Genomic DNA, 115343 nt, shown 5'->3' with positions numbered 1-115343 from the left:
ATCACCTTTACCTATATGGGTGTGAAGGTAACGAAAAAGGCACAGGTCATCATGGACGATGAAACGCTGGCGGACAACGTTTTCGCCGCCGGTGAAATTATGGCGGGAAATATTTTGAGCAAGGGTTACGTGGCCGGATTTGGGATGGCCATCGGAACTGTATTTGGTCGTATTGCAGGCACGGAGGCAGCAAAGCATGCAGCAGCTTGAACAACTTATAGAGGATGCCCGCAACGCGGTCGGGATCTGTAATTCCTGTCGTTATTGCGAAGGCTTCTGTGCGGTCTTTCCTGCACTTGAGCAGCGGTTGGATTTTACCCGCGGCGATCTGCATTATCTGGCCAATCTGTGCCACAACTGCAGTGAATGCTATTACGCCTGCCAGTACGCGCCGCCCCATGAATTCAATGTGAATCTGCCGGTGCAACTGGCTGCGGTGCGCCAGACCACCTATCAGACGTATGCATGGCCAGGCGTCATCGCCCGCGGATTCGACCAAAGCGGCCTGCTGGCCAGCCTTGGCTTTCTGCTTGCGCTGGTGGTATTGCTGGAGACTGGCGGCGCTGATCGGCGGCCCGCCAATGCACGATTTGAATGGCCAGTTCTACGCCATTTTCCCGCATGGTGTACTGGCCACCGTTTTCGGGCTGGCCGCGCTGTGGGTTGTTCTCGCCATGGTCATGGGGTTTCGCAATTTTCTACAGGATGTGGGTGAAAAACCGTCACTGCTGCTGAGCTGGACGCATGTTCGCCAGGGGCTGTCGGACGCGTTCAGTCTGAAGTATCTGCATGGCAATGTGAAAACCGGCTGTACTTATCCGGACGATAATATTTCACCCTGGCGCCGTCGTTTTCACCATCTGACCTTTTATGGATTCATGTTGTGTTTTGCCGCCACAGTGTTTGGCACCATCTTCCATTACGTGCTCGGCTGGCAGGCGCCCTATGCATTCTTCAGCCTACCCAAGCTGACCGGGACGATCGGCGGTATTTCGCTGGCTCTGGGTACGGCAGGACAGTTCTGGCTCAAGCGCAAGGCCGATCCGGATATTCGCAATATCAGTCAAATGGGAATGGACTATGCCTTTATTGTCCAGCTGTTTCTGGCCGCGGTTACCGGCCTGGCCTTGATGGCCTTTCGGGAGACTGCCGCACTGGCGCCGTTGCTGGTTATTCACCTGGCCGTTATTCTGTCGCTGTTTATTACCATGCCGTTTGGCAAGTTTGTCCATGGCTTGTACCGCAGCGGCGCGCTCATTAAATATGCAAAGGAACAGCCGGCTGCCACTGACGTTGGGGGTTTGAATTACAATAAAGGGTTAATTTTCAGGCAAGTTGAGAATAATCAAACAGAAGGCTGTTCTGCCAACGGCAGGACAGCTAAAATGAAAGACTTGCCGTTCAAATCCCAAATTCAGTTCTATGCCTCATACCATTGCCGCCCTATATAAGTTTGTCGATCTGCCCGACTTCGAATCACTCAAGGAGCCGTTGCAGGCGTTTTGCGAGCGCAATCACGTCAAGGGAACGCTGCTGCTGGCCCGCGAGGGAATCAACGGTACCATTGCCGGCCCCAAGGAAGGCATCGATGCCGTGCTGGCCTACCTTCGTAACGATCCACGCCTGGCGGACCTGGAGCACAAGGAGTCCTGGTCCGATGAGCGCGATCCATTTCACCGGATGCGCGTGCGGCTGAAAAAGGAAATCGTGACCATGGGGCAACCCAATGTCAACACTACCAACGCCGGTACCTATGTCCCGCCGGAAAACTGGAACGACCTGATTTCCGATCCTGAGGTGGTGCTGGTGGATACGCGTAACGACTACGAGGTGGATATCGGCACGTTCAAAGGGGCGGTCAATCCCAATACTGTGACATTCCGCGAATTTCCCGACTGGGTGCAAAGCCAGGCGACCGAGGGCGGGCTGCTGGACAAAAACAAGGCTCGCAAGGTGGCCATGTTCTGCACCGGCGGGATCCGCTGCGAAAAATCCACGGCCTATATGAAATCCCTGGGGTTTGACGAGGTATACCATCTGCAGGGCGGAATTCTGAAATACCTTGAAACCATTCCTCCCGAAAAAAGCCTGTGGGAAGGCGAGTGCTTTGTCTTTGACGAACGCGTCTCTGTTGGTCATGGGCTCAAGCCCGGCCCATATATTCAGTGCCGTGCTTGCCGTCATCCCCTGAGTGAAGAAGAACGCGCTTCACCCAAGTACATCCGCGGTGAAAGCTGCCCGCATTGCTGGGACGATAAAACCGAAGAACAGCGTGAGCGCTTTCGCGAACGGCAGCGCCAGGTGGATCTGGCAGCAGCGCGCCAGGAGGAACATATTGGTGCAGATATGCAGGAGCAGATCCGTCGGCGGCGGGCCTTGAAAGCGGCCCGTAAAGAACAGGCGCGCCAGCGTGCCATGCAAAAACAGGCACAAAAAGGTGCAGAAAACTAGTTGAATATGCTAAAAACTAGTGCATTCCCTAAGTGTCATATATACGAATTACGGGCATAATTTGTTTCATGCAGGTGAGGAGACAAACGCTCTGCATGAGCAGGCTTTACCACTTAGTTGGAATATTCGATTAAGTGTGTGCACGGTAGCTGTACCCATAACAAAAATAAACGAAAGGCGGAAAATCAATATAAATTGATTCCGCCTTTCTTTTTTTCTTTTTCCGGTCTTGCTTTACGGTCTTGCTTTAGTTTATTGGGCTGCGCTTTGAAGGTCAGGTCGCATTCTGGGCTGTCGGGCTACGCTTTGAATTACCCAGTCGGGCTTTGGGTTAGTGCTTTGCATCGCCGGCGCCAGCTTGTTGTCCTGTTCGTGTTAATCGCTTTCAGGCGTCTTTAGCAAAACAATCTGAGCCCCGGCGCCACCCATATTCTCGGGCGCGGGCGCGAATGCCAGCACGGCGTCCATATTTTTCAGCCAGGCCAGCACCTGCTCCTTCAGAACAGCGGTGCCTTGGGCAGAGCCATAGCCTTTGCCGTGCACAATACAAATACAGCGAACCCGATGTTCCAGACAGGAATGAATGAAGCGATCAAAGCGTTCCGCGGCCTGGGTCGAATTGGCGCCATGCAGATCCAGCGTAGCCGCAACCGGCCATTGTCCTGACAGCAGTTTCTTGATCAGATCAACACTATCGGCTCGCTGTACATAGGCGCCTTCGGGCAGGTCAGTGTGCCGACGGCCTTTATCAGCCGACGATGTGCGCTTTTGCTCGCGTGTGCGAACAGGCGCTGCCGGTTTATGCGGATCAACCGAAGCTGCGCCTTCGGCCTGACGTCGCTTGGCGCGGAAATACTCGTTATTACCGTAGTCCAGTGCCTGGCGCGCATAGCGGTTGGCTGCCGGCAGCGGCGTGACAGATCTGACGGTTTGACGAAACAGCGCAATATCTTCCGGCGTAAAACGGCAGATGCCGCAGGATCTGTTGTTGCCTTATTGTGCCTGGGCGCGGCCTGCTGTGCTTTGGCGCGACGCGTTTCTTCGCGCACCTTGGCTTTCTGCAGTTGCCGCAGGTCTTCGAGTTTGCCTTTGATGGAGGTAACCATAGCCATTGTGGCCCGCGCCAATGGCGGAGCGGGCCTGTCCTGTTTTACTCGGGCTGGCTTTCGAGCCAGCGCTGTACATCCAGTGCCGCCATGCAACCGGTGCCGGCGCTGGTAATGGCCTGGCGGTATACATGATCCTGCACGTCACCCGCGGCGAATACGCCGGGGACCGAAGTCATCGTGGCCAGGCCACTGTGACCGCTTTTGGTCACGATGTAGCCATTTTCCAGTTCCAACTGACCCTCAAACAGGGTGGTGTTGGGGTGATGGCCAATGGCAATAAACACACCAGTGACGGCGAGGTCTTCCAGGTGTCCGTCCACATGACGCAGCCTGGCACCGGTCACGCCGCTCTGGTCACCAAGTACTTCGTCCAGCGTATTGAACAGTTTTAGCGACATGTTGCCGCCATTGACCTTGTCCATCAGCTTGTCAACCAGGATGGGCTCGGCACGGAACGTGTCGCGACGATGCACCAGCGTCACGTGGCGGCAGATGTTGGACAGATACAGTGCTTCTTCGACAGCGGTATTGCCGCCGCCAACCACAATGACATCCTGGTTGCGGTAGAAGAAACCATCGCAGGTGGCGCAGGCAGATACCCCTTTGCCCATGAAAGCCGTTTCAGAAGGCAGGCCCAGATATTTAGCTGACGAGCCGGTCGCAATGATCAGGCATCGCAGGTAAATGTGGTGCCGGACTCTGAAACCAGCCGGAACGGACGCACCGACAGATCGGCTTCTTTAATGTGTTCCTGAATGATATCGGTGTTAAAGCGCGTTGCGTGTTCCAGAAAACGCTGCATCAGGTCGGGACCCTGCACGCCCTGGGCGTCGGCAGGCCAGTTGTCCACGTCGGTCGTGGTCATGAGCTGTCCGCCCTGTTCCATACCGGTAACCAGTACCGGATTCAGGTTGGCGCGGGCTGCGTAAACCGCGGCGGTATAGCCAGCCGGACCGGCGCCCAGAATCAGCACTTTTGCATGTTTGGTTTTGTCAGCCATTGTGTCTTATCCTAAAAATCCAATGGGCAATTATAATGGATCGCTGCGCGGCACCGTTCAAAACCCCGGAACTGCCACGGTTTTGCAGCGGGCGGCGAAAAGGCCGTCCGCTAGCAGCTACATCACTGGAAAATACGGATGCTGCCTGACGTGATATTGCCTCATTGACATTTATTAAGTGGGGGCGAGGCCTGTTAAAACAACAGCTTACGAAGAATTCACAATCAATGAGTATTCGACAGCTAGAATATAAATAACATTTAATATCAATAAGCTATAATGCTTTATTGACCGAATTTATAGTTATGGCACGCACTTCAAATACCGCACCCACTCGTTCCGCCCGCAATACACGCAATACCGGGTCACGATCGTCCGCCAGGAATGCGCGCAACGCACAGAATGCCGAACCCAGTCGGCTGGCCGCCATGTTTACGGAAGCCAAATGGGTTTTGTACGCTGCGTTGGCCGCTGCCCTATCGGTCATGCTGTTTACCTGGCATCCGAATGACCCCGGTTGGGTCAGCACCTCGTCGTCCACCCTGGTTCATAACCGGCTGGGTGCTGTGGGCGCGTATGTCTCCGATATCCTCCTGTATCTTTTCGGCTTGTCGGCATGGTGGTTCGTGGCCTTGTGTCTCAAGCGCATGTGGGTAGGCTATAAATTGCTCATGAGCCGCATTGTGGCCAATCCCGATGCAGTGCTGCCGCGCGTGCATTGGGAGCAGGGCGTTGGTTTTGCCTTGCTTTTTGTCGGTTCCATGGGTTTTGAAGCCAGTCAGCTGGCGCACATTGGTGCGCAATTGCCAGGCGGCGCCGGTGGCGTGCTGGGCCAATATATCAGCAGCCTTTTTGCAACGGCGGTTGGTGTGCCGGGTGCGGTGCTAATTCTGTTTTTCATGATGGTGCTGGGCCTGGGCCTGTTCCTGGATTTTTCCTGGTTGGCACTGGCTGAAAAAATAGGCTCGGGCATACAGCGCATGCTCAATGCGCTGATCAATCTGAAAACCGCCCGCCAGGATCGCAAAGCCGGCGAAATTGCCCAGGTCGCTCGCGAAGAGCAGGTGGTGGTGCAAAAAGAGCAACTGGTGCACGAGACCTCTGTGCGCATTGAGCCGCAAATTACCGTGTTTCCTACTTCGGAGCGTGTGATCAAGGAAAAGCAGCGCACGCTGTTTGAGCCGCCCAAGAATGCCAGCGGCGAGCTGCCGGCGCTGGAATTGCTGGATCCGCCTGGCGAAAATATCGAATCGGTCTCGCCCGAGACTATTGAATATACGTCGCGGCTGATCGAGAAAAAACTGCGTGACTTTGGCGTGCAGGTGACCGTGGTTGCCGCGCAGGCCGGGCCGGTTATTACCCGTTATGAAATCGAGCCGGCCACCGGCGTCAAGGGAAGCCAGATCGTCAACCTGTCCAAGGATCTGGCGCGTGCGCTCAGTCTGGTCAGCATTCGCGTGGTTGAAACCATTGTCGGCAAAAACCTGATGGGCCTGGAATTGCCCAATCCGCGGCGTCAAATGGTGCGGCTCTCGGAAATTGTCGGCTCCAAGACCTATCATGACAACGCTTCGTCCCTGACGATGGCGCTGGGCAAGGATATTGCCGGCAATCCCGTGGTTGCGATCTGGCCAAAATGCCGCACTTGCTGGTGGCGGTACGACCGGATCGGGCAAGTCGGTCGGTATCAATGCCATGATTATTTCCCTGCTTTATAAAGCAGACGCTTCCCAGGTCCGTTTGATTCTGATTGATCCGAAAATGCTGGAAATGAGCATTTACGAAGGTATCCCGCATCTGCTGGCACCTGTGGTCACCGATATGCGTCAGGCAGCCAATGCGCTGAACTGGTGTGTGGGGGAGATGGAAAAACGCTACAAGCTCATGAGTAAAATGGGCGTGCGCAATATCAGCGGCTTCAACAGTAAAATCCGTGAAGCTGCCAAGAAGGGCGAATCCATTCCCAATCCATTCTCTCTCACGCCGGAAGAGCCGGAGCCGTTGAAAACGCTGCCCATGATCGTGGTGGTGATTGACGAGCTGGCCGACCTGATGATGGTAGTGGGCAAGAAAATTGAAGAGCTTATTGCCCGTCTGGCACAAAAGGCGCGGGCTGCCGGTATTCATCTGATTCTGGCGACACAGCGCCCCAGCGTGGACGTGATTACCGGTCTGATCAAGGCCAACATTCCCACACGTATCGCGTTTCAGGTTTCTTCCAAAATTGACTCACGCACCATTCTTGACCAGATGGGTGCCGAGGCCTTGCTGGGCCAGGGCGATATGCTGTATCAGCCGCCTGGCACCGGCTTGCCCAATCGGGTACACGGGGCATTTGTTGATGATGACGAAGTGCATCGCGTGGTTGATTATCTCAAAGAGCAGGGCGAGCCCGATTATATTGATGGTCTGCTTGAAGGCGGCGTTGGCGGCGAAACTGGTGACGGCGTAGGCAGTGTGACCGGTTTTACCGATAATGAATCCGATCCCCTGTACGATCAGGCCGTGGCCGTGGTATTGAAAAACCGCCGCGCGTCCATCTCATCTGTTCAGCGGCATCTTCGCATCGGCTATAACCGCGCCGCGCGCTTGCTGGAGCAGATGGAGCAGTCTGGTATTGTGTCTACGATGCAGTCCAACGGCAATCGCGAAATTCTGGTTCCCGCCGGTCAGGAAGACCCCGACGCTTAAAGCGGGTATGCAAGTCATGAGACCCGCTTGTAATACGCAGTAACCGCGAGTTCCTGCTTACGGCATCCGTCAGGGATGCCGTAAGTATTTGCAGCCACCGTCAAATTACAGCGGTGCAATTGTATTTACGATTTCGTTACATCCTTTCCTGCCCTGTTAATGGTAAAACAGGTCATGTTTCCGGTGGTATTCACAGGGCATTGCCCCACCGTCGGAAGAAACAACAACAGGAGTTCATTCATGAAAAAAACATTACTTGCGGTCTGCCTGGCGATGGTTGCGACGATTCCTGTCTCAGCATTGGCGCAGGATATCAAGGTGAACCCCGATATGATGAATCCGGATGCCGGCCTGTCAACAACGCTTGAAGGCGTGACATTCGAGAAGATTCCGGAGGTCAGGAACACGCAGCAGACCGACGCCCGACAACAATTGAAGGATTTCGTGGCGCAGGTCAAATCGGCCAGCGGTGAGTTTGCCCAGAAAACATCTGGCGGCAAAGGCAAGAGTCGGGCGGCGCAGACCGGTACCTTCTCCTTTGAGCGTCCGGGAAAATTCAACTGGAGCGTGGTCAAGCCCTATGCGCAAAGCGTGATCTCCGACGGCAAAACCGTTTATCAATATGATCCTGACCTGCGACAGGTCACGGAACGCCCGGTAAGCAAAGCGGTCGGCGCCTCGCCTGCGGCCATTCTGTTCGGCTCCGGTACACTGGATGATTCATTCAAGCTGTCTGCTTTGCCCGATAACCAGGGCATGGTGTGGATGCGCGCAACGCCTAAAGTGTCTGATGCCGGTTTGACGCATGTGGATATCGGCTTTGCCAATAACCTGCCGGCCGAGTTGATCATTCTGGACTCTTTCGGTCAGACCACGTCGATCAAATTGCGCAATTTCAAAAGCAACGCGAAAATTCCCGCCAGTGCCTACCAGTTCAAGGCCCCCCCTGGCGTAGATACCGTTAAAATGTAGGCTGTCAAAGGGCCTGTGCCCTTACCGCAGTCCAGTTCAAGGGGCCGTTGCGACGGCCCTTTTTGCGTTATGCTGCGGTTTACCGAGGTGCGCAGTGGTACTGGAAACCCAAAATATTTATGAGTGATTTTTCCGATAACGATCTGTTCAATGGCGCCGCCGCGGGCGCGAACGCGCCGCTGGCCGAAAGACTGCGTCCGCGCAATATCGATGAGGTCATCGGGCAGTCGCATTTGCTGGGGCCGGACAAACCCTTGCGTGTGGCGTTTGAGGCGCGTCGACCGCATTCCATGATTTTCTGGGGGCCGCCGGGCGTAGGCAAAACCACACTGGCGCGCCTGATGGCAGACGGTTTTGACGCGCAATTTATTGCCATCTCTGCAGTGCTCGGTGGCGTCAAGGACATTCGCGATGCGGTTGTCAAAGCACAGGTGGCCCAGGCGCAGGGACGCAAAACCATTCTTTTTGTGGATGAGGTGCATCGCTTTAACAAGGCACAGCAGGATGCATTTCTGCCTTATGTGGAAAGCGGGCTTTTTACGTTCATTGGCGCCACCACTGAAAACCCGTCGTTTGAAGTCAATTCGGCGCTGTTATCGCGCGCCCAGGTCTATGTGCTTACTTCGCTGTCGGACGAGGAACTGGGCCAGTTGCTGGTGCGCGCCAAAGATAGTGGCGCGATCGATCTGGACTTTGACGAGCCGGCCGTCGCGGTGCTTACCGGCTACGCCGATGGCGACGCCAGGCGGTTCCTGAATTTGCTGGAGCAGACCAGCACGGCTGCTGCTGCGGCACAGGTAACGCAGATCACGCCCGAATTCATGCAAAACGCGCTAACGCTGAACTTGCGTCGTTTTGACAAGGGCGGCGATAGCTTCTATGACCAGATCTCCGCGTTGCACAAGTCGGTGCGCGGCTCTCATCCCGACGCAGCATTGTACTGGTTCACGCGCATGCTCGATGGTGGCGCCGACCCCAAGTACCTGGCGCGTCGCATTGTGCGCATGGCCTGGGAAGATATCGGTCTGGCTGATCCGCGCGCCATGCAAATGGCCAATGAAGCGGCCGCCACCTATGAGCGCCTGGGCTCGCCGGAAGGTGAGCTGGCGCTGGCACAGGCCGTCATCTATCTGTCCGTTGCGGCCAAGAGCAATGCAGGCTACAACGCCTACAACCAGGCGCGCGCGTTCGTCAAGCAGGATAAATCGCGCGAAGTGCCGGTGCATCTGCGCAATGCGCCTACCAAGCTGATGAAAGAGCTGGGTTACGGACATGAATATCGTTATGCGCATGACGAGCCCGATGCCTATGCCGCCGGCGAGACCTATCTGCCCGACGGCATGCGCGAACCGGGCTGGTATCGTCCGGTACAGCAGGGGCTGGAAACGAAAATCACGGAAAAGCTCAATTACCTGCGCTCGCTGGATCGTGAGGCGCGGCAAAATAAAAAGCGTTAAGAAAAAAGCAAAAAAAGCTCAATAAAGTAAAGAGCACTCTATAAATAACGCTCAATAAAAACGCAAAAACCACTGTCGGGGCGTTGTTCAGGGCGCCCGCTTTCATCTTTTTGCTTCGTCACTTTATTGTGTCCGCTGAAACACTGTTGCATCAGTAGCAGGCGAGAGGGCGTACTATATGTCGCAAGGGGATGTAATAAAACCATCCTTTGCGCAACCTGGGCTTTGAGGTAGATATTGCCTGCAGCGGTTATCGATCAGCCCTGGCTGCCGCATACGTATTTGCCATTGGCGCCGGGCGCAATGTCCGGCAGCGCGCGTTTTCAATAACAGGAGCGAGAATATGAGAAATACCGGTATAGCGACACTGGTCAGTGCCGTCGCATTGGCGCTGGGGATGCATGCTGCAACGGCGGCAGATATGAGCATGGATGGCAAAGGCAAGACAGATCAAAAGCCGCAGGGGCAAGCCCATGCCGCCCCGGCACCTACACCGGGGTGGGAAAAACTCAGTAGAAATAAAAACTGGAAACTGGCGGCGCCCGACGCGGACAAACGCCATAACAAGAACATGAAATCGGAAACCCGGGCTGCACCTTAATCGATCTGTTCCGTAATTTTGGTGGCGAGTCTTCTGCAAGAACCAATAGCGACGCACTTGCAGCAAGCGGCGCGCGTGTTGTTCGGCTTGCGGCCCCACCGGGCGCGTATAGCTGTATATAATGATTACCCTATACTTCTCCCACACGAAACCAGAAAAAAATCATGTTAGATCCTGTTTTATTGCGAAAAGAGCTTCCCCTTGTCATCGCTGCGCTCAAGCGCCGCAACGTCGATTTTGACGAGGCCCGCTTCAACCAGCTCGAAGCCCGGCGCAAAGACGTGCAAATCCAGACCGAGACCTTGCAGGCGCAGCGCAACGCGCTGGCCAAGCAAATCGGTCAGCTCAAGTCGCGTGGGGAAGACGCCAGTGCCGTCATGGCCGAATCGCAGGCGCTGCCCGGCAAACTCAAGGCGCTGGAAGAAGAACTGGCTGGTATTCGCAGCGAGCTGGACGGCTGGCTTATGACGATTCCCAACCTGCCGCACAGCTCCGTACCCCAGGGCAAAGACAGTGACGATAACGTCGAGGTCCGGCGCTGGCTGGGTACCCAGGCGGGCTACGTGACTGATCACAGCGAACCGCCAGCCAAGGGTTTTGAGACCCAGGATCATGTGACGGTGGGCGAACGCCTTGGCCTGGAATTTGATACGGCAGTCAAGCTCACCGGTGCGCGCTTTTCTTTCATGCGCGGCGGCATGGCGCGCCTGCATCGCGCGCTGGCCCAGTTCATGCTGGACTTGCACACGAGCGAGCATGGCTATACCGAATGCTACACACCGTACATTGTCAATAGTTCAACCCTGCTGGGCACCGGTCAGTTGCCCAAGTTCAAGGACGATATGTTCTGGGTGACCAAAGGCGGCGAAGACGAACCCCAGACCGACCAGCAGGGCAAGCCGATAGAAAAGGAAGATCTTTATTTGATCTCCACATCGGAAATTACGTTGACCGCCACGGTCAAGAACGAAATAGTGCCCGGCGCCAGTCTGCCTTTGCGCCTGACGGCGCATACACCGTGTTTTCGCTCTGAAGCCGGCAGCGGCGGTCGCGACACCCGGGGCATGATCCGTCAGCATCAGTTCGACAAAGTGGAAATGGTGCAGATTGTCCATCCGGATACCTCCTATGATGCGCTGGAGCAAATGGTGGGGCATGCTGAAAAAGTGCTGCAGTTGCTGCAACTGCCTTACCGTGTCATGCAGTTGTGCACTGGTGATATGGGTTTTGGCGCAGCCAAAACTTATGATCTGGAAGTCTGGATTCCGGCACAGAACACCTGGCGCGAGATTTCTTCTGTCTCCAATTGCGAAGCCTTCCAGGCTCGACGCCTGCAGGCGCGGTTCCGTAACGAACAGGGCAAAACCGAATATCTGCATACGCTTAACGGCTCTGGCCTGGCAGTAGGACGCACACTGGTGGCGCTTATTGAAAACTATCAGCAGGCCGACGGCAGCATCGAGATTCCTGAGGTATTGCGTCCCTATATGGGTGGTGTGGCGCGCCTGGCTCCTGCAGCTTAAATGATCGCGGTCAAGCCTGCCGGGCGGCGGTAGCCGGCAGGCCAACCCGATTTGCCATGATGTATTGACGACGTTCCGGGCCCCTGACGGTAAGCGGCGTTTTTTCCTGATTCATCAAACATTCCATTCAAGGTTGTCCGTCATGCTTTTCCTGCTTTCCCCTGCAAAAAAACTCGATTACGACTCTCCTGTTTCTACCAACACCCATACCCAGCCCCTTTTTATCAAACGCTCCGCAGAGCTGATCAAAGTGCTCAAAACCAAGAGCGCCGACGATATCGCGGGACTGATGAAGCTGAGCGCGGCGCTATCCGAGCTGAACGTGCAGCGGTACGCTGAGTGGAAACCGAAGTTTGATCAGAAAAACGCCCGCCAGGCCGTGCTGGCATTCAATGGCGACGTGTATGAAGGCCTGGCGGCAGAGACGCTGACCGAATCACAACTGGCATGGGCCCAGGAGCACGTGGCCATTCTGAGCGGCCTGTATGGCGTGCTGCGGCCGCTGGACCTGATGCAGCCTTATCGGCTGGAAATGGGTACACGCCTGCAAACCGCCCGCGGCAAAAATCTGTATGAGTTCTGGGGTTCGGAGATTGCCCAATACCTGAATGAACGTCTGGCCGATCAGACTTCGCGCATCGTGATCAACCTGGCCTCGGAAGAATACTTCAAGGCAGTTGACGGCAAAACGCTGGATGCGCGCGTTATCCAGTGTGTTTTCCAGGACTACAAAAACGGTGTCTACAAAATTATCAGTTTCAATGCCAAGCGTGCGCGCGGGCTGATGGCGCGGTTTGCCATTGAGACCAAAGCTAAAACGCCGGCGGCCCTGAAAAAATTCAATGAGCAGGGCTATGCCTTTGCCGCCGAGGAGTCCACGGAAGACAAACTGGTCTTCCGGAGAAAACAATGAGCCGTCAGGCTGCAATAAGGATTTTTGTACTTTTTGCACTGGGCTATTTTTTGTCCTATGTATATCGCGGCCTGAATATCGGCTTTGCGCCGTTTCTGTCGCGCGAAATGAATCTGACGGCCAGCGACCTGGGGCTGCTGACCAGCTTTTACTTTATCGGCTTTGCTCTGGCCCAGCTTCCTGCCGGGCTGGCGCTGGACCGCTATGGCGCACGCCGCACCGATGCGATCCTGTTGCTGGTGGCCGCTGCCGGGACGGTGCTTTACGGCATGACACACTCCATGCAGGGGCTGATTATCGGTCGCATTATGATCGGCGTGGGTGTTTCGGTCTGCCTTGGCGCCGGATTTCTGGCAATAGCCCAGAATTTCCCTTCCTCGCGCTGGCCGCTACTCAATGGCCTGATGGTGGCGTTGGGCGGCATGGGCGGCGTGGTGGTCGGCACGCCGCTGGCCGTGCTGCTGACGCAATACACCTGGCGGGAAATCAGCGTCGGCATGGCCGTGTTCACCATTGCCGTGGCTACCGTCATCTGGCTGCTGGTGCCCGAGTCGAAGCAGCGGATGGCGCCGCATGAGTCGGTGTCCAAACAAATCCATGGTGTGCGTATTATTTTGAAGAATGCGGTGTTCTGGCGCGTGGTGCCTTTTCCATGCGCCGTGGGCGGCGCCTTCTATGCCGCCCAGTCGCTGTGGGTCAAACCGTATCTGACCGACGTATCCGGACTGACCGCGCGTCAGGCCGACAGTCTGGTGTCCATGCTGGGGTTGACCATGGTGGCCGGCACGGTCATCACTGGTCTGGTGGCGCGCGTATCGAACGCTACGGTCTGGGCCTGCGCGCCTTTTGCGGGCTGGGAATGACGCTGTTCGTGCTGGTGCAATTGCTGATTCTGTTTCGTGTGCCCGTCGCGCCGTCGTTGATCTGGGGCGCCTATGGGTTTGTCGCCGCCAGTTGCATTCTTGCCTATGCCTTGCTGGCCGAGGTATTTCCCCGCAAGGTTGTCGGTCGCGTTACCACTGCCTTCAACATGATTTTTTTCATTAGCATTTTTTCCATGCAGGTGGGCGTAGGATTCGTCCTGGATTTCTGGCCTGCAACGGACGGCCAGTATCCTGCCGTGGCGCACCTGACCGGCTGGGGCATCATGATTGCCATCCAGCTGGTCTCGGCGATCCTCTATTTCTGGCCCGGCGCCCTTAAAGTGGATGAGCAGCTGTTCGAGTAGATGGTCATGGGTTTCAGATATAGTGCCGTGAAGCAGCTCGTCTGCCGGGGCAGGGTGCAGCAGCGTCGCGGCACATGGTGCGTTCGATAATGAGCGACGATTAACGATTAACGATTAACGAGGCGCCTTGTGTGAATGGATGCGTGCCGACCTGCCGCGGTTGGCAGTTCGCTGCCGCCGCCAGGGTATGTTGCCGATTCGATTACATCAAGCCAATATTGGTCGCCTGCTGGCGAATACGCAGCGCGGCCTGTTGCATCTGTTTGAGTGGAAAGACCAGGCTGCCGTACTGGCCTTCGGTTTCAATTTGCGATGGCGCTTCGGTAATGGCCTGTGCGTCTTTGTCCAGCAAGTCAGAGACGTTGGTGAGGGTCTGCTGCATATTGGGCGGTATTTTGTCCAGGCCGGCCAGGACCGGCGCAATGGCGGCGATCTGACTGGCCACAGCGTCGGTCTGCACCAGAATCGTGTTCAGTTCCTTAATATGGATCTGCTTGGATTTGGGTTCGTTCATCATCCGGTAGAAGCTGTCTGCGAACGCGCCAAAGGCGGTGTGCATATTTTTTCGAGACAGTTGCGCCTGCACATAGCGTTCGTTGTCGGCCGAGGATATTTTCTGCTCAGGGTCGGCGTGAACCGACGTGATGTACGCCTGTACGGCCAGAATATAGTCATGCGCGGCCGCTATGGCCTCCTGCGCCAGCGGCATGATGCGCTGCTTTTCCCACCAGGCAGAATCGAGCCGCAGGCAAAGGCCAGCACACACCCGGCCAGGGTATCGAGCGCGCGTTCGCCGATAATAAGCAGGTTACCCGGACTCAGGAAGTGAAAGGCGATCAGGATATAAATCGTCATCAACAACGAGCTTAGCGGATAGTTGGTCAATACGAAAGCATTGCCCAGCACCATCGCCGGAATCATGATGGCAATCAGAATTAACGGACTGCTGGTCAGGTTAAACAGCGCGATGGTGATCAGGCAGCCGGCCAGCGTGCCGACCAGACGACCGATTGTGCGCTGACGTGTGAGCGCGAACCCGGGCCGCATGATAATGAGCACCGTCAGGATGATCCAGTAACTGTGCGAGGTAAATGCGCGCACAATTGCCGAGTGCCCATAGACAAGACTGACGACCGTTGAAATGAGCAGCACCAGGGTAACCACAAAGGTGGTGCGCAAGGCGTAGCGGAAAATGGACGAGTTCAGATTCAGATTGCGCTTGAAGGGGGCCAGGGTAATAGCTTGCGGTGTAATAAAACGGCGCAGCGAGTTGTCGCGCTTCAGGCTATTGACCGGCTCAAGGCGTGAGCCACGCAGATTATCGGCAATGCGGTCTACAAACCGGCTGGCATTACGCAGGCGGCGCACAATCTGCACCACCAGCAGATAGGTTTCCGGTTCCGTGCGCTGGATGCCATCCTGTTTCAGTTGCAGCAGCTCATATTCCATGGCGCGCAGCTCCGCCCTGACACTGTTGCGATAATCCACCGGTTTGTTGCGCGCCAGGCTATATGCGGTCCGGTTCAGGGTGCGACTGATCTTGAACAGGGTATCGCGCATGAACAGCAGGATGTCATGATCCTGAAAGCGCGCGCGCAAGGTGGCATAGTCGGTCTGCGACGCCACCATGGTATCGAGCAGGGCGATCATGTCGATAAAGACATTCCACAGCAAAATACGCTGCTGGTCGCTGGCATCGTTGTCGCGGGGCAGATTGCGTAGCACGACATCGCGTGCACTCTGGTGCTGCTCTGTCATCGCGATCATTTGCGGAATCAGGCGTCGATAGCTGTCGTCCAGATTCTTGTGCGTGTCGTAGAAATCAGCACGCGTACTCACATAAGATGCCGTGGCGTACAGGGCGGCGGCCAGGGTCTGCCTTTCTTCGCGCAGCTTGAACAGGTGACTGATGGAGGTGCTGTACAGAATGTAGAAAACGCCGCCCATGGCCGTATAGCTGGTATGGGTGAGCGCCTCGTCAACCGACATCGGGGTGTGCATGGACAGCATCATCTGCAACAGGCACCCGAATCCGATCAGTCCGCCGCGGCGGCCATAGACCGATAGCATGGAATAGAAGAATACCTGGGCGGACACCACCAGCCAGAGCAGGGCGGGATAGGGGCTGGCCAGCCCGGTGATCAATCCCGAGATCTGCCCCAGTACAATACCGCCCAGCATTTCGTTCAGACGTGAGCGCTTGGTGCCCCCACCTGATCGATAATGGCCGGACACAGCGCTCCGGTGGCCAGCGCCACGCCTATCATGGGCTCGTTGAAAAAACCGGCCATCACCAGTACCGGCAGCAGCACCCCCGTGGCCTGGCGCGTTCCATGGAAAAGATGGGAACTGTAGAAGAATTTGACGAAATTTTCCGCGCGAATATCCATACACCAAACCAGTGAAAAGACGCAGGCTCCCCGGTGCCGGTCGCAGGCAGGCGACAGGCAGTGCCCACAGAGGCGACACAGCAAAGAGCCCTATTGTACCGTTGCCCGACAATAAATTTGTGCATAATGAAAATTCCCGATTGCGTTTGGTGTTGCAATGGGGTACATTTGAGGACTATACCTGCGCACAATCCGTCGCCGGTATCTACGGACACCCTGTTTTAGCTATCCGCTTCAATTGCAGTGCGCCTTAACTTAACGAACAATAGCGGTTATTCGTGCCAAAAGCGTGAATAAACGTCTCCATTTCGAACTCTCCCGCACCTTGTGTGCGCGCAGACCCAGATTGATGGCCAGGCTGGTACATCAATGTCTGCAGGTGGCGTTCCTCCGTGAGGAACAAAGCGCTGCAGATGTTGACGGATCCCGCTGACGCCGCAGGTCACAGGACCAATCAACGCGGGAATGCTGGTTATGAAAGGAAATAACATGGAACTCAATGGCGCCGATATCGTCGTGCGCTGCCTGGCCGAAGAGGGCGTCGAGCACGTTTTCGGTTATCCTGGTGGCGCGGTGCTCTACATTTACGACGCAATCTATAAACAGAAAGACTTCAAGCATATTCTGGTGCGACACGAGCAGGCTGCCGTGCACGCTGCCGATGCCTATTCGCGCTCCTCCAACAAAGTTGGCGTGTGTCTGGTCACCAGCGGCCCGGGCCTGACCAATGCGGTCACCGGTATTGCCACTGCCTACATGGACTCCATCCCGCTGGTCATCATCAGTGGTCAGGTGCCCACCAAGGCTATCGGCGAAGACGCCTTTCAGGAATGCGATACTGTCGGCATTACCCGACCCTGCGTCAAACACAATTTCCTGGTTCGCGACGTCAAAGACCTGGCCGATACCATGCGCAAGGCATTCTACATTGCCCGCACCGGTCGTCCCGGCCCGGTTCTGGTCGATATCCCCAAGGATATCTCCATGACCATGTGCAAATACGCGCCCCCCAAGTCTGAAATCAAGATGCGCTCCTACTCACCGGTGGTCAAGGGCCACCTGGGGCAGATCAAAAAGGCCGCCCAGTTGCTGGCGGGCGCCGAGCGTCCCATGATTTATGCGGGCGGCGGGGTCATCCTGTCCGACGCATCCGATGAACTGCGCGAATTGGTGCGGCTCAGCGGGGCACCGGTCACCACCACGTTGATGGCGCTGGGCGCGCAGAACCCGGATTCTGATCAGTATCTGGGCATGCCGGGCATGCATGCACGTATGAAGCCAATATGTCCATGCAGAACTGCGATGTGCTGATCGCTGTCGGTGCACGCTTTGACGATCGCGTGATCGGCAATACCAAGCACTTTGCACAAGCCCAGCGCAAAATCGTTCATATCGATATTGATCCCTCGTCCATTTCCAAGCGGGTGAAGGTTGATATTCCCATTGTGGGCAACGTTCGGGAAGTGCTGCAGGAAATGAATCCGCTGGTGGCCGATGCGCTGGCCGAACAGAAAAGCAGTCGCTCATTGCAGGCGTGGTGGAAGCAGATCAATGAATGGCGTGGTCGGGATTGCCTGAAATACGATAACGGCAGTGAGCTGATCAAGCCGCAATTTGTCATTGAAACCCTGTGCAAGGTTACCGAAGGCAACGCTTTCGTTACCTCGGACGTGGGCCAGCACCAGATGTGGGCGGCGCAATACTATCGATTCAATCACCCGCGTCGCTGGATCAATTCCGGCGGCCTGGGCACCATGGGTGTCGGCCTGCCGTACGCCATGGGTGTGCAGATGGCGCATCCCGATGCGCAAATTGCCGTTGTAACCGGAGAAGCATCGATCCAGATGAACATCCAGGAGCTGGCAACCTGCACGCAATATCATTTCACGCCAAAAGTGCTGTGCCTGAACAACCGTTACCTGGGCATGGTGCGCCAATGGCAGGAAATCGACTATCAGTCGCGCTACTCCGAGTCGTACATGGACTCGATCCCCGACTTCGTCAAACTGGTCGAAAGCTATGGCCACATCGGCCTTCAGATCGATAAACCGGCAGATGTCGAGCCGGCTATCAAGGAAGCTTTCGGCAAGCACAAAGACCGTCTGGTCTTCCTGGACTTTATCACTGACCGGACCGAAAACGTCTGGCCAATGGTCAAGGCAGGCAAGGGCCTGACCGAAATGTTGCTGGGTTCAGAAGACTTGTAAGGGGAAACCATGAAACACATTATCTCCATTCTGCTGGAAAATGAACCCGGTGCGCTGTCCCGCGTGGTGGGCCTGTTCTCGGCCCGGGGCTACAACATTGAAACGCTGACTGTTGCACCAACCGAAGACGCGACACTGTCACGCCTGACAATCATGACTGCCGGCTCGGACGACGTTATCGAACAGATCACGAAACACTTGAACCGTCTGGTCGATGTGGTTAAAGTAGTCGATCTGACCGAAGGGGCTCATGTCGAACGTGAGCTCATGCTGGTCAAAGTTCGTGCGGTGGGCAAGGAGCGCGAAGAAATCAAGCGCCTGGCTGACATCTTCAGGGGGCATATTGTAGATGTGACTGATAAGTCCTACACAATTGAACTGACGGGTGTACAGGAAAAAATCCAGGCGTTTCTGTCTGCGCTGGATCGCAGTGCGATCCTGGAAACGGTTCGTACAGGCGTCTCTGGTATCGGGCGCGGCGAACGTATCCTGCGGGTGATGTAATCTGGTGGTAAGCGCAGTAAGCAGACATTCAAACAAATTTAACTAAATTCTTGAGGCTTTAAATGAAAGTTTTTTACGACAAAGATTGTGACCTGTCCCTGATCAAAGGGAAAAATGTTGCCATTATCGGTTACGGTTCCCAAGGCCACGCCCACGCGCTCAACCTGCATGAATCCGGTATCAACGTTACCGTTGGCCTGCGCAAAAATGGCGCATCATGGAACAAGGCAGCCAATGCTGGTTTGAAAGTGGCTGAAGTGGCTGATGCCGTCAAAACGGCCGATCTGGTCATGATCCTGTTGCCCGATGAGAACATCGCTCAGGTTTACAAAGAACACGTCCACGGCAATATCAAAGCCGGTGCAGCATTGGCTTTCGCCCACGGCTTTAACGTTCATTACGGCCAGGTTGTGCCCGCGACGACATCGACGTCATCATGATTGCGCCCAAAGCGCCAGGTCACACCGTTCGCGGCACCTACTCACAAGGCGGCGGAGTTCCTTCCCTGATCGCCGTACATCAGGACAAATCCGGTGCTGCGCGCGATGTAGCGTTGTCCTACGCCAGCGCCATCGGTAGCGGTCGCGCCGGTATCATTGAAACCAACTTCCGTGAAGAAACCGAAACCGATCTGTTCGGCGAACAGGCCGTGCTTTGCGGCGGTGCCGTGGAATTGATCAAGGCTGGTTTCGAGACTCTGGTGGAAGCCGGCTATGCGCCTGAAATGGCCTACTTCGAATGCCTGCACGAACTCAAGCTCATTGTTGACCTGATCTACGAAGGTGGTATCGCCAACATGAACTACTCCATCTCCAATAATGCCGAGTATGGCGAGTACGTCACAGGTCCGCGCATTGTGACTGACCAAACCAAACAGGTCATGCGTGACGTTCTGAAAGATATCCAGACCGGTGAATACGCGAAAAGCTTCATCATTGAAAATGCAGCCGGTGCACCGACACTGACTTCACGTCGTCGCATCAATGCCGAATCAGACATCGAAGTGGTTGGCGAGAAACTGCGCGCCATGATGCCCTGGATCGCCAAAAACAAACTGGTTGATCAAACCAAAAATTAAGAGTAGGCTTTTGCGCCAGAGGCTGGTTTTTCAGTTCTGGCGCAAGGCGGCTGTCAAATGGCAGGCGCCAGGGCGTACAAAACAGGTATGAGTGCGGATGTGTCATAGACGCATGTGCGCTATATCCTGGTTCAAAACCTCTGTTTATCAGGGGTTTTCTCTATTTTAAGGTCGGCAAGCTATGAATATCAAAACCCTTATCGCGGCAGGCTTACTGGCCGCCAGCACGTTTGGCGCTCCTGCCTTTGCACAGGATGTGCTCAAAGTGGGCGTCGAAGCCCTGTACCCGCCATTTGAAAGCAAAACCCCCGATGGCAAACTGGTCGGTTTTGACGTTGAGCTCAATGACGCGGTCTGTGCCAAGCTTCAGGTCAAGTGCGAATGGGTCGAGACCAGCTTTGACGGGCTGATCCCCGCACTCAATGCGCGTAAATTTGATTACATCAACTCGGCCATGAATATTACCGAACCGCGCCAGAAAGTCATTGACTTTACGGTGCCCATTTACGACGTCCCCAGCCAGCTGATCGCCAAAAAAGGCTCAGGCCTGCAGGCCACGCCGGAAAGCCTGAAAGCGACTGTTGTCGGCGTATTGCAGGGATCGGCGCAGGAAGCCTTCGTTAAGAAGCATTGGGCGCCCAAGGGTGTAAAAATCGTCTCGTACGCCTCACAGGATCAGATTTATCAGGATCTGCAAAGCAATCGCATTCAGGCAGCCGTGCAGAAAACGCCCAGCGCGGTGAGTGCCTTTCTGGAAAAGCCCGCAGGCAAGGATTACGAAATCACGGGCGCACCGCTTGACGATACCTCGGTATTGGGCGTGGGTACCGGCTTCGGTATACGCAAGGGTAATGATGAACTTAAAAAGCGTCTTGACGGCGCGATTGATGCACTCAAGAAAGATGGTACGATAAGCAAGCTTACCCAAAAATATTTCAACGCCGACTGGGTCGCCAAATAAGTCGAGAGCGCAGCAAGCGCAACCGGCCCGGGCGGCCGGTTTTTTTCATTCCGTTTATCAGGTAACGATCATGCAGATCCGTTCGAAGCTGCCCGCCGTGGGCACCACTGTTTTCAGCGTCATCGGTGATCTTGCCGAGCGTCATCAGGCTGTCAATCTGGCGCAGGCGCGCCCAATTTTCCGTGTGCACCCGAACTGATCGATCATGCCATCGACGCCATGTCCGAAGGACACAATCAATATTCCCCCATGATTGGCATTGAGCCATTGCGCAATAAAATTGCTGAAAAAATCCAGCTGCTGTACGGCCACAGTTATGATGAACTCAATGAAGTCACGGTCATGGGCAGCGCCAGCGAAGCGCTTTATTGCGCTATTGCGGCACTCATCCATCCAGGGGATGAGGTGATTTATTTCGAACCGTGTTTTGACAGCTATGCGCCGATTGTCAAATTGCAAGGGGCCATGCCGGTCGCAATCAAACTGGTGCCGCCCAGCTACGGCATAGACTGGGATGCAGTGCGCGATGCCGTTAACGATCGCACGCGCATGATTATCATCAATTCGCCCCATAATCCGAGCGGCGCCGTGCTCTCGGACGCCGATATCGCCGCGCTGCAGGATATCGTGGCAGACACCGATATCGTTATTTTGTCTGATGAAGTGTACGAACACGTGGTGTTCGACCAGGACATTCACCGCAGCATGTCTCGTTACGACGGGTTGCGCGAGCGGGCTGTGGTGGTCACATCCTTTGGCAAGACGTTTCATGTGACCGGGTGGCGTATCGGTTATTGCGTTGCGCCTGCAGCTATCACGGCTGAAATACGCAAGATTCACCAGTTTCTCATGTATTGCGCCGATACACCCATGCAGTATGCGCTGGCAGCCATGATGGAAACGCCCAATCATTACCTGAACCTGTCTACCATCTATCAGGAAAAGCGTGATCTGCTGGCCCATGCACTCAAAGCATCCAAATTCGAACTGCTGCCCAGCAAGGGCGGGTTTTTCATGCTTGCCCGTTTTCATCACTTCAGTTATTTGTCTGACGTACAGCTGGTACGCAGGCTGATCGAAGAGTTCGGCGTGGCAACCATTCCCGTTTCGGCGTTTTATTCCGATGGAACCGATCTGGGCGTTATTCGCCTGTCGTTTTCAAAGGATGATGCCACTTTGGAAGAGGGCGCAAGACGTCTTTGCAAATTATGATATTAATCAGTTATCTCGTTTAAGGAAACACGATGAAAAACTTCAAGAAACTGACCCTCAATACCGTTCTGGCCGCCAGTGGCGTGCTGGGCTTGGTGGCTACCGCTGCGGCCCAGGACAATTGGCCTGCCAAACCTATTACCTTTATCGTTCCCTACGCTGCAGGCGGCTTTGCCGATACCCGCATGCGCCTGCTGGCAGAAGAGCTGGGCAAAGAGCTCAAGGCCAACGTGGTGGTAGAGAACAAGGCCGGTGCAGGTGGCGTGATTGGCACAGACTATATCGCTCGCGCCAAGCCCGACGGTTATACGATAGGCAGTGGCAATTTGGCGCCGCTGTCGGTCAATCCCACATTAATGCCAAAGAACGTGAAGTATGACGTGGCCAAAGACCTGGCGCCGGTCATTCTTATCGAAGAAAGCCCGCTGATCCTGAGTGTGAACAATAAGCTGAACGTTAAAACCGTTGCCGACCTGATTGCACTGGCCAAAAAAGAACCTGGCAAACTGACCTTCGGTTCGTCCGGTGTTGGCGGCGCCCATCACTTGTCTGGCGAGCTTTTTGCCACCGACGCACAAGTGGAGCTGACCCACGTTCCATACAAGGGTGGCGCCCCTGCCGGCAGCGACCTGATGGCGGGCCATATCGATATGATGTTTGAAATGGGTTATGCCGCCATGCCGGCCATCCAGTCCAAAAAAGTGCATCCACTGGCCGTGACCAGCGCCAAGCGGCTGCCTTTGCTGCCCGATGTGCCTACCATGCAGGAAGCCGGCTTGAAGGACTTTGAATCCTACAACTGGCAGGGCGTGATTGCGCCTGCAGGCACCCCCGAGCCGATTATCAGCAAATTGAATACAGCCTTTAACAATATCCTGAAAAAACCCGAAGTGCAAAAAGCGTTTGAAAGCACGGGTGGCCAGTCTGCTGGCGGTTCACCTGAGGATTTTGCCAAGTTCATCCAGAGTGAAACAGCCAAGTGGGCCCAGGTCATCAAAACCTCGAATGTGTCGGTAAACTAAACGGCATTATTTGGTATGCAGCGGACGGGCGCTCGCCTGTCCGGCACTGCCCGGCTTCAATGTAATACAGGTGCAGGTATCGGTGGCTTTAATGCGTTGCCGGTGTTAACATGGATGTCATCGCAGGCAAGGGCGACATTCGGTTGGGCTCAATATCCTGCCTGCGATTTGCCCCACGTTCTGTCCAATCCCCGCCCCAATTCCAGCTCCAATATCCGGCTCAATGCATGGCGGGTTCAATCTTGTTATGTCCCGGGCTCGCTGTTTTATCAGTTGAATTTCAGGCGCTGAATATGCGCACGTAGAATGTCAATCAGATGGTTAGTCAGGAACGACGGGGCGGTATGGGTTGGCAATACCAGTTGTACGGGGGTTGCGATCTGCGGGTGAAAGGGCTTGATCAGCAGTTGCCCTTCAAATGTCGTCGCCACATAGGGATTGACAATACCAATGCCGGTGCCGGCCGCAACCAGTGCGCATACGGTAATTGACGATGGCGTCTCGATAATAAAATCATGAGAAATATGGTGGGAATGCAGAAAGTGCTTGATCTTTTGCGTGAGTTCATCAGAGTCGCTCAACGAGATGATCTTCTGACTTTTGATAGTCTCAAGGTTAATGCGATCTGCCTGTTTCAGGCGATGGTCCAACGGTAGCACGCAAACGGCGCAGGTGCTGATCAGCACTTCGCTATCGAGTTCATTGTCCTCAATCCGACCAGTCGTCAGAACCACGTCCAGCAGATCCTGTTGCAGAAAATTCGATAATTGCGGCGTGCTGGCCGTCTCCAGGCTGATATGGGTTTTAGGAAATTTCTTAAGCAGTTCCGCAATCACCTGGGGTAGTAAGCCTATCCCCAACGTGGGGGTGCAACCGATGCGCAGTGCGCCGACACCAGCCTTGCGCATGGAGTCGACTACGGTTTCGATTCTCTCGAGTCCGCCGAAATATCGTTCGATGGTTTTGTGTAACAGCCGGCCTTCGCTGGTCGGGCGCAATCTGCCGCCGTGCAGTTCAAACAATTTCAGTTGTGTTGACGCTTGCAGTTCCTGCAGCCGCCGGCTGATGGATGGCTGGGTGGTATTGAGCATTTGCGCGGCCGCGGTGGTCGTGCCGGTTTGCATGACCGCCCGAAAAGCCATCAATTGCTGGAAATTGAGTGATTTGCTCATTAGGAGTATCCCGTACAAAAGGGGGGTGTATCCTCTGAAGTATATCAATATTGAATAGCTATGGTTTAAAAAAGAATTTGAATGTATGCCTCTGTGGTCTTAGTCTGGCGGTTTACGAATGAACTCGTCTCCAGACTTTAGTGAACTATGGACCACACAAAATATATATCCAGTATTGCGCCATGCCGACGCGTCGGTCATGACGGCATGCATCATTTCTTTGGCTACTACAACAAATCGAACTGGGATAAGACGGGCACCCGGCTGCTGGCCAACCGCGTGCCCTTCATGACCGCCCAATTGGGGGCAGACCTGAGCGCCGAGGTGGGTTATTTCGATCTTGCCGACAATGAAAAATACGTCTCGATCGACACGACCACGACCTGGAACTGGCAAATGGGATGCCAGTTGCAATGGCTGGACGGGCGCGATGGCAGTTATTGCATCTACAATACCCGAGCGACCACCGTCATCGGCCCTTATCCCGGGTTTCAATCGACCGTCTGCAATGTTGATACGGGAGAAAAAACGCATTTTCCCGTACCCATTACCGTTGCCGCACCCAACAGTCGCTATGCGCTGGGTATCAATTACAGCCGTCTATTTATTACGCACGAAACCATCGGCTACTGGGAACACAACCCTCCGGCTGTCCCCATGGCGCCTGCCGATGATGGCATTTACCATCTGGATCTGGATACGGGCGCATACAGACTGGTCGTCAGCCTATTGCAGTTGAGCCAGTTTCATCCGGTTCAGTCCATGGAGAAAGCCATTCACTGGATCTCTCATGTGGAAATCAATCCGTCTTCCAGCCGTGTGCTGTTCCTGCATCGCTGGACCGAACGCGTAGAAGATGAGACCTGCTTTCTGCATCGACTCATTACCATGGATCCGGATGGTTCCAATCTGCGCCTGCTGGAAGACTCCGATCACCCATTGCCGCAACTGGCTGCAGATTTCGACCCCAATGCGGTGGGCACGTTCGATTATGAAAAATCCGAGTACCAGATATCACATCCTTTATGGTGTGATGATCAGCGGATCATTGTCTGGAGCCCGCACCAGGGGCAGATCCATTACCATCTTTACCGGGATGAGGATGCGGCAACCGTGCAAATCGTGGGCAGGGATATTCTGACCGAGAATGGCCATATGACTTATTCACCGGTCAACAAGCGCTGGCTGCTGAGTGACACTTATCCCGATTCGGAAACCAATGAACGCCTGCTGATCCTGTTCGACATGGATAATGGCGTTTGTCATAAACTGGGCAGTTTTTATACGGATCCTGTATTGAAGAAAGTCAACCGATGCGACCTGCATCCGCGCTGGCGCCGTGATGGCCGGCAGGTGTGCATCGATTCGGTACACGAATCCGAGCGGCAGCTGTATGTCATTGATGTATCCCATATCGTAGGTTAACTCCATATCAGAACAAGGAACAAATCATGAGCACGTTGGTCAAGCAGGTTAAAGCAGTCATCAATATTGCCGTTGCGGGCATTCTATCAGGGTCATTGGTGAGCGTGGCGGGCGCGCAGGAACCATTGGACGGGACACTGAAGAAAATCAAGGACGATGGCGTTGTCGTGGTTGGTTATCGCGAAGCCTCCATTCCGTTTTCCTATTACGATTCGAACCAGAAGCCTGTCGGTTATTCAATGGATTTTACCCAGCTGATTCTGGACAAAATCAAAGCCGTGACCGCCAATCCTGATCTTAAAGTACGAATGATTCCGATCACCTCGCAGAATCGTATTTCGCTGCTGCAAAATGGCACGATCGATTTTGAATGCACTACCACGACCAACAATGAATCACGCGGCAAGCAGGTCACCTTTTCGAACAGCATTTTCCAGGTTGGTACCCGATTGCTGGCCAAGAAGGATTCCGGTATCAAGGACTTTGCTGATCTGAAAGACCAGACCGTAGTGGTGGGGGCGGGCACAACGTCGGAGATTCTGTTGCGCAAACTGAATGTAGAAAAGAAACTGGGCATGCGCATTATCAGCGCCAAGGATCACAGCGAATCTTTCCTGACACTGTCAACCGGGCGCGCCAAAGCATGATGATGGATGATGCGCTGCTTGCAGGCGAGCGGCGAAAATCGCCAATCCGCAGGATTACGTAATTACCGGTACACCGCAATCCTATGAATCCTATGGCTGCATGGTACGCAAGGACGATGCAGGAATAAAGAAGGTGCTGGATGAGGTTATTGCCAAAGCCGAGACATCCGGTCAGGCGGCGCAGATTTATCACAAATGGTTTGAAACACCGATTCCTCCCAAGAACATCAATCTGGAATTTGAGATGTCCGAGGGAATGAAAAAGCTGTTCGCCCAGCCCAGCGATAAGCCTGCGTCCTGAAGCAGACGGGCCTTTTTTTGTGCAATGAATCACGCGGCATGACCGCGTTCTACAGTGGTGTTATCAATGGATTACAAATGGAACTGGGGCTTTCTGCTTGAGCAGGTAGCCACTGGTGAAAACTCAACCTATCTGGGATGGCTGGGCATTGGTCTGGTCAATACTGTTCTTCTGACGGTGTTTGCCTGGGTACTGGCGCTGATCCTGGGCTCTGTATTCGGCGTCATGCGCACGCTACCCAAAAAGTCGCTGGCGTTTATCGGGACGGCCTATGTGTCGGTGTTCCGGAACGTACCGCTGATCGTGCAGTTTTTCATCTGGTATTTTGTCGTGCCTGAAATGTTGCCGGTATCTGCCGGGGACTGGATCAAAAATCTGGATCCGTCGGTGCAGTTCTTTGTAGTCTCGGTGTTGTCGCTTGGCGTATACACGGGCTCACGTATTTGCGAGCAGATACGCGCCGGCATACAGGGATTGCCGCGGGGTCAGAAAGGCGCCGGGCTGGCGCTGGGTTTTACATTATTTCAGACCTACCGCTATATCCTTATGCCCGTTACCTATCGCACCATTATCCCGCCGCTAACCTCGGAGTTTCTCATCATCTCAAAAAACTCGGCGGTCGCATCTACCATCGGCTTGCTGGAACTGTCCGGCCAGGCCCGGCAACTGGTGGACTACACGGCGCAGCCGTATGAGTCGTTCATTTGCGTCACGCTGGCGTATATGCTGATCAATTTCGTGATTATTCGGCTGATGGGTTTCATCAAAAACCGAAGTCATATTCCTGGCTTACTGGGAGACTGATATGTTTGATATTGACTGGAACATGATCGTGCAGTCTCGTGGCTTGCTGATGACTGGCATGTGGCTCACACTCCAGGTGACGGCTGTCGCAATTGTGGCGGGTCTGGGCCTGGGAGTGGTGCTTGCGGCAATGAGCGTGGTCAGGGTGCCGATTCTGAACTGGCTGGCAAAGACGTACGTTTCGCTGTTTCGTTCTATTCCACTTGTGATGCTACTGCTTTGGTTCTTTCTGATTGTGCCCCAGGTGCTCAAATCGGTATTGAACATTTCTCCCAGTGTAGACATTCGCCTGATCTCCGCGATGGTGGCTTTCTCCCTGTTGGAGGCGGCTTTTTTCTGTGAAATTATTCGTGCCGGCATTCAGAGCCTGCCGGCGGGGCAGTTCAATGCAGCCAAGGCGCTGGGCATGAACTGGGCGCAATCCATGCGCCTGATCATCCTGCCACAGGCCCTGCGCAAGATGTTGCCGATTACCCTGACGCAATGCATCGTGATCTTCCAGGACACGTCACTGGTTTATGTTATCGCGCTGGGTGATTTCTTCAGCCGGGCCAAAAGCGTGGGGGAACGTGATGGCACGCTGATTCAAATGCTGTTGTTTGCGGGCCTGACCTACTGGGTCATTTGCTCGGCCGCCACAATAATTGTCAAACTCGTCCAGAAAAAGAGTGAAGTATGATTGAACTTAAAAATGTGTCCAAATGGTATGGCAAGTTTCAGGCGCTGAAAGATTGCAGCGTAACGGTCAGCAAGGGCGAAGTCGTGGTGTTTTGCGGGCCGTCTGGTTCTGGGAAATCCACCTTGATCAAAACCATCAACGGATTGGAGCCCTATCAGGAAGGCGAGATCTATTTCAAGGAGCACCTGATCCGGGCCAACGGTTCGGATATGAATCTGCTGCGCACCCGCATCGGCATGGTCTTCCAGCATTTCGAACTGTTTCCCCATCTGACCGTACTGGAAAATCTGACCATTGCGCAGGAAAAGGTCCTGGGACGCTCCAGCGCCGAGGCCAGAGAGAAAGCCAGCGCGCTGCTCAAGCGAGTGGGCCTGCAAGCACATGCTGGCAAGCATCCCGGTCAGTTGTCGGGCGGACAGCAACAGCGCGTGGCCATTGCACGCGCCCTGTGTATGGATCCGGAAGTCATGCTGTTTGATGAACCAACCTCGGCGTTGGACCCTGAAATGGTCAACGAAGTGCTGGACGTCATGGTGGAGCTGGCCAGGGAAGGCATGACCATGCTGTGCGTGACGCACGAAATGGGATTTGCCAGGCAGGTTGCCGACAAGGTTGTGTTCATGGATGCAGGATCAATTGTCGAAAAATCGGATAAGGATGCATTCTTTACCCGTCCGCAAAGTGATCGCGCCCGCGATTTTCTGGAGAAAATTCTGGTGTAAAGACGGCGATATGCAAGCTTAAATGATTGCATATCGCACGCGTCTGATGCGTTTCAATACGCCGGCTGCAACGTGGAATTTTGCCTCGATGCTTCCACCAATTCGCCCAGCATTTGGGCGGTGATGGCAGACAAGGTCCATCCCAGGTGGCCGTGGCCGGTGTTGTAGAATACGCCGGGTTTGCGGCCACGGCATACGCGCGGCATCATATCGGGCATCATCGGGCGCAGGCCGCACCATGGCACCACGCGCCGGGTGGATATCTCGGGAAACAGACGGCGGGTCCAGTCAATCAGCGGCTGTACCCGGTCTGCGCGAATGTCCTTGTTAAAGCCATTGAATTCGGCCGTACCCGCCACCCGGAAGCGATCACCCAGAAAGCTGGTCACGATTTTGGCGTCTTCATCCAGCAGGCTGACCCGGGGCGTGGCGGCCAGGCTGGTCGCATCGTCCAGATGGACACTAATTGAATAGCCTTTGACCGGATAGACATTCATGGTATCGCCCAGCATGCGGGCGATGGCCCGGCTGCCCGTGCCGGCGCAGACAACAATATTATCGGCTTCAAGGTAGGCGGAATCTCCATTGTCATAGCGCTGATGGAAAATCTGGTGATGGTGCCGATCGCTGGCAATGCGAGTGACCGAGGTGTCCATGACAAATTGCACGCCCAGCCGGCGGCATGCGGCGGCCAAACCATTGGTGAACTTGTGAATGTCGCCAGTGGCGTCCGATGGGGTATACAAGCCCGCGAAGAAATCCCCGGTCAGTGTCGGTTCAATGGTTCGGGCTTCATCACGCGTGACCGCGAAACGTTCCAGGCCGCCGGCCTGCAGCAGTGCATTGGTTTTGACGGCTTTGTCAAAACTGTCTTTGTCATAATAGATGTGCAGTATGCCCCTGCGCTCCAGATCGAAATCGATGTTCTCCTGTTCTGCCATGGCGTACAAATGACGGCGCGCTTCAATCGCCAGCCGGGTGGTTTCGATGGTATTGGCTTTGTGATTGGGAATATTGCGAATGAAGGCCGCGAGCCAGCTGTATTTGTGCCAACTGAACGCAGGATTGAGCAGCAAGGGGGCGTTGCGCTTGCCGATCCAGCGCAGCCCTTTCATGATGGTGGCGGTGCTGTTCCAGACTTCGGCGTTGCTTGCCGAGAGCTGCCCGCCGTTGGCGAACGAAGTTTCCATGGCGCGTCCCGGTTTTTGTCCAGGACAGTGACCGAATAGCCGAGCTTGGCCAGGGTATAGGCTGTGGTGATGCCGGTAATGCCGGCACCGATGATGGCGACACGTGACATAAACGTCTCCGATAGCGGTGATGCAAATCACACGATCTGCATACCCCATCTGTCACGGTACCTGAGAGTTTCACCGGCGTTCATGAAGCCGGTTCCCCTTCGGTGGGCGCATGCGCCTCTCTCCAGAGTGTCGCGTTATTTGCAGTCCTTTTGCCTGAGAGTTTCCGGGGTGGTTGCTCCGTCGGCGTCAGCAGGGCTGAACTCTCCTGCAAACACGTATGTCGACAACGCATATGATAGTCGCCTGCTGCAAGACAACAAGCCGGGGTTTACCCTAGGTTGATCAGGAAAAGGGGGCAACTCCGGCCAGCCACCAACGCATCGCCATGTCACTGTTTGTTCATGGTCTGTTAAACAAAAACCCGGTTACCGCATAGTGGGCAGAACCGGGTCGCAGTAACAAGGGCGGTCTGAGCGCGATGTTATTGCACTGTAATATTATTTTCCTTGATGATTTTTTCGTACAGCGCTGAATCGCGTTTAATGAGTTCGCTCAGTTCTGCTGCAGAGCCTCCGACGGGGACAAAGCCGGCGGCCTTGAATTTGGCCTTCACATCCGGGTCTTTGACGATTTCGGCCAGTTCCGACGAGACGCGGTCCACGATTTCCTGCGGCGTGCCTTTCGGCGCCATGAGCGAGGTCCATGAGTTCATCACAAAGCCCTTGAAGCCCGCTTCTTGCATGGTCGGGATATTGTCTTCACCTTCCCAGCGTTTGGCCGACGTAATGGCCAGCGCGTTCAATTTGTCTTCCTTGACGTAACTCATAGGCACCAGGATCGGATCAAAGACCATGGAAACCCTGCCACTGAGCAAATCAGCAAGAATGGGGGCACTGCCTTATAGGGGACGTGCGTCATTTCAAGATTGGCTTCATCAGCAAAGTGGGCGCCTGTCAGGTGGGCGCTCGAGCCGGTGCCGCTGGATGCATAGGTCAAATGATTTTTCTTGCCGTACTCCACCAGTTCTTTCAGGTTCTTGGCAGGCACCTGCTTGCTGACAAACAGGAACAGGGGCAGGTCGGCAATATGCGATACCGGAACGAAATCGTCGTTGCTATAGTTCAGCTTATATAAATGCGGATTGGCCGAATAGGCGGCCAGTACCGTGACAAACGTATACCCGTCCGGCTTGGAGCGCGCGGCCTGGCTGGTTCCGATCGTGCTGTTGGCGCCAGGTTTGTTTTCAATAACGATAGGCTGCTTGAGCTTTTCCGACAGCTTTTGCATGACGACACGCGTGACGGTGTCGGTTGCGCCGCCAGGCGTATAGGGAACGATAACCTTGATCGGTTTGTCTGGCCACGCCGCCTGAGCTGACATGGGTAGAGCAAGGGCAGCAAGCGCGGTGTACGCAAGAAGAGATGTCCCTTTTATTTTCATTTGAATTAATCCTTATGAGATTTGGATAACCGGTAAAGGATAACAAACATTGGTCAAGAATTAGCGTTCTGTCGATGAAATGAAAAAGGAAATCCGATTGCCTCCCGAAAAATGACAAAAGCCCGCAGGACTAGACTGGGCGGGCTTTTGCACAGCGGAACAAGATTCAAAAACAAGGGATAATTTGCCTGGTTCTGATGTTCCGGTCAATGGAATGGCTGGCCTGATGCAGACGGCGCTGCAGTACAGGAAAACGCGGTTTACACAAAGACGCGAAAGCGCTCCTTGTCGTCCATGTATTCTTTTTCACCTGCCGGGTTCACGATACTGCCAAAAGGCATCTGGCACGCAGTTTCCAGCTGGCCGGGATATTCCATTCGGCTTGCACTTTATCGTCGATCAGCGGATTGTAGTGCTGCAGCGAGGCGCCAATGCCGTGTTCGGCCAGCGCAGTCCAGACCGCCAGTTGCGCCATGCCGGTCGAGTGTTCAGACCAGATGGGGAAATTCTCGGCGTAAGGTGCGAATTTTTCCTGCAGATCGGACACGACGTCCTGATCTTCGTAGAACAGCACTGTCCCATAGGCAGCTTGAAAGCCGCTGAGTTTTGCTTCGGTGGCGGGGTAAGCGTCAGCTGGTACGATGGCTTTGAGCGTTTCCTTGGCAATTTCCCAAACGCGGTCCTGGTGTTTACCCAACAGGACGACTGCGCGTGAAGACTGGGAATTGAAGGAAGAGGGCGCTTGCTTGATGGTGTTTTGAATCAGGCTGACCAGTTCGTCATTACCGAGTTTGATATCGCGATCCAGCGCGTAGATGGTACGGCGGTTTTTCAGGTGCTGCAGAACATTTCCGGACATGATAGTAAACCCTTTAAAAAGATGTTCAATAGATCGTTGTTTGTTTTTGATACCGCAAATCGCTTGCGGTTCTTGCATAGTCAATATTATGCTGCATTGCGGGGTGAGTTTGTTTCATCTGGTTTGTAGAGTATATTCAAAATATTTGAATGATAAGGGGCAAGCAAATCTTTTCAGGTCGCCGAGAATATGAAAGGGAGAGAGTCTACAGCATGTGTTGGGAAAGCTTGAATTGGGCGAAAATGCAAGTCACGTTGGTTATGCCAGAGTAGACAGGCAGATTCTTGCGGGCCAGCAGGATTTTTGAAAAGAGTGCACAAGTGCGGAGCCGATCGAACCGCTAAGATAGCGTCATGGCCGGGCACTATTGATCATGATTGGGCAGGCAGATTGCGCAGATATATTTGCGCGGAGCAACGTTCAGGTGATGGCACGCCTTTCGTTGTTCGGCCTGAGTGGGGCGCGTGTTTAGCGTGTATTGATTGTTCTGATAGGACGTGTTGATACTCGCGGTTTACCGCTGTCCGGTACAGGTTCAGCTGTGTATCGGACAGCGGTGGCGTCTGTCTGGGTGCGCTTACTTTTTCTTAAAGCCGAGGGATTCGAGCACCTTGCCTTCGTCTGCCGTGGTTTTTTTCGCAAATTCGGTGTATTGCTGGGTGCTCATATAGAGCGGTTCCATATCGTATTTTTCCAGCGCTTCGCGAAAATTGGGTTTTTCCATGGCCAGCTTGAGTGCGTCATGAAGCTTTTTCACGATGTCCGGATCGGTGTCCTTGGGAACCGCCAGTCCGAAAGGCGAAAGCTGGACACGGTTAATACCAGACTCCTTGAGCGTGGGCGCATCAGGAAATTTTTTGCTGCGTTTTTCACCCCAGGTAGACAACAGGCGCAGCTTGCCGTTTTCTACATAAGGCGCCCATGCCGGGGTATCTGCGACTGACATGACAAACCCGCCAATAATGGCTTTGAGCGATTCTGCATTGCCTTTGTAGGAACATGCACCAGTTTGATATCGGCGTCCTGGGCTATGGCTTCCATGGTGATATGCAGGGTTGTCATAATGCCCGGCGAACCATAGGTGAGTTTTTCAGGGTTTTGTCGGGCGTACTCAATATACTCTTTCATCGACTTGATGGGCGAGTCGGCCGGCACGACCAGTCCGAAAGAATAACCTGCCAGGCCGATGACATAGGTCAGGTCGGTGGCCGGGTTCCAGTCGATTTTGCTGATATAGGGCAGGCGAAACACCGGTGTTGGCGTTTGGGCAAGGGTGTAGCCGTCCGGCTTTTTGTTATGCAGCTGCATGGCTGGCAAAACGCCGCCGGCACCCGGTTTGTTTTCGACAATCACCGGCTGCTTGAGAATACCTGTCAGGTTTTCTGCCAGCACACGGAATGGAATGTCGGTTGAGCCGCCGGCCGTATAGCCAATCACGATTGTGATTGGCTTGTCAGGAAAGTTCTTGGCTGCCTCGGACATTGCCTGAGCGGACTGCATACCGCCTGCCATGAGCATAGCAATGGCGGCGGTATAAATGGACTTGCCTGGTTTTATCACACTTGTCTCCTGTTTTTTAGTAATGCGGATAATTGCGGATGGCTCGTCTGAGTGTTTGATCTGGTTACTGCAGGACCTTACAAGTCAGATATTACCTTCTTTAATCAGATCCTTTGCAATAATAATTTGCTGAATTTGTGATGTGCCTTCGTATAGACGGAACAGGCGTACGTCGCGATAGAAACGTTCGATCGCGTATTCGGAAATATAACCCGATCCGCCATGGATCTGCACGGCTCGGTCGGCAACACGACAGCACATTTCAGTAGCAAAATATTTCACGCAGGAGGCCAGCGCAGATACGCTTTCTCCGCTGTCGCGACGGCGTGCTGCATCAAGCAACATGCATTCGGCGGCGTAAATATCCGTTTTGCTATCTGCAAGCATACCCTGAATCAATTGAAAATCAACTAGAGGATGCCCGAATTGCTTGCGGTCCTTGGCAAACGCCAGTGCATCGGCCAGCATGCGTTTGGCCGCGCCGATGGCGACAGCGGAAATATGCAGGCGGCCTTATCCAGCACTTTCATGGCAGTCTTAAAGCCCACGCCTTCCTTGCCGCCGATCAACTGGCTTGCCGGTATGCGGCAGTTATCAAAAATCACATCGCTCGTGTGCGCACCTTTCTGGCCCATTTTTTTATCACGCTTGCCCAATGTGAGGCCAGGGGTGCCGGCCTCGACAATGAACGCTGAAATACCCGAAGCGCCTTTGATGTCGGGATTGCTGCGCGCCATGACGGTAAAAATGCCGGCATGCGGTGCGTTGGTAATGAACCGCTTGGTGCCATTAATGATGTAATGATCGCCATCGCGTACGGCCGTTGTACGCAAGGATCCGGCATCGGAACCGGCTTCCGGTTCAGTCAGGGCAAACGAACCGATCAGGTCGCCGCTGGCCAGGCGTGGCAGATATTTTTCTTTTTGTTCCGGTGTGCCGTCGATCACGATGCCCGAGGAGCCGATGCCATTGTTGGTGCCGATGTAGGAACGAAACGCAGGGGAAGTGCGACCCAATTCCATCGCAATGCGTGCTTCCTCTTCCATAGTCAGACCCAGACCGCCGTATTCTTCGGGCAAAGCCAGGCCAAACAGACCCAGCTCTTTCATCTGATCCCGGATCCGCTGCGGGATTTCGTCGGTTTCGGCAACTTCTTCTTCGGCGGGGACAAGGACTTCGCTAACGAAGCGGCGAACGCTTCTTCAAGAAGGGTCTGGGTTTCCTGATCACGTATCATGATTGTGATTAATCCTTATAAAAATGAGTGCGTTATTTTGCCAGAAAGCGGCTGAATGCCGTCTTTGCTTCGGGCGATACCAGGCATTGCGCAAAGCGTTCTCTTTCGGCATCCAGCGTTGCGGCAACGTCCTGGGCCGCGGCACGCTGCAATAGCGCTTTGGTGCTGGTCAGGGCAAGCCTGGACTGGCCGGCCATTTCGCGGGCCAGTTCCTGGGCGGCGCTTTCGGCCTGACCTGCAACGACCACGCGATTGATAAGACCTGCCTGCTGGGCTTCTTCAGCCGTAAAGGGTGTGCCGCGATAGAGCCATTCGTTGGCCTTGCGGATCCCGACATAACGGGCAAGCAACAGGCTGGACGCGCCTTCAGGGCACAGGCCCAACGGCACGAAGGGAATGCGAAACTGGGTGCCGGTGCCGGCAATCACAAAGTCACAATGCAGCAACATTGTGACGCCAATGCCGATGGCGCCGCCTTCGAGGGCGGCGATGATGGGAATGTTGACCTTGCTGATGGTTTTGAGAAATGTCAGGCCCGGCTGGCGCCTTCAGGTGCGTTGACAAAATCACGCACATCGTTTCCCGCCGTGAAATAGCCGCCGGCTCCTGTCAGCACGATGGCGTTCAGGTCTTCTCTTGCGGTGGCCTGCGCCAGTGCTGCTGTGAGCGCCGCATAGGTGGCGCTATCGAGCGCGTTTTTCTGTGCCGGCCTGTTGATCGTCAGCGTCAGCACCCGTTCGCTAACATTGGAAAGGAGAGTGGGCGTGGTTGTTGTGTCGTTCATCAGGCGTTCTCGCTGGCAAGGCGCTGGCGCGCAGTCTGGTATTCCTGTTGCATGCGCTGGGCGATCGTGGCTACCGGATCGATTGAATCGATCGTACCTACGCCCTGGCCCGCGCCCCAGACATCTTTCCACGCCTTGACGCGGGTCGAGCCAAAGTTGGTCGATGATTTTTCCTGCTCTTGCAGATTGTCCGGATCCAGGCCCGACGCTGTAATGCTCGGCGTCAGGTAATTGCCGGGGATACCCGTGAAAAATGGCGTATACAATATGTCCTTGGCGGCTGCCTCGACGATCATTTGCTTGTAGCGCGGGTCGGCGTTTGCTTCCTGGCTGGCAATAAAGCGCGTGCCGATATACGCAAAATCGGCACCCATGGCCTGGGCTGCCAGAATGGCATCGCCGCTGGTGATTGAGCCGGAAAGAATAATCGGGCCGTCGTAGAATTTACGCACTTCCGAGACCAGTGCGAACGGACTCAGCGTACCGGCATGTCCGCCTGCACCGGCGGCCACCAGAATCAGCCCATCCACGCCGGCTTCCAGCGCCTTCTCGGCATGGCGGATGGTTGTGACGTCATGAAAGACCAGCCCGCCCCAGCGATGGACTGCCGCAGCAACGTCGGTGGGCGCGCGCAGGCTGGTAATGATGACTGGAACCTTGTATTTCTCGCAGGCCTGCATGTCGTGATCAAGCCTGTCGTTGGAGGTATGGATAATCTGATTGACGGCGAATGGGGCAATTTTCTGCTCCGGGTGCCGGTTGCGTTCATCATCCAGCGTGCTGGTAATCCGGGCCAGCCAGTCATCAAGCAGTGATGCCGGACGGGCATTGAGGGCCGGGAATGATCCGATCAGTCCGCTTTTGCATTGCTCGATGACCATGTCCGGATTGGACACAATAAACATGGGTGAGCAAATCACGGGAAGCGACATTTGAGCGCGCAATTTTTGTACGACAGGATGAGCCATAAATACAACCTCAGTCAGAAAAATATCATATGCAATATTGGCAGCGAACGGATGCAGGTGCATGCCGCAGACGAAAGAGGCCGACAGGGCAGGTCGGCGCAGCCGCTGGATAGCACCTTGCAGTAACCGGGCAGCTTACATAAAAATCGAAACAAAATTCTGCAATGCGGTACATGTTCTATAATCAGGTGCTAACCATTAGCACTTTATCATAGACTACTCTGGACCCATGAGCAATGGAATTTTCTTTTTAAACATAGTATAAAACGGGTATTATTATACTATTGAGCAAATGCGAAAGGCATGATATGCCGCGCGATGCGATTCTCTACTGTATTCTGCACATTGGAATTATTCCTGCGAATTTATTTATGACATCTGATATTCGGAAAACCCTCAACAAACCCCCTTTGGCCAGCGAGTATGAGGACGATCGGCATTTCATCACGGCGATCGCCCGCGGCCTGGATGTACTGGCTTGCTTTCGCTCCGGTAATAAAGTGCTGGGCAATCAGGAAATTGCGCAGCGTTGCAAGCTGCCCAAGTCAACGGTGTCACGTATTACCTATACGCTGACCAGATTGGGTTATCTGACGCATGACGAAGAGAGCAGTAAATATCAACTGGGAATGGCGACACTCTCTCTGGGCGTGGGCTTGCTGGCCAAACTGGATATCCGCCAGGTTGCCCGACCGCTTATGCAGGCACTGGCCGACGAAACCCAGGGCATGGTTACGCTGGGAACGCGCGATCGATTGTCGATGTTGTATCTGGAAAATTGCCGCAGCCGGTCAGCGCTAACGCTCAGCATGGACGTGGGTGCCCGTATTCCGATTGTTTCCACGGCCATGGGCCGGGCGTATCTGGCCGAAATTCCGCTGCAGGAGCGTGAGGAGATATTCGGCCGGGTACGCGAACTTGATGAGCTGGCCAGTGATGCGTTAATGAGCGGTATCGCTTCATCGCTGGCAGATTACGAGCGGCTGGGATGCACCTGTTCGTTTGGCGACTGGCAAAAAGATGTGAACGCCATTGCAGTTGGCTTGAATCTGGGGCGACAGTTTCCGATTATGTCGATCAGTTGCGGCGGGCCGTCCTTCAATTTATCCGAGCAATATCTGCTTGAAGAGGCGCGCCCCAAATTGCTGGCAGTGGTCAGCAAACTCAAGGAGACGGTTGGTCAGCCCGCGTGATCGGCCCATTGCGCCGGCTTGTTGGCAGGCCCGTGGCGCAACGACCGGCAGGTTTACCCGTCGGCCGTTCGTGCTGATTATTTCTTGTCGATCATGGAAAACAGGGCAGTGGCAAAAGCCACTTTCTTGTCACCCACACGCATATCACAGTTGGCAAAAACCACTCGTTTCCCTTTGCGTTGAATATCCACCGTTGCTTCCAGCCAGTCGCCTTCACGCACCGGCGACATGAATTCACAGGTCAGTGACATGGTCACGAAAGCCACCGGCTCATTGTGCGCGTTAAGAATGGCATCGCCAAAGGCATTGTCAGCAACGGTCATGATCAGACCGCCGTGCGCGACGCCTACCTTGTTCAGGTGCGTTGCCTTGACTCGCACGCCAATGCCCACGTGGCGGTCATTCACTCTTTTTTCATAAAACGGCCCGGTCAGATCCGAAAAGGTGCTGTACCGGTTCAGCAGGTAGTAGTGTTCTGGAATAGTCTGGTCAATCATGATACGGGTGTTTCCTCAAGCGGGGCTCTGGTTGTTCTGTTGCGTTAGCAAGCTATCACTATATCGCTGCAAATGAAAGTCTGCATCGCCATACTGGCTATTTAGCACAGTGACCCGTTTGAAGTAATGAGGCACGACCAGTTCGTCTGTGACGCCCATGCCGCCATGCAGTTGCACAGCTTCTTCGCCGACATGGCGCGACAGTTTTGCCAGCAGCACTCTTGCCGCTGCGCCTTTGATGATGCGGTCCTGCGGGTCGTCGCCAGCCTGGCTGATGGCTGCCAGCAGCGCCATGGAAGTGGCCTGTTCTGCCGCGATAGCCATATCGGCCATGCGGTGCTGCAAGGCTTGAAAGGTGCCAATGGCTACGCCAAACTGTTTTCTGGTTTTCAAATACTCCAGGGTTGCATCATTCAATGCCTGGATCAGGCCGGCGGCTTCGGCGGCCAATGCAGCATTGGTAGCTGCCAGCGCTTGCATGATGGCAGGGTAGGCCGTGTCTGCGTCGCCGATCAGCGCCTCTGGCGGCAGCTCGGCGTTTTCGATTACCAGATCGGCTGCCAGATGGCCGTCGTGCAACCGATACGATTTGACCGTAATGCCAGGATGGTCTGCCTTGACCAGAAAGACCGACAGGCCGTGGCTGTCGTTTTCCTGTCCGGCGGTCCTGGCGGTGATCAGCCAGTGATCGCACACTGGCGCGTCAACCACCATGGCCTTGTGGCCATTCAGTATCCAGTTGCCCTCCTTGTTGACAGCTGGGTATGGATACGCGATTCCTGATAGCGTGACTGGACATCGTAGTGAGCAAAGGCAAAGCGGGCCGAGCCGTCTGCAATTGCGGCAATCAGTACGCTGCGCTGCTGCGCCGTGGCGTGCTGCTGCAAAAACGTGCCCGACAGAACCACGGTGCTGATGTACGGTTCAAGAATCAGTCCTTTGGCGAGCGAGCGCATGACCAGATAGGTATCCAGCGGTGTGCCTTGCAGGCCGCCGTCTTCTTCGGCAAAGGGCAGGGCCAGAATGCCCAGTTCTGCAAACGCTGCCCAGGTGCCCTGGCTCATATGTTGATTGGCGGCAAGATTTTTGCGGCGCTGTTCAAAGGTATAGTCTTTGTCGATAAAGCGGGTAAGCGTATCTTGCAGGGCAAGTTGTTCTTCGGTAAAGGTAAAGTCCATGTGGATGGCTCCGTAGCGTATTTTGTTCGGTATCGGGAAGGGATGGCGGGTGGTTTACAGCCCCAGAATCATCCTGCAGATAATGCCTTTCTGCACTTCGTTGGATCCACCGTAGATGGTGGTTTTTCGATAATTGAAATATTGCGCCGTCATGTGCTCCTGGGCCTGCGGGAAGGCTGAAGATAGTTCGTGCACCTGATCGTCCGGTAAAATATGGGCCGCCGCATACGGGCCGGCGACCTGTGAGGCCAGCGCGGTAATTGCCTGTTGGATCTCCGAGCCCTTTACTTTAAGGATGGAGGCTTCCGGCCCTGGGGCATGGCTGCTGCCTTCCTGCGAAATCAGTTTCAGATTGGTGATTTCAAGCGCCATCAGATCCATTTCGACCTGCGCCAGGCGATCGCGGAATCGCGCATCCTGCAATAGCGGCAGGCCATCATTGCCGGTTTGCCTGGCGGCAGCCTCTTTGACCAGTTGTAGCGCTGCCTTGGAGCGGCCCACGCGGGCAATGTTGGTTCTTTCGTGGCCAAGCAGGAATTTCGCGTATGTCCAGCCTTTGTTTTCTTCGCCGATCAGGTTGGCAGCGGGAACGCGCACATTCTCCAGCCAAACCTCATTAACCTCATGGCCATCGTCCAGCATGATGATGGGGCGCACAGTAATACCCGGCGTTTTCATATCGATCAACAGGAATGAAATGCCTTCCTGCTTGCGCACCTCAGGATTAGTGCGCACCAGGCAAAAAATCCAGTCGGCGTGCTGCGCTAGCGTGGTCCATGTTTTCTGGCCGTTGACGATATAGTCGTCGCCATCGCGCACGGCTGTTGTTTTCAGCGATGCCAGGTCGGAGCCGGCGCCCGGTTCCGAATAGCCCTGGCACCACCAGTCCTGGCCGGACAGAATGCGAGGCAGGAAGCGCTCCTGCTGTTCTTTGCTGCCGTATCTCTGAATGACCGGCGCGACCATTTTCAGGCCAAAAGGCAATTGCTCGGGTGCGCCGAAAGCGGCACATTCTTCTTCGAAAATATGGCGTTGCACTGCATCCCAGCCGGTGCCGCCAAATTCCACTGCCCAGGACGGCGCTCCCCAGCCTTGCGCAAACAGGCTGCGTTGCCATTGCTCGCGTTCGGCTTTTGACAGGGGCAGGCATTGTTGTGTTTTATCGCGGACAGTGGCGGGCACTGCCTCTTTCAGGAAGGCGCGAACTGAATCGCGAAAGGCCAGTTGTTCAGGAGTGTAGCGGATATCCATGGATGGAATTCCTTTTCAGGTTATTGAGCGGCAGAGGCGAAACCATCATTGTCGCAGTACGGGCTGCTACACGGTCGGATTTCTTTTCGTTCTGCATGGTGGAATGAATAATTGATTTATGGAATTGATTATAGCGAGCAATGCATTAAATGAAAAGACAGGCCGATAGAAAAAGTAGAATTGCTTTCAGCCGACAATTCGCTTTACACCCAATAGTGGCACGGAGTATTATCGAAGAATTCTCGGGGCATGTTAGTTCTGCTATGCGAAACAAACTAGCGTAGTAACGACGTGCTATGCATCTAATCGGGCCAGACAAGGAGACATTGCCATGGATCACGCTTTTTACGAAGAAAAGGACGGGATTGCCGTCATTACATTCAATAACCCGCCGGTCAACGGCCTGGGGCATGGTTTGCGCAAAGCCATTGTTGAAGGCGTCGATCGCGCCAACAATAATTCGGCCGTCCGGGCTATCGTATTGGGTGGATCCGAGAGGGCTTTTTCCGGCGGCGCAGATGTGACCGAATTCGGTACACCCAAGGCATCGCAGGCACCCACTTTGCGCACGGTCATCGAAGTACTGGAGCAATCGGCCAAGCCTGTCGTGGCTGCCATCAATGGTGTGTGTCTTGGCGGCGGGCTGGAGCTTGCGCTTGGCGCACACTATCGCGTTGCTGCGGCCGCGGCCCGAGTCGGTTTACCTGAAGTCAAGCTTGGCATTCTGCCTGGTGCGGGCGGCACCCAACGCCTGCCGCGGGTCGTGGGACTGGAAAAGGCGCTGAACATGATTGTGTCCGGTCAGGTCGTCAAAGCTGCGACGCTTGCCGATACTGCGCTGTTTGATAAAGTGGTTGACGCAGATCCCCAAGCGGCAGCCATTGAATTTGCCAAAGGTCTGGCCAGCGATGCGCCGCTCAAGCGGATTCGCGATCTGGCGGTTGCCGATGCGGATGCTGACGCCTTGTTGCTTAACGCCCGTAATGCGGCCAAGGCAGGCTCTGCGCGCTTTCCGGCGCCCGCCGCCTGCGTTGAGGCAGTGGCGGCCAGTACGCACATGGCTTTTGACGACGGGCTGGCATGTGAGCGCCATCTCTTTACGCAATTGATGGCCTCGCCCGAATCACTGGCGCTTCGTCATGTGTTTGCGGCCGAACGCGCAGCGACAAAAATTCCTGATGTGCCGGCCGATACCCCGTTGCGTCCGATTGGCCTGGTCGGCGTGATCGGCGCCGGCACCATGGGCGGCGGCATCAGCATGAACTATCTGAATGCCGGTATCCCGGTGATTCTGCTTGAGCAGAAGGAAGAAGCGCTGCAGCGCGGCGTGGCCACCATTCGCAAGAACTACGAAAACACCATGAAAAAAGGGCGGATTACGGCAGAGCAGGTGGAAGAGCGCATGAAGCTGCTCAGCACGACGCTGTCTTATGACGCATTGGGCGAAGTCGACCTGGTCATTGAAGCCGTCTTTGAAGACATGGGTGTCAAAGAGGTCGTGTTCCGCGAACTTGATCGTGTCATCAAACCCGGTGCGATTCTGGCCTCCAATACGTCCACCCTGGATGTTGACCAGATCGCTTCGTTTACCAAGCGCCCGCAAGACGTGATCGGACTGCATTTTTTCAGTCCGGCCAATGTCATGAAGCTGCTGGAAATCGTGCGAGGTGCAAAAACAGCCAAGGATGTGCTGGCCACGTGTATCGATATGGGCAAAAAAATCGGCAAGAAACCGGTGGTCTCAGGCGTGTGTGACGGGTTTATCGGCAACCGTATGCTGTATGCCTATCGCGATGCGGCTGACGAGGTAATGCTGCAGGCGCCGCGCCGTCGCAGATCGACCGCGCGCTGGAAAATTTCGGTTTTGCAATGGGACCTTATCGGGTGGGCGATCTGGCCGGACTGGACATTGGCTGGGCAATCCGCAAGCGCAAGAAGGAAGCCGATCCGCAAGCATATGAAGAGGTCGTGGCCGATCGCCTGTGCGAGGCCGGCCGTTTTGGCCAGAAAACAGGTGCGGGCTGGTATCGTTATGTGGCTGGCGATCGCAAGCCGCAGGTTGACCCCGAGGTCGAAAAACTGATCGACACCTTCCGCCAGGAAAAGGGTGTTACGCCGCGCAAAATCAGCGATCAGGAAATTGTGGAGCGTTGTGTTTACGCGCTGGCCAATGAAGGGGCGAAGATCCTCGAAGAAGGCATTGCCCTGCGCGCGTCGGATATCGACATTGTTTATTTGAATGGCTATGGCTTCCCGCTGCATCGTGGCGGACCAATGCACTATGCGCAACAGGCCGGTTTGTTCAATGTGGTGCGGGCATTGGGACAGTTTGGTGCCGGTTCGGCCCGGCCCAAGGCATGGCAAGCAGCGCCCTTGCTGGAAAAACATGCACAAAGTGGTGAAGCGCTAAAGTAAGACAGTACATCGGCAGGCATGCTATCGCCTGCCAACGGTATGACATCTACGGGTACGCGGCAGGCAAAATATGGCTATGCTTTTCGTGTCTGCCGGTGCCAGTAGGGTTGCGTATTTTCTGTTCCGATACAATTGAAGTTTGCGTTGGTTGGCCTTGATATTGATGCTAAGCCGCTCAATGTCATGTGCCCGCCCTGGAGAAGAGACATGAGAGAAGCAGTAATCGTTTCAACCGCCCGTACCGGACTGGCAAAGTCCTGGAAGGGTGCATTCAATATGACCTATGGCGCAACGCTGGGGGCGCATTCGGTGTCGCATGCCGTTGCGCGTGCCGGTATTGACGTGGCTGAAGTGGAAGATGTCATCATGGGGTCGGCCTTGCCTGAAGGCACGACCGGCGGCAATATTGCACGGGCCATTGCCTTGCGTGCCGGTCTGCCGATCGGTGCAGGTGGTGTGACCGTCAACCGGTTTTGCTCGTCGGGGTTGCAGGCGATCGCCATGGCGGCACAGCGCATTATTGTTGACCAGGTTCCGGTGCTGGTGGCCGGCGGCGTCGAAAGTATTTCCTGCGTGCAAAATGATGCCAACACACTCATGCGCCAGGACCCCTGGCTACGTCAACATAAACCCGAACTGTACTGGAGCATGTTACAGACTGCGGAAACCGTCGCCAAGCGCTATGGCATTTCGCGCGAGGCACAGGACGAATATGGCGCCCGCAGCCAGCAGCGTGCCGCCCGGGCCCAGGCTGAAGGCCTGTTCAATGACGAAATTGTGCCCATGACAACGGTCATGAGCGTTTTTGACAAGGCAACCGGCGGCATCGCCCGTCGTGAGGTAACCATTGCTGCAGATGAAGGCATCCGTCCCGATACCACGCTAGAGGCGTGTCGAAAATTCGGCCGGTTTTCCCCAAGGGCGTGATCTCGGCCGGCAACGCCAGCCAGTTTTCAGACGGATCTTCGGCCTGCGTGCTGATGGACGCCGAACTGGCGCGTCAGCGCGGCCTGAGCCCCATGGGCATTTTCCGCGGATTTGCTGTTGCAGGATGCGAACCCGATGAGATGGGTATTGGTCCGGTTTTTGCGGTGCCTCGTTTGCTTGAGCGTGCCGGTTTGAAAGTTGACGATATCGGCTTGTGGGAACTGAATGAAGCCTTCGCCTGCCAGGTGCTGTATTGCCGTGACAAACTGGGTATTCCCGATGATCGGCTCAATGTCAACGGTGGCGCGATTGCTGTCGGCCATCCGTATGGCGTGTCTGGCGCCCGCATGGTCGGCCATGCCCTGATCGAGGGCAAGCGCAGGGGAGTGAAATACGTGGTGGTCACGATGTGCATTGGTGGCGGCCAGGGCGCGGCAGGGCTGTTCGAAGTGGCATGAACCGTCCCGATTATTCCGCCGTCTGGCCCCATGGACGCAGCCGCTCGCTAAGCGTGCCGGAAACGGCGCTGCATGCCAATCTGGAGATATCGGCACAGCGCTATCCGCACAAGTCTTGCCTGGTCTATTACGGCGCCAGCTACAGTTATGGGCAGGTGCTGGCGCAGGTCCAGGCGCTTGCAGGGTATCTGCAGCACGACTGCGGTGTGAGCAAGGGTGACCGGGTATTGCTGTATATGCAAAACAGCCCGCAATTTGTCCTTGCCTACTATGCCATTTTGCGGGCCGATGCGGTAGTGGTGCCCGTTAATCCGATGAATCGGGCCGACGAACTGCAGCATTACATTCGTGATACCGGCGCAAACGTGATTATCTATGGGCAAGAGCTGCATGAGCAGGTTGCCCTGCTTGGCGCTGCCGCGCCGGCCAGCAAACTGGTGGCGGCTTATCACGATTATCTGCCTGCGGCAGGATCGGATCAGAACGTACCCGATGTGGTCGCCGAAGCTGCGCAGGCGCTGGCTGGCAATGGCGTAACGCTTTGGCGCGACGCCCTGGCCGGCGGCCGCGTCCCGTCGCCCTCATCTGCCGTGCCGGCAGATATGGCTGTCATGCCGTATACGTCCGGCACTACCGGCCATCCCAAAGGTTGCGTTCATACCCATTGTTCCACCATGTATAACACCGTGTCTGCAGCGGTATGGTATGACGGCGGAAACCAGGACGCGGTTTTTATGGGCGTGCTGCCGTTTTTCCACGTTACCGGCATGGAAGGGGTCATGAACAGCGCCATTTATCTGGGCGCGACCATCGTTATTATGACGCGCTGGGATCGTGTGGTGGCGGCCCAATGCATTGAGCGCCACCGCGTAGGCCGGTTGGCCTTGATCGCCGCCATGGTGGTTGATCTGCTGGCCATGCCCGATCTGTCGACCTATGATCTGTCCAGCATAGCCCGAATCAGCGGGGGCGGGGCGGCCATGCCCGAAGCGGTGGCAGAGAAATTGCAACGCGAGTTTGGCCTGACCTACATTGAAGGCTACGGGATGTCTGAAGTCATGGCGCCGTCGCACATCAACCCGGAGCGGCATCCCAAAAGACAATGCCTGGGGATTCCGATTTTTGATGTGGATTCGCGTATTATTGACCCGCTCACTTTGCAGGAGGTGCCGCAGGGTGAGGTCGGTGAAATCGTGGTGCACGGGCCTCAGGTCATGCAGGGCTACTGGAACAATGAACAGGCTACGGCCGAGGTTTTCATCAGCATTGATAACAAGCGTTTTTTGCGCACCGGAGATCTGGCGCGCATGGACGAAGATGGATACTACTTTATGGTGGACCGACTCAAGCGCATGATCAATGCCTCGGGTTTCAAGGTCTGGCCAGCCGAAGTGGAGTCCATGATGTATGCCCATCCGGCGATTCTTGAAGCCTGCGTCGTTGGCGTGACAGACGAAAAACGCGGAGAGACCGTCAAGGCCTGGGTTGTGTTGCGCGACGGTAGTCGCGGCAGTGTCACGGAACAGGACATCCTGGATTGGTGTCGTCAGAAAATGGCCTCGTACAAGGCGCCACGAATCGTCGTCTTCACTGATGCGCTGCCCAAAACATCCTCGGGAAAAGTCTTGTGGCGCGCGCTCGGATAAATAACACAAGCGAAATATGAAATAATGACTTGCACCAGTAATGGCACAAATACAGATTCAGACAAAAGAGAATACAGGTATAACAGATGATCAATAAATTTATGGACGATATACAGGCTGCGGTTGCGATGTCTTTGATGGCGCACTGTGCTTATCGGCGGGTTTGGTGGCGCGGGCCACCCGACGGAACTGATCCATGCTCTGATCGATCAGGGCGCAAAAGAGCTGACCGTGGTCAACAATAATGCGGGTAACCATGACACGGGGCTGGCGGCGCTGATCAAGGCAGGCCGCGTACGTAAAATGATCTGCTCCTTTCCCAAGGCTTCGCATTCCTACGTCTTTAACGAGATGTACAAGGACGGCAAAATCGAACTCGAATGTGTGCCGCAAGGCACGATCGCAGAACGACTGCACGCTGCCGGCGCCGGGATCGGCGGATTCTATACGCGCACCAGCTATGGCACGGATTTGGCCAAGGGCAAGGAAACACGCAATATTGACGGCGTTGACTATGTGTTCGAAAAGCCGATACACGGCGATTTTGCGCTGGTGCTGGCCGAGAAGGGCGACCGTTGGGGCAACCTGATCTATCGCAAGGCAGCCCGCAACTTCGGGCCGGTCATGTGTATGGCGGCAAAAACCACCATCGTTCAGGTAAAGCAGAAAGTCGAACTGGGCCAGCTTGATCCGGAAACGATTATCACACCCGGTATTTTCGTGAATCGGATTGTCGAAGTAGCCAATCCGGCCATCTCCAGCTAAGCAGGTCATATGATGAATAAATTGAACAGAAACCAAATGGCCGAACGTCTGGCCAAAGATATCGCTCCCGGCAGTTACGTCAATATCGGTATCGGCATGCCCGAGCTGGTCGCCAATTACCTGAAGCCCGAAGACGAGATTCTGCTGCACAGCGAGAACGGCATTTTGGGCATGGGTCCGGCTGCGACGGGCGAGGACATTGACGGTGAATTGATCAATGCCGGCAAAAAGCCGGTCACATTGCTGACCGGCGGCGCATTCTTTCACCACGTGGATTCATTTGCCATTATGCGCGGTGGGCACCTGGACTTGTGCATTATGGGCGGAATGCAGGTATCGGCCGACGGCGATCTGGCCAACTGGTCGCTGGGCCGTCCCGGCGAGCCGCCAGCAGTAGGCGGTGCCATGGATCTGGCTGTGGGCGCCCGCAAGGTGTATATCCTGATGGAGCACAATGCCAAAGACGGCTCGCCCAAAATTCTGGAAAAGTGCACCCTGCCTGTCACGGGCTTGGGTGTGGTCAGTCGGGTCTACACCGATATCGCCGTCCTGGAAGTGACACCGGCGGGTATGACCGTGGTGGAAAAACTCGTTGATATCACAGATGAACAGTTGCAGTCGCTCACTGGCGCGAAACTGATTTTCGCCTGAGTATCCGATCGATATTAATATCAGAATGAAATAACACAGAGGAAATGTATGAATAACGCTTATATTTGTGATGCTGTCCGTACGCCTATCGGCCGTTATGGTGGCGGTCTGTCCACCGTGCGCACCGATGACCTGGCCGCACTGCCGATCAAGGCATTGATGGAGCGCAATCCGAACGTCGACTGGAGCAAACTGGATGACGTGATCTATGGTTGTGCCAACCAGGCCGGTGAAGACAATCGTAACGTTGCCCGCATGGCGCTGTTGCTGGCGGGGATTGACGTACAGGTCCCGGGCGCGACATTGAATCGCCTGTGTGCATCGAGTCTGGATGCCGTAGGTACGGCAGCGCGCGCCATCAAATCGGGCGAAGTCGATCTGATGATTGCCGGCGGCGTAGAAAGTATGTCACGTGCGCCGTTTGTCATGGGCAAAGCCGAATCCGCTTATTCCCGGGCCGCCAAAATTGAAGATACCACGATCGGCTGGCGTTTTATCAATCCGAAAATGAAAGCAGCGTTTGGCGTCGATTCTATGCCGGAGACTGCTGAAAACGTCGCGGACGACTTCAAGATCTCTCGTGCCGACCAGGATGCATTTGCATTGCGCAGCCAGCAACGCGCAGCAAAATCCATTGCCGATGGCGTATTCAAGGAAGAGATTATTCCCGTGAGCGTGCCTCAGCGCAAAGGCGACCCCGTGGTTGTTGATACGGACGAGCATCCGCGTGCAACGACGCCGGAGGCACTTGCCAAGCTCAAGGGCGTTGTGCGCCCCGATGGCAGCGTGACAGCGGGTAATGCATCCGGTGTAAATGATGGTTCCTGCGCCGTGCTGCTGGCCTCTGATGAAGCAGTCAAGAAATATGGCCTTACGCCAGGGCGCGCGTCGTGGGGATGGCTGTGGCTGGCGTGGCGCCACGCATCATGGGTGTCGGTCCAATTCCGGCCGTGCGTAAAGTGCTGGAAAAAACCGGCCTGACAATTGAACAGATGGACGTGGTTGAATTGAACGAAGCCTTTGCCGCACAGGCGCTGGCTGTAACACGTGACTTGGGTCTGCCTGATGATGCGGCACATGTGAACCCGAACGGTGGCGCGATTGCCCTGGGTCACCCGCTGGGTGCATCAGGTGCACGTCTGATCACGACTGCCATGTATCAATTGCAGCGCACTGGCGGCAAGTATGCCTTGTGCACCATGTGTATTGGTGTCGGCCAGGGCGCCGCCGTTATCATCGAGCGCGTGTAATGCCGATTCCGCCATTGCGTTAGCGTGGCGGGGCGAATATCCCATCGGCATTGCTGAACATATGTAGCAGTACATGCCGATAGCGGTAAATAAAAAAGGCCGGGCAATGTAGATTGCCCAGCCTTTTTTATTGGAAAAAACGGAAGTTTTAATGCCCCAGGATTTTCGACAGGAAATGCTTGGCCCTGTCTGAGCGCGCTTCCTGGTTGCCGAAGAACTCTTCCTTGTCGCAGTCCTCAACAATCTGGCCTGCATCCATGAAGATAACGCGGTCAGCCACCTTTCGGGCAAAACCCATTTCGTGGGTCACCACCATCATGGTCATGCCTTCCTTGGCCAAATCTACCATCACATCAAGCACCTCGTTGACCATTTCAGGGTCAAGCGCCGATGTAGGTTCATCAAACAGCATGGCCATTGGATCCATGGCCAGCGCACGGGCAATGGCCACACGCTGTTGCTGTCCGCCAGACAACTGGCCCGGGAACTTGTCCTTATGTTCAATGAGGCCTACGCGGTCCAGCAACTTGCGACCGCGCTCCATTGCTTCGTCCTTGGAGCGATCCAGGACCTTGACCTGAGCCAGCGCCAGGTTTTCCATGACGGAAAGATGCGGGAACAGTTCAAAGTGCTGAAACACCATGCCGATTTTGGAGCGCAGTTTGGGCAAATCCGTTTTTGGGCTGCCTACCGAGACACTGTTGAAGAAAATCTCGCCTTTCTGGAAGGGTTCCAGACCGTTGGCGGTTTTGATCAATGTGGATTTGCCTGAGCCTGCCAGGCCGCAAACCACCACAACTTCACCTTTGTTGATTTCGGTTGTGCAATCGGTCAGCACCTGGAATTTTCCATACCATTTACTAACGTTTTTAAATTCAATCATAGCCATGGAGAAATACCTTATCGAATAATCGTCAAACGCCGATCGACACTTTGACCAGACGAGAGCAAACTAAAGAGATGACAAAATAGATAGCCGCTGCGAATATGTACAGCTCAACGGGACGACCGGTAATGTCGGCGTTGATGCGCGCCATACCCAGCAGGTCATTCAGTGACAACACGGTCACCAGAGACGTATCCTGGAAAAGAACAATCATTTGCGTAAAAATCACAGGCAGCATATTACGGAAAGCCTGTGGCAGCACGATCAGTCGCATTACCTGAAAGTAACGCAACCCCAGTGCATAGCCTGCGCCCACCTGTCCGCGCGGAATGGACTGGATACCGGCCCGCATGATTTCGCAGAAATAGGCGGCTTCAAACAGCGTGAACGTAATCAGTGCGCAGGTAAACCCGCTCAGCGGCCGCGATACCATCCTGGCTGATTCATTGCCGTCTATATAGGTCGCCCACATGAAGTCGAACCAGCCCAGAATATACGGCACCAGGAAGAAAAACCAGAACAGGATCAGGATCAGCGGCAGCGAACGCATGACGTTGACGTAGGATCCCGCGAACCAGCGGAAAATATTGATGGACGACAGGCGCATCATGGCCAGTATAGTGCCCCAGATCAACGCCAGGACCGTGGAGTAAACCGTCAGCTTCAGTGTGAAGACCAGGCCCTCCTTTAACAGCGCGGGCGCGGCTTGCTGGATGACGCCCCAGTCAAAGGCGGCGATGCTGACCGATGAAGCAGAGAGAAGTAAGTCTTGAAAATTCATCATGTGCTCCTACCCTTTCCCTGAAATAAAGCCAGGAACACTGAAGAAACGTTCAACGGCCGACATGATTACCAGAATCAATAAGTTGATGATGACATACAGGGCGGTTGCGGCCAGGTATGACGGGAACGTCTGGAATGTGGATTCCTGCATGGACGCGGCAGCGCCGGTAATCTCCAGCAAGCCGATGGTGTAGGCAACCGAAGAGTTTTTTAGCAGGTTGAGCATTTCAGAGGTCAGTGGCGGGGTAATGATGCGCATTGCCATGGGCAATAACACATACTTGTACATCTGAAACCGCGTCAGGCCAAGCGCCGTTGCCGCCATCGATTGTCCGCGCGGCAGAGAACGAATGCCCGATGACAACTGGATGGCAATCCGTGATGAAGTAAACAGACCCAGGCACAATACCGCTGGCCAGAAGACCGAATACGGATACTGCATGCTGATGATGGCTTTGCCTATTTGCTCTGGCAGCACTTGCGGGATCACATAGTACCAGAGGAACAATTGCACCAGCAGGGGAATATTCCTGAACAGCTCGACGTAGCCCGAACAGATTCTGGACACCAGCCGATTTTGACTGGTCAGACCGATACCCACCGCGACGCCCATGATAAATGCGAGCACCCATGCAATTGCAGACAACTGCAGTGTCCAGCCGACGGCTGAAACGAATGCCTCCAGATAGGTATTCCCGCTAGGGGATAACTGGCAGAATAGGGACGCGTTATCGATATTGGCCGGGTCACAAAATAATGTGGAGATTGACATAATTTGAAACGCTATTTATAGAAAACAAAAAACGGCACAAAACCCGCTTTCGCTGTGTTTTGTGCCGTCCGACAGAGGCCGGTTTATTGATATGTTGCCGGATCTGGTGAATCTGTTGGGTTGGCCAGCGCTTTTTTCAGTGCTTCCGACATAGGCAGATTCATATTGATGTTTTTCGGAGGAATGGGACTTTCAAACCATTTCTTGTAGAGCCTTTCGATTTCGCCGCTTTTGATCATGGCGATCACTGCGTCATCCACGGCTTTCTTGAACTCGGGATCGTTTTTGGGCTGGATGATCGCATAAGGCTCGGTCGTGAGTGCTTTGTCGCTAACGACCCATTTTTCAGGATCTTCAGAGTTGGCAACCAGGCTGGCCAGCAGTACATCATCCATGAAGAACGCTTTGGCACGGCCAGCCTGAACGGTCAGGAAAGCACCTGCGTGATCTTTCGAAGGAATAATGTTCATGCCCAGGTTTTCCTTGGCATTGGTAGCGGCGAGCCATTTGATATTGCTGGTGCCGGCGGTGGACGTCACGGTCTGGCCTTTGAAGCCGGCGACATCCTTGATATTGTCGGCCTTGGCCGAGACGAAGCGGGTAGCGGTCACAAATGTGGTCGGTGCAAAACTAACCTGCTTCTGGCGTTCCGCATTATTGGTTGCAGAGCCGCAAGCCAGGTCGATCGTACCGTTCATGATCAGGGGAATTCGGCTGGCCGAGGTCACAGGTACCTGTTTGACAGTGAGTTCTGTACCGAGCTGTTTTTCCAGCGCCTTGACGATGCCGTCGCAAATTTCCTTGGAGTATCCAACTGGCTTTCCACCGTCCAGGTAGGAAAAGGGTATAGAGGAGTCACGATGACCCAGAGAAATTGTTTTTGTACTTTTGATTTTGTCCAGACGGCCTTCGGCGTGGGCGGACAAACCAATTGAAGAAATAAGTGCAGCAAGCACGAGACTTGATAACTTCATGGAAAACTCCTTTATAACGGTGTTGCTAGTATGAACGAAATGCTCATGCTTAGGGTTCAGGTTTTACCCTAATTTTTGACGAACTGTCTTTTGGACTAAAACCGCAGTTCTATTTTTAATGGATTTTAATGTACTTTAAAACAAAATATACATATGGATACATATTGCATTATGGCGGCATTGCGATGCACCAAAGCGATTTTGCCGATGTGCAAAATCGGTGCGGTTTGTCGGTGAATGCCAGTATGAGGGAGGCTGGAATGATTTTTTTGCGGATGCGAAATAATTTGCTTGCCGCAAGTGAGACTATCACATTTGTATTGCATCCGCACACGCCCGGGCCTGTGTGGGCTGGCAGGGCAATGCCGGGTAATGCCGGTTCAGATGCCTTGCGGTTAGCGTAGCGGATTTCTAGGAGTGGTGAGCACGCCGTGTTATACCTCCCTGACCGAACGTCTCTGGCATAGCGCGCATGGTGCCTGCCGGCATGAAAATGCGCGGTGTAATACAAAAATTACACTTTTGGTGTATCCCCCTTCGCCGCTGCAGGTGTTTACGACTAAAATGACGTTTTAATCAGCTGGTTTCAATTGCATGTATAAACCCTCCTACCCGCATCCTATTCTGGCCCGAGAGGGCTGGCCCTTCATCGCCGGCTCCGTTATTCTGGCGCTGCTGGTATCATGGTGGTCCGTTGCTGCGGGGCTGATCTTCTGGTTGCTGGCCATTTTTGTGATTCAGTTTTTTCGTGATCCGCAACGCCAGGCTCCCGATGGCGAACGTGTGGTGCTGTCACCGGCTGACGGGCGCATTGTGTCGGTAGACAAAACCACCGACCCCTATACTCAACAGCAGGCCCTGAAGATCAGCGTGTTCATGAATGTCTTCAATGTTCACTCCAACCGCTTCCCGGTCAGCGGGCGCGTAACCCAGGTCCAGTATTATCCTGGTTCGTTTGTCAATGCAGCGCTGGACAAGGCATCGGTCGAAAACGAAAGAAACGCAGTCCATATCGCGCTGGATTCTGGCGAGCAGGTAACGGTTGTACAGGTTGCCGGCCTGGTGGCGCGCCGTATTCTGTGCTATGTCAAGCCGGGCGATAGCCGGCGGGCTGGCGAGCGCTATGGATTCATTCGTTTCGGCTCCCGTGTCGACGTCTATTTGCCGCCGGCTTCCCGGCCCAGGGTAGCCATTGGCGATAAGGTGTCGGCTACGTCCACAGCACTGGCTGATTTGCCCGAACCCGGTACACCGGTCAATCAAAGCGATCCGTTATGAACGAAAATCTGCCACGCCCGCGCAGCGCGATTTACCTGCTGCCTAATGCATTCACGACGGCCAATCTGTTCGCCGGCTTTTATGCCGTAGTGCAAGCCATGAGCGGACGCTTCGAGGTGGCCGCCATCGCCATTTTTGTCGCGATGGTGCTCGATGCGATGGACGGTCGCGTGGCACGGCTGACCAATACCCAGTCGGCTTTTGGCGAGCAATACGATTCCATGTCCGACATGGTCTCTTTTGGTATTGCACCGGCGCTGGTGATGTATGAATACCAGTTGCAGGCGCTGGGACGCTGGGGTTGGATTGCTGCCTTCATATACGTGGCTGGTGCGGCGTTGCGCCTGGCGCGTTTCAATACCAATATCGGTGTGGTCGACAGTCGCTTCTTCCAGGGCTTGCCCAGTCCGGCCGCAGCGGCGCTGGTAGCTGGTTTTGTCTGGCTGTCGGTCGATAATCGCATCCCAGACTATGAGTCGCTGGCCTGGCTGGCCTTTGTGCTAACGGTATACGCAGGCATCAGCATGATTTCAAATGCACCGTTTTTCAGCGGCAAGTCTCTGGCGCTGGAGAAAAAACTGTCGCCGCAAAACATCATGCTGGTGCTGGTGCTTATCTTTGCCTTTGTATCGTCTGATCCACCCATTGTGCTTTTCCTGTTGTTTATTGTGTATGGGTTATCGGGTTGGATCGTGTGGTATTGGCGCTGGCGTCGTGCGCAGCAGTTGCACGATAGCCGTCGCGAGAGCAGGGAAGCAGAAGCGGCAGAGGTCGCGGGCGCTAAGGCAGAGGGCACGTCAACGCCCCACAAGCCGATTGATGCGGGTCAGGCTGACCGGTCGCAATCGCCTGCGCGCAATGAACCGCATATTGCGGATTCATCGGAGCAAAGCAAACCCAAAGACTGGTTCAAAAAAGACTGAGCAGGAACGCGCCGCGACCCGGCACGTTCTTAAAAGCCCATGATTTCAAATTCATAGTCATAGGCGGGATCGGGGCCGGGGTGATGATGTGTGACCTGCTGACCGTCACGGCCCAGATACACATACATCAGTGAGTTCCAGGCGTTGGCCTGTTTGTAACGATATTCCCAGACCACTTCATTTTTCTCACCCAGTCCCACACGGGTTACCTTGGCAGGCGGGCCGAACTCGCAGGTGACGTCCTGGGGCGTCCATACTCCCTTGTCCAGTTTGCGAAAATTCTCATCGGTCAAAATGGATTCCACCCGGTCGGCGATGCCTGCGCTATTGAAGCGCGTGCCATACGCATATTGACCGTTGGGTTGCCGGGTCCAGATGGCCCGGGTGCCGCCATCAGCCATGGGGCAGGTGAAATTGGGCGATCCCATGGTTTCCAGAACGACCGCTTTGGGCGAATTGGGCGGCACGTCCCGATAGGTGGCGCAAGCGCCCAGCGTCGCGCAAAGGGCGATCAGACCCATGTTGCACAGCACTTTACGCGGCGCAGCTGGTTGCGAAAAAAACGGGGTTTTACGCCGGCGGTGCAGGTCAGTGTTGGAAAAAAAGCCCGGAAATAGGGAAAAACAACGGAAATTAGGCATATTTGAACCTGTATGGCTAAGGTTTGCGTGTGTTTTCGGGCTGAATCATATATAATTATCGGTCTTGACTGAAAGCCAAATGCAGCCCTGCATGGCATCTGATGTGTTCATTGTAGCGTGTAAATGCGCAACGGGACAGATCAGAATGAGCATGTTGGGTGTGCAACCGTCTATCCGGGCAAATAGCGTATTTCGTATTTCCGGGGGCAAGATGGTCATCATGGCGCAATCAATCGTGCATAAAAACCAAGGGTTAATTCTGACGGCGGTATTTTGGCTGCCGGGCCGCTGGGCTTGTTGCCGGTAGTTTGCTTTGCTTTTTGCAAAGTCCTGGCGCGCGAGTGATCAGGGCCTGCTTCGAAGGCCAAAGCAATCGCAAACGCTGGTGCCGGTGAGTATATATGCCCGGTTATGTGTGTTTTATGTCTATGGTGATTCGGTCGGGAAATTATCCGATATTTTATTTTTAATACTTCACGGTAAAACGCCTCGGTTTTACCGCCAGTTCATGAGGCTTATTCAATATGTCAGTTGCTGATATCAAAAAATCTGAAATTGTTGCTCAATACGGTCGCGCTCAGGGCGATACAGGTTCTCCCGAAGTGCAGGTTGCATTGCTGACCGCCCGTATCAACGAATTAACCGGTCATTTCAAAGAACACATGAAAGACCACCACTCTCGTCGTGGTTTGTTGCGCATGGTTAGCCGTCGCCGTAAACTGCTCGACTACCTGAAAGGTCGTAACCCTGACGCTTACCGCTCACTCATCGAAAAACTCGGTCTGCGTAAGTGATATTGGGTTTGCGCCCAACACAAAACCGTGCAGAGCGCCAGGCTGGCGCCTGGCACGGTTTTTTTTATTGTGCCGGAACGAGGTTTGGACGCGTACACAGAATCGTGGTGTGCGGCTGAAAACGGACAGATCTCTCTGGCTTTATTGTAAGGATTGAAAAATGTTTAACAAAGTGACCAAGTCGTTTCAGTATGGCGATCAGACTGTTGTGCTGGAAACCGGCGAAATCGCCCGCCAGTCTTCAGGTGCCGTTGTGGTTTCAATGGGTGATTCCGTTGTGCTGGCCACCGTCGTTGCAGCAAAAAATGCCAAGCCCGGACAGGATTTTTTCCCGCTCACGGTCGACTATGTTGAGAAAACCTATTCTGCCGGTCGTATTCCCGGTGGTTTTTTCAAACGCGAAGGCAAGCCTTCCGAAAAAGAAACACTCACATCCCGCCTTATCGATCGCCCTTTGCGTCCGCTGTTTCCTGAGGGCTTCTATAACGAAGTACAGGTCATTATTCATGTGCTGTCGGTTGATCCTCAGATTGATCCCGATATCGCCGCGCTGATCGGCAGTTCTGCTGCATTGGCTGTGTCCGGTATTCCATTTGACGGTCCTATTGGCGCTGCGCGCGTAGGCTACATTAATGGCCAGTATTTGCTGAATCCAACACAGGATCAGTTGGTCGATTCAGAAATGAACCTGGTTGTTGCCGGTACTGAAAACGCTGTGCTGATGGTCGAATCAGAGGCCAAGCAGTTGTCTGAAGAAGTGATGCTGGGCGGTGTGGTGTTTGGCCATGAGCAAATGCAGGCTGCCATCAATGCCATTCATGATCTGGTGGCCGAAGCCGGCAAACCCGAGTGGGATTGGCAGCCGGAAGCCAAAAACGAAGCGCTGATCGCTGCGGTGACTGCTGCTGCCGAATCGGGCCTGAAAAGCGCCTATGAAATCCGTCAGAAACAGGAACGCACAACCAAGCTGCGCGAAGTGACTGCGGCGGTCAAGCAAACGCTGGCTGAACAGGCAGCGCAGGCAGGTCAGGATGCGCCCGACGCCGTCGCCATCGAAAATATTATTTTCGATCTGGAATCCAAAATCGTGCGCGGCCAGATTCTGGCAGGCGAGCCCCGCATTGACGGTCGTGACACCCGTACAGTACGTCCGATCTCTATCCGCCTGGGTGTGTTGCCACGTGCCCATGGCAGTGCGCTGTTTACGCGCGGTGAAACACAGGCACTGGTTATTGCTACGCTGGGCACCAAGCAGGACGAGCAGATCATTGACTCGGTCATGGGCGAACATCGTGACCGCTTCATGCTTCACTACAATATGCCTCCGTTTGCTACGGGCGAAACTGGTCGTTTCGGCGCACCAAAACGCCGTGAAATCGGCCATGGCCGCCTTGCCAAGCGCGCGCTGATTTCCACGCTGCCTGCGCATGAGGACTTCCAGTACACGATTCGTGTCGTGTCTGAAATTACAGAATCCAACGGTTCTTCATCCATGGCTTCTGTTTGCGGTGGCTCGCTGGCCATGATGGACGCTGGTGTGCCGGTCAAGGATCACGTTGCCGGTGTGGCCATGGGTCTGATCAAGGATGGTGGCAAGTTCGCTGTGCTGACCGATATTCTGGGCGACGAAGATCACCTGGGCGATATGGATTTCAAAGTAGCCGGCACCAAAAACGGTATTACTGCTTTGCAAATGGATATCAAAATCCAGGGCATTACCAAGGAAATCATGCAGGTCGCACTGGCTCAGGCCCGTGATGGCCGTATGCATATCCTGGGTAAAATGACCGAGGCGCTGACCGGTTCACGCGAAGAGCTGTCTACCTTTGCGCCACGCATGTTGTCCATGAAAATCAATCCGGAAAAAATCCGTGATGTGATCGGCAAGGGCGGCGCCACGATTCGTGCGCTGACAGAAGAAACCGGTTGCCATATTGATATCAGCGACGAAGGGGTGGTTACCATCTCCAGCGCTGATCTGGACAAAGCCAAGGAAGCCGAGCGTCGTATCGCCGAGCTGACTGCAGTGGTTGAAGTGGGTCAGGTTTACGAGGGCACTGTGCAGCGCCTGCTGGACTTTGGTGGCATCGTACAGATTCTGCCTGGTCGTGATGGGCTATTGCATATTTCTGAAATCGCCAACTATCGCATTGCCAACATCAATGACGTGCTGACAGTAGGACAGAAGGTCAAGGTCAAGGTTATTGAAGCCGACGATCGCGGTCGTCTGCGTCTGTCAGCCAAGGCATTGGGCGGTCTGGAAGGCGCGCAGGAAAATGCACCGGCAGAAGGCACCGAGTCTGCTGAAAAACCAGCAGAGTAAGCATAGCAGTAAAGGGTATTGTTTCGTCAGAAGCCATACCCTGTTACGGCAAGCAGTTGCCGTGTTGGCATTCGATGTTTCATCGCCTGCGGACATATCAGCCAATAAAAAACACCCGATCAGAAATGACCGGGTGTTTTTTTATTCTGGCTCAGGCTAACCGACTGCAGCAAATGTGACAATCGGTTGGCGGTGATCGTGGATCAGACTGCGCCCTGATCGATCATGGCATCGGCAACCTTGCGAAAGCCCGCAATATTGGCGCCCAGCACCAGGTTACCTGGCTGGTTGAACTCGTCTGCGGTTTCCCATGCGTTGGTGAAAATATTTTTCATGATGTTTTTCAGGCGCAGGTCGACTTCGTCAAAGCTCCACTGGATCATGGAAGCGTTCTGTGCCATTTCCAGCTGGCTGGTGGCAACCCCACCGGCATTGGCTGCTTTACCGGGCGCGTAATGAATGCCGGCCTTGAGAAATTCTTCAACGGCTTCGGGTGTGGAGGGCATGTTGGCGCCTTCTGCCACCAGTTTGCAGCCGTTGGCGAGCAAGGCCAGTGCGTCGGCCTGGTTCAGTTCGTTTTGCGTTGCGCTGGGGAAGGCCAGGTCGCAGGGAACAGACCAGACCTCGTTGCGGCCTGGCGCATAGTCGGTCACGGGCTTGTAAACCGCCTCGGGATGCGTTTGCAGATAATTCTGCAGCGGCGCCTGTTGCTTTTCTTTGAGCAGCTTGAGTGTTTCCAGATTAATACCGGATTTGTGATAAATCATGCCGCGCGAGTCGCTGCAGGTCACCGGCGTTGCGCCCAGCTGATACAGTTTTTCGATCGTGTAGATAGCTACATTACCGGCGCCCGAGACGGCACAGATTTTGCCATCCAGATGATCACCCTTGTTTTGCAGCATATTCTGGGCAAAGTAGACCGCGCCATAGCCGGTGGCTTCGGTGCGTACCAGCGAACCACCCCATGGAATGCGCTTGCCGGTAAGCACGCCTTCATAGCGACCGGTCAGGCGCTTGTACTGGCCGAAAAGATAGCCGATTTCGCGACCACCTACGCCAATATCGCCGGCTGGCACGTCGATAGTCGGTCCGATGTGGCGGTACAGTTCTGACATAAAGGCCTGGCAGAAACTCATGATTTCATTGTCTGACTTGCCTTTAGGGTCGAAATCGCTGCCGCCTTTGCCGCCGCCGATAGCCAGACCGGTGAGCGAGTTCTTGAATGTTTGTTCAAAGCCAAGAAATTTGATAATGCTGGCCGAGACGCTGGGGTGAAAGCGCAAGCCGCCTTTGTATGGACCGATGGCCGAGTTGAACTCGACCCTGTATCCCTTGTTGACGTTGATTTTACCTTTGTCATCTACCCACGTAACCCGAAACATGATCTGACGCTCAGGCTCAACGATCCTTTCTATGATGTTCTGATCCAGATAGTGCTTTTCTTTTTCGAACAACGGAGAAAGTGATTCGAGTACTTCCAGAACAGCCTGATAGAACTCCGATTGCGAAGGGCTGGATTTGGCCAGTCGGGCCAGCGTCGTATCAATATATGTCATATGAATTGAATGTAATGAGCAGATTAAGGGTTACAGGCAAACGTATGCGCGCCGGGCGTACCCAACGCGTAGGGCGGCAGGGTGAAAAACGACGGGGTGCACAATGATTGTTATGCGAGGGGTAAATATAATACCGCTATATTGTGTGCGGTGCAGCGAAAAATGCACTATCTAGGTGATTGCCCTGATTTATTTTGGCGCATTTTTACAAATCACCAAATGCATTGTGTGCATTTGGTGCGGTTTTCATGTTTTCCTGCCATATTTAAGGGCAGGGCACCATCGGCCAAAGCACGAAGCCTTGGGGGCTGCCAGGAAGGCGCCGTGTGTCGGCGGCGACCCCTGGTGATGCATGGGCTGATGGATCAGCCTGTAATCGCAGCGATACCGGCTATGGCCGTTTCAGCGTCCTGGCTGGCCTGCACGCCGGATACACCGACAGCGCCAATGGTCTGGCCGTCAACGACAACAGGCACGCCGCCTTCGAGCATGCCTGAAATGGCTGGTGCCGACAGAAATGCGTAGCGACCATTGTTGATCATTTCTTCGTAGCCTTTGGTTTCGCGGCGACCCAGGGCTGCTGCATGGGCTTTGGCCGGCGCAATATGGGCGGAAACCGGTGCCGCGCCATCAAGACGTTTCAGGGCCAGCAGATGGCCGCCATCGTCAGTTACGGCAATAGTCACGGCCCAGTTATTTTTGCTGGCATGTGCGGCCGCTGCATCGATGATTTTCTGTACGTCTTCCTGGACGAGAACAGGCTTGGTTTTCATAATGGCTCCGAAATGGGTTGTCAAACCATCTATTATAGTGAGTAACCATGTCGGCTTTCTAACTTCTGACGATAAAGCGGTGTGCACCAAAGTTTCGAATCCCGGTGTTGTGCAACTACCCGGGACCCGATTGCCTGTAGCGGCGACCAGGTGGGCGAGGCCATGGCAATTGGCAGCGACGCAAGGTGAGCGCCGCTGCCGCAGCCATTATGCTGCCTTGCTTAACGCCGTGCGGCGATAGTCTTCAAGCAGTTGAACGCGCCTTGCTGCTGCCTTTTGCATATTGGCCTCTTTGATGTGACCATAACCACGGATATCGTCGGGCAGGCGGGCCAGCTCCACGGCCGTATCGTAGTTGCTGTCATTCAGGCTCTGATTGATTTCGTCCAGTAACGCGAAATATTCCTCGACCAGGGCGCGTTCGGCGCGTCGTTCTTCGGTACGGCCAAAGGGATCAAGGGCGGTGCCGCGCAGGGGTTTGAGGTGTGCCAGCACCGCAAAGGCTTTCATTACCCACGGACCGTATTTCTTCTTGATCAGGTGGCCTTTTTTATCTTTTTTGCTGAATGCGGGCGGCGCCAGATGAACGTGCAATGCATAGTCGCGACCCGGCTCGCCTTCGAACTGCTCACGCAATTTGTCAAAATAGGCCGGGTCAGTGTACAGGCGAGCCACCTCGTATTCATCCTTGTAGCTCATCAACTTGGCCAGATTGCGGGCTACCGCCTCGGTCAGGATATGGCCGCTGAAACCGCGTGTTTTTTCGGTCTCGCGGATGCGTGCGACCGCCTGTGTAAAGCGTCGTGCATACCGCTCGTTCTGATATTTGGTCAGGTGTTGCGCAAGGCGCTTGATCAGCGTGTCGGTGCTCTCGGGCATGCTGATCAGATTTTCGTGGCGCGCCGTGCGCTTGCTGCTGCCAAGCGGGACGGACTGCAGGCCGTGATGCGCCAGATAGCGGCCCCATTCAAAGGCGGCCAGGTTTTTGTCAACGGCAACGCCATTGAGTTCGATGGCGCGCTCCAGGCTTTCATGATGCAGGGGGATCCATCCTTTTTGCCAGGCGTAGCCCATCATTAGCGGGTTGGCGAAAATTGCATCGCCCAGCAGCGCAACAGCATAGCCATTGGCATCCAGGAAATCACATTTTTCCTGGCCCAGCAGATCCAGCATATCATTCTCGGTAATGGCTGAAGGGAACTGCCATTTCGGGTTCTGGAAAATTTCTGCGGTGGGCACCTTGGCGCTGTTGATGGCTGCCACCGTGATGCCCTTGCGGGTTTTTGATGTAATCTCGCGAGACGCTGCCACAATGGCGTCGCAGCCGATAATCAGATCGGCTTCGCCCACGCCGATGCGGGTCGAATGCAGGTCTGCCGGCTGGTTGCCAATCTGAACATGGCTCACGACGGCGCCGCCTTTTTGCGCCAATCCGGTAATATCCAGCACGTTGACGCCTTTTTCTTCCAGGTGTGCGGCCATGCCCAGCAGGGCGCCAATGGTGACCACACCGGTGCCGCCTACGCCAGGCACCAGAATGTTGTATGAGCGGTCAATCACCGGCGTCGCAGGTTCCGGAATGTCAGCTTCTATTTTTTCAAAAGACAGCGTGGCCGTCTGGGGCTTGCGTACTTTGGCGCCTTCGGCGGTCACAAAGCTGGGACAAAAACCGTTCAGGCAGGAATAGTCCTTGTTGCAGGAGGACTGGTTAATGCGGCGCTTGCTGCCCATCGGCGTGTCTACCGGTTCCACCGAAAGACAGTTCGATTTTACGCCGCAGTCGCCGCAACCCTCGCAGACTGCCTCGTTAATAAAGACGCGTCGATCGGGATCGGGGTAGGCATTGCGTTTGCGGCGCCGACGTTTCTCGGTCGCGCAGGTCTGATCGTAAATCAGGATAGTCGTGCCTTCGGTATCGCGCAGTTCCAATTGCACATCGTCCAGTGAATCGCGATGGAATACGTCGGGGTTGCCGATCAGGCTGACCCCTTTATATTTTTCCGGTTCGTCGCTGACGATCACGATGCGGGTGGCGCCTTCGGCATGCAACTGGGCGTTGATTTGCGGCACGGTCAGCGTGCCATCTACAGGTTGCCCGCCGGTCATGGCAACGGCATCGTTGTATAAAATTTTGTAGGTGATGTTGACTTTGGCTGCGATCGAAGCGCGGATCGCCAGAATCCCGGAATGAAAGTAGGTGCCGTCACCCAGGTTGGCGAAAATATGCTTGGTGGTCGTAAAGTCTTTCTGGCCGATCCAGGGGACGCCTTCTCCACCCATCTGGGTAAAGGTATCGGTGCTACGATCCATCCAGATGGTCATATAGTGGCAGCCGATGCCGGCCACTGCGCGGGAGCCTTCGGGCACGCGCGTAGACGTGTTGTGGGGGCAGCCCGAACAGAACCAGGGCTTGCGATCCTGCACGACAACCGGCCGCTTGGCATCCTGTTCCTTGGCATGGATAATCGCAATGCGGGCCTGGATGCGGGCGCGAACCTCGTCGGGAAGGGCATGTTTTTCCAAGCGTTTGGCAATGGCCTTGGCGATAATCGCAGGAGACAATTCGTAATTGGCCGGCAATAACCAGTTGCCGCGGGGCACGGACCATTCGCCGCCACCATCGTCACGCGCATCGAATTTACCGTAGACATCGGGGCGGACGTCATCGCGCCAGTTATACAGCTCTTCCTTCAGGGCGTATTCCATGATCTGACGTTTTTCTTCAACCACCAGGATCTCATCCAGGCCTTCGGCAAAGTGTCGGGCGCCTTGCGCCTCTAGCGGCCAGACACAGCCCACTTTGTATAGTCGAATGCCGATGTCTGCACAGGTTGCTTCGTCCAGCCCCAGATCGGTCAGCGCCTGGCGCACGTCCAGGTAGGCTTTGCCGGCGGTCATGATGCCGAACCGGGCCTTGGGCGAATCAAAAATGATCTTGTCCAGTTTGTTGGCGCGCACATAGGCCAGTGCTGCATAGAATTTGTAATTGTTCAGCCGGGCTTCCTGGTCCAGCGGCGGATCGGGCCAGCGAATGGATAAACCGCCTTCGGGCATGTCAAAGTCTGGCGGCGTAATGGTCTGCACGCGATCCGGATCCAGTTCGACCGACGAGCTCGATTCGATCACGTCGGTCACGCATTTCATGGCGACCCACAAGCCGGAATAGCGACTCATGGCCCAGCCGTGTACGCCAAAGTCCAGATATTCCTGCACATTGCTGGGGTAGAGGACGGGAATGCCGGCAGACTGCAGGTTATGCTCAGACTGATAGGCTACAGTGGACGATTTGGCAGCATGGTCATCGCCCGCCAGCAGCAATACACCACCAAACTGGCTGGAGCCTGCCGAGTTGGCGTGTTTGAATACATCCATGGAGCGGTCCAGGCCCGGCCCCTTGCCATACCACATGGCAAATACGCCCTGTTTGGTTGCGCCAGGAAACAGGTTGACCTGCTGTGAGCCCCAAACCGCGGTGGCGCCAAGCTCTTCGTTGACACCGGGCTGGAAGGAGATTTCATGCTCGGCAAGGTATTTTTTTGCCTTCCACAAACTCAGATCCAGATTGCCCAGGGGCGAGCCGCGGTAGCCGGAAATGAATCCGCCAGTGTCCAGCCCGGCGCGGCGGTCCCGGTCTTTTTGCAGCATGGGCAGACGCACCAGCGCCTGGGTGCCACTCATATAGACGCGGCCCCTTTCCAGGCTATATTTGTCGTCAATGGTGGTATTCTTCAGGGCATCCTGTGCCACTTTAGGTAGTGGGGCATTCATACTTTTGTCTCCGATATGGTCCATATGCATATAAGCGCATGATTCCCTGACATTGTCATAGTCGTCTTGTGAACGGTATGAGCAACGGCCTGGAATGTTCACCGCCTTTCGAGGCGATGCTATATCGTCCTGATGAATGGCAGCCGATTTTTTGCTGCAACTCATCATGTCTGCCGGCCGATGTGAGCCCGGAGTTGCAGCGGAGTCACAGGTAACGAAAATCGGCAGGCAAATTCTTTAATTGACGTTAACGTAAAGTTAAGGCATTTTCAGCTACAGCGAAACAAAAATAACCCGCATTAGGGTATATCCTAGAATCATGTTAGTCGTGTGCGCAACAAAGCGCAAGAATCAGGAAAGAAAAGTGAAAGGTGTATTGTCAAAACTGGGAAATATCGTGTCTGCCCTGGGAGCCCGGCCGCTGTCGGTCGGGTTGCTGCTAACCGTGATATTCTGGATCGTACTTGGTAACTTTGTGGTGGCTGCCTTTGCCGGCCTGTTAGTGTCTTTTTTTATTGCCGCGGCGGTCTCGGTATGGAAATTGAATCGTCGCTCGCGCGACCAGTAGGTGTTGCGCAATGGGCCGGCTCTGTGACGGCCGCGTGTCTGCTGCAGGAGATAGGCTGGCACCTTGCGGCCTGCTGCAATGGTGTGAGTAATTTGTGTTGATGAATACTCTTGCCCTGTTTATGGGGCGGAGCTAGTCAGAGAAGGTATGAAGCAGGCAGAACCAGATGCGCGTGATCTGATTGCGCAGACCTGGGTTTTGGATTTATTGATTGTTTTTTGTTCCAATGTAACAAGTGCGGTTACATGGGTGCTGTGATAAGCTTCTGTTTTTATTAGAAAACTTGGGGTGACTGATGGGGCTCGAACCCACGACAACCGGAATCACAATCCGGGACTCTACCAACTGAGCTACAGTCACCATCCGAGTAAGCGTAAGAGTATAGCAAGTATATATTCAACGCACAAGAAAAAACTGGCGCAACACACTATTATGTTGTCTTTTTAGTGGTTATGAAGGTAAGCGGGTGTCTTTGTGATGGCTTCTCTGTGGAAATTTCTGGTTGAGTATCAAACCCATCTGATTTTCGCAGCAAGTGTGGTGTTGAGCGTTGCGGCAGCGGTTCATATTGCGTTGACCAAACGTGATGTACGTGCCGCTATTGCGTGGGTCGGTGTGGTGCTGTTTTCTCCGTTTCTGGGGCCGGTCCTCTATTTTGTGGTGGGCATCAACCGTATTCGGCAAACCCGGATCAAATCCCACCGGGACAGGTTGCTCAAAGAGGGAGCCGATCATGCCAGCGTTACGGTCAGTGATCTGACACGCCACGCTGCCGCACAATGCCTGTCACTGAAAAAAGCCAGCGACACGGTGACCCGTTTTCCTTTGTGTGGCGGTAACGAAATCATTCCGCTCAATGGCGGAGATCAGACCTATCCGGCCATGCTTGCGGCCATTGACGCTGCGATCGACTCGGTATTGCTCCAAACCTATATTTTCGATAACGATATTGTCGGTCATCGTTTTGCCGATAGCCTGATTGCAGCGTTCCTGCGCGGAGTGCGCGTGCGGGTGCTGATCGACTCCATTGGCGTGCGCTACTCTCATCCCACCATTGTGCATCGGCTAAGAGAGCAGGGCGTGATGGTGGAGCTTTTCGAGACCAATGCCGTTACCTGGCGCATGCCGTATGCCAACATGCGCTGTCACCGCAAAATTCTGGTAGTGGACGGCGCGCAGGGATTTGCCGGCGGGATGAATATCCGTGAAGAGTTTCTGACGGAAATTGCCCATGATAATACGGCGCGCGATATTCATTTTCAGATGCGAGGCCCGATTGTGGCCCAGTTGCTGGTTGTCTTTTGTCATGACTGGCTGTTCTCCACCGGCGAGCAACTGAAACTGGGCGACTGGGTCGCGGCCGAGCCTGCTTTCATGCCTGCCGATATGGCCGCCCGCTGCGTCCCCTCCGGCCCGGATCGGGAAATCGAAAGCACGCACAAGGTCTTGCTGGCCGCCTGCGCCGTTGCGCAACAGCGTATCAGGATCCAGTCTCCCTATTTTCTGCCGGATGTGGTACTGATCGGAGCCCTGACCACTGCCGCCCGACGCGGTGTGCAAGTGGATATTGTCATCCCCGGCAGGAATAATCTGCGTCTGATCCACTACGCCATGATGGCCCAGATTGACCAGATGATAGAGGCAGGCTGCCGGGTGTGGAAAGGTTCCGGCAATTTCGATCATTCCAAGTTGATGACCGTGGACGACAGCTGGTCGCTGATCGGTTCATCCAATTGGGATTCACGCAGCCTGCGGCTTAATTTCGAGATCGATATCGAGGTGTACGACCGGCGCCTGGCCGGGTGGATCAACGAGGCCATCGATAATGAAATTGCGCATGGCCAGCGGGTGACCTTTGAATCCTTGCGCAAGCAGGGCTTGCTGGCAACGCTCAGGAACAAACTGATCTGGCTGGCCTCGCCCTACTTGTAGTGCAGACGCAGGTCCAACACGTATGCCTGTCGTTTGCTATTGATTGCGCCGGGGCTGGCGTTGGCCGTTTCATCAGCCTGGCAATCGGGCGCACTCCCAATGCTGCACCTGATGACTCAGGGACGGAGGCTGTGATTGCCGATGCCTGGAACGGCAAGATTGATCGAAGACAAAGCGGTGTTTGGGCAAGCGCGGCAAAGCACAGCGGCCGGATGTTACACTTTCAGGCAATGCAAGTATAAGGGAGAGTGATCATGGGGTTCCGAGTTAACAGTACGATACACCCAAGAGTATTCTGGGGTTCAACGATCATCGTGGTTTTGTTTTTATTGATCGGAATCCTGTTCCCGGCCGACGCGCAGGAAATTTTTGGCAAACTGCAAAATGTCGTAATTGAGAGCTTTGGCTGGTTTTATATATTGGCAGTGGCCCTGTTTTTCTTTGCTATTGCCTATCTTGCACTCAGTCGTTACGGTAATCTGAAGCTGGGTCCGGACGATTCGGAACCGGATTACCCGTATCTGACCTGGATAGCCATGTTGTTTGCAGCAGGCATGGGCATTGGCCTGATGTTTTTTGCGGTTGCCGAGCCCATGCACCACTTTGCTGCGCCGCCTTCCGGCGTAAGTGATGCAGCCGCGGCTGCCCGTGAGTCCCAGGTCATTACATTCTTTCATTGGGGGCTGCATGCCTGGGCAGTCTATGCCGTTGTCGGTTTGTCCCTGGCCTATTTCTGCTTTCGCTATAACCTGCCGCTCACGGTCCGATCCGGCCTCTACCCCTTACTCGGCAAGCGGATTAATGGCTGGATGGGCGATGCCGTGGACATCTTTGCCATTTGCGGCACACTGTTCGGTATTGCCACTTCCATGGGGCTTGGCGTATTGCAGATCAACTCCGGCCTGGCTCATTTGCTGGGCGCACCGCAAGAGCCGTGGTTCCAGATTTTCCTGATTGCGGTGGTAACTGCATTGGCGACATTGTCTGTTGTCAGCGGATTGGACGTGGGCATCAGAAGACTGTCCGAATTCAATCTTATTGTTGCCGTGGTGCTGATGCTGTTTGTCTTGTTTGTCGGGCCCACCAGCTTTCTGATGAATGCTTTTGTGCAGAATATCGGTGCCTATCTGGATAACTTCTTTGCCCGCTCGTTTACCACGCAGGCATTTCGTGCGCAGGACTGGATGAAATCGTGGACCCTGTTTTACTGGGCATGGTGGATTGCATGGTCGCCTTTTGTCGGGATGTTTATTGCCCGCATCTCCAGAGGGCGTACCGTCCGTGAATTCGTTCTGGGCGTATTGCTTGTGCCGAGCACATTTACGTTCCTGTGGATGACCGTGTTTGGCACTACCGCCATATTTCTTGATATGGGGGTGGCAGCGGGCCAGCTGTCGCGCGATGTCGCTGCCGATGCCTCGGTTGCGCTGTTTCAATTTTTCGAGTTCCTGCCCTGGCCCGGTTTGACCTCAACGCTGGCCGTGATTCTGGTGGCCGTTTTTTTCGTCACATCGGCCGACTCTGGCTCCTTGGTTATTGACACGCTGGCTGCCGGTGGCAAGGAAGATGCGCCCGTCTGGCAGCGGATCTATTGGTGCGCTCTGGAAGGCACCACGGCAGCCCTTTTGCTGCTTGCTGGCGGACTGACGGCCTTGCAGACCGTCACCCTGACCAGCGCACTGCCTTTTGCTGTCATTATGCTGTTGCTGGTGCTGGGCTCATCAAGGGAATGAAAGCCGATATGCATCGTCTGGATCGACGACGGGCCATTGCGACGCCGGCCCCTGGCTCAGAAATTTCCTGGCGCAAACGCTTATCTGCAATCATGCATACGCCCAGAAAAGAGGATGCAGAAAGGTTCATTTCACAAGTGGCGAGTCCTGCACTGCACGAAGTTGCCGACGAGTTCAAAAAACGCGGGCTTGATGTCGAAATCACCACGATTGATGACATGGTCAGGCTGACGGTTGTCGCTGAGGACAAGCGCAATTTTGTCTATGGTGTGCAGCCCGAAGCCAGGAGAATGGCGGCATTTACTGCGGCTGCGGCTCGTAATGAAACAGTGCACCCGCACGAATGGCAGGCCCGTACAGTGTTTGCCGATGGCAGTCGCGGGTATGACATTCTGGGTCTGACCTCTGCCCAGGTGATCAACGATATTCTTGCTCAATTTGAAAGATATCAGATGCTGGTGACCTCAACGAATACCGCTCTGTATGCGGGCTCGCCTGATCCGGTCCTGTAGTGCAATCAATTGCGCATGTTAAACTTGCCGGCTCTATTTTTTGCCTGAAGGTCGGTGAGGGCTGGGTTTATACATGAATTTACTTTATACGTTCGGCGCATCTGTGCAGTTGATGCTGTTTGCAAAACAACAGTTGGAAAGCATGCATCAATTGTTAGATAACCAAAATGTACCCGCGGTGAAAGACGATGACTTCTACCAGCAGGCGATAAACCTGGAACAGGCCACGGGCTATGGAGATTTTGCCCGATGCTATCAGCGTTTCTCAAAGGCTCAAACCCGTTTGAAATGGCTAGCTTATATTATCACCGCAGTGGCGTTGGTTCTTTTTCTGCTATCCAAATTCGGCGCGACCAGTGAGCCGATACGTGCCTGGTTCAATTGGCTTATGAGCGATTTCATGCTGTTTATCATTAGCATAAGCGTTGCTGCCGGGACCGTTTTTCTGATTTTGCTTGCACTGCACTTTTATACGCGTACGCTGCTTAACAGACTGCTGGGTAAAGAGCTGGCCATCCTGTGGGACCGGATAATTCATCGCTGGGCGCCAGACCTGTGGCCTGAGCTTGCCAGCTTTCAGGGTGACCCACAGGCAATTGCAGCGCGGGTCGCTCAATATAACGGTTCAGCCCGCGCTGCTCATTGATCGTCGGGACGGATCGTTATGTTCAGAAGCATTGGTATGTTGATCGTCGGCTTGACCGCACTGATCAGTGGTATTCATCGTCTTGGATCGCCCGCCCAGGAAGTTGAAAAATCGGGCTGGATATATCAACATTATGGATCGCAGGGTGTTGCTTACGGCACCATTGTGCTGGGCATCGTATGTTTGTTTGGCGGCATTATTATGTTCAGGAGCGCCTGGCGGCCGATCCAGCGGGCCAGACGGTTTGGAAAGCAAGAAACCGACTAAGCGGCCTCTTGATTGTCGAACTATCCAGGATACTGCGGTACTGCTATAGGTCTTTTCAGCAGCTTTACATTTGCAATTGCCGGCCTAGTTGCGCCGCTTGCATTGCTGCCGCATGCCGGGCATCGTGATCGATTTCAGTGCCGAACAGGGTTTTTTCCACAATGATCGAATGCGTGTCCGTGATGCCAATGAAGTTCAGCCACATTTCCATATAGGGCTTTTGCAGGTCAAAACGACTGGACGGCGTGGCTGAGTGTGTGCCGTAGTCGAGTCCACGGGCGTAAATGACCACTGCCTGTTTGTTGGTAAGCATGCCATTGAAACCATTGCGGTCAAAGGTAAAGAGAATATCCTTTTGCGTAACCAGATCAATGAGCTGTTTGAGTTTATAGGGAATGCCAAAATTCCAAAGCGGGACAGACAGCACCACAATATCGGCCTGATGCAGGTGGGAGGCCAATGCTCGCAGGCCGTCCCAGGCTGTCTGCTGTGAGGCGTTCAATGGCGTGTCGGTCAGCCCGGCATATTTTGCCGCCATCGCGTGCTCATCGAACTCGGGCAGGGCCGTCTGCCAGATATCAATTGTATGCACTTGGCAGTCTCAGGATTGGTATCCGTATAACTGGAAATAAAGTGGTGAGCAACCTCCCGTGAAGCGGAGCGTTCGGTGCGAGGCGATGCGGCAATATGCAATAGATTGGTCATAGTAAATCCGTCTTTTGTGGCTGGGGAAAACAAATGTCATTGCAGCACAATTGGACTTAGTGTACAAATTGATTAATTTTGTATTATTCATAATAAATCACAATATATGCTTGATCCTGTACTGCTCAGAACATTTGTTGCCGTCATCGACGAGGGGGGCTTTGGCCGCGCTGCAAGCCGCCTCAATTTGACGCAATCGGCAATAAGCGGGCACCTTCGCCGTCTTGAATCACAACTGGGGGCAGATTTAATGCAACGCACAACCCGGTCCATGACGTTGACAGCAGATGGAAAAAAATTGCTGGTGTACGCCCGGGCTATTCTTGCCTTGGGGAGGGATGCGCTGGTTGAAGTGGGTCGACATAAAGCATCTGGCCAAATCAGATTAGGTATCGCAGAAGATTTTGCACAATCTACGCTATTGAACAGATTGAATCAATTTCGGTTGTCGCATCCGTCCTTGGATATCGAGGTGACGGTGGGTATTCCAGGCACACTGCTGGGCCAGTTACAGGAAGGTGCTTTGGACATCGTCCTGGGCTCGCACTGCGAGTCGGCGCGTATTGGACGTTTAATGTGGCAGGAACCTTTGCTGTGGGCTTGCAGTCCGCATATACCGTGGCCGCCGAGTTCTTCTAAAGCACTGCCGCTTGCGTTTTTCCCTGAGCCTTGTCCCTATCGCCAGGTAGCGCTTGCCGAACTGGCCAGGGTTGGGATGGCTTCGAAAATTGCGATGGTGTGCAGCAGTTTCGAAAGTATGCGCTGCGCTGTGCGGTCCGGCTTTGCTATCGCGCCCATGACTCAAAGCCAGATGACACCCGATCTTGCTGTTGCAGACGAATCAATGGGTTTGCCGCCGTTGCCGGCAGTTCGCTTCAGCCTGTTTACTGCGGATGCGGCCCAGTCGCCGTTATTGGAGACGCTGGTCGAATCCATCGGCGACATCCGGCCGGTGTCAGCCTCTCAATCTGATGCACACGTGATCGCGATCGAGTGAAAGGCTGTTAAAAGTAAAATGCATGTTTACATGCTGCCATTGTGCTACCGGGACGAGCTACGGGGAAAAGCCTTATGCAGATTGCACACCGAATCAAGAATCCATGATGTGTAATGCTGGCTGGTCCCTCAAAGCTGAGTGCACTTGCCGCTTTTTCCGTGAGCGTTTTTGGGGCCAGCCACAAATGTCGTCGGTCAAAACTAGGATGAAGCAAGACGCCCCACAAAAGCAATTTTATTGTTATCCGGGTCGCGGACATAAGCGGCATAAAAGTCCTCTGAGTAGCGTGGCCGAAAACCGGGCTCGCCTTCGCTGGAGCCCCCATTTTCTATAGCAAGCGCGTACAGCCGGTCGATTATTTCCGAATTATCAAATTCGAAGGCCGTCATGACGCCATTGCCTGCGTTGGCTTTTTTCCATCAAAAGGATAGCCGGTAAAAAAACGGGGGAAAGTAATATCCGTCTTTTTTCCCCATGAAACACAGTTGTTATCCCTGAAGCATTGTTCCAAACCCATTTCAACAAACAATGGATCGTAGAAATGGATAGATTGTTCCAGGTCATTGGTTCCTACCATGGTATAGCTGATCATTTCAATCTCCGGTAATTAGCATCAAGCACCAATCAGTCATGTGCGCAAATAGGCATCATGCAGTCGCGCCGCTGATGCCTGATGTCATGACAAAGGTGTTTTTAATAAAATAGCCGGCCCGGCGTTGCGCATCAATGCTTCGTCGCTTTTTTTACACTTCTGACGCACCGCCGGCCCGTCGCGCGCGGTGCGACTTTATGTAATATGCGCGCCGCGTGTTTCCACATAAACAGCGTACAGCGATTGGCTGGCCGTCATGAAAAGGCGATTACGCTTGGAGCCGCCAAAACATACGTTGGAGCAGATTTCCGGTAATCGGATTTGTCCGATCCGTACGCCGTCAGGCGCAAAAATGTGTACGCCGTCATAGCCCTCGCCACCCCAGCCGGCACTGGCCCAGATATTGCCATCTTCGTCGCAGCGGATGCCGTCAGCCGAGCCTGACTTGCCTTCGAACGCCATGGTTGCAAAGGTGCGCGGATTCGTCAGTTTGGCACCGTCTATATCAAAGACCCAAATCTGATTCTTGGCAGAGGGGTAGTGTGAGTTTCCCGTATCGGCGACGTAAAGCTTGCGGTAATCCTGACTGAAGCACAGCCCATTGGGCTTGAACGGCTGATCGGCCACTTTGGCGATGGCACCCGTTTGCGCGTCGATCCGATAGACCGCTTCCTTCTGAATCGGGCTGGCCGAATCGGTGCTGGCCGGATGCCGATTGCCTTCATACTCCATCAGTGCGCCATAGCCCGGATCAGTAAACCAGATCGAACCATCATTCGGATGCACCACGATATCATTAGGCGCATTCAATCCTTTATTGTCAAAGCGTTCGGCAAGAACAGTCACCTTGCCGTTGTGCTCGTAGCGTACAACGCGGCGCGTATCATGCTCGCACGAGAGCAGGCGCCCTTCGAAATCAAAGGTATTTCCATTGGAATTGCCAGAGGGCGAGCGAAAGCGACGGCCTACATGGCCGTCCTCTTCGGACCAACGCAATTGTTCGTTGTTGGGGATGTCGCTCCACACCAGATAGCGGCCGACTGCGTTCCACGCGGGACCTTCGGCCCATTGCATACCGGTATGCAGGCGCATGATGGCCGCGTTGCCCAGTTTGTATTTGAAGCGCTTGTCCAGCACCACGATATCCGGGTCGGGATAACGTATCGGTTCTGTCTGTGGGCCGAAATTGCGCGCCATTGCCGGCCTGGCCGCAACGGCAGATGTGAGCACCGTTGCCGTCGCCGCGGTAAGAAAACCCCGGCGGTTCATGGTAGTGCCGGATAATGACGAACGGGCCGACTGGCCGTCCGCAGGTCCATCGATTCCTTCTTGTTGCGTGTGTCTCATTGATACTTCTCCTCTTGGTGTGGTTCTGGTTTGCAAGTTGGCATTGCGTGCTGCGGTCTTCGTTTGTACCGTGTGTTTTTTCAGTGTATCGGCAATTGCGAGGGTGATGCCATCGATCTTCTGCTCAATGCATAAATCCTGCAGGCCGTCTCACTGTGCCTGCGCCTTTGGATAAGGCGGAGCAGCGGTGCCCGTGAATGCCCCTGCCTGTGGGGTCAATGACGTCAATAATGAAGAGGCTACGGGCCCCAGCCACTGATCCTCTTAAGGATAACGGGATTGGTACCCTATACGCAAGACGCGTTCTGTGGCAATATTTGCCGATGCGTTAATAGTAAATATTGGATACGTTTTGGAGGAGAGGGCGTTCTTTGCGTGCAGCCATTGTGGTACTTGGGTTTTCGGCAAATGCAATCATGAGCACTGAACACCCATTTTTGACGCATTTAGCGCGCTGTGTTCTGTCGTATATTCGTCGTAAGACCGGCCAGATTGGTATTTTTATTATTTTTAATTGGGATAAGCCGCAGGCACTATGGCTCTGTTTCTGGCACGACAAGTTTGCCGGTGATGTTGCCTAATGGATCAGTTGCCTAATGCTTCAGTAGCCTAATGCTTCGATTTACCCGGCAATTTTTAAAAACGATGAATATAGTCGCTTTTGATCGGGTGTTTAGTGCACTTTATTTTATTTAGTGCACTTTATTTTATATAGGGCATGGCACCCATGGCAAAGTTGGTGCCTCCGGCGGGACTTGAACCCACAACCACCCGCTTAGAAGGCGGGTGCTCTATCCAGTTGAGCTACGGAGACAATCCAGCCCGTGATTCTAACCCGAACCCGCACCATGTGTCACTCAATTCGCTACAATAGGTGCATAGCCAGCCACAGAGTGAAATAATAATTATGTCCATACTTTTTGATGTACACCCGGTCAACCCGCAGCCACGCCTGCTCAAACAGGCTGCGCAATTGCTGGATAACGGCCGGTTACTGGCCATACCTACCGACTCCAGCTATGCGCTGGTGGCGCGTCTTGACGACAAGACGGCGGCCGACGGCCTGCGCCGCCTGCGTGGCCTGGATGAGCGCCATCATCTGACGCTGCTGGTGCGCGACCTGGCGGAGATCGCCAAATTCGCCAAGGTCGACAACGCGCAATACCGCTTGCTGAAAAACGCGACGCCCGGCCCCTGGACGTTCATCCTGGAGGCAACTAAGGATGTGCCGCGGCGAGTTTCTCATCCTTCGCGCAAAACCATCGGCATCCGGGTTCCGGACCATCCGGTCACCTTGCTGCTGATCGAGGAGCTGGGCACGCCCTTGCTATCGACCTCCCTGATCCCCGAAGGCGAAGAGATGCCGTTGAACGACCCGGATGAAATTACCGATCGTTACGGCCATGCGCTGGCCGGCGTGATTGCCAGCGGCTCGTGCCCGACCCAGCCGACCACGGTCATTGATCTGACAACGGCGACCCCCGCGATTATCCGCAGGGGTTCCGGGGATCCGGCAACCATTGGCCTGTCCGGGTGAGCTTGCGGTTCGTGATGGCAGTTGCAGCGTTTCCCGCCGAATGGCTGGTCAAATCCAGCCGTCTGCCAGTGGCAGATGTCAATTGAAACGTGTTTTACGGGATTGTCATTAAATTTTCCATTAATTTTATGCATTTCAATTAAACTACCGAATTAGCTATACGCTAGGCATTTAATATCAACCTTTTCTGGACGTTTCTATCATGGCGGTCGACAGTTCTTCGTATCCTGTATTCACCGGCAGTTTTCCTGCCCTTGTGACTCCAATGCTACCCAATGGGGATATCGATTACGACGCATACAAGAAGCTGATCGACTGGCACGTCCAGGAAGGATCTGATGGCCTGGTGGTGGTGGGCACGTCCGGCGAATCGCCCACGGTAGATGTAAGCGAACATACAGAACTCATCCGGGTGGCGGTGGAGCATGCGGCCGGCCGGATCCCGGTCATTGCCGGGGTGGGCGCGAACTCAACTGCGGAAGCCATTCATCTGACCAAAAAAGCCAGGGAAATGGGGGCTGACGCGGGTCTGTCGGTGGTGCCTTACTACAACAAGCCCACGCAGGAAGGTCTGTTCCGCCATTTTGAGGCGATTGCCCGTGAAGGCGGCTTGCCCATCATGCTGTACAATGTGCCCGGTCGTACCGTTGCGGATTTGTCCAATGATACGATATTGCGATTGGCGCAAGTGCAGGGCATTATCGGTATCAAGGATGCAACTGCTGACATTGCCCGCCTGGGTCTGTTGCTTCGGGATAAACCCGAGTATTTCCAGGTTTTCAGTGGCGATGACCCCACCGCAGCAGCACTGATGCTGCTGGGCGGCACCGGTAATATTTCGGTAACGGCCAATATCGCCCCAGCCCTCATGCATGAGCTGTGCGTGGCTGCACGGTCGGGCGATGTGCCGCGGACCCGTGAACTTAATGCAAAACTGGCAGGTGTCAATAAAGTGCTGTTTGTCGAAGCCAATCCCATTCCGGTCAAATGGGCGCTTGTGCAAATGGGTCTGATCCAGGCCGGATATCGGCTCCCAATGTGTGATCTGGGCGCCCAGCATCATGAAACTGTTCTGACTGCCCTGAAAGATCTCGGGTTGGTCAAATAATATAGGATTGAGAATATGCGTATGAATGCACGCTTTCTTGCAGTATCTGGTTTACTGTCGCTTACCCTCCTGGCGGGATGTAATGTCATGGATGAAGTCATGGGTGATACCGAACAGGTCGACTACAAAAGTACCGTAAGAGGTGACCCGCTAAGTCTGCCGCCTGATCTATCGTCGTCACAGATCAATCCGGCGTACAAGGCGCCAGGCGGCTATGCATCAGCCAACGAATATAACAAGGCAGTGGCGCAGGCCAATCGCGATGCCGCGTCCGGCGCATCTGTTCTGCCTGAAACCCCTGGGCTGAAAATTCAGAGTTCAGGCGCCAACCGCTGGCTGGAAGTGAGCCAGGAAGCCGGGCGTGTTTATCCTAAGCTGATCGACTTCTGGGTCGATTCAGGCTTTACGATCAATCGTGATAATCCTCAGGCCGGGCTGATTGAAACCGACTGGGCCGAAAATCGTGCAAAAATTCCTGGCAACCTGCTTAACCGGGCATTGGGTGCCATCATCAATATGGTTGAAGACAGTGGCGAGCGTGAACGCTTCCGCACGCGTGTGGAACGCTCCAATGGCAAAACGCTGGTGTTCATCAATCACGAACGCATGGTCGAAACTCCCATGGATCGGGACGGTACCACATTCAAATGGCTGCCCGCCAAGGAAGATCCGGGTCTGAACGCCGCGATGCTGTCGCGCCTGATGGTGTTCATGGGAGCAACCAAGCAACAGGCTGAAACACAGGTGCGTCAAAGCGCGCCGCCGCGGCCGCACCAACTCATCCGGTCGTCATGGCCGACGTTGCCGCGTTGCCACTGCAAGTGGGGCAAAGCCAGGCTTACAATCAGGTGGGCGCCGCGATCAATTCTGCTGGTTTCACGGTGGATAATCGTGATCCACAAGCAGGTACCTATACAGTCCGTTACCTGGATACCGATACCGGCGAGAAGCGCCAGTCATCCAACTTTATCAGCCGCCTATGGGGCGATAAAGGCAATCTGACGCCGTTGCCCTACACGATTGTAGTCACTTCCGAGGGCAGTCAGTCTGTCGTGACGGTGCGCAATGAACAGGGCCAGACAGATAACAGCGCGACTGCGCGTCGCATTCTGACGGTACTGGCCGAGAGAATGTAAGCTGATCGTTGTCCTGATCGTGTGTTGAAGTCGAGGAAACCTGGCAAGTTATTGCCAGGTTTTTTTTGCCTGATTATTGCGTTACGATCCAGCCGTCATCCAGCCATTCCTGCAACTGTGCGAGCGTGGCTGCATTGGCTTTTTTCAGATCGGCGCAGGTCAATATGCGTGTGTCGGCGAATTTTTTAAACGTAGCATTGGTTTTCAATTCCAGGGCTTCGCCGTTGATGAACAGATCTGTACCCCGGTAAATCATGCGGCTGCGGCGATCCAGCACCAGGCTGCCATCGCTGTCGATCACGTCGTCTATGTCGACCATGTCTTCGGCAATCGGAAAGACAGTGAGGGAATTGGGTTCGGTCAGCCAGCAGCCCAGAAAGCGTGCCGCCATACGCTCGGTGAACGTAATTTTCTGTACCGCTGCCAGCGCGCTATTGATCAGTTCATCAGGCAAGGCAGCCGGTTCAGTAGTGGCGGCCAGGCGTTTATCCTGGAACATGCCCGAGAGGTCGGGTCCGGGTAGTGCGGGCGTGGAGTAGGGGCCAAAGCCCAGGCCGTTGCGCGCGCTCAGCTGATCGGCCGCCACTTCCAGCAGCCCACGCGCAAGAACGGCCAGGGATGGGGCACGAAAGCCGATAGAAACGGTGATGCACTCGTCCGACTCCGAGATGCCGTCATGCGCAATATGCGGCGGCAGATACAGCATATCGCCGGGTTCCAGCACAAATTCTTCTTCAGGTTCAAAATGCTGCAGAATCTTGCAGGCAATATCGGGCACCAGCGACAGGTCTTTCTGCTGGCTGATACGCCAGCGCCGCTGTCCGTGGCCCTGCAGCAGAAACACGTCGTAGCTGTCAAAATGCGGGCCAACGCCGCCGTTGCGCGAAGCCAGGCTGATCATAATATCGTCCAGCCTGGCGTCAGGAATAAAGCGAAACTGCTGCATGAGCGCTGCAGTCGCGTCGTCATGCAGATCCACGCTTTGCACCAGCAAAGACCAGTTGGGCTCGGCCACCTTGGGAAAGCGTGCGAACGGGCCGCTTTCCATATTCCATTCGTCATTTTCCTGCCAGATCAGGCGTGATTCGACATCGTCGCGTTTTGCCAGTTTCCTCAGCCCGGCGGGAGGAACGGGGCTGGCAAAACCAGGAATGGCCTGTCTGATCAGCAACGGTTTTTTCTGCCAGTATGTGCGCATGAATTGAGCGGGGCTGCGTCCACCCAGCAAAGTCATGGGGGCGTGAATGTCAATAGATGTCATGATTCTCCGCCAAAGCGGTTATGCAATTTGTAAAGGGCGTCCAACGCTTCGCGTGGGCTCATATTATCGGGATCGAGTTCCTGCAGGGCGTCGCGCAAGGCGGTAAGCTCTAGCGCATCGTCGCTTTGCTGGTCATCGGTTTCGTGTGTGGCAGTAAACAGATTAAGCTGTGATATATCGCCGGCCTGGCTTTCCAGGCGATCCAGCTCCCGTTTGGCCTGGCGGATGACTGCCACGGGCAGACCGGCCCGTTGCGCGACCTGAATGCCGTAGCTGCGACTGGCCGAGCCCCTCCTGAACTTCATGCAGAAAAACAATGCCGCTAGCCGCTTCGGTAGCGGCAAGGTGTACATTAATTGCGGATGAATTCAGGTCAGGCAGTCGGGTAATTTCAAAATAATGGGTGGCAAACAGCGTCAGCGCATGATTATGGTCCAGCAACCGGCAGGCGATGGCCCATGCCAGCGACAGGCCATCGTAGGTGGAGGTGCCCCGACCTATCTCGTCCATCAGCACCAGGCTGTTGGGTGTGCTGGCAGCCAGGATGGTGGCGGCCTCGGTCATCTCCATCATGAAGGTGGACTGGCCGCCCGCCAGGTCGTCGGCAGCACCAATACGGGTGAAGATGCGATCAATCACACCAATGGTGGCGGCAGTTGCCGGCACGAAGCTGCCCATGCGCGCCAACAGTACGATCAGGGCGGTCTGGCGCATGTAAGTTGATTTACCACCCATGTTGGGGCCGGTAATGAGCAACATGCGTCTGTCATGGTCCATCAGGCAGCTATTGGGCGTAAATTGCTCGATCGTGTGCTCGACCACCGGATGTCGGCCTGCCTCAATGTCGATCACCGGGTGTTCGGCCAGTTGCGGTGCCACCCATTCGTTATCCCTGGCATGACTGGCCAGCGCCAGATAAACGTCCAGTTCTGCAATGGCCTGCGCGCAACGCTGCAGGGGGTTTACCCAATCCTGCATGGTGTCGAGCAACTGCTCGTAGAGCCATTTTTCGCGCGATAGCGCCCGGTCGCGGGCCGATAGCACCTTGTCTTCGAAACCCTTGAGCTCGGGCGTAATATAACGTTCGACATTCTTGAGTGTCTGGCGGCGTCTGTAGTCGTCGGGTACTTTGTCGACCTGGCCCTTGGATACTTCAATGAAAAAGCCGTGAACCCGGTTGAACTCTACGCGCAGATTGGCAATGCCACTGCGCTGGCGTTCCCTGGCCTCCAGCTCTACCAGAAAGGCGCCGCTGTCGCTGGCCAGGGTGCGCAGCTCATCGAGCTCGGCATCAAACCCGGCGGCGATCACGCCGCCATCGCGGATCATCGCTGCCGGTTCGGCAGCGACGGCAGCCTGCAATGCGGCGTGCAGGCTGGCATCCAGGGTCAGTTCATTGTTGAGGACGTCAAGGCGATCGGCATTGGCATGCTGGTTGCGTAAAACAGTCTGCAACTGCGGCAGGCGCGCCAGCGCATCGCGCAGGCTGGCCAGCTCCCGGGGCCGCACCGAACGCAAGGCGATGCGCGTTGCGATACGTTCCAGATCGGGAAACGCATTGAGTTCTGTACGCAGGTTATCCAACGCGATATGGGGATGCACGGGCCCGTCGGGGCGTCCGGTCAGCATGGCCGCAACCGCGGTCTGGCGCGCCTGGATCTGGCTATTGGAGCGCAGCGGGTGGTGCAGCCAATGGCGCAGCTTGCGACTGCCATGGGGGTCTCGCAGTGATCCAGCAAAGAAAACAGGGTAGGTCGGCTCTCGCCACTGATGGTTTCGGTGATTTCCAGGTTTTTGCGCGTGACCGGATCCAGCACCAGATAGTCCAGTGCGTGATCGACCATGATGTGCTGGACGTGCGACAGCGACTGCGTTTGCGTGCGTTCCACGTAGCGCAACAGCGCGCCGGCCGCGCAAATGGCGGCGGGCATATCGGCCATGCCGAAGCTGCCCAGCGAGTCGATCTGAAAATGCTGGCAAAGCAGGGTGTTGGCATCATTCAGGTCATAGTGCCAGTCCGCAGTGTGACTGATCGAGCCGGCAAATTTTGTTTCTAGGACAAAGGAGTCGGCGTGTACGATTTCCGCGGGTGCGATACGGTGGATTTCCGAGTCCAGCGCTTCCTTGTCACATTGTGTGACTTTGAACTGGCCGCTGGCCAGGTTGAGCCAGGCCAGCCCGTATTTTGGCGCCTTGCCTTTGGACGGCAGGAAAACCGACAGCAGAGGACGGTCCAGCTTTGAAGGCAACAGGGTTTCGTCGGTCAGCGTACCAGGCGTAACGATGCGCACGATCTTGCGCTCAACGGGCCCCTTGCTGGTGGCAGGATCGCCGATCTGTTCGCAGATCGCCACCGATTCGCCCATGGCCACCAGACGCGCCAGATAGGTTTCCATGGCATGCACCGGAACACCTGCCATGGGAATGGGCTGGCCATTTGAATTTCCCCGCTTGGTGAGCGTCAGATTCAGCAGTCTGGCTGCCTGTTCGGCATCCTCATAGAACATTTCATAAAAATCTCCCATACGGTAGAACAGCAGCACAGATCCGGCTTCGAGTTTGAGGCGCAGGTACTGCTGCATCATGGGGGTGTGCCCGGAAGGCGCGATTTTACTGGTTTCTGCAGGCATGAGTGATAGGTTGTCTAAAGTATTCTGGCGTTCAATCGGCTATTTTACGATTATCCAGGGCGCCGTTGGGCGACGAGTCATTCGCCAATCCGCATTACCGCTCTGTCGATCAGTGCCAGCACTGCATTTTCCGCGGCCGTGGGGTCGTGGGCGCCGATGGCATCCAGCAGTGTCTTATGCAGCGCCAGTGCCTGGGGGTCTGGACCCCACTGGTCGCTGGAGGCGCGAAAACTCATGGTCCAGACTGCAGATAACGCCATTTCCAGTTGCCTGAAGAACACGTTGCCGCTGGCGTGAACGACTGCGCCGTGAAAGCGTAAATCGGCTTCGATATAGTCCGCACGATTATTTGCGCAAGACATTGCCTGGTATGCCAGCTGCAATGTCTCAATATCTGTTTGTTCGGCTCGCAAAGCGGCCAGATGTGCCGCCTGTGGCTCCTTGGCCTGTCTCAGTTCCATCAGGTCAGCCATCAGTTTTTTGTCTGGCGGCAATCTTGCGTACCAGTCCAGCACAGATGGATCGAAAAGATTCCATTTGCTGCGTGGCAGCACATGTGTGCCGGTGCGTGGCCGGATGGATACCAGGCCTTTGGCCGCCAGGCTTTTCATCGCCTCTCTGATAATAAGGCGGCTGGCGCCATACGTGTTGGCCAATTCCGGTTCGGTGGGAAGCTGGATGCCTTCGGCAAAATGCCCGGCAACAATACTGCTACCTAAAGCATCGACTATTTGTTGATGGAAGTTTCGTAACTGGGATGAAGACATGGCGACAAGTATACCTGTAACGAAGCGGTTCACATGCGACTGAACGATTGACATCAATTATATAATGATTATATGATTGTATTTTTAAAAATAAAAATAGCTACGAATCACAAATATCTAACGAATCACAATAGCGAACAACGCCATTTATGTTCGCATCAAGGAGACATTGCATGAAAAAACCAATGACCATGCTCTTGCTGGCGCTGGCCGGGGCGTTGTTCAACCCGGGCCTGGCCGGCGCGCAGCCGTTTCCCTCCAAGCCGATTCGCATGATTGTTCCGGTCCCGCCCGGGGGCTCTGGCGATCTTGTTTCCCGTCTGGTAGCCGGTGCTGCCGCAGAGGATCTGCAGCAGCCGATCGTTATAGACAATCGTCCGGGCGCAACCGGCAATATCGGTACTGTTGCCGCCGTCAAAGCACCCGCCGACGGCTACACCATTTTTTTATGCAGTATTGGCAACTGTTCGGTTAACGCCAGTCTGTATGCCAATCCGGCTTTGATCTGTTCAAAGACATCGCGCCGGTCATATTGCTGGGTTCGTCCATTAATGCATTTGTTACCGGACCCAAGACAGGCATCGATAGCCTGCAGACGCTGATCGGCAAAGCGAAAACGGGCGATATCAGCTATGGCTCTTCCGGCGTAGGGGCATCCAATCACCTGGCGGGCGAACTGCTCAAGAAAATGGCTGGCATCTCTCTATTGCATGTGCCATACAAAGGATCTGGTCCCGCAATTACCGATTTGATCGGCGGACAAATAGACGTTTTCTTTGATAATGAACCGTCGATTCTTCCCTTTATCAAATCGGGAAAAGTCAATGCGCTTGCCGTAACGGGGCGCACCCGCTCGGCCAATTTGCCCAATGTGCAAACCATGGAGGAGCTGGGCTATAAAGGATTCGTCATCGAGCCCTGGTTTGCTATCGGGCGCCTGCAGGGACACCGGCACCGGTGATTCAAAGATTGAATGCGGCGTTCAATCACGCCCTCAAGGATCCTGCTGTCATCAGCAAACTGAATCAATCGGGCATCGGAGCCATTGGTGGTGCGCCGTCTGTACTGGCCAGGCACATCAAGTCCGAACATGATAAATGGGCCGAATTGATCCGCGCCCAACGTATTTCCACAGAGTAAAAAACATGCGTATTACAGGTATTGAAACCATAAGACTGAAATCCCAGCCTAATTTGATCTGGGTTGAAATAGAAACAGATGAGGGTATCGTCGGGCTGGGTGAAACCTTTCGCGGCGCCGAGGCGGTGGAAACCTATCTACATTCCATGGCGGCGCCATTGATTCTGGGAGAAAATCCGCTGGACATTGAGCGCCTGCACAAGGTGCTTTTTCGTGGCTATCTGGGTTTCAATGGCAGTGGCGTAGAGAGCCGTGCTGCGTCGGCTATCGATATCGCCCTGTGGGATATCTTCGGCAAGATTACCGGCCAGCCCGTGTACCAATTGCTGGGTGGCGCTTGTCATGAACGCATGCGTGCCTACAATACCTGCGCCGGTGTTGACTACAATAGTAAAAGTATTCAACGTCGGCTGATTCAGCCCGGGGCAGAAAAAATCCGTGGTCGTTATGACGATCAGATTGCCTTTATCGAAGACCCGGCGCAGCTGGCACTTAGCCTGATTGATGAGGCTTTGGTGCCATGAAAATATGGCCATTCGATGGCGCCGCCATGGAAACCGGTGTCAGTATGTCAGTGCCCGGCAAATGCGGCAAGGCCTGGAGGTATTTGAGAAAATCAGGTTGGCCGTTGGTGACGAAATTGAAATCATGTGTGAATTTCATTCGATGTGGAATGTCACTTGCGCACTGGCCATCGCCCGGGAACTCAAGCAATTTCGACCCTTCTGGGCAGAGGATCCAATAAAGATGGATAGTCCCGGACTGCTGGCAGACTACCGCAGACTTGCGCAGATCCCTGTATGCGGCAGCGAAACCCTGGCCTCTCAGAGTACCTTTCGCGATTTGCTGGCGGAACATGCACTGGATATTGTGATGCTTGATCTGTCCTGGTGTGGTGGTATCAGCGAAGGCAGGAAAATTGCCAGCCTTGCTGATGCATATCAAAAGCCGATCGCGCCGCACGACTGTACCGGGCCAGTAGTGCTGTGGGCTTCTCTGCACCTGGCCCTGGCATCGCCCAATGCAATTTTTCAGGAAGTGGTGCGTGCGTTTCTTCATACCTTTTATAAAGACCTGGTTACCGAGCTGCCGGTTCTGGATAAAGGATTCTTGTCGCGTCCCGATGCCCCGGGTCTGGGAACGGCACTGGCGCCCACAGTCAAGAGCGATGCGCTGGCCTGTTTTCGTCGCAGCGCATTGCCTGTTTAACGATTTACAACAAATTTTATTCTGGAGACGGATATGGCAACTTTCGACCGGGCGCAGGTGCGGGCTGCGCTTGATGGTATTTCAGGCATTCTGGTCACCCCCTTTGATGATCACGGCAAGATTGAACCGGCACGACTGCAGCCCATTATCGATAATGCAATCGAAGCAGGCATACACATACTGGTGGCAAATGGTAATACCAGTGAGTACTACAGCTTGCGCTACGGGGAAAGCCAGGCCATGGTGGCAGCCGTGGCGGACCAGATACGTGGGCGGATTCCGTTGCTTGGCGGGGTGGGGCGTGGCATTGAGGAGGCCTGTGACCTTGCGGCCGCTTCCCGGGAGGCCGGCGCTGATGCGCTGATGATTCACCAGCCGCCGGATCCCTTCGTATCGCCACGAGGCATACTTGCCTACGTACGTCGTATCGAAGAAGCGGCGCAGGGTCTGCCGCTGGTGCTGTATTTGCGTAATGAGGCAATCGGCATGGCGTCCATAGAAGCGCTTTGCAGTGTTGATTCTGTGGTTGGCGTCAAATGGGCATCGCCAACGCCTCTTGTGCTGGCCGATGCAATTGCCCGCACGCGGCATCTGGATATAGCGTGGGTAGGTGGCCTGGCCGAAACCTGGGCGCCGCCGTTTTATGCGGTAGGCGCCCGCGGGTTTACTTCAGGACTGATAAACGTGGCCCCTGGCCACAGTGCTGCAATCCATAATGCACTTGAGAAGGGCGACTACACTGCGGCAAATCAGCTGATCGCGCAAATGCTACCCTTTGAACAATTGCGGGCAGAAGAAAATAATGGCGCCAATGTGACGGTTGTGAAGACTGCATTACAACTTCAAGGTCACAATTGCGGTGCAACCCGACCACCTTCTGCGTGGCCCATGAATCCACAGGCGCTTGACACGCTCAGGCAATTGCTTAAAACCTGGCAGTAGGTAGCAACCGCAGGGGCCAGTACAAACTAAGATTGCTGGTCTTGCCTTTATTGCCTACTACCGTACGATACGAAATGACAGGGTGTTATTGCTCGCAACAGCAAGGCAGTCCGCGTAGCAGGCGCTTTGGGCAATTAAATGGGTGTAATTCGATAATATTAAGACTCACCCACATGGGTAACCAATCTCACCACAGCCCCCCATTCGCATATGAAATATTGATGGATGGCTTGCATTTTTCGCAAGAAAACTGATGGCATATTAAGAGCTGGTATTTCTATTTTCCAGGCGACAATGGGAACGCTGCATGCCTGATATGGCTGTAACTTTTTGTATGAATGAATTTCTATTTTATGTCGTGCAAAAAACTTTCATTAAATCTGAATAAAGCAATTATTTGTTGAATTTTTGACCTTGTGCAAAACACTTTTCGGGTGATTTGAACATGGCCGTAGTAATCGATCCAGACCTGTAGCTGATGGACAAGTATCCACTCTTATTACGGCGATTATAAAACTGCATGACATTAGGTTATTGATTAATAAAATTTATTTCAATTGAAATAAACCTAGGGTTTTCCATGTATATATTTCATCTAAATGACGCCTTTTCGGATGTAACGAATATATCAAAATTAATCTATTGCGGTTGTGCTGTACCATTTATCTATGTTACTTCTATAGCTGAAGCGATAACCGCTAGCGCAGAAAACACACTCGTCATGTGATGAATTTTATGCATGAAAGTGTGCTGCATTCTGCATTTGAAAGTTATTTCAAATGCAATTTTTATCTGGATAAACTCCAGATAAAAACTTCAGGATAAATCAACTTCAAGGGGAGTAGAACGATGAATAGAATGCTCAAAACTCGAACCCTGCTGGCTCTCGCTGTAGCAACCGCTGCGGCTTTTGGTACAGTGGCTTCGGCTGCCACGTTGCAGGAAATTAAAGACAAAGGCGTGGTGCGGATTGCAGTTGCCAATGAAATACCTTATGGTTTTGTCGACCCAACTGGTGAGGCAAAAGGCGCCGGACCGGAAGTGGCCAAGCATATTATGGAACAGCTGGGCATCAAGGAAATCAAATGGGTCACCACGGGGTTCAGCTCACTGATTCCAGGCCTGAAGGCCGATCAGTTCGACATGGTCGCAGCAGAGATGGCTATCCTGCCTCAGCGTTGTCAGCAGGTAGCTTTTTCTGAGCCTAACAGCTCCTATGGTGAAGGCCTGCTGGTAGCCAAAGGCAACCCGGACAATCTGCACAAATACGAAGACTTCAGCAAGTCAGACAAGAAAATCGCCATCATGGCGGGTGCTGACCAGCTCGAGATGCTGCAAAAACTCGGTGTTGACGACAGCCGCATGGTGACCATCTCCAATAATGCAGACGCGATTTCGACTGTGTCTACCGGGCGCGCTGCGGCCTACGCCGCGACCAGCCTGACGGTCAGTGAACTGGCCGAGAAGAGTGATAAGGTTGAGCCGGCAGGAAAGTTTGAGGATCCGGTGATTGATGGCAAACCAGCCCGCAGCTGGGGTGGTTTCACCTTTGATCAGGACTCCGATGATCTGCGTAAAGCAGTCAACGAAGAGCTGGCCAAGTTCAAGAAAACACCAGAGTGGAAAAAGATTCTCACTACCTATGGCTTTACCGAGCATGATCTGGAAGAGTCTACCAAGCAGACGACAGAACAGCTTTGCGCTGCCAAGTAATCAGGATGTAGTTTTATTGCGGGTTATGCGCTAGCCGTATGGCGTGTGCACATGGGTCTGCGAGGCGATTGCAGACCACCCTGATGTGGCGACACCAGCCACGTTCAAACTCACCGGCTCGTGCAGGCTGCCGCTTGCATCCTTCATCTCATTTCCATAAAACAAAAGGCGACCGATGGATTGGAATATATATCTGACGCCCCTGTTGCAGGGGGCGTGGGTGACCGTTCAGTTGACAGTCTATTCGACCATACTGGGTGCGATCACCGCGTTTGTGTTCGGTATCGGCAAGCTTTCAAGCAACTGGTTTTATCGCGGATTCTCTATCTGCTTTGTCGAAATTTTTCGCGGAACATCCCTGCTGGTACAACTGTTCTGGCTGTTCTTTGCGCTGCCGCTACTGGGACAGGCGCTGGGCCTGGACTTTCGTATGGCGCCGCTGGTTGCCGGAACGCTGGCCCTGGGATTCAATATCGGCGCCTATGGCGCCGAGGTCGTACGGGGCGCCTGCAGGCAGTGCCACGTTCGCAATTTGAGGCGGCCAAGCGCTGGACTTTACGCCGCGCCAGACATTACGGTTTATTTGCCTGCCGCAGGCCATTCCGGAAATGATGCCCAGCTTTGGTAACCTGGCGGTGCAAAATCTTAAAGATACCGCATTGGTATCGTTGATCAGCCTGGGCGATATGGCGTTTCGTGCTGAACAGATCCGCAATTACACACAAGACAGCACAACGGTGTACACCATTTTGCTCTTTATGTATTTCGGTATGGCGCTGATTCTGACCGGAATCATGAAACTGCTGGAGCGCTCTGTCGGGCGCTGGCGCGCGGGGAGGGCCTGAACATGCTTTTTGGTATTGAATGGGACACCAGCAGCAATTGGTCGTTTGCTGTTTCGATTTTTCCGATATTGCTCAAAGGTCTGGTGGTCACGCTGCAGGCCACCGTGCTGGGCTTTCTTGTGGCCATGGTGCTGGGCCTGATTCTGGCCGGTCTCAAAAGTGCCCGGCTGGCCATCATTTCGTGGCCTGCAAAATTCATCACTGAATTTATCCGCGATACGCCATTGCTGGTCCAGCTTTTCTTTCTTTATTATGTATTGCCCGAGCATGGCATTGTCCTGCCCGCTTTTCTGACAGGGGCGCTGGCATTGGGCGTGCAGTACAGCGCTTACCTGTCAGAGGTCTACAGGGCAGGCATCGAATCCATCCCGCGCGGACAGACCGAGGCCTCCCGGGCATTGGACCTTGCGCCGGTGCGCACTTTCGGTTTTATCATTCTGCCGCAGGCCATCCCGCGCATTATCCCGGCGATGGGGAACTATCTGGTATCCATCATGAAAGATGTGCCGGTACTGTCAGTCGTTACTGTGCTGGAAATGCTCAATGTTGCAAAAATCATAGGTGATCGTACCTTCAATTATCTGATACCGCTATCCATGGTGGGAATCATTTACCTGATCCTGACGATCGTCGCGTCCTACGGGGTGCGATATCTGGATACCCACCTGCCCAAACGAGGAATACCTTTACGATGAATAATCCGATGAATAATGATAATTCAACGAGCACCCCGGATCACCCGCAGGGCCAAGGTGCTGCGAATGGCGATGTCGCCGCCGCTCGTCCGGATACCGGCGAGCCGATTATCCGCTTTGAAAAAGTCGTCAAGAAATTTGGCGATGTGACTGTGCTGGACGAACTGGATTTCGAAGTGCGCAAGGGCGAAAAAGTGACCATTATTGGCCCGTCCGGTTCCGGTAAGTCTACGGTGCTGCGTATCCTGATGACACTTGAAAACATCAATGATGGCGTCATTTACGTGACCGGCAGGCCGTTATGGCATGAAGAGAAAAACGGTGAGCTGGTGCCCGCAGCAGAAGAGCACTTGCGTGAGATGCGCAAGGAAATGGGCATGGTATTTCAGCAGTTCAATCTGTTTCCACATATGACGGTACGTCGCAATGTGACCGAAGCACCGGTGCAGGTGCTCAAATTGTCCAAAGAAGAAGCCAACGAGCGCGCCGACAAGTATCTTGAACTGGTAGGCCTGTCCGATCAGAGCGACAAGTTTCCAAGCCAGCTCTCCGGTGGTCAGCAGCAGCGGGTGGCCATTGCACGCGCGCTGGCGATGCGACCGAACATTATGCTGTTTGACGAACCCACCTCGTCATTGGATCCTGAGCTGGTGGGCGAGGTACTCAATGTGATTCAGCGGCTGGCCGAAGAGCACGATCTGACCATGTTGCTGGTGACGCATGAAATGCAGTTTGCCAAGCAGATTTCAGATCGGGTTTGTTTTTTTGACAAGGGAAAAATCGTCGAGCAGGGCACACCCGATGAGGTATTGGTTCATCCTCAGGAGCCGCGCACGCAGGAATTTCTCAAAAGTTTTATCGAGCAGCATTGATTGCAAGCAAGGCACGGCAACCTGCCCTGATACCCATGGTGCTGCTGCCATTGCTGTTGTGATGTGGGAGCAAAAAGGCGGCACCGGGCCGATAGCCACCTATATAGCCACTTCATTCATGATAGAAGCGACGCGATACGAGCGAATCCGTTCGCCGCAGATTTTAAGGGGTACCGGCCAGGTTGTCGCTTTACACGATGCGGATGCCCTGTGCCAGCAGGGTCTTGCGCGTATCTGCATCGGTTTGGGCGGTAACCGGGGCGGTCGCGTCCCAAATGACAAATGTATTGAAACCAGCCGCCTGTGCGTCCTGCGCGGACCATAATACGCACACATCTCTTGCCAGGCCGCCAATATATACATTCCGCACCTGGCGATCCTTCAGCCAGCCGGCAAGACCGGTCAATGGACGTTCGCCTGCAGGGTTGTGGTTTTCGCAAAACGCGCTGTACGAGTCCACAGCGGGATCGGCGCCTTTGCGTAATATGACATTCATCCTGTTCCAGTCGATGGCACTATGCAAGGCCGCACCGTTTGTTCCCTGTACGCAGTGATCAGGCCATAGCACCTGAGGATGGCCGTAAAGCTCAATACTGTCAAAGGGTTTACGGCCGGTGTGCGAGGATGCAAAGGAAATATGGCCACTTGGATGCCAGTCTTGGGTGGCGACATAATGGGCAAAACAGTCCTGCGCCAGTAAGGCCTGTACAGGCCTCACAATGGCATCTGCCTGTTCACATGCGAGCGGGCCACCGGGCATGAAGTCCGGCTGGATATCGACCAGAATAAGCGCGCTATGAGGCAATATGCTATTTGTCATAATGCTGTTTCGTCCAGCCACTGGATCAATTGTTGTTGCACATTGGTTGAAAATTTGCGGTACACCTGTTCACTGACAAAGCCCATATGCGGTGTGAGCAAGATATTGGGCAGCGCTACCAACTCGGGGCTGATGCCTGGTTCATCATCAAAGACATCCAGTGCGGCAAATCCCGGGCGGCCTGTTGCAGTGCCTTGATCAGGGCCGGCGTGTCAATCAGGCTGGATCGCGAGGTATTGACCAGCAGGCTGCCTGGTTGCATCAGCGCTAGTGTGTCGCTGTTGAGCAGCTTGCGCGTGGCATCCGAGACGACAATATGCAGCGACACCACATCGGAAGTGGACAGCAGGGTTTCCAGTGATACGCTGCTTGCGTCCTCTTCACTAGCCCGTTCTGGTGTCATGTTTGGACTCCAGGCCTGCACCTGCATGCCGAAGGCGCGGCCAACGGCAGCCATGCGCTTGCCGATGTGTCCAAGACCGATCAGACCTAAACGCTTGCCCTCCAGCACTTCGGGAAGATGCTGGCAGATCGCGGGCGTACGCCACTGCGGTTGTTGCGGGCTGACAAGCAGGTCCGGCAGTTTCTTGGCGGATGCCAGAATCAGCGACCAGGCCAGCTCGCAGGTGCTGGCTTTGGACGGCCCGAATTCGGTTGCGGTGACCTTGATGCCGGCTGCTTCGGCTGCCTGCTGATCAAGCGTATTGTTGCGGGTACCGGTAAAAATAATGCGTTGCAGATCGGGCAGTTGCGTGATCAGCGATTTGGGAAAGGGCGTGCGGTCGCGCATCAGCACAACGCATTGCGCCTGGGCCACAGCCGCCAGCAACTGCTCATCGCGCAAGCGGTCGTGATGAATTGTCAGATGGCTGCGGTTTTGTATATCGGACCAGTCTACGAGGCGGGCAAGCCCGTGTTCCCAGTCATCCAGTATGACAATTGAAGGTTTCATGTAATGCTCCGCAAAAAGGGCAGTGATGCATGCGCTGCACGCGCGGGCAGCAACAATCGCTTTGCCATCCGGTCAGTGCAAAACAATATATTACCTCGCAGGCAGCTACAGCGCATGCGTGCAGGGTGTGGACGGTGATTCGGCTGCCCGGGGGCTATCCCTGAAACCAGGCAAGCAGCACAGAGACACTGATGACCGATAGCACAGTTGAAATAAAGATGGATTGCGAGACCAGATGCGTATCACGCTGATACATGGTGGCCAGCATGAAGGGGCCGGTGCCGATGGGCAGGGCGGCCAGCAGTACGGCCGCTTCGCGTTGTACCGGTGGCATGTCAAAAACGATAAAAGCCAGGAATGCCGTGGCAGCCGGCAGAAACAGCATTTTCATGAAAAGAACCGCGCCCAGTGCCGGGTGAGGGCGGATACTGCGCGTTTGCGCCAGGAACAGGCCAATGGTAACCAAGGCGCACGGGCTGGCCGAACTGCCCAGCAGACGTGCCAGTTCGGCCAGCGGCGCCGGCAATGTAATGCCCAGGCCAGATAGGGCCATGCCTGCCACGGGCGAGACAATTAGCGGATTTTTTGCCAATGCCACACCGGTATGACCCAGGCTGGTCCATACACTAGCATGTTTTTCAGTCCGGTTTCCAGGCAGACAATGGACAGGGCAAACAGGACGCAGGCGGTCAGTATCATGGTAATGACGACCGGGATGATACCGGCCTGGCCATAGGCCAGCATGCACAGCGGCAGCCCCATATAGCCCGCATTGCTATAAGAGGCGGACAGGCTGGCTACACTATTGTCCGGCAGGCTGAAACGACGCCGTTGCCAGACCATGAAAATGAAAAAGGTCGCCAGCATGCCGCCGGTACTGGCCAGGATGAAAGGAACCTGGTTCAGTTCTTCCCAGCTGACCGTGGCCATGGCGTGAAACAGCAGCGCCGGCAACGCCAGCCAGACCACATAGCTATTGAGATGCTGGCTTGCCTGGTCCGACAGGATCCGCCGGCGAGCGGCGATGTATCCGATCAGAATCAGCGCAAAAACCGGAAAAGCGGCATTGATAACGGAATTCAAAATACGTGTTATTTAAAAGCGGTTTCTATAAAGCTGCGCAGTTTACGCGAATGCAGCCGCTCGCGGGGCATCTCACGCAATTTTTCCAGCGCCCGCATGCCGATACGCAAATGCTGGCTGACCTGCTTTCGATAGAAGTCCGAGGCCATGCCGGGCAGCTTCAGTTCGCCATGCAGGGGCTTGTCCGACACACACAGCAGCGTGCCGTACGGTACGCGAAAGCGAAAACCATTGGCAGCGATGGTTGCCGATTCCATGTCAAGTGCAATGGCCCGCGATTGTGAGAAACGTTGTACCGGTTCATGCTGGTCCCGCAACTCCCAGTTGCGGTTATCGATGGTGGCTACGGTGCCGGTCCGCATGATCCGTTTAAGTTCCCAGTCAGACAGCCCGGATATTTCTTCAACAGCATGTTCCAGGGCAACCTGGATTTCCGCCAGCGGCGGCACCGGCACCCATAGCGGCAGATCGGCATCCAGCACGTGATCTTCACGCACATAGCCGTGCGCCAGCACATAGTCGCCCAGGCGTTGCGTGTTACGCAGTCCGGCGCAATGGCCTAGCATGATCCAGGCCGAGGGTCGCAATGTGGCGATGTGGTCGGTTATGGTCTTGGCATTGGACGGCCCCACGCCAATATTGACAAGTGTGATGCCGTTGCCATCCTCTCGCTTCAGGTGATAGGCCGGCATTTGCGGCAATCGTTGCAATCTCTGGGACGGATCCGGTCGCCCCTTGCGCGTTATGTGGTTGCCCGGCTCGACCAGGGCTGTATAGCCCGAGGCGTCGTCTTCAATCAATTGGGCGGCCCGCTCAATAAACTCGTCGACATAAAACTGGTAATTGGTAAACAGGACAAAATTCTGGAAATGTTCAGGCGCGGTGGCTGTGTAGTGCTGCAAACGGTGCAATGAATAGTCAATGCGTGGCGCGGTAAAAGGAGCCAGTGGTCCTGGCTGGCCGGGTTCTTCCCGCAGGGTTCCGTTGACAATGGCATCGTCCATGACGGCCAGATCCGGGACATCGAAGAAATTGCGCAGGGAAGAGCCGATCGTGTCGGCATAGACGCCTTCAACATACTGGCCGCCGGTAAAGGCGAAATGCAAGGGGATGGGGATATCGGATTCGCCGATTTCCACAGGTAACTGGTGGTTTTTCATGATCAGCCCGATTTGCTCAAGTAAATAGCTTTTGAACTGCTGGGGCTGGGTGATGGTCGTTTGATAAAGGCCGGGTTCGGTGGTATGCCCGTATGACAGACGTGAATCGACTTCCTGATGGTCGGGTACATGCAGGCGGATAGCAGGATAGCAGGCGCGCGTGCGCTGATCAGACCTGTTTTCGCCGCTGATGTAGCGGTAAAAGGACTCGCGGATGAAAAGTGTATTGCGCTCGTAAATGCGCAGCAGTTCTTCAAAAGCCAGGACCGGGTCACGAAAACTGGAAAAACCGATTCTTTGTGGTGAATGAAAGGTAGAAGGCGTACTTTGCTGTGTGTTCATGGATAAGCGCTGATTGTTATGGTCATTGACCAAAGCGGGCCATATTGCAATCTGATCCCATACGCAAGCTTTGCTGTCCTGTAATATGGTGCCGGAAACTGGTGTCGCTTTGCTGTCCTGAAGTATATTCTGTCATTATGACACGTTAAAATCCTGACATAGCGAATGCCCGCAATTGGCGTGGGCCTGTCCGCCAGCAGTGCCGCAGGCGGGTCAGGTGTTTTTTGAAAAAACATGCAAGAGAGTGATTTATATGGATATTCAACAAATCGAAAGTTTCTGGCCCTTTTTACAGCGCTTTGCCGTTGATCTGGTGGTCGCTTTCGTTATTCTGGGCATTGGCTGGACCGTCTCCAGGTGGCTGGGCAATATGGTACAGCGCCTGAGTGCCAGGTCGGAAAAAATCGATCCGACGATCATACCCATGTTCCGCACGGTCGTGATTTGGAGTGTACGGATCTTTACGATTATCGCCGTACTGTCGCAATTCGGTGTGCAAACAGCCAGCCTGATTGCGGTGCTGGGTGCCGCCGGCCTGGCTATCGGCCTGGCTTTGCAGGGCACACTGCAAAATATTGCGGCCGGCATCATGCTGCTGGGCTTGCGGCCTCTGCGTGTGGGGGAAAGCGTGACGGTGGCGGCAGGCATTTCCGGTACCGTAGACGAAGTGGGGCTGTTTCTGACGCGGATTGTGCAGGCCGATGGTGTGCAGGTAACGATTCCCAATAGTACGGTCTGGAATGGCACGATCATCAATTTGAGTCGTAACCACAACCGTCGTATGGACATACCTGCTTATATTTGTTATGGCGATGACGTCAATCGGGCGATCGACGTGCTGCTCAAACTGATCGACGAACAGCCCGGCGCGATGAAAATGCCTGCGCCGTCGGTCTTCGTGGGCGATCGCAAGGACGGCATCATCACCCTCACATTGCGTGTCTGGGCCAGTGCCGACAATTTCTTCAACCTGCAGAACGATCTGAATCGTGAGGTCCCGATGCGTCTGAAAGAAGAAGGGTTTGAAAGCCCAAGCCCATTACGAGTAGCAGTACAGGCCGTAGACTCCAACAATCAGAATGGCGCCAAATAACCACGCCTGAGCATCTGACGTTGTCGTACCGGCAGATGCCAGGCGGAGCATGCCAGCGAGGCCTGGCGTAATACGTCAGCCAACCAGGTGGTCACCGCCGCGTTCGCGTCTGTTAAAAACAGCGGATTGGCGCAGCAGGTGCGCCGGTATTGCGAAACAGGGACTGCCGGTGCCATGGCCGGTCTGCCTCAACCTTCAGGTACTGGCCCAGTCCGACTGCAACAGTTCGCTTACGGCCGGTAGACCGTTTTCAGAATGTTGGTGCATACCCCGCGCATCATATCCACTTCTTCCTGGGTCATGTGGATGCGCGTAAACATATAGCGCATGCGTGGCATCAGCTTTTTCGGATGATTGGGATTGAGAAAATCGATGCCGATCAGTGCGCTTTCCCAGTGATTGATGAACGCTTCCACCTTTTCTGCGGGGGCATAGTCGCGGGAGGAACTGTCTGTGTAGCCATGGGCGGGGGTCGACAGCAACAGATCAGAATGATCCGTTGACGGCAGTGTCGCGGTGGGAAGCAAATTGCTGGACTGGGCAGGGGGGAGGGCGCTGGTATGCCGGGCTGCCGGCGGTGCCTGCATGGCGTAGTTCAGTTCCCACGCAGCCAGCAGCAGGGCTTGTGAAACGTTCAGGGAACTGTACTGCGGATTGGCGGGAATATGGCAGATGCGATGGCAGCGGCTGATATCGTCATTGTCCAACCCCGTTCTTTCGGTTCCCAACACAATTGCAATACATGTATCGGCATGATTATTCAGATGCGTTCGCGATAGCTGGGCTGTCTGGCGGATGTCCAGCGACGGCGGGCCCATGTCGCGGGTGCGGGCCGTCAGGGCAAAGGCCAGGGTAATGCCGGTTAGTGCCGTATCCAGGTCGGGCGCGATATGCGCCTTCTCCAGGATATCGGTAGCCCCGCTGGCCAGCGCCAGGGCCTCCTCATGGGCCAGGATACCGCTATCTTTCGGATTGACCAGAACCAGATCGCCAAATCCCATGTTTTTGATTGCTCTTGCGGCAGAACCCACATTGCCAGGGTGGGTTGGTGAGACCATGATAAAGCGGACCCGGTTATGTAACGGTGACATAAAATTCCTTCGAACGGCATGAATATGGACAGAAATGATGGGAATTGCAGAAGTCTGCTTTATTGTCCATTAAAATGCGTATTTTACTACTCAACCGAAGTCTGGAAAGCTATGCACCCCATGCTCACCATCGCCGTACGTGCTGCCCGCCGTGCCGGCGCCATTATCAATCGTGGCAGTCTCGATCTGGATAAAGTCCAGATTGCACGCAAAGGCCCCAACGATTATGTTACCGAAATTGATCGGAACGCAGAACAGGCAGTGATCGAGGTGTTACGCGACGCTTATCCGGACCACGCTTTTCTGGGCGAGGAATCCGGTCATATTCCGGGGGCCAAGGACAAGGAAAACGAAGTGCCGGAATATCAGTGGGTGATTGATCCGCTGGATGGCACCACCAATTTCGTACATGGGTTTCCCAATTACGCCGTGTCCATCGCCCTGTTGCACAAGGGGGTCGTCACGCAGGCCGTGGTCTACGACCCAGCCCGCAATGAAATGTTTACTGCCACTCGTGGTGGTGGCGCCTTTCTGAATGACCGCCGCGTGCGCGTCGGCAGCCGGACCCGCTTTTCCGACGCTCTGATCGCTGGCCGATTTCCTTCTGTTTCCGGCTCTAACCGTACCGGCGCCGAGCGCTACTACGGGCTGGTCGACGACTGTTCCGGCTTTCGTCGCTTGGCGCGACCGTACTGGAGCTGGCCTATGTTGCCGCCGGTCGTTTCGACGGCTATTGCGGGGTTCACCTCAAGCCCTGGGACCTGGCCGCAGGCAGCCTGCTGATTCTGGAAGCAGGCGGCCTTATTGCCGATTTCGAAGGGGAACAAACCTGGCAACAAACCGGCAATGTGCTGGCCGCCAGTCCCAAAATCTTCACTCAAATGCTGATTTCGCTGAAGCAGTAAATTGTTGTCCGGTTCGGAGCCCGTCATTATGGATCAAGTGTGGTACCTGTTTAAAGCCGTTTTTCTGGGTATTGTCGAAGGGATAACCGAATTTCTGCCGATTTCCAGCACTGCCCATTTGCTGATTCTGGGCGACTGGATCGGCTTTGACTCCGGGCAATTCAAGGTGTATGAAATCGTGATCCAGCTCGGATCCATTCTGGCGGTGATGTGGTTGTACCGGCAGCGCTGCGTGAGATTATCGTGGGCACGTTCACCGGTAACCGGACCGAGCAGCGATTTACCATGAATCTGATCATTGCCTTTTTGCCGGCGGCCATTATCGGCCTGCTGCTGATCAAACACATTAGTCAACTGCTTGATGGCAAGTTCATGGTTTACGCCTTTACGCTTGTGGTGGGCGGCATCATTATGTTGTGGGTGGAACGACGCCCCACAATGGCCAAGCACACCACACTGCAGGAACATGAGCTGGCCCATCAGACAAGAAGCCTGGAAGATATCACCTGGAAACAGGCGCTGGTGGTGGGGTTTGCTCAATGCCTGGCCATGATTCCGGGTACATCGCGCTCAGGTGCAACGATTATTTCCGGCATGATGGCCGGCATTCACCGCAAGACGGCGACCGAGTTTTCTTTTTTCCTGGCCATGCCAACCATGATCGCCGCCACGGTATTGAGCTTGTACAAGCACGGTGGCCAGTTGAGCCAGAGTAATCTGCTTGCGGTCCTGCTCGGCTTTGTTGCCGCCTATATTAGTGCACTGGTTGTGGTGCGCGCCTGATGCGCTTTCTGTCCAGTGCGTCCTATCGTCCTTTCGGCTGGTATCGTATCGTCTTTGGTATTGTTGTTGCACTATGGGCCTGGAACCAGGTCGCCTAGTTTTTATTGCACGCGAAGAAATTGAGAAAATGCCGGCATTGCCCGGCATTTTCTCATTTCGCTGTCTGCCAAATTGCTGTGATTGGCTGTGATGCAAGAGGATGCTGAGTGTTGCCAGCGTGATCAAGCCAGCGTCATTCTCCGGTTACTGCGTGCCGCGCAGAGCGGCAAAGCCGTTACTGAGCACAATGACATCGCGTTCCTGGACGCTGGCCTGAAAATGAATCTGGTCCGCGCCTTCGCGCCAGATGTCGCACACCAGTGTTTCCCCCGGATATACTGGTGCCGAAAAACGGGCATCGAAACGGTATAGCAAAGCCGGGTCGTTGTCGCAGCAGTCCTGAACAACCGCTCTTGCGGCATGTCCGTAGGTACACAGTCCGTGCAGAATCGGCCGTTCGAATCCAGCCGCAGCAGCTGTCTGCGGGTCAATATGCAGCGGGTTCGGATCGGCGTTCAATCGGTAAAGAATGGCAGCATTGGGCGCCACGGCAATCTTGCGTCGATAATCCGGCGCACGGTCAGGTACCTTTGGCAGGGCAGCCACAGGGGCATCACCCTGTCCGAAGCCACCGTCAGCACGGCAAAACGTGGTCTGCTGGATGGTGGCCACCAGCGCATTGTCTGCATCGTACATATTGCGTTCGGCAATGACCAGTGCGCCCTTGTCGGCGCCCTTGTCGATCACATGCGAAATATGTGTCTTGCCGGTCAGTACGCCTTCGGCGGCCAGTGGCTTGTGCCAGATGCTGCGTTGCTCACCATGTACCAGTTTGACCCAGTTGATACCAGTTGCCGGGTCTTGCATCCAGAAGCCCGGATAGCACAGAATGCTGCTCATTGTGGGAAACGCCTGCAGCTGCTTTTCATATACAAATTGCAGTTGTGATGGGTCCAGGGGGTCGCGCGCCAGGCCGATACCCAGCGCATACAGTATGCTGTCGCGTTGCGTATAGCTGTGGCGAGTGTCGGCAAAACGCCAGTTCTTGATCCGTTCGTAGTCCAGTGGCATGCGGCTGCTCCTTGTAATCAGATGGGATCCCAGTTGATCACGTCGGGAGAGCGTTCCAGTTTATGGAACTGGCCCTGCATGGCCGGAATGGCGATCTGGGCGATCAGCTCGGGCGTCCAGCCTTCAGACATGTGCACGGACCGCACTGGACGGGGCTGGCTAAAGAGGAGAATTTCATTGGCTCGTACCCCGAAAATCTGGCCTGTCACTTCCGCTGCGGCATCGCTGCCCAGATAGACCGCCATCGGTGCGATTTTATGCGTTTCCATTTTCTGCAGTTTCTGCACCCGCGCTTTTTCTTCGGGCGTTTCGGCCGGAATGGAGCTGGTCATGCGGCTCCAGGCAAACGGCGCAATGCAATTGGACCTGACGTTATACCGGGCCATGTCAAGTGCAATAGACTTGGATAGGGCGGCGATGCCCAGCTTGGCTGCGGAGTAGTTGGACTGGCCGAAATTGCCGATCAGCCCGGACGTTGAGGTCATGTGCACGTAAGCGCCTGATTCTTGTTCGCGGAAATAGGGCGCGGCAGCGCGACTGACAAAAAATGTGCCATGCAGGTGCACATCAATGACCTGACGCCATTCCTCTTCGTTCATTTTATGAAACAGGCGGTCGCGCAGGTTTCCGGCGTTGTTGACGACGATATCAATACGACCGAAATGGTCCATGGCGGTCTGCACAATCTGGCTGGCCGACTCGTAACCGGCGACACTGTCGGTATTGGCCACTGCAGTGCCGCCGGCAGCGGTGATTTCGTCGACCACGGCATGCGCGGGGCCATCGGTTCCACCCTGGCCGCTCAAAGACACCCCGATATCATTGACAACCACTTTTGCACCGGCCTTGGCATAGGCGATTGCAATGTCCCGGCCAATACCACCACCGGCACCGGTGACAATCACTACTTTTCCTTCTGCAATTGAGCCCATCGGCTTCTCCTCTAAAATTTTAGGCATCCGCTCGCCGGCTTGGCCGTCGATCCGGTTAGGGATTACTATCTATTGTTGCTGTATTTCATGATAGGCCATAATGGCGGACAGCATTGTTCGTATTTCTCAACCACCCCCTTCGTGTAAGCTTAAGATGCGCTATGACCTGACAGACCTTAAACTGTTCATCAATATTGGTGAAGTCTCTAACCTGACCAAGGCCGCGGAAAAAACCTTTCTGTCGTTGCCGGCTGCCAGCGCCCGAATCAAGAATCTGGAAGACTCCCTCAAGGTCCGCCTGCTGATTCGCCAGGTTACCGGCGTGAGCGTCACTCCGGCCGGCGAGGTCTTTCTGAAATATGCCAAGGGGGTGTTTCAGCAGCTCGAATGCATGCATGCCGAGCTGCAGCCGTTTTCCACCGGCATCAAGGGCAAGCTGCGGATCATGGCCAATACTGCGGCCACCCACTCGTTCATGTCCGAAGCGTTGTCGACGTTCCTGGCCGAAAATCCCGATATTGATATTGAATTGGAAGAAAAATTATCCAAGGAAATTGTCTCTGCCATTCGTGGCGGCTCGGTAGATATTGGTATTGTCTCCAGCAACGTCAATCTGGATGGCATGGATGTGGTGCCGCTGTTTCGCGACGAACTGGTGGCCGTTACCCATTTGGCGCATCCGCTCAAGGATCTGAAGGAAATTTCATTTGAAACGCTGATCGACCAGTATCAGTTTATTGGCATAAACCCGGAAAGCGCGATTCAGACGTTTCTGGATGACAAAGCCTATAAGCTGGGCAAGCGCTTGCATCAGCGCGTACATGTTGGCAGCTTCGAAGCAGTGTGTCGCATGGTTGACGCAGGGATCGGGCTGGCAATCGTACCGGTAGAATGCGCCCGCGCCTACAGCCGGGCGCCGCGTTTGCATATACTCAAACTCACAGATGAATGGGCCGATCGCGAACGCAATGTCTGCCGTCTGGCCGGACGCGATCTGCCCGCCTACGCAGAAAAATTCATTGGACACCTGCTCGATGTGTCGAAGCGGATGCATGAACGCTAGTGCAAGGGCATGATGAAATGGCGGTATTTCTATGCCGATGGAAGTTCAATAACGACGACGCGACAGCAAAAGTTGATTCTAAATTAGAGAAAGACACGTCGGACAGGCTAATGATGTTGTAGTATTCAGGTATCTGTAAGAAAAGGACGCGCATGTTTATGCTCGTCCGCCACTATGAACAAACCTCCTTCGATGAGGGCGTGCTGCACTGTCAGTACGCCCTGGCCCTTCCTCCGGCTATTTGCCGACCCGTCTTTTTGCCCTGACAGGCACCTCTCCCTATTGCTGCAGCGCTATGCATTGCTGCGGGGCATTTGCGTTCGCGCTTCTCTTTCTTTTACTCGCAGGAATCTAAAATGATTTTTGATTGGATGGCTGACCCAACCGCCTGGCTCGGCCTGGCCACGTTGATTGTGCTCGAAATTGTATTGGGCATCGACAACTTGGTATTTATTGCCATATTGGCCGATAAATTGCCACCCCATCAACGAAATAAAGCACGCATGATCGGCCTGGCGCTGGCCATGCTGATGCGTCTGGGTCTTCTGGCCAGTATTGCCTGGGTTGTAACGTTGACGGCACCACTATTTACAGTGTTTGGTTCTGAGATTTCAGGTCGCGACCTGATATTAATATTTGGCGGTGTTTTCCTTTTGTTCAAAGGCACCATGGAGTTGCACGAGCGTGTCGAAGGCAGCACTCATGGGGAAACGACAGGCAAAATCCAGCATGCCATCTTTTGGCAGGTCATCTTGCAAATCGTAGTGCTTGATGCCGTTTTTTCACTGGATTCAGTCATAACCGCAGTCGGCATGGTACAGGATCTGAGTATTATGATGATCGCTGTCGTCATAGCGATGGCCGTTATGATGCTGGCCAGCCGAACTTTGATGGCATTTGTAAGCCGGCATCCCACCGTGGTGATTCTGTGTCTGGGCCTGCTTCTCATGATTGGATTCAGTCTGGTCGCCGAAGGTCTGGGTTTTCATGTTCCCAAAGGCTACTTATATGCTGCGATCGGATTTTCAATCTTGATCGAATTTTTCAACCAGCTCTCGAGCCGCAACCGGGTTCGGCGCAAGCATGCGTTGGATCGACGTCAGCGCACCGCACAAACCGTCTTGCGGCTGTTGCGTGCCGGAAAACACCCTGAGCAGACGGACACTCAAAGCGACGGCGAGGCTGTTTTTATTGACGGTCTGGATGATGAGCCGGCATTCGCACCAGAAGAAAGCAATATGATTGAACGGGTACTGGACATTGGTGCACGCGATGTGCGATCCATCATGGTGCCGCGGGGAAAAATGGTCTGGCTGAATATACAAGACACGGCTGCAACAGTGATCGAAAAATTTTCATCCGGACACGCGCGCTTGCCCCTGTGTGATGGAGACGCGGCCAATGTTATCGGCGTACTGCATTTCAAGGACTTTTTAAATCATATGTCGTCGCGTAGCGAACCGGACCTGGCGCAACTGGCTCGCAAGCCTCATTACGTGATAGAGACCATGCCTGCATTGAAAGTGCTTGAAGTGCTCAGAAGGTCGCGGGAACACCTGTTGATCGTGGTGGATGAAAGAGGTGTATGCGAGGGGCTGCTTACACCCCTGGATGTGTTGACCGCAATTGGCGGTGAACTCCCTGAACATGCTGACGCAGTGTTAAAGGCAGTACAGTTGGCGGATGGCTCGTGGCTGCTTGACCCGAGTATGCGAATCGAAGAGGCCGGCAGAACGCTTGAACACCACGGCTATTTGCTGGAGCATACGGATGCGACGTTGACCGGTTGCCTGCTGCGCATCGTCGGTCGAATCCCCGATATTGGAGAAACCATTAAATGGCAGCAATGGTGTTTTGAGATAACGCGTCGCAATGGTCATCGTCTGGAGCAGGTACGCGCGTATAGAACAAAGGAATCAGATATCAATACAGAAACCGCTGTTTAATAGCTCATGGCGGTCTTCGGCAGCGCTGAGGGGATCCTTCACGTATAAAAAACAGGGCATGGAAGGTTCTCGCGGCATAATTGGAGGTTGAAGAACCCACAAGAACGTCATGTCATTATGAACATGATAATAAGGAGACTGTTTTGAAAACCCTGATGATGCAACGCAGGCAATTGCTCAAATCCGCGCTTTATGGCGCTGCCGCCGTATACGGTTTGCGACCAGCCATGGCTTTTGCTGCGCAATGGCCGGCAAAGGCGGTCAGTTTTATTGTTCCTTTTGCGCCGGGCGGCCCGGTCGATACGGCCGCGCGCATTGTGACCAATGGCTTGACCAAGCAATGGCAGCAGACAGCCGTTATAGAAAATCGCGCGGGCGCCGGTGGCATTCTGGGGGCCAGGCTGTCGGCCCAGGCCAAACCGGACGGATACAATTATTTTTTTGCCGCCATTCACCACGCTATTTTACCCAGCCTGAATAAATCCCTGGATTACGATATTCAGAAGGACTTTGTACCGGTGGGCATGGTGGCACGCTTTCCGATCATATTGGTAGCCCATCCGTCGCTGAAGGTTAAATCGGTTAAGGAGCTGATTGCGCTGGCAAAGGCCCAGCCCGGCAAAATTGCCTATAGTTCCTCGGGAACGGGCGGCGGCACCCACCTGGCAGGTGCCTTGTTTGCCAGCATGGCCGGTATTGAGCTGCAGCACGTACCCTACAAGGGCAGTGCGCCGGCGGTTCAGGATCTGGTGGGCGGGCAGGTGCAGTTGATGTTTGCGGATGCCACGTCCGCCTTGCCTTTCATTAAATCTGGCAAGGTGATTCCGCTAGGTGTGGGCAATCCCCAGAGATCGGACCTGGCGCCGGATGTGCCTCCCATCGCCGACGAAGGCTTGCCAGGCTACGAAGCCTATTCGTGGAGTGGTCTGTTTGCGCCCGCGGGCACGCCGGCCGACGTGGTGAAGCAGTTCAATCAAAATCTCAATGCGCAGTTGAACGATAAAAGCGTTATTGAGAAAATGCATGGCAGCGGGTCGGAAGCCGTGCCCATGACGCCAGAGGAGTTCGGCACGTTTCTAAGCGACGAAATTGCCAAGTGGCGTAAGACCATTAGCGACGCCAACATCACCATCCAGGGTTGATTTATCGCGCAACAATGACAATCAGGCAGCAGGCGATTGCTTTTTCATCAGCATATCGCCTGCTGCCTGATTGCGTTAGGCCAGGTATCGCGGGTGTTGGCCGGTTCTATTTAGCTGCCTGAATGCCGGCTTTTGCTGTCACTTCGCCCCACAAACGGTATTCGTTATCGATACGTGACTTCAATTGCTTGCCGCTGCGCAATGAAATGGTATAGCCCACTTTTTCCATTTGCTTGCGATACTCGGGCAGGTCAGAGACCGTCTTCAAGGCCTTTTCAATTTGCCCGGCGGTCGCATCATCCAGTTTGGCCGGACCCACAACCCCGTACCAGCCGGTTACATCGTAGTCTTCAATACCCGCTTCGGACATGGACGGCACGTCGGGCAGCGCGCGATTGCGTTCCTTGGAGGTAACTGCCAGGGCCCGAACCTTGCCGCTATTGATGTAATTGATCGCCGTACCGGTGATGTCGAACATCATTGACGTCTTGCCGCCAATCACATCGATCATGGCCGGTGCATTGCCGCGATAGGGAACGTGCAGCATTTGCGTGCCAGTTCGCTGCTTGAGCAGTTCGGCAGACAACTGGTTGGATGATCCTACACCCGCCGAACCAAAGGATAAGGCGCCAGGGTTGGCTTTGGCGTAGGCAATAAGTTCACTGATATTTTTAACCGGCAGTTTGTTATTGACGACCAGCACATTGGTATATTCGACCAGGTTGCCCAGGTAACGGAAATCCTGATCCTTGTCGATCTGGATTCCTTTTTGAATATGCGGTGTGATGGTCAGCGTCGGACTGGCCAGAAAATACAGCACGCTGCCGTCTGCCGGCGCCCTTGCCACGTTCTCTGCAGCGATGATACCGCTGGCGCCGGTTTTGTTTTCGACAACGACCGGTTGCCCGATCTGATCACCCAGAAATTTGGCAAATTGTCGGCGGCCGTATCTACCGGTCCGCCGGCCGCATAGCCGACCACCAATTTAACAGGTTTGTCAGGCCAGTGACTGTTTGCCCAGACAAGGGCGGGGGAAAGCAGCCACAGCAGGGGAGTGAAACGCAGGTAACGTTTTGACATAATGTCTCCATTGGTCATTTTGTGGTCGGAAGGCACATTTGCGCACCTTCCGTAATACACAGCTGCAGGCCCGGCGTTATTCGATGCGGGCGCCAGACTGGTCGACCGCGGTTTTCCATTTTTTGATTTCAGCTGTAATAAGATCGGCAAATTGCTTTGGTGTGGAGCCTTCTATTTCGTAGCCGAATTGGGTCAGTTGTTGTCTGACGGCAGGTGTTTGAGCTGCATCATTGAATGCCTTGTTCAGTTGCTGGACCACGTCCTCGGGGGTGCCTGCCGGCGCCAGGATGCCGTACCAGCCGTTGACGGCAAAACCTGGCACACCAGACTCTGCCACAGTAGGCACATCGGGCAGAACAGCGGAACGCTTGGTTCCTGTTACTGCCAGCCCTTTGAGTTTGCCCGCCTTGACATGAGGCAGGGAGGTGGAAATGCTGTCAAACATTAGCGAGACTTCGCCGGAGAGCATGGCTACCACCGCGGGGCCACTGCCTTTGTAGGGCACATGGACCATTTTGGTGTTGGTGGCACTTTTAAACAGTTCTGCCGCCAGATGGCTGGTGTTGCCGTTGCCGGCAGAGGCAAAGGTGAGCTTGTCCGGGTTGGCCTTGGCATAGTCGATCAACTCCTGCGTTGTATTTGCCGGCGTCTGTTTGGCGGCGGTCACCAGCATGGGCAAGGTCGCCAGCACAGATACCGGCGCGAAATCCTTTTCGGTATTGTACGGGAGCGATTTATACATGCTGGGGTTGATCGCATGTGCGGCCAGCACCATCAGCACGGTATAGCCATCGGGTTTAGACCGTGCCAGCTGCGCCGTAGCGATCGTGCCACCGGCGCCCGGGCGGTATTCAAGCACAACGGGTTGTTTGATTGTTTTCTGCATTTGCGCAGCAATTGGCCGGGCCAGCATATCGGCGCTGCCGCCCGGTGGATAAGGAATCAGCAGGGTAATGGGTTTGTCGGGAAAGGCCTGGGCGCCTGCGCTTAGCGCCAGTCCGAATGCCATGACGCCTGCGTGCAGCATCAGATGTCGCAGCCTGTTGAATGTTGTCTTCATGATGTCTCCTTGGATTTTATATTGCTCTTGATGGCAGGCAATAGATGCCTGCCAGTGATGCTCTGCTGCCTTGTGTTCAAACACACTTGTAATCGCCGGTTGCGGGGCGCTTTTTTCAGGATACGGCCAGGTGGCGTAGTCTTTTATCGCTCAAGGGCAGGTAATGGCACGGGTTCCTCGTGGCGCTAGCGCCATCCGCTTGCATTATCCCGTCAGTCTGCTATTCATTCCAGATAGGGTTGTCCTGCATTGTCCACCCGGATAGTCTGGCACGGGCCATCCATGTGCAGCGGGGCGTCGCTCAGATTCTGCAATTGGTCTTGTGTCAGCCCTTGCACCATGGCACGTATAATAAAGCGGCCGTCGCACACCTGAACGATGGCCAGATCGGTGTACACATAATCGACCACGCCGGCGCCGGTCAGCGGGTAGGTGCAATGTCGCAGTAGTTTGGCGGCACCGGTTTTGGTTGTATGCTCCATCATGACCAGCACCTGCTTTGCTCCTACGGCCAGATCCATCGCGCCCCCAATTGCTGCAATGGCATCGGGGGCATCGGTGATCCAGTTTGCCAGGTCCCCGTTTTCGGCAACCTGAAAGCCGCCCAGGATCGAATAGTCCAGATGTCCGCCACGCATCATGGCAAATGAATTGGTGTGTTCGGTAATGGAGGCGCCCTGCAACAGGACAATGGGTTTACGGCTGGCGTTGATGATATCGGTATCGATTTCGTCATCAATTGCGCTGCGTCCCATGCCCAGAATGCCGTTCTCGCTGTGCAGGATAATTTCCCTGTCTGGCGGCAGGTAGTCTGCGACAGACGTTGGCATGCCGATACCAAGATTGACATAGGCGCCATCGGGCAGGCTATTGGCTACCAGTTTGGCAATCTGTTCCCTGTCAAGACGAATGTAGTCAGTCATGCTGCGCTCCTGCAAGTACGATATGTTTCACAAAAATTCCGGGGGTCATAACCTGCTCGGGATGAATACTGCCCAGTTCGACCACTTTATCGACTTGCGCAATGGTGTGCTTGGCGGCAGTACACATGACGGGATTGAAGTTTCTGGCCGCCCAGCGATAGGTCAGGTTACCCCAGCGGTCGCCCAGATGGCGCGCACCAGTGCGAAATCTGCATGCAGGGTTCTTCCAGCACATAGCCTACGCCGTTGACCACGCGTTCTTCCTTGTTTTCCGATACGCGCGTGCCATAGCCGGTGGGTGTAAAAAACGGACCCAGCCCCGCGCCCGCTGCCCGCATTCTTTCGGCCAGGGTGCCTTGCGGGGTGCATTCGAGCTCGATCTGGCCGGCACGGAACGCCTGTGCGAACACATCCGATTGCGGCGGACGGGGATGAGAGCAGATGATTTTCCTGACCTGGCCGTTTTTGATCAGCCGGGCGATACCCACCTCGCGTGTGCCGGCGTTATTGCTGATAATCGTTAAGTTGCGTGTCCCCATCTTTGCCAGACTGGCCAGCATTTCAAAGGGAATACCGGCGTCGCCAAAGCCGCCCACCATGATGGACGCCCCTTCGGGAATCTGGCTTAATGCCGCTTCGTGTGTATCTAGAATCTTGTTTATCATCTCAATCCAAGGTAGGGCAGCTTGCCCGGCTATTGTTGTGTAAGCGTGTGTCTGACGTCTTCACGGCATCCCGGCGGCAGAGTCTCATCTGCCACCATTGCGCCTGCGTCTGATGTTGCCTATGCTTCAGGTACGTATGATCAGTTCATAGGGCGACGGTTAATGGTTTTCAAAGGGTCGCTTCGGTCCCCAATATGGCGGTCGATTGGCTCGAGAGCGTGCCACCGTTGCCATGGACGACAGCCAGTTGGGCGTCGGCTACCTGACGAGCATCGCATTGCCCCCTTAACTGCCTGACCGCTTCGATTAGAATAAAAATGCCGTACATGCCCGGATGTACGCAGGACAGGCCACCGCCGTTGGTATTGACAGGCAAATGGCCGCCGGGGGCGATACCGCCTTTGCTGACAAAATCCCCGCCTTCGCCCTTGCGGCAGAAGCCCAGGTCTTCCATGAACAAAATTGTGTTGATGGTAAACGCGTCATATACTTCGGCCACATCAATCTCCGAAGGCTTGACGCCAGCCATTTCAAATGCAATTTTTCCGGACTGTTTGGCAGCGGTTACGGTCAGATCGTCCATGGACGAAATCTGGCGATTCCACACAGCCGTGGAGTTGCCCAGGACGTAAACGGGTTTCTGCTTGAGGGTTTTGGCCCGGTCTGCGCGCACCAGCACATAGGCGCCGGCCCCATCGCTTACCAGGCAGCAGTCGCGCACAGTAAGGGGATCAGACACCATGCGCGCCGAGAGCACCTGGTCAATTGTCAGCGGATCGCGCATGGACGCCTCTGGATTGAGCTGGGCCCATTGCCGGGCGGCAACGGCCACCTCTGCCAGATGTTCACGTGTCGTGCCGTATTGATGCATATGCCGGGCGGCAGCCAGGGCATAGGAGCTTAGCGGGCTCAATGGCTGATAAGGATTTTCGTAAGGCTGCGGGTCCATGACCTTGCGCATGTTGCCGATCGCGGCCCGGTTCAGGGTGGAGCTGCGTTGCGTACTGCCGTAACAGACGAGCACGGCATTGCACTGTCCGGAAGCTAATGCCTGCATGGCGGGCATCAGGTGCGCGACAAAGCTGGAGCCGCCCACCATCGTGTTATCAATAAAAGTCGGCTTGATGCCCAGGTGTTCAATCACCGGCATCACCCACATGGTCGAGGCGACGCTGGCTGTGGCAATGCCGTCGATATCCTGCATGGTCAGGCCGGCATCGCGCACCGCACGCGTGGCCGCCTGAACAAGAATCTCCATCTCGGTATAACCCTCTGCCAGACCCAGCCCTGCATGTCCGACACCGACAATTGCGGTTGCACCGCGCAGTTTCGCATCTATCATGCCCGATCTCCTGCCGGGACAAACACCAGCAAGGCGCTGTCGCCTGTCTGTTTGATATGGGCGCTGACCGCCAGGCCGATTTTTACCTCATCTGGCGCAATCTGTTCTACCCGGCTCATCATGCGGGGGCCTTCCTCCAGGTCGATCAGGCGACGTTATAGTCGCCACCTTTTTCCGGTTTGTTGCGAACAACCGTGGTGGAATACACCGTGCCTTTGCCCGATGGTTCGTACCATTGCAGATCATCGCTGCCGCAGTGGGGGCAGATCATGCGCGGGTAGAAGATGCTGTTGTTGCATTGGGCACAGCGCTGAATGGTAAACACGCCAGCCTGCAGCTGGGTGTCGAAGTACTTGTCTGCGCCGGTTTCCAGCGCCTGGTTACTCACGGTCATGGCTATTCCTGTATCGAAAATTGCATATGTCGTACAGTATTGATTCGTGGGTCATCAATTGGCAATCTGTTTTTCCCGAAGGATAACTTCAGACCCACTTAACTCACGTTTTCCCTCAAGCGGCATCAGGCTCAAAAACAGGCGAACGGGGCTTCGGCAATACAGAATTGCCGTTGCCGGAAATTTGTAGTGAGATAGGGCCTGTACCGATTGTTTGCCAATGGCGTATCGTCAGATTGGTTATGATGACGGGTTTAAGGAAAGCCGGTAGCGACGTCTGCATCGGTCTGTGTGCAATTTTCAGGGGAGTGCAGCTGTGGAAAAAAAAGACTATGAAACGATTTTGTTTGAGTACCGTGACAGTGTGGGATACATCACGCTCAACCGGCCGGACAAACTCAACAGCTTTACGGGGCAGATGCACAGCGAGTTGCGCGACGTGCTGGACTTTCTTGAGTCGCGGGCGGATTTGCGCGGGGTCATCCTGACCGGGGCAGGGCGCGGGTTTTGTGCGGGCCAGGACCTGGGCGAGCGCCAGCCGCTGGAGCCGGGCCAGTTCCGAGACCTGGGCGAAGCGCTGGAGAAAAATTACAAACCACTGATTTTACGGATGCGCGCCTTGCCCGCACCGATAGTCTGTTTCGTCAATGGCGTGGCGGCGGGGGCAGGCATGAGCCTGGCGCTGGCCTGCGATCTGGTTTTTGCGGTCAAGTCTGCCAAATTTATTCAGGCATTTGCCAAAATCAGCCTGGTGCCGGATGCCGGATCTACCCATTTTCTGCCGCGTCTGATCGGTACCCAGCGCGCCATGGGTGCAGCCATGCTGGCAGAGCCAGTATCTGCCGAACAGGCCGAACAGTGGGGCATGATCTGGAAGTGCATTGCAGACGATCAGTTGCAAGCGCAAATGCAAACTGTCCATACGCAGCTGACCACTGGCGCGACCCGTGCACTGGCGGCAACCAAACATGCCCTGTACGCAAGCGCCGATAACAGCCTGGCCGAGCAACTCGAACTGGAAACAGAATTGCAGCGTGAGATGGGAATGAGCGAGGATTACCGGGAGGGCAGCAAAGCCTTTCGGGAAAAGCGCAAGCCGCTGTTTCAGGGGCGCTAGCGCACTGGCTGCTGTTCGGGACTTCTGGCTGGCGGTGAGCGGCGGCCTTATACGACGTGCCGCGCAGATTTATTGCTGCGGCGCCTGGTCGAACGCCGGCGCCGTATAGCCGTGCATGGTGATACCCGCGGCGCTGATCGACAGATAGCCGCCCCGAAAAGGCGGGTGATCCCATTCCCAGTCGGGTAAGACCCAGCGACACCGTTGCGTGCCGTGGTCTTCGAATTGATGGCACTTGGCTTGTGGGTATGGCCATGGACCAGATGAATCAGCGCGGGATGATCGCGGAATACGTCGGATATCGCCTCATGGGCGACATCCATCAGATACATTGGTTTTGTGCCATGCGCATGCATGCTGGTTTTGCGGGCGCGACGCGCAATCGCCCGTCGTACTTGTAACGGCAGGGCCAGAAACAGGCTACGGACAACAGGATGGCGCGACAGTTTACGGAAACGCTGGAAGGACACGTCGTGAGTGCAGAGTTCGTCGCCATGGCTGATATGGATAGGCCCGCATCGGTGTGAAACAGGCCGAATCGGGCAGCAGGGTTGCGCCCAGCAGACGGGCCAGATCCGGTCCCATCAGAAAATCACGATTGCCATGGCCTATGAACAGCGGGATTTTTTCGCAGTTGCGGCCAGGTGCCCAATGGCTTCCTGCAGCCAGGGATCTGGATTCTTGATAGCGGCATCGTCGCCAATCCACGCGTCAAAAATATCACCTGCCAGTATGAGGCCATCGGCATGCGCTGCCGCCTCTGCCAGAAAAGCATAGAAAACGCGGCAGGTTTCGGGAACCTGCGCGCCAGATGGATATCTGAGGCGACCCAGATTGTTCCGGGCAGCGTAAAATCAGTTTTCGACAACGCTGGCTTTTTCGATAATAACGGGTTCAACCGGCACATCTTGATGGAAACCACGATTGCCTGTTTTTACGCCTTCAATTTTGTCGATGACGTCCTGACCCTGTACCACTTTACCGAATACGGCATAACCCCAACCTTGAGCAGTAGGGGCCGAGAAGTTCAGGAAATCATTGTCCTTGGCATTGATGAAAAACTGGGCAGTGGCCGATTGCGGATCGTTGGTGCGAGCCATGGCAATGGTGTACTTGTCATTTTTCAGGCCATTATCGGCTTCATTTTTGATCGGCGCTTCGGTCGCTTTCTGTTTCATTTCAACGTCAAAACCACCGCCCTGAATCATGAAACCTTTGATCACGCGGTGAAAGATCAGGTTGTCGAAGAAACCGTTGTTGACATATTTCAGAAAGTTTTCTGTGGTCACCGGTGCCTTTTCAGCATTCAGTTCCAGGACGAAATCGCCCTGATTGGTTTGCACTTTAACCTGTGGCTGACTCATGGATGTTTCCTTTTTAGTTGAAGAATCTGCGGCATATGCCGCCTGTAGCGCGGTGACCGACAGCACGGCCCCCAGCGCGAAGCCGGCAATGCGGCGTGAAAATGCGAAGTGTGATATCACGTTCAGTTACCTTCAATGATGCGTCCGATGGCCTGTGCCTGGGCTTGTGCCCCGGGGATGCCATGGCGGGCGGCATCGGCAAACGCTTTCTGGGACAGCATCAATTGCACCATACCCATGTTGCGCAATGCAACCCCATAACGAGGATTAATTGACAGAGCGGTTTTGAGTGCCTCGTAGGCCGGGTCTGTGAGCCCCGCCTGCAGATAGAGCGCGGCCATATTGTTCCAGGGTTCAGCCAACTCCGGATAGCTGGAGGTCATGCTGCGGTACACTTCCAGCGCCTGCGGCTTGCGATCCAGCGCTGCCAGCGCCCGCCCTTTCAGAAACAGCAATTGAACATCTGTCGCCGGCGCGATAATGCGGTCGTTGGCGTTCTGGCGGCGTTCGATCTCCTGCAGCGCTTGGCTGCCTGGCCCTGCGTGATCATTGTGCTCAGACGGCTGGCCGCGCCCGACGCCGTTTCCGGAATGGACGTGTCAACCGAGGGTTCCAGCTTTTTCAGAACGTTTGCCAGCCCTGCCAGCCGGGTTCGCGCGCATTGGCGTTGTCCGGGGTATACATGGGGGCGGGAATGCCATTGGCCGTGCCGCCCGAAGGCGCCGAGCCGGCCTGGTACGAGGTTGTCGCCTGCTGGGCTATTGCCTGCAGCGCTGGCAACAGGCACAGGGAGCACACTAACAGCGATCGGTGAATAACATTAAGTTTCACAGCGCTTATCCAGAAAATCGTGAAAGAAAACCTTCAAGTACATGCTGCCTCTGGTGAGGACTTGCTATACTTACTCCTTCGTATTTTAGCCTTAGTTGAGCGTGCGGCGTATAAACCCTAAGCTGCTACGGCTTTTTTTCTTTGCTGCATCGGTCAATCCCGACCGTTGGCACGTCCAGTTTTTTATTTCCGCCATGCAAATATTCAATACCCTTTCCCGCGCCAAAGCGCCTTTTGTTACGGTAGAGCCCGGCAAAGTGCGGATGTACGTTTGCGGCATGACGGTCTATGATTTCTGCCATCTGGGCCATGCCCGTATGCTGGTCAGCTTCGATGTGGTTCAGCGCTGGTTGCGTCAAAGTGGCTATGAAGTCGACTACGTACGCAATATCACCGATATCGACGACAAAATCATCAATAAGGCAGTATCGCTGAACCAGCCTTTACATGCGGTTACGTCTTTCTATACCGACGCCATGCATGCCGATGAACGGGCGCTGAACGTACAGCCTCCCGATCGGGAACCCCGAGCCACCATGCACATTCCGGGTATGCTGCAAATTATCAAGGACTTGCAGGACAAGGATCTGGCGTATCAGACCCCCGATGGCGACGTTAACTATGCGGTACGCAGTTTTCCCGGATACGGCAAGCTATCGGGCAAAGTGCTGGATGATCTGCGTGCGGGCAACCGCGTGGCGGTCTCCGACGGCAAGCGTGATCCGTTTGATTTTGTTTTGTGGAAACAGGCCAAACCCAACGAACCCGAAGACTCCATCTGGGATTCGCCTTTCGGGCGTGGTCGTCCCGGCTGGCACATTGAATGTTCCGCCATGAGCCGGGAACTGCTTGGTCAGCCGCTGGATATTCATGGCGGCGGCCTGATCTGAAGTTTCCCCACCACGAGAACGAAATTGCGCAGTCTGAAGGCGCTTACGGCGGCACGCTGGCCAATTGGTGGATGCATTGCGGCCCGCTGATGGTGGATGACGAAAAGATGTCCAAATCACTGGGCAATTTCAGGACAATCCGTGATACTGTCAGTTCTGAGCCCGACAGCGCGTCGGCCGATTACCAGATCAACACGCGCGAAGCAGAAATGCTGCGGTTTTTTGTGGTGCGCAACCATTACCGCAGCCCGCAGAACTTTACGCCGGACAACCTGTACAATGCACAGGCGGCCCTGGATCGAATTTATCAGACGTTCAACAATACCGGGGTGACCGATACCGCATCCATTGACTGGTCGCTGGATTTTGAACAGGCGTTCAAAGCCGCCATGGATGACGACTTCAATACCGCAGTGGCCATTGCTGTCCTGTTTGACATGGTCACCGAAGCAAACCGGCGCAACAGTGCCACGCTCAGCGGCCGAATCCGGGCACTGGGTGGCGTATTGGGCTTGTTGCAACAGGATCCGCAGCATTACCTGCAGTCGCCGACGCGCTATATTAAACGCGAAGGTCAGTCTGTTGCTGCAACTGCCTTGAGCGAGTCCGAGATCGAAGCACTGATCGAGCAGCGTCGCCAGGCCAAGCAGGACCGTGATTTCGGCAAGGCCGACCAGATTCGTGCACAGCTCAAGGAGCAGGGCGTGGAACTAGAGGATAAACCAGGTGGCCTGACGCAATGGCGTCGCGCCTGATAGGGGAAGACATGTCATCTGCAGCACCTGCGCCGGTAAAGCCCGAATATTGGGACGAGGCCGTTACATTTCTGATCAAGAAAGATCGCATTCTTCGTAAAATCATTCCGGCCAACCCCGACTTATGGCTGGCGACCAACAAAACGGCCTTTGTCACATTGGCGCGGGCCATTATCGGCCAGCAGATTTCGTCTAAAACGGCGGACCTGCACTGGAAAAATTTCACACAGCTTTGCGGTCATCGGCCTTCGCCGGCCACTGTTCTTGAATACAATGAGGCGCAATGGCGGGAAGCGGGGTTGTCCAAGCGAAAAACCGAATACATTCTGGATTTGGCGAATCATTTCAACGAGCGTAAAGTAAATCCGCTGAAATGGTCTAAAATGGACGACGAAGACATCATTACCGAATTATGTGCAATCCGGGGCATCAGCCGCTGGACGGCCGAAATGTTTCTGATTTTTAATTTGCACAGACCAGATATTT

General features: G+C 54.7%; 88 protein-coding genes, 2 tRNA genes, 26 pseudogenes and 1 riboswitch (2 of these 117 only partly in view). Of the genes and pseudogenes, 62 read left to right on the top strand and 54 right to left on the bottom strand.

Going from position 1 to position 115343, the window contains the following annotated elements; translation table 11 throughout:
- The 3 genes from tcuA to trhO all read left to right on the top strand — a co-directional run.
- A protein-coding gene (gene tcuA / locus TKWG_RS14320) for an FAD-dependent tricarballylate dehydrogenase TcuA (RefSeq protein ID WP_014751525.1) crosses the window boundary here: on the top strand, positions 1–210 show its 3' portion. 1185 nt of this gene lie to the left of the window's left edge; only the last 210 of its 1395 coding nucleotides appear in the window; the start codon falls outside the window, past its left edge; the stop codon is at positions 208–210.
- A gap of 371 nt (positions 211–581) precedes the next feature.
- Positions 582–1451 carry a hypothetical protein gene (locus TKWG_RS23815; RefSeq protein WP_179944030.1) on the top strand — a complete coding sequence of 290 codons (870 nt, stop codon included), beginning with the start codon at positions 582–584 and terminating at the stop codon, positions 1449–1451.
- Complete coding sequence (gene trhO, locus TKWG_RS14310; protein ID WP_014751522.1) at positions 1423–2451, top strand: oxygen-dependent tRNA uridine(34) hydroxylase TrhO; 1029 nt, start codon at positions 1423–1425, stop codon at positions 2449–2451. Before TKWG_RS23815 ends, trhO begins: the two co-directional genes overlap by 29 nt.
- A gap of 375 nt (positions 2452–2826) precedes the next feature.
- Here trhO and TKWG_RS25155 read toward each other — a convergent pair whose 3' ends face one another.
- The 3 genes and pseudogenes from TKWG_RS25155 to trxB form a co-directional block, all read right to left on the bottom strand.
- On the bottom strand, positions 2827–3084 hold the full coding sequence (locus tag TKWG_RS25155; RefSeq protein ID WP_264300311.1) for a Smr/MutS family protein: 258 nt from the start codon (positions 3082–3084) through the stop codon (positions 2827–2829).
- A gap of 47 nt (positions 3085–3131) precedes the next feature.
- Positions 3132–3563, bottom strand: coding sequence for a hypothetical protein (locus TKWG_RS25150; RefSeq protein WP_041709543.1), 432 nt, complete (start codon positions 3561–3563; stop codon positions 3132–3134).
- Positions 3564–3601: 38 nt separating this feature from the next.
- A pseudogene (gene trxB / locus TKWG_RS14295) lies at positions 3602–4560 on the bottom strand (thioredoxin-disulfide reductase).
- A 305-nt stretch (positions 4561–4865) separates the two neighbouring features.
- Between trxB and TKWG_RS14290 the strand changes: the two are divergent.
- The 7 genes and pseudogenes from TKWG_RS14290 (at position 4866) to TKWG_RS14260 (ending at position 13945) form a co-directional block, all read left to right on the top strand.
- Positions 4866–7251, top strand: a pseudogene (locus TKWG_RS14290) (DNA translocase FtsK).
- A 240-nt stretch (positions 7252–7491) separates the two neighbouring features.
- A complete protein-coding gene (gene lolA / locus TKWG_RS14285) occupies positions 7492–8223 on the top strand; it encodes an outer membrane lipoprotein chaperone LolA (protein ID WP_014751519.1) in 732 nt (243 codons plus the stop codon).
- Between the two features lie 119 nt (positions 8224–8342).
- Positions 8343–9680 (top strand): replication-associated recombination protein A, encoded by a 1338-nt coding sequence (locus tag TKWG_RS14280; RefSeq protein ID WP_014751518.1) that lies wholly within the window; start codon positions 8343–8345, stop codon positions 9678–9680.
- Positions 9681–10023: 343 nt separating this feature from the next.
- Entirely contained in the window at positions 10024–10281 is a 258-nt protein-coding gene (locus tag TKWG_RS14275; protein ID WP_014751517.1) for a hypothetical protein, read from the top strand.
- Positions 10282–10445: 164 nt separating this feature from the next.
- Positions 10446–11804 (top strand): serine--tRNA ligase, encoded by a 1359-nt coding sequence (gene serS / locus TKWG_RS14270; RefSeq protein ID WP_014751516.1) that lies wholly within the window; start codon positions 10446–10448, stop codon positions 11802–11804.
- 142 nt (positions 11805–11946) lie between these two features.
- Complete coding sequence (gene yaaA, locus TKWG_RS14265; protein ID WP_014751515.1) at positions 11947–12717, top strand: peroxide stress protein YaaA; 771 nt, start codon at positions 11947–11949, stop codon at positions 12715–12717.
- Positions 12714–13945: pseudogene (locus TKWG_RS14260) on the top strand (MFS transporter). Before yaaA ends, TKWG_RS14260 begins: the two are co-directional and overlap by 4 nt.
- Before the next feature lie 202 nt (positions 13946–14147).
- Here the strand turns inward: TKWG_RS14260 and TKWG_RS21745 are convergent.
- The 3 genes from TKWG_RS21745 to TKWG_RS21740 are packed head-to-tail and all read right to left on the bottom strand — an operon-like array spanning position 14148 to position 16335.
- Positions 14148–14654 (bottom strand): FUSC family protein, encoded by a 507-nt coding sequence (locus tag TKWG_RS21745; RefSeq protein WP_050981624.1) that lies wholly within the window; start codon positions 14652–14654, stop codon positions 14148–14150.
- Positions 14630–16180, bottom strand: a complete 1551-nt coding sequence (locus TKWG_RS14255; protein ID WP_148274550.1) for an FUSC family protein — start codon at positions 16178–16180, stop codon at positions 14630–14632. Before TKWG_RS14255 ends, TKWG_RS21745 begins: the two co-directional genes overlap by 25 nt.
- Positions 16132–16335 (bottom strand): hypothetical protein, encoded by a 204-nt coding sequence (locus tag TKWG_RS21740; protein ID WP_050981622.1) that lies wholly within the window; start codon positions 16333–16335, stop codon positions 16132–16134. Before TKWG_RS21740 ends, TKWG_RS14255 begins: the two co-directional genes overlap by 49 nt.
- 489 nt (positions 16336–16824) lie before the next feature.
- Here TKWG_RS21740 and TKWG_RS14250 point away from each other — a divergent pair.
- The 6 genes and pseudogenes from TKWG_RS14250 to TKWG_RS14225 all read left to right on the top strand — a co-directional run bounded on the left by TKWG_RS14250 (position 16825) and on the right by TKWG_RS14225 (position 23319).
- Positions 16825–18542: pseudogene (locus TKWG_RS14250) on the top strand (acetolactate synthase 3 catalytic subunit).
- 9 nt (positions 18543–18551) lie between these two features.
- Entirely contained in the window at positions 18552–19046 is a 495-nt protein-coding gene (gene ilvN / locus TKWG_RS14245) for an acetolactate synthase small subunit (protein WP_014751512.1), read from the top strand.
- A 62-nt stretch (positions 19047–19108) separates the two neighbouring features.
- Positions 19109–20124: pseudogene (gene ilvC, locus TKWG_RS14240) on the top strand (ketol-acid reductoisomerase).
- A gap of 181 nt (positions 20125–20305) precedes the next feature.
- Positions 20306–21085: a transporter substrate-binding domain-containing protein gene (locus tag TKWG_RS14235; protein ID WP_014751509.1), complete on the top strand. Its 780-nt coding sequence runs from the start codon at positions 20306–20308 to the stop codon at positions 21083–21085.
- A gap of 70 nt (positions 21086–21155) precedes the next feature.
- A pseudogene (locus TKWG_RS14230) lies at positions 21156–22297 on the top strand (methionine aminotransferase).
- A 32-nt stretch (positions 22298–22329) separates the two neighbouring features.
- The gene (locus TKWG_RS14225) at positions 22330–23319 is read left to right on the top strand and encodes a Bug family tripartite tricarboxylate transporter substrate binding protein (RefSeq protein WP_014751506.1); all 990 of its coding nucleotides are present in this window, start codon (positions 22330–22332) and stop codon (positions 23317–23319) included.
- Between the two features lie 269 nt (positions 23320–23588).
- Here TKWG_RS14225 and TKWG_RS14220 read toward each other — a convergent pair whose 3' ends face one another.
- Entirely contained in the window at positions 23589–24491 is a 903-nt protein-coding gene (locus TKWG_RS14220; protein WP_014751505.1) for a LysR substrate-binding domain-containing protein, read from the bottom strand.
- 147 nt (positions 24492–24638) lie between these two features.
- Between TKWG_RS14220 and TKWG_RS14215 the strand changes: the two genes are divergently transcribed.
- From TKWG_RS14215 to TKWG_RS14195, 5 genes and pseudogenes are all read left to right on the top strand, one after another.
- Entirely contained in the window at positions 24639–25916 is a 1278-nt protein-coding gene (locus TKWG_RS14215; protein ID WP_014751504.1) for a hypothetical protein, read from the top strand.
- A 26-nt stretch (positions 25917–25942) separates the two neighbouring features.
- Positions 25943–26864 (top strand): annotated as a pseudogene (locus TKWG_RS14210) (glutamate/aspartate ABC transporter substrate-binding protein).
- 66 nt (positions 26865–26930) lie between these two features.
- Positions 26931–27668, top strand: coding sequence for an amino acid ABC transporter permease (locus tag TKWG_RS14205; RefSeq protein WP_014751501.1), 738 nt, complete (start codon positions 26931–26933; stop codon positions 27666–27668).
- A 1-nt stretch (position 27669) separates the two neighbouring features.
- Positions 27670–28347: an ABC transporter permease subunit gene (locus TKWG_RS14200; protein WP_014751500.1), complete on the top strand. Its 678-nt coding sequence runs from the start codon at positions 27670–27672 to the stop codon at positions 28345–28347.
- Positions 28344–29069: an amino acid ABC transporter ATP-binding protein gene (locus TKWG_RS14195; RefSeq protein ID WP_014751499.1), complete on the top strand. Its 726-nt coding sequence runs from the start codon at positions 28344–28346 to the stop codon at positions 29067–29069. Before TKWG_RS14200 ends, TKWG_RS14195 begins: the two co-directional genes overlap by 4 nt.
- A gap of 53 nt (positions 29070–29122) precedes the next feature.
- On the opposite strand, the pseudogene TKWG_RS14190 reads toward TKWG_RS14195, so the two are convergent.
- From TKWG_RS14190 to TKWG_RS14160, 9 genes and pseudogenes are all read right to left on the bottom strand, one after another.
- Positions 29123–30312, bottom strand: a pseudogene (locus TKWG_RS14190) (D-amino acid dehydrogenase).
- A 3-nt stretch (positions 30313–30315) separates the two neighbouring features.
- A pseudogene (locus TKWG_RS27210) lies at positions 30316–30369 on the bottom strand (hypothetical protein); the annotation flags it as partial.
- A 132-nt stretch (positions 30370–30501) separates the two neighbouring features.
- Positions 30502–30588: riboswitch (glycine riboswitch) on the bottom strand.
- 203 nt (positions 30589–30791) lie between these two features.
- Positions 30792–31750: pseudogene (locus TKWG_RS14185) on the bottom strand (Bug family tripartite tricarboxylate transporter substrate binding protein).
- 319 nt (positions 31751–32069) lie between these two features.
- Entirely contained in the window at positions 32070–32609 is a 540-nt protein-coding gene (locus tag TKWG_RS14180; RefSeq protein WP_322786549.1) for a nitroreductase family protein, read from the bottom strand.
- A gap of 577 nt (positions 32610–33186) precedes the next feature.
- Positions 33187–34127, bottom strand: a pseudogene (locus TKWG_RS14175) (tripartite tricarboxylate transporter substrate binding protein).
- 126 nt (positions 34128–34253) lie between these two features.
- A pseudogene (locus TKWG_RS14170) lies at positions 34254–35406 on the bottom strand (acyl-CoA dehydrogenase family protein).
- Positions 35407–35438: 32 nt separating this feature from the next.
- Positions 35439–35897 (bottom strand): enoyl-CoA hydratase-related protein, encoded by a 459-nt coding sequence (locus TKWG_RS26065; RefSeq protein ID WP_264300310.1) that lies wholly within the window; start codon positions 35895–35897, stop codon positions 35439–35441.
- Between the two features lie 38 nt (positions 35898–35935).
- Positions 35936–36190: an enoyl-CoA hydratase-related protein gene (locus TKWG_RS26060; protein ID WP_014751493.1), complete on the bottom strand. Its 255-nt coding sequence runs from the start codon at positions 36188–36190 to the stop codon at positions 35936–35938.
- Positions 36190–37158 (bottom strand): NAD(P)H-dependent flavin oxidoreductase, encoded by a 969-nt coding sequence (locus TKWG_RS14160; protein ID WP_014751492.1) that lies wholly within the window; start codon positions 37156–37158, stop codon positions 36190–36192. The genes TKWG_RS26060 and TKWG_RS14160 overlap by 1 nt, the downstream gene beginning before the upstream one ends.
- Before the next feature lie 371 nt (positions 37159–37529).
- On the opposite strand from TKWG_RS14160, the gene TKWG_RS14155 reads away from it, so the two are divergent.
- Positions 37530–38351, top strand: a complete 822-nt coding sequence (locus TKWG_RS14155) for an IclR family transcriptional regulator (protein WP_148274549.1) — start codon at positions 37530–37532, stop codon at positions 38349–38351.
- Between the two features lie 77 nt (positions 38352–38428).
- Here the strand turns inward: TKWG_RS14155 and TKWG_RS14150 are convergent, their stop codons facing one another.
- From TKWG_RS14150 to TKWG_RS14140, 4 genes are read right to left on the bottom strand one after another with little or no spacing between them, the layout of a single operon-like run.
- Positions 38429–38848, bottom strand: coding sequence for a PaaI family thioesterase (locus tag TKWG_RS14150; RefSeq protein WP_014751490.1), 420 nt, complete (start codon positions 38846–38848; stop codon positions 38429–38431).
- Between the two features lie 15 nt (positions 38849–38863).
- Positions 38864–39562 carry an acyl-CoA dehydrogenase family protein gene (locus tag TKWG_RS21735; protein WP_014751489.1) on the bottom strand — a complete coding sequence of 233 codons (699 nt, stop codon included), beginning with the start codon at positions 39560–39562 and terminating at the stop codon, positions 38864–38866.
- A gap of 14 nt (positions 39563–39576) precedes the next feature.
- On the bottom strand, positions 39577–40026 hold the full coding sequence (locus tag TKWG_RS21730) for an acyl-CoA dehydrogenase family protein (RefSeq protein WP_014751488.1): 450 nt from the start codon (positions 40024–40026) through the stop codon (positions 39577–39579).
- A 54-nt stretch (positions 40027–40080) separates the two neighbouring features.
- The gene (locus TKWG_RS14140; RefSeq protein ID WP_014751487.1) at positions 40081–41277 is read right to left on the bottom strand and encodes an acyl-CoA dehydrogenase family protein; all 1197 of its coding nucleotides are present in this window, start codon (positions 41275–41277) and stop codon (positions 40081–40083) included.
- Positions 41278–41608: 331 nt separating this feature from the next.
- On the opposite strand from TKWG_RS14140, the pseudogene TKWG_RS14135 reads away from it, so the two are divergent.
- The 6 genes and pseudogenes from TKWG_RS14135 (at position 41609) to pcaF (ending at position 49389) form a co-directional block, all read left to right on the top strand.
- Positions 41609–43692: pseudogene (locus TKWG_RS14135) on the top strand (3-hydroxyacyl-CoA dehydrogenase NAD-binding domain-containing protein).
- Positions 43693–43899: 207 nt separating this feature from the next.
- A pseudogene (locus tag TKWG_RS14130) lies at positions 43900–45077 on the top strand (acetyl-CoA C-acyltransferase).
- Positions 45074–46723: a long-chain fatty acid--CoA ligase gene (locus TKWG_RS14125; protein WP_014751482.1), complete on the top strand. Its 1650-nt coding sequence runs from the start codon at positions 45074–45076 to the stop codon at positions 46721–46723. The pseudogene TKWG_RS14130 and the gene TKWG_RS14125 overlap by 4 nt, the downstream one beginning before the upstream one ends.
- Before the next feature lie 86 nt (positions 46724–46809).
- Positions 46810–47488, top strand: a pseudogene (locus tag TKWG_RS14120) (3-oxoacid CoA-transferase subunit A).
- 12 nt (positions 47489–47500) lie between these two features.
- Positions 47501–48139 (top strand): 3-oxoacid CoA-transferase subunit B, encoded by a 639-nt coding sequence (locus TKWG_RS14115; protein WP_014751480.1) that lies wholly within the window; start codon positions 47501–47503, stop codon positions 48137–48139.
- A gap of 48 nt (positions 48140–48187) precedes the next feature.
- Positions 48188–49389, top strand: a pseudogene (gene pcaF, locus TKWG_RS14110) (3-oxoadipyl-CoA thiolase).
- Between the two features lie 148 nt (positions 49390–49537).
- On the opposite strand, the gene TKWG_RS14105 reads toward pcaF, so the two are convergent.
- The 4 genes from TKWG_RS14105 to TKWG_RS14090 form a co-directional block, all read right to left on the bottom strand.
- The gene (locus tag TKWG_RS14105) at positions 49538–50272 is read right to left on the bottom strand and encodes an amino acid ABC transporter ATP-binding protein (RefSeq protein ID WP_014751477.1); all 735 of its coding nucleotides are present in this window, start codon (positions 50270–50272) and stop codon (positions 49538–49540) included.
- A gap of 31 nt (positions 50273–50303) precedes the next feature.
- On the bottom strand, positions 50304–51014 hold the full coding sequence (locus TKWG_RS14100; RefSeq protein ID WP_041710338.1) for an amino acid ABC transporter permease: 711 nt from the start codon (positions 51012–51014) through the stop codon (positions 50304–50306).
- Between the two features lie 51 nt (positions 51015–51065).
- The gene (locus tag TKWG_RS14095; protein WP_014751475.1) at positions 51066–51830 is read right to left on the bottom strand and encodes an amino acid ABC transporter permease; all 765 of its coding nucleotides are present in this window, start codon (positions 51828–51830) and stop codon (positions 51066–51068) included.
- Between the two features lie 83 nt (positions 51831–51913).
- Positions 51914–52804 (bottom strand): amino acid ABC transporter substrate-binding protein, encoded by an 891-nt coding sequence (locus TKWG_RS14090; RefSeq protein WP_014751474.1) that lies wholly within the window; start codon positions 52802–52804, stop codon positions 51914–51916.
- Positions 52805–53398: 594 nt separating this feature from the next.
- Here TKWG_RS14090 and TKWG_RS14080 point away from each other — a divergent pair.
- Entirely contained in the window at positions 53399–54082 is a 684-nt protein-coding gene (locus TKWG_RS14080; protein WP_014751472.1) for a phosphatidylserine decarboxylase, read from the top strand.
- Positions 54079–55005, top strand: a complete 927-nt coding sequence (pssA, locus tag TKWG_RS14075) for a CDP-diacylglycerol--serine O-phosphatidyltransferase (protein ID WP_014751471.1) — start codon at positions 54079–54081, stop codon at positions 55003–55005. The genes TKWG_RS14080 and pssA overlap by 4 nt, the downstream gene beginning before the upstream one ends.
- A 29-nt stretch (positions 55006–55034) precedes the next feature.
- Here pssA and TKWG_RS14070 read toward each other — a convergent pair whose 3' ends face one another.
- Complete coding sequence (locus TKWG_RS14070; protein WP_041710330.1) at positions 55035–55526, bottom strand: hypothetical protein; 492 nt, start codon at positions 55524–55526, stop codon at positions 55035–55037.
- A 644-nt stretch (positions 55527–56170) separates the two neighbouring features.
- On the opposite strand from TKWG_RS14070, the gene rpsO reads away from it, so the two are divergent.
- Positions 56171–56440 carry a 30S ribosomal protein S15 gene (gene rpsO / locus TKWG_RS14060; RefSeq protein ID WP_014751468.1) on the top strand — a complete coding sequence of 90 codons (270 nt, stop codon included), beginning with the start codon at positions 56171–56173 and terminating at the stop codon, positions 56438–56440.
- Between the two features lie 160 nt (positions 56441–56600).
- Positions 56601–58763 carry a polyribonucleotide nucleotidyltransferase gene (gene pnp, locus TKWG_RS14055; RefSeq protein ID WP_014751467.1) on the top strand — a complete coding sequence of 721 codons (2163 nt, stop codon included), beginning with the start codon at positions 56601–56603 and terminating at the stop codon, positions 58761–58763.
- Between the two features lie 203 nt (positions 58764–58966).
- On the opposite strand, the gene gdhA is transcribed toward pnp, so the two are convergent.
- From gdhA to TKWG_RS14040, 3 genes are all read right to left on the bottom strand, one after another.
- Positions 58967–60319 (bottom strand): NADP-specific glutamate dehydrogenase, encoded by a 1353-nt coding sequence (gene gdhA, locus TKWG_RS14050; protein WP_014751466.1) that lies wholly within the window; start codon positions 60317–60319, stop codon positions 58967–58969.
- A 365-nt stretch (positions 60320–60684) separates the two neighbouring features.
- On the bottom strand, positions 60685–61092 hold the full coding sequence (locus TKWG_RS14045) for a heme-binding protein (RefSeq protein ID WP_014751465.1): 408 nt from the start codon (positions 61090–61092) through the stop codon (positions 60685–60687).
- Between the two features lie 207 nt (positions 61093–61299).
- Complete coding sequence (locus TKWG_RS14040; protein ID WP_014751464.1) at positions 61300–64860, bottom strand: indolepyruvate ferredoxin oxidoreductase family protein; 3561 nt, start codon at positions 64858–64860, stop codon at positions 61300–61302.
- Positions 64861–65224: 364 nt separating this feature from the next.
- On the opposite strand from TKWG_RS14040, the gene TKWG_RS14035 reads away from it, so the two are divergent.
- Positions 65225–65428 (top strand): hypothetical protein, encoded by a 204-nt coding sequence (locus tag TKWG_RS14035; RefSeq protein ID WP_014751463.1) that lies wholly within the window; start codon positions 65225–65227, stop codon positions 65426–65428.
- 284 nt (positions 65429–65712) lie between these two features.
- Here the strand turns inward: TKWG_RS14035 and TKWG_RS14030 are convergent.
- Positions 65713–65788: transfer RNA gene (locus TKWG_RS14030), tRNA-His, on the bottom strand.
- Between the two features lie 117 nt (positions 65789–65905).
- Here TKWG_RS14030 and TKWG_RS14025 point away from each other — a divergent pair.
- The 4 genes and pseudogenes from TKWG_RS14025 to TKWG_RS14005 all read left to right on the top strand — a co-directional run bounded on the left by TKWG_RS14025 (position 65906) and on the right by TKWG_RS14005 (position 70518).
- On the top strand, positions 65906–67360 hold the full coding sequence (locus TKWG_RS14025) for a phospholipase D-like domain-containing protein (RefSeq protein ID WP_014751462.1): 1455 nt from the start codon (positions 65906–65908) through the stop codon (positions 67358–67360).
- A 254-nt stretch (positions 67361–67614) separates the two neighbouring features.
- A pseudogene (locus TKWG_RS14015) lies at positions 67615–69605 on the top strand (BCCT family transporter).
- A 73-nt stretch (positions 69606–69678) separates the two neighbouring features.
- Positions 69679–70251: a DUF6097 family protein gene (locus TKWG_RS14010; RefSeq protein WP_014751460.1), complete on the top strand. Its 573-nt coding sequence runs from the start codon at positions 69679–69681 to the stop codon at positions 70249–70251.
- An 18-nt stretch (positions 70252–70269) separates the two neighbouring features.
- The gene (locus TKWG_RS14005) at positions 70270–70518 is read left to right on the top strand and encodes a hypothetical protein (protein ID WP_202947714.1); all 249 of its coding nucleotides are present in this window, start codon (positions 70270–70272) and stop codon (positions 70516–70518) included.
- A 64-nt stretch (positions 70519–70582) separates the two neighbouring features.
- On the opposite strand, the gene TKWG_RS14000 is transcribed toward TKWG_RS14005, so the two are convergent.
- Positions 70583–71110, bottom strand: a complete 528-nt coding sequence (locus TKWG_RS14000; protein ID WP_014751458.1) for an FMN-dependent NADH-azoreductase — start codon at positions 71108–71110, stop codon at positions 70583–70585.
- A gap of 219 nt (positions 71111–71329) precedes the next feature.
- On the opposite strand from TKWG_RS14000, the gene TKWG_RS13995 reads away from it, so the two are divergent.
- On the top strand, positions 71330–72220 hold the full coding sequence (locus tag TKWG_RS13995; RefSeq protein ID WP_014751457.1) for a LysR substrate-binding domain-containing protein: 891 nt from the start codon (positions 71330–71332) through the stop codon (positions 72218–72220).
- A gap of 200 nt (positions 72221–72420) precedes the next feature.
- Here TKWG_RS13995 and TKWG_RS24055 read toward each other — a convergent pair whose 3' ends face one another.
- The 3 genes from TKWG_RS24055 to TKWG_RS13985 all read right to left on the bottom strand — a co-directional run bounded on the left by TKWG_RS24055 (position 72421) and on the right by TKWG_RS13985 (position 74159).
- Positions 72421–72609, bottom strand: a complete 189-nt coding sequence (locus TKWG_RS24055) for a VOC family protein (protein WP_014751456.1) — start codon at positions 72607–72609, stop codon at positions 72421–72423.
- The gene (locus TKWG_RS24050) at positions 72606–72812 is read right to left on the bottom strand and encodes a VOC family protein (RefSeq protein ID WP_014751455.1); all 207 of its coding nucleotides are present in this window, start codon (positions 72810–72812) and stop codon (positions 72606–72608) included. The genes TKWG_RS24055 and TKWG_RS24050 overlap by 4 nt, the downstream gene beginning before the upstream one ends.
- A gap of 195 nt (positions 72813–73007) precedes the next feature.
- A complete protein-coding gene (locus TKWG_RS13985; RefSeq protein ID WP_014751454.1) occupies positions 73008–74159 on the bottom strand; it encodes an SMP-30/gluconolactonase/LRE family protein in 1152 nt (383 codons plus the stop codon).
- A gap of 371 nt (positions 74160–74530) precedes the next feature.
- On the opposite strand from TKWG_RS13985, the gene TKWG_RS13980 reads away from it, so the two are divergent.
- Positions 74531–74740, top strand: a complete 210-nt coding sequence (locus TKWG_RS13980; protein ID WP_014751453.1) for a hypothetical protein — start codon at positions 74531–74533, stop codon at positions 74738–74740.
- Positions 74741–74896: 156 nt separating this feature from the next.
- Here the strand turns inward: TKWG_RS13980 and TKWG_RS13975 are convergent.
- A tRNA-Arg gene (locus tag TKWG_RS13975) sits at positions 74897–74973 on the bottom strand.
- Between the two features lie 93 nt (positions 74974–75066).
- Between TKWG_RS13975 and TKWG_RS13970 the strand changes: the two genes are divergently transcribed.
- From TKWG_RS13970 to bamC (TKWG_RS26050), 4 genes and pseudogenes are all read left to right on the top strand, one after another.
- Positions 75067–75696 (top strand): L-threonylcarbamoyladenylate synthase, encoded by a 630-nt coding sequence (locus TKWG_RS13970; RefSeq protein WP_014751452.1) that lies wholly within the window; start codon positions 75067–75069, stop codon positions 75694–75696.
- Positions 75697–75898: 202 nt separating this feature from the next.
- Entirely contained in the window at positions 75899–76804 is a 906-nt protein-coding gene (dapA, locus tag TKWG_RS13965) for a 4-hydroxy-tetrahydrodipicolinate synthase (protein WP_014751451.1), read from the top strand.
- Positions 76805–76819: 15 nt separating this feature from the next.
- A pseudogene (gene bamC, locus TKWG_RS26055) lies at positions 76820–77503 on the top strand (outer membrane protein assembly factor BamC); the annotation flags it as partial.
- Between the two features lie 92 nt (positions 77504–77595).
- Positions 77596–77940, top strand: coding sequence for an outer membrane protein assembly factor BamC (bamC, locus tag TKWG_RS26050; protein ID WP_264300243.1), 345 nt, complete (start codon positions 77596–77598; stop codon positions 77938–77940).
- Positions 77941–78013: 73 nt separating this feature from the next.
- Here the strand turns inward: bamC (TKWG_RS26050) and TKWG_RS13955 are convergent, their stop codons facing one another.
- From TKWG_RS13955 to TKWG_RS13945, 3 genes and pseudogenes are all read right to left on the bottom strand, one after another.
- A complete protein-coding gene (locus TKWG_RS13955; RefSeq protein WP_014751449.1) occupies positions 78014–79201 on the bottom strand; it encodes a cupin domain-containing protein in 1188 nt (395 codons plus the stop codon).
- Positions 79198–81831 (bottom strand): annotated as a pseudogene (gene mutS, locus TKWG_RS13950) (DNA mismatch repair protein MutS). Before mutS ends, TKWG_RS13955 begins: the two are co-directional and overlap by 4 nt.
- Before the next feature lie 77 nt (positions 81832–81908).
- Positions 81909–82598, bottom strand: a complete 690-nt coding sequence (locus TKWG_RS13945; RefSeq protein WP_014751448.1) for a FadR/GntR family transcriptional regulator — start codon at positions 82596–82598, stop codon at positions 81909–81911.
- A 185-nt stretch (positions 82599–82783) separates the two neighbouring features.
- Between TKWG_RS13945 and TKWG_RS26045 the strand changes: the two genes are divergently transcribed.
- From TKWG_RS26045 to ehuA, 10 genes and pseudogenes are all read left to right on the top strand, one after another.
- Positions 82784–83200, top strand: coding sequence for a Bug family tripartite tricarboxylate transporter substrate binding protein (locus tag TKWG_RS26045; protein WP_264300242.1), 417 nt, complete (start codon positions 82784–82786; stop codon positions 83198–83200).
- Positions 83131–83738, top strand: a pseudogene (locus tag TKWG_RS26040) (tripartite tricarboxylate transporter substrate-binding protein). Before TKWG_RS26045 ends, TKWG_RS26040 begins: the two are co-directional and overlap by 70 nt.
- Positions 83739–83743: 5 nt before the next feature.
- Positions 83744–84262, top strand: a complete 519-nt coding sequence (locus TKWG_RS25135) for an enolase-like domain-containing protein (protein WP_238534183.1) — start codon at positions 83744–83746, stop codon at positions 84260–84262.
- Positions 84243–84947, top strand: a complete 705-nt coding sequence (locus tag TKWG_RS25130) for an enolase C-terminal domain-like protein (RefSeq protein ID WP_322786547.1) — start codon at positions 84243–84245, stop codon at positions 84945–84947. Before TKWG_RS25135 ends, TKWG_RS25130 begins: the two co-directional genes overlap by 20 nt.
- A gap of 33 nt (positions 84948–84980) precedes the next feature.
- Positions 84981–85889 (top strand): dihydrodipicolinate synthase family protein, encoded by a 909-nt coding sequence (locus TKWG_RS13930; RefSeq protein WP_014751444.1) that lies wholly within the window; start codon positions 84981–84983, stop codon positions 85887–85889.
- Positions 85890–86747: 858 nt separating this feature from the next.
- Entirely contained in the window at positions 86748–87602 is an 855-nt protein-coding gene (gene ehuB, locus TKWG_RS13925) for an ectoine/hydroxyectoine ABC transporter substrate-binding protein EhuB (protein ID WP_238534181.1), read from the top strand.
- Positions 87603–87777: 175 nt separating this feature from the next.
- Complete coding sequence (locus TKWG_RS13920; protein ID WP_238534180.1) at positions 87778–88230, top strand: ABC transporter permease subunit; 453 nt, start codon at positions 87778–87780, stop codon at positions 88228–88230.
- Positions 88151–88447 carry an ABC transporter permease subunit gene (locus TKWG_RS25125; protein ID WP_322786635.1) on the top strand — a complete coding sequence of 99 codons (297 nt, stop codon included), beginning with the start codon at positions 88151–88153 and terminating at the stop codon, positions 88445–88447. Before TKWG_RS13920 ends, TKWG_RS25125 begins: the two co-directional genes overlap by 80 nt.
- A gap of 2 nt (positions 88448–88449) precedes the next feature.
- Positions 88450–89142, top strand: a complete 693-nt coding sequence (gene ehuD / locus TKWG_RS13915) for an ectoine/hydroxyectoine ABC transporter permease subunit EhuD (protein ID WP_014751442.1) — start codon at positions 88450–88452, stop codon at positions 89140–89142.
- Between the two features lie 8 nt (positions 89143–89150).
- Positions 89151–90014 (top strand): ectoine/hydroxyectoine ABC transporter ATP-binding protein EhuA, encoded by an 864-nt coding sequence (gene ehuA, locus TKWG_RS13910; protein WP_148274548.1) that lies wholly within the window; start codon positions 89151–89153, stop codon positions 90012–90014.
- Between the two features lie 190 nt (positions 90015–90204).
- On the opposite strand, the gene TKWG_RS13905 is transcribed toward ehuA, so the two are convergent.
- The 5 genes and pseudogenes from TKWG_RS13905 to TKWG_RS13890 form a co-directional block, all read right to left on the bottom strand.
- Positions 90205–90834, bottom strand: a complete 630-nt coding sequence (locus TKWG_RS13905; RefSeq protein WP_014751440.1) for a nicotinamidase — start codon at positions 90832–90834, stop codon at positions 90205–90207.
- Positions 90831–91786, bottom strand: a pseudogene (locus TKWG_RS13900) (D-2-hydroxyacid dehydrogenase family protein). Before TKWG_RS13900 ends, TKWG_RS13905 begins: the two are co-directional and overlap by 4 nt.
- A 154-nt stretch (positions 91787–91940) precedes the next feature.
- Positions 91941–92384, bottom strand: coding sequence for an AEC family transporter (locus tag TKWG_RS25120; protein WP_014751437.1), 444 nt, complete (start codon positions 92382–92384; stop codon positions 91941–91943).
- The gene (locus TKWG_RS25115; RefSeq protein ID WP_014751436.1) at positions 92360–92869 is read right to left on the bottom strand and encodes an AEC family transporter; all 510 of its coding nucleotides are present in this window, start codon (positions 92867–92869) and stop codon (positions 92360–92362) included. The genes TKWG_RS25120 and TKWG_RS25115 overlap by 25 nt, the downstream gene beginning before the upstream one ends.
- A gap of 8 nt (positions 92870–92877) precedes the next feature.
- Positions 92878–94371 carry an AMP nucleosidase gene (locus TKWG_RS13890; protein ID WP_014751435.1) on the bottom strand — a complete coding sequence of 498 codons (1494 nt, stop codon included), beginning with the start codon at positions 94369–94371 and terminating at the stop codon, positions 92878–92880.
- Between the two features lie 253 nt (positions 94372–94624).
- Here TKWG_RS13890 and TKWG_RS13885 point away from each other — a divergent pair, with 253 nt between their 5' ends.
- Positions 94625–95464 (top strand): mechanosensitive ion channel family protein, encoded by an 840-nt coding sequence (locus tag TKWG_RS13885; protein ID WP_050981729.1) that lies wholly within the window; start codon positions 94625–94627, stop codon positions 95462–95464.
- A gap of 230 nt (positions 95465–95694) precedes the next feature.
- On the opposite strand, the gene TKWG_RS13875 is transcribed toward TKWG_RS13885, so the two are convergent.
- Positions 95695–96555 (bottom strand): RNA methyltransferase, encoded by an 861-nt coding sequence (locus tag TKWG_RS13875; RefSeq protein WP_014751432.1) that lies wholly within the window; start codon positions 96553–96555, stop codon positions 95695–95697.
- 111 nt (positions 96556–96666) lie between these two features.
- Between TKWG_RS13875 and TKWG_RS13870 the strand changes: the two are divergent.
- Positions 96667–97460, top strand: a pseudogene (locus tag TKWG_RS13870) (inositol monophosphatase family protein).
- Between the two features lie 25 nt (positions 97461–97485).
- Positions 97486–98341 (top strand): annotated as a pseudogene (locus TKWG_RS13865) (undecaprenyl-diphosphate phosphatase).
- A gap of 145 nt (positions 98342–98486) precedes the next feature.
- Here the strand turns inward: TKWG_RS13865 and TKWG_RS13860 are convergent.
- Entirely contained in the window at positions 98487–99353 is an 867-nt protein-coding gene (locus TKWG_RS13860; protein ID WP_014751430.1) for a MaoC/PaaZ C-terminal domain-containing protein, read from the bottom strand.
- Positions 99354–99370: 17 nt separating this feature from the next.
- Positions 99371–100285, bottom strand: coding sequence for an SDR family NAD(P)-dependent oxidoreductase (locus TKWG_RS13855; protein WP_014751429.1), 915 nt, complete (start codon positions 100283–100285; stop codon positions 99371–99373).
- 154 nt (positions 100286–100439) lie between these two features.
- On the opposite strand from TKWG_RS13855, the gene TKWG_RS13850 reads away from it, so the two are divergent.
- From TKWG_RS13850 to TKWG_RS13840, 3 genes are all read left to right on the top strand, one after another.
- Positions 100440–101348, top strand: a complete 909-nt coding sequence (locus TKWG_RS13850; protein ID WP_014751428.1) for a LysR family transcriptional regulator — start codon at positions 100440–100442, stop codon at positions 101346–101348.
- Positions 101349–101704: 356 nt separating this feature from the next.
- The gene (locus tag TKWG_RS13845) at positions 101705–103294 is read left to right on the top strand and encodes a TerC family protein (protein WP_014751427.1); all 1590 of its coding nucleotides are present in this window, start codon (positions 101705–101707) and stop codon (positions 103292–103294) included.
- Between the two features lie 143 nt (positions 103295–103437).
- A complete protein-coding gene (locus tag TKWG_RS13840) occupies positions 103438–104436 on the top strand; it encodes a Bug family tripartite tricarboxylate transporter substrate binding protein (protein WP_014751426.1) in 999 nt (332 codons plus the stop codon).
- Between the two features lie 106 nt (positions 104437–104542).
- Here TKWG_RS13840 and TKWG_RS13835 read toward each other — a convergent pair whose 3' ends face one another.
- The 6 genes and pseudogenes from TKWG_RS13835 to TKWG_RS13810 all read right to left on the bottom strand — a co-directional run bounded on the left by TKWG_RS13835 (position 104543) and on the right by TKWG_RS13810 (position 109900).
- A complete protein-coding gene (locus TKWG_RS13835; protein ID WP_238534424.1) occupies positions 104543–105346 on the bottom strand; it encodes a Bug family tripartite tricarboxylate transporter substrate binding protein in 804 nt (267 codons plus the stop codon).
- Positions 105347–105592: 246 nt separating this feature from the next.
- A complete protein-coding gene (locus tag TKWG_RS13830) occupies positions 105593–106576 on the bottom strand; it encodes a Bug family tripartite tricarboxylate transporter substrate binding protein (protein WP_081489398.1) in 984 nt (327 codons plus the stop codon).
- 224 nt (positions 106577–106800) lie between these two features.
- Positions 106801–107499, bottom strand: a complete 699-nt coding sequence (locus TKWG_RS13825) for a 3-oxoacid CoA-transferase subunit B (RefSeq protein WP_014751422.1) — start codon at positions 107497–107499, stop codon at positions 106801–106803.
- A pseudogene (locus TKWG_RS13820) lies at positions 107492–108164 on the bottom strand (3-oxoacid CoA-transferase subunit A). Before TKWG_RS13820 ends, TKWG_RS13825 begins: the two are co-directional and overlap by 8 nt.
- 169 nt (positions 108165–108333) lie before the next feature.
- The gene (locus TKWG_RS13815; RefSeq protein WP_014751421.1) at positions 108334–109506 is read right to left on the bottom strand and encodes a thiolase; all 1173 of its coding nucleotides are present in this window, start codon (positions 109504–109506) and stop codon (positions 108334–108336) included.
- Positions 109503–109900: pseudogene (locus TKWG_RS13810) on the bottom strand (Zn-ribbon domain-containing OB-fold protein). The gene TKWG_RS13815 and the pseudogene TKWG_RS13810 overlap by 4 nt, the downstream one beginning before the upstream one ends.
- A 316-nt stretch (positions 109901–110216) precedes the next feature.
- Between TKWG_RS13810 and paaG the strand changes: the two are divergent.
- A complete protein-coding gene (paaG, locus tag TKWG_RS13805) occupies positions 110217–111017 on the top strand; it encodes a 2-(1,2-epoxy-1,2-dihydrophenyl)acetyl-CoA isomerase PaaG (RefSeq protein ID WP_014751418.1) in 801 nt (266 codons plus the stop codon).
- Positions 111018–111871: 854 nt separating this feature from the next.
- On the opposite strand, the gene TKWG_RS13795 is transcribed toward paaG, so the two are convergent.
- The 3 genes from TKWG_RS13795 to TKWG_RS21695 all read right to left on the bottom strand — a co-directional run bounded on the left by TKWG_RS13795 (position 111872) and on the right by TKWG_RS21695 (position 113212).
- Positions 111872–112381 (bottom strand): peptidylprolyl isomerase, encoded by a 510-nt coding sequence (locus TKWG_RS13795; protein WP_014751416.1) that lies wholly within the window; start codon positions 112379–112381, stop codon positions 111872–111874.
- A gap of 122 nt (positions 112382–112503) precedes the next feature.
- The gene (locus TKWG_RS13790) at positions 112504–112836 is read right to left on the bottom strand and encodes a hypothetical protein (protein ID WP_014751415.1); all 333 of its coding nucleotides are present in this window, start codon (positions 112834–112836) and stop codon (positions 112504–112506) included.
- 166 nt (positions 112837–113002) lie between these two features.
- Complete coding sequence (locus tag TKWG_RS21695) at positions 113003–113212, bottom strand: hypothetical protein (protein ID WP_014751414.1); 210 nt, start codon at positions 113210–113212, stop codon at positions 113003–113005.
- Between the two features lie 194 nt (positions 113213–113406).
- Here TKWG_RS21695 and cysS point away from each other — a divergent pair.
- Both cysS and TKWG_RS13780 read left to right on the top strand, forming a co-directional pair.
- Positions 113407–114857: pseudogene (gene cysS / locus TKWG_RS13785) on the top strand (cysteine--tRNA ligase).
- A gap of 11 nt (positions 114858–114868) precedes the next feature.
- Positions 114869–115343, top strand: partial view of a DNA-3-methyladenine glycosylase family protein gene (locus tag TKWG_RS13780; RefSeq protein WP_041710316.1) — the 5' portion only. The gene runs 149 nt beyond the window's last position; 475 of the gene's 624 nt are visible here — the first part of the coding sequence; its start codon is at positions 114869–114871; its stop codon lies beyond the right edge, outside the window.

This window comes from Advenella kashmirensis WT001 (genome assembly GCF_000219915.2).
Lineage (GTDB): Bacteria > Pseudomonadota > Gammaproteobacteria > Burkholderiales > Burkholderiaceae_B > Advenella > Advenella kashmirensis.
This window is presented reverse-complemented; position numbering and strand designations above follow the sequence as displayed.

What these genes read in the sequence shown, in the direction of transcription:
- TKWG_RS13890 (WP_014751435.1), bottom strand. Translation starts at nt 94,371, where the DNA reads ATGAACACACAGCAAAGTACGCCTTCTACCTTTCATTCACCACAAAGA.
- TKWG_RS13995 (WP_014751457.1), top strand. Translation starts at nt 71,330, where the DNA reads ATGCTTGATCCTGTACTGCTCAGAACATTTGTTGCCGTCATCGACGAG.
- TKWG_RS24050 (WP_014751455.1), bottom strand. Translation starts at nt 72,812, where the DNA reads ATGATCAGCTATACCATGGTAGGAACCAATGACCTGGAACAATCTATC.
- rpsO (WP_014751468.1), top strand. Translation starts at nt 56,171, where the DNA reads ATGTCAGTTGCTGATATCAAAAAATCTGAAATTGTTGCTCAATACGGT.
- TKWG_RS14040 (WP_014751464.1), bottom strand. Translation starts at nt 64,860, where the DNA reads ATGAATGCCCCACTACCTAAAGTGGCACAGGATGCCCTGAAGAATACC.
- TKWG_RS23815 (WP_179944030.1), top strand. Translation starts at nt 582, where the DNA reads ATGCACGATTTGAATGGCCAGTTCTACGCCATTTTCCCGCATGGTGTA.
- TKWG_RS14225 (WP_014751506.1), top strand. Translation starts at nt 22,330, where the DNA reads ATGAAAAACTTCAAGAAACTGACCCTCAATACCGTTCTGGCCGCCAGT.
- serS (WP_014751516.1), top strand. Translation starts at nt 10,446, where the DNA reads ATGTTAGATCCTGTTTTATTGCGAAAAGAGCTTCCCCTTGTCATCGCT.
- TKWG_RS21740 (WP_050981622.1), bottom strand. Translation starts at nt 16,335, where the DNA reads ATGGATATTCGCGCGGAAAATTTCGTCAAATTCTTCTACAGTTCCCAT.
- pssA (WP_014751471.1), top strand. Translation starts at nt 54,079, where the DNA reads ATGAACGAAAATCTGCCACGCCCGCGCAGCGCGATTTACCTGCTGCCT.
- TKWG_RS13850 (WP_014751428.1), top strand. Translation starts at nt 100,440, where the DNA reads ATGCGCTATGACCTGACAGACCTTAAACTGTTCATCAATATTGGTGAA.
- TKWG_RS14090 (WP_014751474.1), bottom strand. Translation starts at nt 52,804, where the DNA reads ATGAAGTTATCAAGTCTCGTGCTTGCTGCACTTATTTCTTCAATTGGT.
- trhO (WP_014751522.1), top strand. Translation starts at nt 1,423, where the DNA reads ATGCCTCATACCATTGCCGCCCTATATAAGTTTGTCGATCTGCCCGAC.
- TKWG_RS13930 (WP_014751444.1), top strand. Translation starts at nt 84,981, where the DNA reads ATGGCAACTTTCGACCGGGCGCAGGTGCGGGCTGCGCTTGATGGTATT.
- TKWG_RS14140 (WP_014751487.1), bottom strand. Translation starts at nt 41,277, where the DNA reads ATGGATATCCGCTACACTCCTGAACAACTGGCCTTTCGCGATTCAGTT.
- TKWG_RS14095 (WP_014751475.1), bottom strand. Translation starts at nt 51,830, where the DNA reads ATGTCAATCTCCACATTATTTTGTGACCCGGCCAATATCGATAACGCG.
- TKWG_RS26045 (WP_264300242.1), top strand. Translation starts at nt 82,784, where the DNA reads ATGACCATGCTCTTGCTGGCGCTGGCCGGGGCGTTGTTCAACCCGGGC.
- TKWG_RS13855 (WP_014751429.1), bottom strand. Translation starts at nt 100,285, where the DNA reads ATGGGCTCAATTGCAGAAGGAAAAGTAGTGATTGTCACCGGTGCCGGT.
- TKWG_RS13825 (WP_014751422.1), bottom strand. Translation starts at nt 107,499, where the DNA reads ATGACTGACTACATTCGTCTTGACAGGGAACAGATTGCCAAACTGGTA.
- dapA (WP_014751451.1), top strand. Translation starts at nt 75,899, where the DNA reads ATGGCGGTCGACAGTTCTTCGTATCCTGTATTCACCGGCAGTTTTCCT.
- TKWG_RS14235 (WP_014751509.1), top strand. Translation starts at nt 20,306, where the DNA reads ATGAATATCAAAACCCTTATCGCGGCAGGCTTACTGGCCGCCAGCACG.
- TKWG_RS25130 (WP_322786547.1), top strand. Translation starts at nt 84,243, where the DNA reads ATGAGGCTTTGGTGCCATGAAAATATGGCCATTCGATGGCGCCGCCAT.
- TKWG_RS14205 (WP_014751501.1), top strand. Translation starts at nt 26,931, where the DNA reads ATGGATTACAAATGGAACTGGGGCTTTCTGCTTGAGCAGGTAGCCACT.
- TKWG_RS14080 (WP_014751472.1), top strand. Translation starts at nt 53,399, where the DNA reads ATGTATAAACCCTCCTACCCGCATCCTATTCTGGCCCGAGAGGGCTGG.
- TKWG_RS13830 (WP_081489398.1), bottom strand. Translation starts at nt 106,576, where the DNA reads ATGAAGACAACATTCAACAGGCTGCGACATCTGATGCTGCACGCAGGC.
- TKWG_RS14195 (WP_014751499.1), top strand. Translation starts at nt 28,344, where the DNA reads ATGATTGAACTTAAAAATGTGTCCAAATGGTATGGCAAGTTTCAGGCG.
- TKWG_RS14105 (WP_014751477.1), bottom strand. Translation starts at nt 50,272, where the DNA reads ATGATTGAATTTAAAAACGTTAGTAAATGGTATGGAAAATTCCAGGTG.
- ehuA (WP_148274548.1), top strand. Translation starts at nt 89,151, where the DNA reads ATGAATAATGATAATTCAACGAGCACCCCGGATCACCCGCAGGGCCAA.
- TKWG_RS14025 (WP_014751462.1), top strand. Translation starts at nt 65,906, where the DNA reads ATGGCTTCTCTGTGGAAATTTCTGGTTGAGTATCAAACCCATCTGATT.
- TKWG_RS13955 (WP_014751449.1), bottom strand. Translation starts at nt 79,201, where the DNA reads ATGACATCTATTGACATTCACGCCCCCATGACTTTGCTGGGTGGACGC.
- ehuD (WP_014751442.1), top strand. Translation starts at nt 88,450, where the DNA reads ATGCTTTTTGGTATTGAATGGGACACCAGCAGCAATTGGTCGTTTGCT.
- TKWG_RS14200 (WP_014751500.1), top strand. Translation starts at nt 27,670, where the DNA reads ATGTTTGATATTGACTGGAACATGATCGTGCAGTCTCGTGGCTTGCTG.
- TKWG_RS14180 (WP_322786549.1), bottom strand. Translation starts at nt 32,609, where the DNA reads ATGTCCGGAAATGTTCTGCAGCACCTGAAAAACCGCCGTACCATCTAC.
- TKWG_RS13945 (WP_014751448.1), bottom strand. Translation starts at nt 82,598, where the DNA reads ATGTCTTCATCCCAGTTACGAAACTTCCATCAACAAATAGTCGATGCT.
- TKWG_RS13885 (WP_050981729.1), top strand. Translation starts at nt 94,625, where the DNA reads ATGGATATTCAACAAATCGAAAGTTTCTGGCCCTTTTTACAGCGCTTT.
- pnp (WP_014751467.1), top strand. Translation starts at nt 56,601, where the DNA reads ATGTTTAACAAAGTGACCAAGTCGTTTCAGTATGGCGATCAGACTGTT.
- gdhA (WP_014751466.1), bottom strand. Translation starts at nt 60,319, where the DNA reads ATGACATATATTGATACGACGCTGGCCCGACTGGCCAAATCCAGCCCT.
- TKWG_RS13875 (WP_014751432.1), bottom strand. Translation starts at nt 96,555, where the DNA reads ATGTCACCGTTACATAACCGGGTCCGCTTTATCATGGTCTCACCAACC.
- ilvN (WP_014751512.1), top strand. Translation starts at nt 18,552, where the DNA reads ATGAAACACATTATCTCCATTCTGCTGGAAAATGAACCCGGTGCGCTG.
- TKWG_RS26060 (WP_014751493.1), bottom strand. Translation starts at nt 36,190, where the DNA reads ATGAACGACACAACAACCACGCCCACTCTCCTTTCCAATGTTAGCGAA.
- TKWG_RS13905 (WP_014751440.1), bottom strand. Translation starts at nt 90,834, where the DNA reads ATGACAAATAGCATATTGCCTCATAGCGCGCTTATTCTGGTCGATATC.
- TKWG_RS25135 (WP_238534183.1), top strand. Translation starts at nt 83,744, where the DNA reads ATGCGTATTACAGGTATTGAAACCATAAGACTGAAATCCCAGCCTAAT.
- TKWG_RS14115 (WP_014751480.1), top strand. Translation starts at nt 47,501, where the DNA reads ATGAATAAATTGAACAGAAACCAAATGGCCGAACGTCTGGCCAAAGAT.
- TKWG_RS14220 (WP_014751505.1), bottom strand. Translation starts at nt 24,491, where the DNA reads ATGAGCAAATCACTCAATTTCCAGCAATTGATGGCTTTTCGGGCGGTC.
- TKWG_RS13845 (WP_014751427.1), top strand. Translation starts at nt 101,705, where the DNA reads ATGATTTTTGATTGGATGGCTGACCCAACCGCCTGGCTCGGCCTGGCC.
- TKWG_RS13985 (WP_014751454.1), bottom strand. Translation starts at nt 74,159, where the DNA reads ATGAGACACACGCAACAAGAAGGAATCGATGGACCTGCGGACGGCCAG.
- TKWG_RS14160 (WP_014751492.1), bottom strand. Translation starts at nt 37,158, where the DNA reads ATGGCTCATCCTGTCGTACAAAAATTGCGCGCTCAAATGTCGCTTCCC.
- TKWG_RS13970 (WP_014751452.1), top strand. Translation starts at nt 75,067, where the DNA reads ATGTCCATACTTTTTGATGTACACCCGGTCAACCCGCAGCCACGCCTG.
- TKWG_RS14070 (WP_041710330.1), bottom strand. Translation starts at nt 55,526, where the DNA reads ATGGGTCTGATCGCCCTTTGCGCGACGCTGGGCGCTTGCGCCACCTAT.
- TKWG_RS25150 (WP_041709543.1), bottom strand. Translation starts at nt 3,563, where the DNA reads ATGGCTATGGTTACCTCCATCAAAGGCAAACTCGAAGACCTGCGGCAA.
- lolA (WP_014751519.1), top strand. Translation starts at nt 7,492, where the DNA reads ATGAAAAAAACATTACTTGCGGTCTGCCTGGCGATGGTTGCGACGATT.
- TKWG_RS13920 (WP_238534180.1), top strand. Translation starts at nt 87,778, where the DNA reads ATGGATTGGAATATATATCTGACGCCCCTGTTGCAGGGGGCGTGGGTG.
- ehuB (WP_238534181.1), top strand. Translation starts at nt 86,748, where the DNA reads ATGCTCAAAACTCGAACCCTGCTGGCTCTCGCTGTAGCAACCGCTGCG.
- TKWG_RS14150 (WP_014751490.1), bottom strand. Translation starts at nt 38,848, where the DNA reads ATGATTGACCAGACTATTCCAGAACACTACTACCTGCTGAACCGGTAC.
- TKWG_RS14005 (WP_202947714.1), top strand. Translation starts at nt 70,270, where the DNA reads ATGTTCAGAAGCATTGGTATGTTGATCGTCGGCTTGACCGCACTGATC.
- TKWG_RS14010 (WP_014751460.1), top strand. Translation starts at nt 69,679, where the DNA reads ATGAATTTACTTTATACGTTCGGCGCATCTGTGCAGTTGATGCTGTTT.
- TKWG_RS21745 (WP_050981624.1), bottom strand. Translation starts at nt 14,654, where the DNA reads ATGCCGCTGGCGCAGGAGGCCATAGCGGCCGCGCATGACTATATTCTG.
- TKWG_RS13860 (WP_014751430.1), bottom strand. Translation starts at nt 99,353, where the DNA reads ATGCCACTGGACTACGAACGGATCAAGAACTGGCGTTTTGCCGACACT.
- TKWG_RS14155 (WP_148274549.1), top strand. Translation starts at nt 37,530, where the DNA reads ATGACATCTGATATTCGGAAAACCCTCAACAAACCCCCTTTGGCCAGC.
- yaaA (WP_014751515.1), top strand. Translation starts at nt 11,947, where the DNA reads ATGCTTTTCCTGCTTTCCCCTGCAAAAAAACTCGATTACGACTCTCCT.
- TKWG_RS14275 (WP_014751517.1), top strand. Translation starts at nt 10,024, where the DNA reads ATGAGAAATACCGGTATAGCGACACTGGTCAGTGCCGTCGCATTGGCG.
- TKWG_RS21730 (WP_014751488.1), bottom strand. Translation starts at nt 40,026, where the DNA reads ATGGACTTTACCTTTACCGAAGAACAACTTGCCCTGCAAGATACGCTT.
- bamC (WP_264300243.1), top strand. Translation starts at nt 77,596, where the DNA reads ATGGCCGACGTTGCCGCGTTGCCACTGCAAGTGGGGCAAAGCCAGGCT.
- TKWG_RS14045 (WP_014751465.1), bottom strand. Translation starts at nt 61,092, where the DNA reads ATGAAAACCAAGCCTGTTCTCGTCCAGGAAGACGTACAGAAAATCATC.
- TKWG_RS14215 (WP_014751504.1), top strand. Translation starts at nt 24,639, where the DNA reads ATGGACCACACAAAATATATATCCAGTATTGCGCCATGCCGACGCGTC.
- TKWG_RS14125 (WP_014751482.1), top strand. Translation starts at nt 45,074, where the DNA reads ATGAACCGTCCCGATTATTCCGCCGTCTGGCCCCATGGACGCAGCCGC.
- TKWG_RS14280 (WP_014751518.1), top strand. Translation starts at nt 8,343, where the DNA reads ATGAGTGATTTTTCCGATAACGATCTGTTCAATGGCGCCGCCGCGGGC.
- TKWG_RS13795 (WP_014751416.1), bottom strand. Translation starts at nt 112,381, where the DNA reads ATGAGTCAGCCACAGGTTAAAGTGCAAACCAATCAGGGCGATTTCGTC.
- TKWG_RS13815 (WP_014751421.1), bottom strand. Translation starts at nt 109,506, where the DNA reads ATGATAGATGCGAAACTGCGCGGTGCAACCGCAATTGTCGGTGTCGGA.
- TKWG_RS21735 (WP_014751489.1), bottom strand. Translation starts at nt 39,562, where the DNA reads ATGGTGGTTGACGCGCCAGTGTGCGATCACTGGCTGATCACCGCCAGG.
- TKWG_RS24055 (WP_014751456.1), bottom strand. Translation starts at nt 72,609, where the DNA reads ATGACGGCCTTCGAATTTGATAATTCGGAAATAATCGACCGGCTGTAC.